Source organism: Flavobacterium sp. GCM10022190, from assembly GCF_042656445.1.
Lineage (GTDB): Bacteria > Bacteroidota > Bacteroidia > Flavobacteriales > Flavobacteriaceae > Flavobacterium > Flavobacterium nitratireducens.
On record NZ_JBHSOQ010000002.1, the window covers coordinates 1 to 115,343 of the forward strand.

99 protein-coding genes and 2 rRNA genes (1 of these 101 running past the window's edge) are annotated in these 115,343 nt (G+C 32.4%); 30 read left to right on the forward strand and 71 right to left on the reverse strand.

What is annotated here, in order from left to right; translation table 11 throughout:
• Positions 1-127, forward strand: a 23S ribosomal RNA gene (locus ACFPTQ_RS07020); the annotation flags it as partial.
• Positions 128-273: 146 nt separating this feature from the next.
• A 5S ribosomal RNA gene (gene rrf, locus ACFPTQ_RS07025) occupies positions 274-382 on the forward strand.
• A 342-nt stretch (positions 383-724) separates the two neighbouring features.
• Here rrf and ACFPTQ_RS07030 read toward each other — a convergent pair.
• Both ACFPTQ_RS07030 and ACFPTQ_RS07035 read right to left on the reverse strand, forming a co-directional pair.
• Positions 725-1,129, reverse strand: coding sequence for a response regulator (locus ACFPTQ_RS07030; RefSeq protein WP_379775595.1), 405 nt, complete (start codon positions 1,127-1,129; stop codon positions 725-727).
• A gap of 1 nt (position 1,130) precedes the next feature.
• Positions 1,131-2,843, reverse strand: coding sequence for a PAS domain-containing sensor histidine kinase (locus ACFPTQ_RS07035; protein ID WP_379775597.1), 1,713 nt, complete (start codon positions 2,841-2,843; stop codon positions 1,131-1,133).
• Between the two features lie 189 nt (positions 2,844-3,032).
• On the opposite strand from ACFPTQ_RS07035, the gene typA reads away from it, so the two are divergent.
• Positions 3,033-4,829, forward strand: coding sequence for a translational GTPase TypA (gene typA, locus ACFPTQ_RS07040; protein WP_278035263.1), 1,797 nt, complete (start codon positions 3,033-3,035; stop codon positions 4,827-4,829).
• Between the two features lie 70 nt (positions 4,830-4,899).
• On the opposite strand, the gene ACFPTQ_RS07045 is transcribed toward typA, so the two are convergent.
• Genes ACFPTQ_RS07045 through ACFPTQ_RS07060 form a run of 4 tightly spaced genes read right to left on the reverse strand, consistent with a single transcriptional unit; the run spans position 4,900 to position 13,417 of the window.
• A complete protein-coding gene (locus ACFPTQ_RS07045; protein WP_379775600.1) occupies positions 4,900-9,330 on the reverse strand; it encodes a T9SS type B sorting domain-containing protein in 4,431 nt (1,476 codons plus the stop codon).
• A gap of 30 nt (positions 9,331-9,360) precedes the next feature.
• A complete protein-coding gene (locus ACFPTQ_RS07050; RefSeq protein WP_379775602.1) occupies positions 9,361-11,193 on the reverse strand; it encodes a T9SS type B sorting domain-containing protein in 1,833 nt (610 codons plus the stop codon).
• Between the two features lie 57 nt (positions 11,194-11,250).
• Complete coding sequence (locus ACFPTQ_RS07055; protein ID WP_379775605.1) at positions 11,251-11,658, reverse strand: response regulator; 408 nt, start codon at positions 11,656-11,658, stop codon at positions 11,251-11,253.
• Entirely contained in the window at positions 11,648-13,417 is a 1,770-nt protein-coding gene (locus tag ACFPTQ_RS07060) for a PAS domain-containing protein (RefSeq protein WP_379775608.1), read from the reverse strand. Before ACFPTQ_RS07060 ends, ACFPTQ_RS07055 begins: the two co-directional genes overlap by 11 nt.
• A 334-nt stretch (positions 13,418-13,751) precedes the next feature.
• Here ACFPTQ_RS07060 and ACFPTQ_RS07065 point away from each other — a divergent pair, with 334 nt between their 5' ends.
• Together ACFPTQ_RS07065 and ACFPTQ_RS07070 are read left to right on the forward strand one after the other, a co-directional pair.
• Positions 13,752-14,807, forward strand: a complete 1,056-nt coding sequence (locus tag ACFPTQ_RS07065) for a hypothetical protein (RefSeq protein ID WP_379775611.1) — start codon at positions 13,752-13,754, stop codon at positions 14,805-14,807.
• 23 nt (positions 14,808-14,830) lie between these two features.
• Positions 14,831-15,700, forward strand: a complete 870-nt coding sequence (locus ACFPTQ_RS07070; RefSeq protein ID WP_379775613.1) for a hypothetical protein — start codon at positions 14,831-14,833, stop codon at positions 15,698-15,700.
• Here ACFPTQ_RS07070 and ACFPTQ_RS07075 read toward each other — a convergent pair.
• Positions 15,697-19,428 (reverse strand): metallophosphoesterase, encoded by a 3,732-nt coding sequence (locus tag ACFPTQ_RS07075; RefSeq protein ID WP_379775616.1) that lies wholly within the window; start codon positions 19,426-19,428, stop codon positions 15,697-15,699. The two genes, ACFPTQ_RS07070 and ACFPTQ_RS07075, sit on opposite strands and share 4 nt — an antisense overlap.
• Before the next feature lie 25 nt (positions 19,429-19,453).
• Here ACFPTQ_RS07075 and ACFPTQ_RS07080 point away from each other — a divergent pair, with 25 nt between their 5' ends.
• The gene (locus tag ACFPTQ_RS07080; protein WP_379775618.1) at positions 19,454-20,647 is read left to right on the forward strand and encodes a Pycsar system effector family protein; all 1,194 of its coding nucleotides are present in this window, start codon (positions 19,454-19,456) and stop codon (positions 20,645-20,647) included.
• On the opposite strand, the gene ACFPTQ_RS07085 is transcribed toward ACFPTQ_RS07080, so the two are convergent.
• From ACFPTQ_RS07085 to ACFPTQ_RS07120, 8 genes are all read right to left on the reverse strand, one after another.
• The gene (locus ACFPTQ_RS07085; RefSeq protein WP_379775620.1) at positions 20,644-23,007 is read right to left on the reverse strand and encodes a GAF domain-containing protein; all 2,364 of its coding nucleotides are present in this window, start codon (positions 23,005-23,007) and stop codon (positions 20,644-20,646) included. The two genes, ACFPTQ_RS07080 and ACFPTQ_RS07085, sit on opposite strands and share 4 nt — an antisense overlap.
• Positions 23,008-23,080: 73 nt before the next feature.
• Complete coding sequence (locus tag ACFPTQ_RS07090) at positions 23,081-23,323, reverse strand: hypothetical protein (RefSeq protein WP_379775622.1); 243 nt, start codon at positions 23,321-23,323, stop codon at positions 23,081-23,083.
• 202 nt (positions 23,324-23,525) lie between these two features.
• Positions 23,526-24,584, reverse strand: a complete 1,059-nt coding sequence (locus ACFPTQ_RS07095) for a nucleoid-associated protein (RefSeq protein WP_278035273.1) — start codon at positions 24,582-24,584, stop codon at positions 23,526-23,528.
• A gap of 94 nt (positions 24,585-24,678) precedes the next feature.
• Entirely contained in the window at positions 24,679-25,218 is a 540-nt protein-coding gene (locus ACFPTQ_RS07100; protein WP_379775624.1) for an IS1096 element passenger TnpR family protein, read from the reverse strand.
• Between the two features lie 103 nt (positions 25,219-25,321).
• A complete protein-coding gene (locus tag ACFPTQ_RS07105; protein WP_379775626.1) occupies positions 25,322-25,924 on the reverse strand; it encodes an HPP family protein in 603 nt (200 codons plus the stop codon).
• Positions 25,925-25,938: 14 nt separating this feature from the next.
• A complete protein-coding gene (locus ACFPTQ_RS07110) occupies positions 25,939-27,210 on the reverse strand; it encodes a chloride channel protein (RefSeq protein ID WP_379775629.1) in 1,272 nt (423 codons plus the stop codon).
• A 200-nt stretch (positions 27,211-27,410) separates the two neighbouring features.
• Positions 27,411-27,800: a VOC family protein gene (locus ACFPTQ_RS07115; protein WP_379775631.1), complete on the reverse strand. Its 390-nt coding sequence runs from the start codon at positions 27,798-27,800 to the stop codon at positions 27,411-27,413.
• Between the two features lie 8 nt (positions 27,801-27,808).
• Positions 27,809-28,366, reverse strand: a complete 558-nt coding sequence (locus ACFPTQ_RS07120; RefSeq protein WP_379775634.1) for a sugar O-acetyltransferase — start codon at positions 28,364-28,366, stop codon at positions 27,809-27,811.
• Between the two features lie 1,344 nt (positions 28,367-29,710).
• On the opposite strand from ACFPTQ_RS07120, the gene ACFPTQ_RS07125 reads away from it, so the two are divergent.
• On the forward strand, positions 29,711-29,926 hold the full coding sequence (locus ACFPTQ_RS07125) for a TlpA disulfide reductase family protein (RefSeq protein ID WP_379775636.1): 216 nt from the start codon (positions 29,711-29,713) through the stop codon (positions 29,924-29,926).
• Positions 29,927-30,387: 461 nt separating this feature from the next.
• A complete protein-coding gene (locus ACFPTQ_RS07130) occupies positions 30,388-30,600 on the forward strand; it encodes a hypothetical protein (protein ID WP_379775638.1) in 213 nt (70 codons plus the stop codon).
• A 160-nt stretch (positions 30,601-30,760) separates the two neighbouring features.
• On the opposite strand, the gene ACFPTQ_RS07135 is transcribed toward ACFPTQ_RS07130, so the two are convergent.
• From ACFPTQ_RS07135 to glf, 6 genes are all read right to left on the reverse strand, one after another.
• Entirely contained in the window at positions 30,761-31,783 is a 1,023-nt protein-coding gene (locus ACFPTQ_RS07135) for a COX15/CtaA family protein (protein WP_379775640.1), read from the reverse strand.
• A 27-nt stretch (positions 31,784-31,810) separates the two neighbouring features.
• Positions 31,811-33,229, reverse strand: coding sequence for a CCA tRNA nucleotidyltransferase (locus ACFPTQ_RS07140; RefSeq protein ID WP_379775643.1), 1,419 nt, complete (start codon positions 33,227-33,229; stop codon positions 31,811-31,813).
• 66 nt (positions 33,230-33,295) lie between these two features.
• Positions 33,296-33,640, reverse strand: a complete 345-nt coding sequence (locus ACFPTQ_RS07145; protein WP_379775646.1) for a GxxExxY protein — start codon at positions 33,638-33,640, stop codon at positions 33,296-33,298.
• Between the two features lie 74 nt (positions 33,641-33,714).
• Positions 33,715-34,284 carry an L-threonylcarbamoyladenylate synthase gene (locus ACFPTQ_RS07150; protein ID WP_379775648.1) on the reverse strand — a complete coding sequence of 190 codons (570 nt, stop codon included), beginning with the start codon at positions 34,282-34,284 and terminating at the stop codon, positions 33,715-33,717.
• A 123-nt stretch (positions 34,285-34,407) separates the two neighbouring features.
• Positions 34,408-35,172: a DUF4422 domain-containing protein gene (locus tag ACFPTQ_RS07155; RefSeq protein ID WP_379775650.1), complete on the reverse strand. Its 765-nt coding sequence runs from the start codon at positions 35,170-35,172 to the stop codon at positions 34,408-34,410.
• Positions 35,165-36,274, reverse strand: a complete 1,110-nt coding sequence (gene glf, locus ACFPTQ_RS07160) for a UDP-galactopyranose mutase (RefSeq protein WP_379775653.1) — start codon at positions 36,272-36,274, stop codon at positions 35,165-35,167. Before glf ends, ACFPTQ_RS07155 begins: the two co-directional genes overlap by 8 nt.
• A 53-nt stretch (positions 36,275-36,327) precedes the next feature.
• Between glf and ACFPTQ_RS07165 the strand changes: the two genes are divergently transcribed.
• From ACFPTQ_RS07165 to ACFPTQ_RS07175, 3 genes are all read left to right on the forward strand, one after another.
• Positions 36,328-37,194, forward strand: coding sequence for a hypothetical protein (locus ACFPTQ_RS07165; protein WP_379775655.1), 867 nt, complete (start codon positions 36,328-36,330; stop codon positions 37,192-37,194).
• A gap of 236 nt (positions 37,195-37,430) precedes the next feature.
• On the forward strand, positions 37,431-38,198 hold the full coding sequence (locus ACFPTQ_RS07170) for a lipopolysaccharide kinase InaA family protein (RefSeq protein WP_379775659.1): 768 nt from the start codon (positions 37,431-37,433) through the stop codon (positions 38,196-38,198).
• 19 nt (positions 38,199-38,217) lie between these two features.
• A complete protein-coding gene (locus ACFPTQ_RS07175; RefSeq protein WP_379775662.1) occupies positions 38,218-39,030 on the forward strand; it encodes a glycosyltransferase family 2 protein in 813 nt (270 codons plus the stop codon).
• On the opposite strand, the gene ACFPTQ_RS07180 is transcribed toward ACFPTQ_RS07175, so the two are convergent.
• The 3 genes from ACFPTQ_RS07180 to ACFPTQ_RS07190 all read right to left on the reverse strand — a co-directional run bounded on the left by ACFPTQ_RS07180 (position 39,023) and on the right by ACFPTQ_RS07190 (position 42,925).
• Positions 39,023-40,081 carry a glycosyltransferase family 9 protein gene (locus ACFPTQ_RS07180; protein ID WP_379775665.1) on the reverse strand — a complete coding sequence of 353 codons (1,059 nt, stop codon included), beginning with the start codon at positions 40,079-40,081 and terminating at the stop codon, positions 39,023-39,025. The genes ACFPTQ_RS07175 and ACFPTQ_RS07180 overlap by 8 nt on opposite strands.
• Before the next feature lie 103 nt (positions 40,082-40,184).
• Positions 40,185-41,000, reverse strand: a complete 816-nt coding sequence (locus ACFPTQ_RS07185; protein ID WP_071183404.1) for a 2,3,4,5-tetrahydropyridine-2,6-dicarboxylate N-succinyltransferase — start codon at positions 40,998-41,000, stop codon at positions 40,185-40,187.
• 14 nt (positions 41,001-41,014) lie between these two features.
• On the reverse strand, positions 41,015-42,925 hold the full coding sequence (locus ACFPTQ_RS07190; RefSeq protein WP_379775668.1) for an acyltransferase family protein: 1,911 nt from the start codon (positions 42,923-42,925) through the stop codon (positions 41,015-41,017).
• Between the two features lie 170 nt (positions 42,926-43,095).
• Here ACFPTQ_RS07190 and ruvX point away from each other — a divergent pair, with 170 nt between their 5' ends.
• Positions 43,096-43,512: a Holliday junction resolvase RuvX gene (gene ruvX / locus ACFPTQ_RS07195; RefSeq protein WP_278035289.1), complete on the forward strand. Its 417-nt coding sequence runs from the start codon at positions 43,096-43,098 to the stop codon at positions 43,510-43,512.
• A 113-nt stretch (positions 43,513-43,625) separates the two neighbouring features.
• Positions 43,626-45,119, forward strand: a complete 1,494-nt coding sequence (locus tag ACFPTQ_RS07200) for a malate:quinone oxidoreductase (protein ID WP_379775671.1) — start codon at positions 43,626-43,628, stop codon at positions 45,117-45,119.
• A gap of 34 nt (positions 45,120-45,153) precedes the next feature.
• Here ACFPTQ_RS07200 and ACFPTQ_RS07205 read toward each other — a convergent pair whose 3' ends face one another.
• Positions 45,154-47,388: an FUSC family protein gene (locus ACFPTQ_RS07205; protein WP_379775674.1), complete on the reverse strand. Its 2,235-nt coding sequence runs from the start codon at positions 47,386-47,388 to the stop codon at positions 45,154-45,156.
• A gap of 198 nt (positions 47,389-47,586) precedes the next feature.
• Between ACFPTQ_RS07205 and def the strand changes: the two genes are divergently transcribed.
• From def to mazG, 3 genes are all read left to right on the forward strand, one after another.
• Complete coding sequence (gene def / locus ACFPTQ_RS07210) at positions 47,587-48,174, forward strand: peptide deformylase (RefSeq protein WP_278035292.1); 588 nt, start codon at positions 47,587-47,589, stop codon at positions 48,172-48,174.
• Between the two features lie 78 nt (positions 48,175-48,252).
• Entirely contained in the window at positions 48,253-48,726 is a 474-nt protein-coding gene (locus ACFPTQ_RS07215; RefSeq protein ID WP_379775677.1) for a DUF5606 domain-containing protein, read from the forward strand.
• Between the two features lie 82 nt (positions 48,727-48,808).
• A complete protein-coding gene (mazG, locus tag ACFPTQ_RS07220; RefSeq protein WP_278035294.1) occupies positions 48,809-49,588 on the forward strand; it encodes a nucleoside triphosphate pyrophosphohydrolase in 780 nt (259 codons plus the stop codon).
• Between the two features lie 188 nt (positions 49,589-49,776).
• Here mazG and ACFPTQ_RS07225 read toward each other — a convergent pair whose 3' ends face one another.
• Positions 49,777-50,184, reverse strand: coding sequence for a hypothetical protein (locus tag ACFPTQ_RS07225; protein ID WP_379775680.1), 408 nt, complete (start codon positions 50,182-50,184; stop codon positions 49,777-49,779).
• Positions 50,185-50,680: 496 nt separating this feature from the next.
• On the opposite strand from ACFPTQ_RS07225, the gene ACFPTQ_RS07230 reads away from it, so the two are divergent.
• Positions 50,681-51,874 (forward strand): transglutaminase-like domain-containing protein, encoded by a 1,194-nt coding sequence (locus tag ACFPTQ_RS07230; protein ID WP_379775682.1) that lies wholly within the window; start codon positions 50,681-50,683, stop codon positions 51,872-51,874.
• A 725-nt stretch (positions 51,875-52,599) separates the two neighbouring features.
• Here the strand turns inward: ACFPTQ_RS07230 and ACFPTQ_RS07235 are convergent.
• From ACFPTQ_RS07235 to ACFPTQ_RS07245, 3 genes are all read right to left on the reverse strand, one after another.
• The gene (locus tag ACFPTQ_RS07235) at positions 52,600-53,178 is read right to left on the reverse strand and encodes a DUF4411 family protein (RefSeq protein WP_379775685.1); all 579 of its coding nucleotides are present in this window, start codon (positions 53,176-53,178) and stop codon (positions 52,600-52,602) included.
• On the reverse strand, positions 53,175-54,278 hold the full coding sequence (locus ACFPTQ_RS07240) for an ImmA/IrrE family metallo-endopeptidase (protein ID WP_379775687.1): 1,104 nt from the start codon (positions 54,276-54,278) through the stop codon (positions 53,175-53,177). Before ACFPTQ_RS07240 ends, ACFPTQ_RS07235 begins: the two co-directional genes overlap by 4 nt.
• Before the next feature lie 193 nt (positions 54,279-54,471).
• Positions 54,472-55,149: a Crp/Fnr family transcriptional regulator gene (locus ACFPTQ_RS07245; protein ID WP_379775690.1), complete on the reverse strand. Its 678-nt coding sequence runs from the start codon at positions 55,147-55,149 to the stop codon at positions 54,472-54,474.
• A 107-nt stretch (positions 55,150-55,256) separates the two neighbouring features.
• Between ACFPTQ_RS07245 and ACFPTQ_RS07250 the strand changes: the two genes are divergently transcribed.
• From ACFPTQ_RS07250 to ACFPTQ_RS07285, 8 genes are all read left to right on the forward strand, one after another.
• On the forward strand, positions 55,257-57,632 hold the full coding sequence (locus tag ACFPTQ_RS07250; RefSeq protein WP_379775693.1) for a heavy metal translocating P-type ATPase: 2,376 nt from the start codon (positions 55,257-55,259) through the stop codon (positions 57,630-57,632).
• A 129-nt stretch (positions 57,633-57,761) separates the two neighbouring features.
• On the forward strand, positions 57,762-57,953 hold the full coding sequence (ccoS, locus tag ACFPTQ_RS07255; RefSeq protein WP_379775696.1) for a cbb3-type cytochrome oxidase assembly protein CcoS: 192 nt from the start codon (positions 57,762-57,764) through the stop codon (positions 57,951-57,953).
• Positions 57,954-57,955: 2 nt separating this feature from the next.
• Positions 57,956-60,136, forward strand: a complete 2,181-nt coding sequence (gene ccoN / locus ACFPTQ_RS07260) for a cytochrome-c oxidase, cbb3-type subunit I (RefSeq protein ID WP_379775699.1) — start codon at positions 57,956-57,958, stop codon at positions 60,134-60,136.
• Between the two features lie 37 nt (positions 60,137-60,173).
• Entirely contained in the window at positions 60,174-60,323 is a 150-nt protein-coding gene (locus ACFPTQ_RS07265; protein ID WP_379775702.1) for a CcoQ/FixQ family Cbb3-type cytochrome c oxidase assembly chaperone, read from the forward strand.
• A gap of 21 nt (positions 60,324-60,344) precedes the next feature.
• Complete coding sequence (locus tag ACFPTQ_RS07270) at positions 60,345-61,244, forward strand: cbb3-type cytochrome c oxidase N-terminal domain-containing protein (RefSeq protein WP_379775705.1); 900 nt, start codon at positions 60,345-60,347, stop codon at positions 61,242-61,244.
• A 110-nt stretch (positions 61,245-61,354) separates the two neighbouring features.
• Positions 61,355-62,788: a cytochrome c oxidase accessory protein CcoG gene (gene ccoG, locus ACFPTQ_RS07275; protein WP_379775708.1), complete on the forward strand. Its 1,434-nt coding sequence runs from the start codon at positions 61,355-61,357 to the stop codon at positions 62,786-62,788.
• Between the two features lie 33 nt (positions 62,789-62,821).
• Entirely contained in the window at positions 62,822-63,277 is a 456-nt protein-coding gene (locus ACFPTQ_RS07280) for a FixH family protein (protein ID WP_379775710.1), read from the forward strand.
• A 58-nt stretch (positions 63,278-63,335) separates the two neighbouring features.
• Positions 63,336-64,037, forward strand: a complete 702-nt coding sequence (locus tag ACFPTQ_RS07285) for a sulfite exporter TauE/SafE family protein (RefSeq protein WP_379775713.1) — start codon at positions 63,336-63,338, stop codon at positions 64,035-64,037.
• A gap of 61 nt (positions 64,038-64,098) precedes the next feature.
• Here the strand turns inward: ACFPTQ_RS07285 and ACFPTQ_RS07290 are convergent, their stop codons facing one another.
• The 12 genes from ACFPTQ_RS07290 to nhaA all read right to left on the reverse strand — a co-directional run bounded on the left by ACFPTQ_RS07290 (position 64,099) and on the right by nhaA (position 75,444).
• Entirely contained in the window at positions 64,099-65,022 is a 924-nt protein-coding gene (locus tag ACFPTQ_RS07290) for a multidrug resistance efflux transporter family protein (protein ID WP_379775716.1), read from the reverse strand.
• A gap of 48 nt (positions 65,023-65,070) precedes the next feature.
• Positions 65,071-65,562 carry a hypothetical protein gene (locus ACFPTQ_RS07295; protein WP_379775719.1) on the reverse strand — a complete coding sequence of 164 codons (492 nt, stop codon included), beginning with the start codon at positions 65,560-65,562 and terminating at the stop codon, positions 65,071-65,073.
• Positions 65,563-65,854: 292 nt separating this feature from the next.
• A complete protein-coding gene (locus tag ACFPTQ_RS07300; RefSeq protein WP_379775722.1) occupies positions 65,855-66,274 on the reverse strand; it encodes a VOC family protein in 420 nt (139 codons plus the stop codon).
• A 5-nt stretch (positions 66,275-66,279) separates the two neighbouring features.
• On the reverse strand, positions 66,280-66,660 hold the full coding sequence (locus ACFPTQ_RS07305; RefSeq protein ID WP_379775725.1) for a DoxX family protein: 381 nt from the start codon (positions 66,658-66,660) through the stop codon (positions 66,280-66,282).
• A 6-nt stretch (positions 66,661-66,666) separates the two neighbouring features.
• Positions 66,667-67,170 carry an SRPBCC family protein gene (locus ACFPTQ_RS07310; RefSeq protein WP_379775728.1) on the reverse strand — a complete coding sequence of 168 codons (504 nt, stop codon included), beginning with the start codon at positions 67,168-67,170 and terminating at the stop codon, positions 66,667-66,669.
• Positions 67,160-67,486: an ArsR/SmtB family transcription factor gene (locus ACFPTQ_RS07315; protein WP_379775731.1), complete on the reverse strand. Its 327-nt coding sequence runs from the start codon at positions 67,484-67,486 to the stop codon at positions 67,160-67,162. The genes ACFPTQ_RS07310 and ACFPTQ_RS07315 overlap by 11 nt, the downstream gene beginning before the upstream one ends.
• 491 nt (positions 67,487-67,977) lie before the next feature.
• Positions 67,978-68,364, reverse strand: a complete 387-nt coding sequence (locus tag ACFPTQ_RS07320; protein ID WP_379775734.1) for a hypothetical protein — start codon at positions 68,362-68,364, stop codon at positions 67,978-67,980.
• Positions 68,365-68,631: 267 nt separating this feature from the next.
• Positions 68,632-69,996: an oxygen-independent coproporphyrinogen III oxidase gene (gene hemN, locus ACFPTQ_RS07325; RefSeq protein WP_379775736.1), complete on the reverse strand. Its 1,365-nt coding sequence runs from the start codon at positions 69,994-69,996 to the stop codon at positions 68,632-68,634.
• Between the two features lie 168 nt (positions 69,997-70,164).
• On the reverse strand, positions 70,165-72,123 hold the full coding sequence (locus ACFPTQ_RS07330) for a DUF349 domain-containing protein (RefSeq protein WP_379775739.1): 1,959 nt from the start codon (positions 72,121-72,123) through the stop codon (positions 70,165-70,167).
• A gap of 194 nt (positions 72,124-72,317) precedes the next feature.
• Positions 72,318-72,941: an alpha-ketoglutarate-dependent dioxygenase AlkB family protein gene (locus ACFPTQ_RS07335; RefSeq protein WP_379775742.1), complete on the reverse strand. Its 624-nt coding sequence runs from the start codon at positions 72,939-72,941 to the stop codon at positions 72,318-72,320.
• Positions 72,942-72,979: 38 nt separating this feature from the next.
• Positions 72,980-74,287 (reverse strand): TIGR00341 family protein, encoded by a 1,308-nt coding sequence (locus tag ACFPTQ_RS07340; RefSeq protein ID WP_379775745.1) that lies wholly within the window; start codon positions 74,285-74,287, stop codon positions 72,980-72,982.
• Positions 74,287-75,444 (reverse strand): Na+/H+ antiporter NhaA, encoded by a 1,158-nt coding sequence (nhaA, locus tag ACFPTQ_RS07345; RefSeq protein ID WP_379775748.1) that lies wholly within the window; start codon positions 75,442-75,444, stop codon positions 74,287-74,289. Before nhaA ends, ACFPTQ_RS07340 begins: the two co-directional genes overlap by 1 nt.
• A gap of 383 nt (positions 75,445-75,827) precedes the next feature.
• On the opposite strand from nhaA, the gene yaaA reads away from it, so the two are divergent.
• On the forward strand, positions 75,828-76,586 hold the full coding sequence (gene yaaA, locus ACFPTQ_RS07350) for a peroxide stress protein YaaA (RefSeq protein WP_379775750.1): 759 nt from the start codon (positions 75,828-75,830) through the stop codon (positions 76,584-76,586).
• A 151-nt stretch (positions 76,587-76,737) separates the two neighbouring features.
• Here yaaA and ACFPTQ_RS07355 read toward each other — a convergent pair whose 3' ends face one another.
• The 4 genes from ACFPTQ_RS07355 to ACFPTQ_RS07370 are packed head-to-tail and all read right to left on the reverse strand — an operon-like array spanning position 76,738 to position 81,366.
• Positions 76,738-78,318, reverse strand: a complete 1,581-nt coding sequence (locus ACFPTQ_RS07355; protein WP_379775753.1) for an MDR family MFS transporter — start codon at positions 78,316-78,318, stop codon at positions 76,738-76,740.
• Positions 78,319-78,320: 2 nt separating this feature from the next.
• Positions 78,321-79,400: an HlyD family secretion protein gene (locus tag ACFPTQ_RS07360; protein ID WP_379775756.1), complete on the reverse strand. Its 1,080-nt coding sequence runs from the start codon at positions 79,398-79,400 to the stop codon at positions 78,321-78,323.
• A gap of 12 nt (positions 79,401-79,412) precedes the next feature.
• Positions 79,413-80,750 carry a TolC family protein gene (locus tag ACFPTQ_RS07365; RefSeq protein ID WP_379775759.1) on the reverse strand — a complete coding sequence of 446 codons (1,338 nt, stop codon included), beginning with the start codon at positions 80,748-80,750 and terminating at the stop codon, positions 79,413-79,415.
• Complete coding sequence (locus ACFPTQ_RS07370) at positions 80,740-81,366, reverse strand: TetR/AcrR family transcriptional regulator (protein ID WP_340696420.1); 627 nt, start codon at positions 81,364-81,366, stop codon at positions 80,740-80,742. The genes ACFPTQ_RS07365 and ACFPTQ_RS07370 overlap by 11 nt, the downstream gene beginning before the upstream one ends.
• 348 nt (positions 81,367-81,714) lie before the next feature.
• Between ACFPTQ_RS07370 and ACFPTQ_RS07375 the strand changes: the two genes are divergently transcribed.
• Entirely contained in the window at positions 81,715-82,266 is a 552-nt protein-coding gene (locus ACFPTQ_RS07375; protein ID WP_278035321.1) for a DUF4494 domain-containing protein, read from the forward strand.
• Between the two features lie 246 nt (positions 82,267-82,512).
• On the opposite strand, the gene ACFPTQ_RS07380 is transcribed toward ACFPTQ_RS07375, so the two are convergent.
• Entirely contained in the window at positions 82,513-83,241 is a 729-nt protein-coding gene (locus ACFPTQ_RS07380) for a sulfite exporter TauE/SafE family protein (RefSeq protein ID WP_379775763.1), read from the reverse strand.
• Positions 83,242-83,548: 307 nt separating this feature from the next.
• Between ACFPTQ_RS07380 and ACFPTQ_RS07385 the strand changes: the two genes are divergently transcribed.
• Positions 83,549-83,830 (forward strand): hypothetical protein, encoded by a 282-nt coding sequence (locus tag ACFPTQ_RS07385; RefSeq protein ID WP_379775766.1) that lies wholly within the window; start codon positions 83,549-83,551, stop codon positions 83,828-83,830.
• A gap of 284 nt (positions 83,831-84,114) precedes the next feature.
• Positions 84,115-84,489, forward strand: a complete 375-nt coding sequence (locus ACFPTQ_RS07390; protein WP_379775769.1) for a nuclear transport factor 2 family protein — start codon at positions 84,115-84,117, stop codon at positions 84,487-84,489.
• A 481-nt stretch (positions 84,490-84,970) separates the two neighbouring features.
• On the opposite strand, the gene ACFPTQ_RS07395 is transcribed toward ACFPTQ_RS07390, so the two are convergent.
• The 20 genes from ACFPTQ_RS07395 to ACFPTQ_RS07490 all read right to left on the reverse strand — a co-directional run bounded on the left by ACFPTQ_RS07395 (position 84,971) and on the right by ACFPTQ_RS07490 (position 103,230).
• Entirely contained in the window at positions 84,971-85,348 is a 378-nt protein-coding gene (locus tag ACFPTQ_RS07395; protein WP_379775772.1) for a hypothetical protein, read from the reverse strand.
• 158 nt (positions 85,349-85,506) lie between these two features.
• A complete protein-coding gene (locus ACFPTQ_RS07400; protein WP_379775775.1) occupies positions 85,507-86,088 on the reverse strand; it encodes an outer membrane beta-barrel protein in 582 nt (193 codons plus the stop codon).
• A 272-nt stretch (positions 86,089-86,360) separates the two neighbouring features.
• The gene (locus ACFPTQ_RS07405; RefSeq protein ID WP_379775778.1) at positions 86,361-86,975 is read right to left on the reverse strand and encodes a hypothetical protein; all 615 of its coding nucleotides are present in this window, start codon (positions 86,973-86,975) and stop codon (positions 86,361-86,363) included.
• Positions 86,976-87,223: 248 nt separating this feature from the next.
• A complete protein-coding gene (gene trpA / locus ACFPTQ_RS07410; protein ID WP_379775781.1) occupies positions 87,224-87,985 on the reverse strand; it encodes a tryptophan synthase subunit alpha in 762 nt (253 codons plus the stop codon).
• 124 nt (positions 87,986-88,109) lie between these two features.
• A complete protein-coding gene (locus ACFPTQ_RS07415) occupies positions 88,110-88,430 on the reverse strand; it encodes a gamma-glutamylcyclotransferase family protein (protein WP_278035326.1) in 321 nt (106 codons plus the stop codon).
• Positions 88,431-88,559: 129 nt separating this feature from the next.
• Positions 88,560-89,741, reverse strand: coding sequence for a tryptophan synthase subunit beta (gene trpB / locus ACFPTQ_RS07420; protein ID WP_379775784.1), 1,182 nt, complete (start codon positions 89,739-89,741; stop codon positions 88,560-88,562).
• A 1-nt stretch (position 89,742) separates the two neighbouring features.
• Positions 89,743-90,378 carry a phosphoribosylanthranilate isomerase gene (locus ACFPTQ_RS07425; RefSeq protein WP_379775787.1) on the reverse strand — a complete coding sequence of 212 codons (636 nt, stop codon included), beginning with the start codon at positions 90,376-90,378 and terminating at the stop codon, positions 89,743-89,745.
• A gap of 139 nt (positions 90,379-90,517) precedes the next feature.
• Positions 90,518-91,309, reverse strand: coding sequence for an indole-3-glycerol phosphate synthase TrpC (trpC, locus tag ACFPTQ_RS07430; RefSeq protein ID WP_379775790.1), 792 nt, complete (start codon positions 91,307-91,309; stop codon positions 90,518-90,520).
• A gap of 82 nt (positions 91,310-91,391) precedes the next feature.
• Positions 91,392-92,384 (reverse strand): anthranilate phosphoribosyltransferase, encoded by a 993-nt coding sequence (trpD, locus tag ACFPTQ_RS07435; protein WP_278035330.1) that lies wholly within the window; start codon positions 92,382-92,384, stop codon positions 91,392-91,394.
• Positions 92,385-92,462: 78 nt separating this feature from the next.
• On the reverse strand, positions 92,463-93,029 hold the full coding sequence (locus tag ACFPTQ_RS07440; RefSeq protein WP_379775794.1) for an anthranilate synthase component II: 567 nt from the start codon (positions 93,027-93,029) through the stop codon (positions 92,463-92,465).
• Between the two features lie 73 nt (positions 93,030-93,102).
• Positions 93,103-94,503, reverse strand: coding sequence for an anthranilate synthase component I family protein (locus ACFPTQ_RS07445; RefSeq protein WP_379775797.1), 1,401 nt, complete (start codon positions 94,501-94,503; stop codon positions 93,103-93,105).
• Between the two features lie 315 nt (positions 94,504-94,818).
• Positions 94,819-95,385 carry a YceI family protein gene (locus ACFPTQ_RS07450; RefSeq protein ID WP_379775800.1) on the reverse strand — a complete coding sequence of 189 codons (567 nt, stop codon included), beginning with the start codon at positions 95,383-95,385 and terminating at the stop codon, positions 94,819-94,821.
• Positions 95,386-95,414: 29 nt separating this feature from the next.
• Positions 95,415-96,047, reverse strand: coding sequence for an NAD(P)H-dependent oxidoreductase (locus ACFPTQ_RS07455; RefSeq protein WP_278035334.1), 633 nt, complete (start codon positions 96,045-96,047; stop codon positions 95,415-95,417).
• A gap of 10 nt (positions 96,048-96,057) precedes the next feature.
• On the reverse strand, positions 96,058-96,513 hold the full coding sequence (locus ACFPTQ_RS07460) for a MarR family winged helix-turn-helix transcriptional regulator (protein WP_379775804.1): 456 nt from the start codon (positions 96,511-96,513) through the stop codon (positions 96,058-96,060).
• Between the two features lie 181 nt (positions 96,514-96,694).
• A complete protein-coding gene (locus tag ACFPTQ_RS07465) occupies positions 96,695-96,988 on the reverse strand; it encodes a chaperone modulator CbpM (protein ID WP_379775807.1) in 294 nt (97 codons plus the stop codon).
• Positions 96,985-97,887: a DnaJ C-terminal domain-containing protein gene (locus tag ACFPTQ_RS07470; protein ID WP_379775810.1), complete on the reverse strand. Its 903-nt coding sequence runs from the start codon at positions 97,885-97,887 to the stop codon at positions 96,985-96,987. The genes ACFPTQ_RS07465 and ACFPTQ_RS07470 overlap by 4 nt, the downstream gene beginning before the upstream one ends.
• 238 nt (positions 97,888-98,125) lie before the next feature.
• Positions 98,126-100,366: a cation:proton antiporter gene (locus ACFPTQ_RS07475; protein WP_379775812.1), complete on the reverse strand. Its 2,241-nt coding sequence runs from the start codon at positions 100,364-100,366 to the stop codon at positions 98,126-98,128.
• Positions 100,367-100,510: 144 nt separating this feature from the next.
• Positions 100,511-101,857, reverse strand: a complete 1,347-nt coding sequence (gene purB / locus ACFPTQ_RS07480) for an adenylosuccinate lyase (RefSeq protein WP_379775816.1) — start codon at positions 101,855-101,857, stop codon at positions 100,511-100,513.
• 154 nt (positions 101,858-102,011) lie between these two features.
• Entirely contained in the window at positions 102,012-102,707 is a 696-nt protein-coding gene (locus tag ACFPTQ_RS07485; protein ID WP_379775819.1) for an SIR2 family NAD-dependent protein deacylase, read from the reverse strand.
• A gap of 1 nt (position 102,708) precedes the next feature.
• Positions 102,709-103,230 (reverse strand): GNAT family N-acetyltransferase, encoded by a 522-nt coding sequence (locus ACFPTQ_RS07490; RefSeq protein ID WP_278035339.1) that lies wholly within the window; start codon positions 103,228-103,230, stop codon positions 102,709-102,711.
• Positions 103,231-103,349: 119 nt separating this feature from the next.
• On the opposite strand from ACFPTQ_RS07490, the gene ACFPTQ_RS07495 reads away from it, so the two are divergent.
• Positions 103,350-104,015 carry a TrmH family RNA methyltransferase gene (locus ACFPTQ_RS07495; protein ID WP_379775824.1) on the forward strand — a complete coding sequence of 222 codons (666 nt, stop codon included), beginning with the start codon at positions 103,350-103,352 and terminating at the stop codon, positions 104,013-104,015.
• Between the two features lie 219 nt (positions 104,016-104,234).
• Here ACFPTQ_RS07495 and ACFPTQ_RS07500 read toward each other — a convergent pair whose 3' ends face one another.
• From ACFPTQ_RS07500 to secA, 5 genes are all read right to left on the reverse strand, one after another.
• On the reverse strand, positions 104,235-105,830 hold the full coding sequence (locus ACFPTQ_RS07500; protein WP_379775827.1) for a PepSY-associated TM helix domain-containing protein: 1,596 nt from the start codon (positions 105,828-105,830) through the stop codon (positions 104,235-104,237).
• A gap of 93 nt (positions 105,831-105,923) precedes the next feature.
• Positions 105,924-108,083 carry a TonB-dependent receptor gene (locus tag ACFPTQ_RS07505; RefSeq protein ID WP_379775830.1) on the reverse strand — a complete coding sequence of 720 codons (2,160 nt, stop codon included), beginning with the start codon at positions 108,081-108,083 and terminating at the stop codon, positions 105,924-105,926.
• Between the two features lie 89 nt (positions 108,084-108,172).
• Positions 108,173-108,550, reverse strand: a complete 378-nt coding sequence (locus ACFPTQ_RS07510) for a hypothetical protein (protein WP_379775832.1) — start codon at positions 108,548-108,550, stop codon at positions 108,173-108,175.
• Between the two features lie 212 nt (positions 108,551-108,762).
• Positions 108,763-112,473 carry a hypothetical protein gene (locus ACFPTQ_RS07515; RefSeq protein ID WP_379775835.1) on the reverse strand — a complete coding sequence of 1,237 codons (3,711 nt, stop codon included), beginning with the start codon at positions 112,471-112,473 and terminating at the stop codon, positions 108,763-108,765.
• A 419-nt stretch (positions 112,474-112,892) separates the two neighbouring features.
• On the reverse strand, positions 112,893-115,343 hold the 3' portion of the coding sequence (gene secA / locus ACFPTQ_RS07520; protein WP_379775838.1) for a preprotein translocase subunit SecA. The gene runs 897 nt beyond the window's last position; only the last 2,451 of its 3,348 coding nucleotides appear in the window; its start codon lies beyond the right edge, outside the window; it ends in the stop codon at positions 112,893-112,895.

The window sequence follows — 115,343 nt, forward strand, 5'->3', positions numbered from 1 at the left end:
GCGCGAAACCCACCACAAGATGAGATTTCTTTTAAGGATCGTGGGAGATGACCACGTTGATAGGCTATAGATGTAAAGGCAGTAATGTCATAGTCGAGTAGTACTAATAATCCGTAAGCTTATGTACACTTTTCCCCCGATGTAAATCGGGGGAGGAAACTTTCTAAATGAATTAAAATTCTTTATCTCAGTATGTTAAAATATTGTTTAATTAATAATTAACAATTTATAATTGATAATTAATAATTAAAAGCTGCTTGCAGCGAATGACCTTAAGGTGGTTATTGCGGCGGGGCTCACCTCTTCCCATCCCGAACAGAGAAGTTAAGCCCGCCTGCGCAGATGGTACTGCATTTTGTGGGAGAGTATGTCGTCGCCTTTCTTTAGTGAAGCCCAGCTTGTAAAAGCTGGGCTTTCTTGTTTTATATACATTCCAGAATTGATTATAGATACTTTTTTTTACAAATTGGATAATCAAATTTTTGAAAAAAATTTTGCAAAACATCAAACCCTATCCAAAAATGGATAGGGTTTGATGTTGTTTAATATAGGTAAGTATTTAAGATTTATATTAATTAGTATAGATTGTCTTTTTATTACTGAGTAATTCAGGTAGGATAAAGCGTTGTGATTTTCTTTTAGATTAATCTCAATACAAATTATTTATGGATTGAATTTTTATATTTTTAATTGTGTTTTTAAAATTATAATTTAATTAAAAGGATTATTGTTGGTTTTCAAGCTTTTCTTGTAGATAACTCAGTATTTCTGTGGTAATTGGTTTTGGTAAAAAATCAATGACCATAGGGTATTGTTTTGATTTTTCATGGTCTTCGGGGTCGATAGTTGATGATAATACGACTACTTTAGTAGATACTTTTGCATATTTTTCGGTATTAAAACTGTTTAAAAAATCCCAGCCATCCATAACAGGCATGTTTAAATCAAGAAAAACTAGTTGTGGTACTTCCTTACCTCCTTCGTTTATAATTGAATCAAAATATTGTAATGCTTCTTCTCCGTTTTTTGCTGAATCAATATTATTTGAAAATGATTTTTTTATGATAACTTTTTTGCATAACATTAGAGTGATCGGGTCATCATCTACACACAGGATTAAATCTAACATGTTAATTGTTTTTGAACGTTAATGTAATTGTAGTTCCTTTGTTTAATTGACTTTCAATACTGATATTTCCTTTCATAGCTTCTACTTGAGATTTTACAAGGTATAATCCTAATCCTTTACTATCAGGGTAGTCATGGAATCTTTGATATAAACCAAAAATTTTGTCTTTATTTTTGTTAAGATCTATACCGATTCCATTGTCTTTAAAGATGAGTTTTACACTGTTTTCAATTTGTTCAGCGATAACTGAAATTTTTAAAACTCTATCTTTGGAACTATATTTTAGTGAATTTGTTAGTAAATTTAATAATATACTTTCCAAATAAGTTTTGTTAGTGTTTAATACGGCAACACTATCTAGGTTTAGTTTAAGTATAGGATTGTATATTTCTATTTGATTTGTTAATTGATTAAAAACATTTTCAAATATATCTTTCAAAGACACATTCTCTTTTTGGATAGATGCATTGTCTTTTATGATCATAACTTTTGTTAAATCCTCAATTGTTTCATTTAGTAGATGTGCTGATTTATTAAAGCCATCAAGGATTTCTTTTAGTTCTTGATCTTCAATTTCGATATCTTCCATCAGATTTAAAAGCCCAACTAAATTAGACATTGGTGCTCGTAAATTATGAGAGGTTATGTAAGAAAACTGTTTTAAATCTTTATTGTTTTGCGTTAATTCTTTAATTAGTTGTTCTTTTTCTTTTTCTTGATTCTTTTCATCCGTTACATCTCTTTGTATCGATACCCAATGCGATAATTCTTTTTCTGAATTATATATAGGAATCATTGTAAAGCGCAACCAAAATTCTGTTCTGTCTTTTTTATAGCATCTAATTTCAAGTAAACCTTCTTCTTTGTTTTGGATGATTTCAAAGATTCTTTTTAAAATCGTTTTTTCAGTGTTTGGACCTTTTAAAATATTCAGAGTGTTGTTGATTATTTCGTTAGATGTATACCCTGTCATTGTTGTAAAAGCGGGGTTTACGTATATTACTTTTGGAAGTGATCGCTTGTTGAAATTTGCTTCTGTGATAACAATTGATTCTTTTGTTTGTAAAATTACTGTTTCAAGTAGCTTTAATCGTAGTTCCTCTTCTTTTTGTTTAGTAATATCTTGAAGTGCTCCAATCATTCTAATCGCTTTGCCGTTTTCATCTTTCAAAAGAAAACCTCTATCTAAAACATATTTGTAAGAACCATCAGCACATCTAAAACGATATTCATCTTGCCATTTTTCTGTTTTTTGTTCAATAAATGAATAGAGTTTTATTGACATTTTAATACTGTCTTCGGGATGGATGTTTCCAAACCACCAACTAGAACTGTCTCCAACTTGTCCTTTTTCGTAGCCAAAAACAGCTTTTATTCCTTTGCTCCAATTTAATTTATCTTCTTGTATTTTCCAGTCCCAAATTGTGTCACTGGTCGCTTTTGCTACAATGTCATATTTTTCATTGGATTCTTTAATTTCATTATTGGTATTCTCTAGTTTTTCAAAGATGTTTTTGCTTTTTGTTTCATTGTTCTTTAATATAGTTTTGAATGCAAAAGCTGTAATTATAATTAAAGTAAAATCCTTTACTAGATTGAAAATTAGGTAATATTCGGGATTTAGAAAAAGCTGGGAGAGTTTATAAAGAAAAATCGCCAAAACAAAGGCAATTAGTAAGTAAATTAGGGTTATTTGACTTGTTTTTCTTTCCATACAATCAAATATAATTAATAATTGTTAAAAGCGAAATTTATGCAAAAAAAAAAATCAGGCAAGCTTTTTTTCTAACATATCAAAGGGTTGTTGTTATAATAAATATATATTAAAGTCGATTGTAAAGTATTTGATAAATATTTTTTATATCAAAATAAAGTGTACCTTTGCAGCCATTAAAAATCACAGATGGAAGCTATTAGAAACATTGCAATTATTGCCCACGTCGATCACGGTAAAACCACTTTGGTTGATAAAATTATGTATCACTGTCAGTTATTTCGTGAAAACGAAAATACTGGGGATTTGATCCTTGATAACAACGACTTAGAGCGAGAAAGAGGTATTACAATTACTTCTAAGAACGTTTCTGTTTCTTATAAAGGAACAAAAATTAATATTATTGATACTCCTGGTCACGCCGATTTTGGAGGAGAAGTAGAACGTGTATTGAACATGGCCGATGGTGTATGTTTGCTTGTTGATGCTTTTGAAGGACCAATGCCACAAACTCGTTTTGTATTACAAAAAGCTATTGATTTAGGATTGAAGCCTTGTGTTGTTATTAATAAAGTAGATAAAGAAAACTGTACACCTGAAGAAGTACATGAAAAAGTTTTTGACTTGATGTTTGAATTAGGTGCTACAGAAGAACAATTGGATTTCCCTACAGTATATGGTTCTGCTAAGAATAACTGGATGTCAGACGATTGGAAAAATCAAACAGAAAACATTGAGCCATTATTGGACATGGTAATTGCTAATGTACCAGCTCCTAAAGTTTCTGAAGGAACTCCACAAATGTTAATTACTTCTTTAGATTTCTCTTCTTTTACTGGTCGTATTGCTATAGGTCGTTTAGAAAGAGGTACTTTAAAAGAAGGAATGCCAATTTCATTAGTGAAGAGAGATGGTAAAATTATCAAATCAAGAATAAAAGAATTACATACTTTTGAAGGTCTAGGTCGTAAAAAAGTAGAAGAAGTAAGTGCTGGTGATATTTGTGCAGTTGTGGGTATTGAAGGATTTGAAATTGGTGATACTATTGCTGATTATGAAAATCCTGAAGCTTTACAAACTATTGCAATTGACGAACCTACAATGAGTATGTTGTTTACAATTAACGATTCTCCTTTCTTTGGTAAAGAAGGTAAATTTGTTACTTCTAGACACATTCGTGAAAGATTGACTAAAGAGTTAGAGAAAAACTTAGCGATGAGAGTTGCTGAGACTGATTCGGCAGATAAATTTATGGTATTCGGACGTGGTGTATTACACTTGTCAGTTCTTATTGAAACAATGAGAAGAGAAGGATACGAATTACAAATTGGTCAACCACAAGTAATTATCAAAGAAATTGACGGTGTAAAATGTGAGCCAATTGAGGAATTGACAATCGATTTACCTGAAAATCTTTCTGGTAGAGCAGTAGAGTTTGTTTCTGTTAGAAAAGGTGAAATGCTTTCTATGGAAGGTAAAGGAGAGCGTATGATTGTTAAATTCAACATTCCATCTCGTGGAATTATTGGATTAAGAAATCAATTGCTAACAGCTACGGCTGGTGAAGCGATTATGTCTCACCGTTTCATTGGTTACGAACCATACAAAGGAGAAATTCCTGGACGTAACAACGGTTCATTAATCTCTATGGAGAATGGTAAAGCTATTCCTTACTCTATCGATAAATTACAAGATCGTGGTAAATTCTTTGTTGATCCTAATGAAGATATTTACGAAGGTCAGGTAATTGGAGAAAATTCTCGTAGTGATGATATGACTGTGAACGTAACTAAAACTAAAAAGTTAACAAACGTTCGTTCATCTGGTGCTGATGATAAAGCTCGTATTGTTCCTGCAATTAAATTCTCTTTAGAAGAAGCTTTAGAATATATTCAAAAAGATGAGTATGTAGAAGTAACTCCAAAATCATTGCGTTTAAGAAAAATCTATTTGAACGAAAATGATAGAAAAAGATTCAAAATCTAATTTTCTATAAATACATAAAAAAATCCCAAATTTCATTAAGTTGAGATTTGGGATTTTTTACTTTTGATGGTTAGCGCTTCAAACTAAAATGGCCTTTGATTTCTTTACCGTTTTCAAGTTTGACAGTAAACCAATAATCATCAGCAGGTAAAGGTTGTCCATTTATTGTTCCATCCCAACCTTGGCTTTGTGGATTAATGTTTTTTATCAGTTTTCCATATCTGTTAAAAATATTAATGACAGTTTTAGAATTAAAAGTTGAATTTATTCCTTTTATTGTCCAATAATCGTTGTAACCATCATTATTAGGTGTGAAAAATCTTGGAATACCTAAAATAGCTACCGACTGTTCAGCTACGCCACAACCATTTTTATCTCTTATATAAACTTGGTGTATACCTGCAGAAACATTTTCAAATAGATTATTATCCTGATATAAATTTTCACTGTCATCTAGACTATATTCATAGCTCCCAATCCCATTTACAGTAATTAAGATACTGTTGTTTTCGCTTAATTCATTTACTTTAATATTGGCTATTTGAGCCATTTCAGATGCAATTACCGTAATAGTTCGTGTTCTACTACACCCTTTTTGAGAGCTAACAGTTACTGTGTAAGTTCCAGCTTTGTTGACTGATAATGTTGCTTTGTTTTCGTTGGGTAAAACCTGATTGTCTTTGGCCCAAACATAATTATAGATAGTTGGTAAACTTCCATCCAGTATGCCAGCATCGAGTGTTACAAAATAATTGGGCAAATTCTTGCAAACATACACATCGGCGAGATGATTAGTGTTAATATCAATATCGGGTTTGGGATTTACGATAAGAGTAACATGTGGACCAACACCAAAACAACTATTGTCAATTTCATTATCAACTCTAACCCAAATTTTTTGTTCTTTGGGCGAAAGTGTATTTCGATAGCTTGTTGTATTTATAATTTCGTTATTTTCAGCTAAAGCATCTGCTTCAGAAGAATAATATTTAATAGAATAATTTGTTTTAGGTTCAGGTAAAAGTGTTAAAATGCTATTGGATGCACTACTAAAATCAAATGCAGTTATTTTGTCATAGTCATCATTTGTTGCATCAATATAATCGTCACAATTTTCAAATGTAAGATTATAATTTGGAGGTAATTGTGAGGCAGAAACCAGCAAATTAATTTTTGCAACAGCATAACAACCATTATTGTTAGTTACTCTTGTCCAAATTACAGAACCATTATCTGCTTCGTAAGCTAATGGATTTGTAATCTTTTCTAAAGGATTGTTTGTTTCAGCTGCCAAATTTGAGGTGAAATAATCAAAAGTCTCGTTTTCGTAGTTAGCTGATATTTCATTGTTTTTTACCGTAAGATTAAAAGAGGATCTTGAATCTAAATCATCATCGCATTGTTTGATATTGATATCCTTTACAATTGGTAAATCCAAAACAGTTAATGTGGTTTCTTCAGATAATAAACCACAGGAATTCCCAAATTTGTTTAAAAATGCTCGGTATTTATAGCCATTCAGGGATTGTTTAACAGTCGAGATATTTAAAGTGTTTGAATCGACACCAGAGTAAGTACTGTTGTTGCTCAAATCATTCCAATTTGTTCCATCGGTAGTAATTTGCCATTGAATCCTTTCTGCATTTGAAGTTATTGAAACTGAAGCATTTTGATTTAAACAGATTGGTATGATTTCGGGTTGGTTTGTAATTGTTATAAGACCAGAAGTCAAATAATTGGAATTAGGTGTTGTATATCCATCATTTCGGCTTGTTACAAGTCCATTGTTGTCAACTGTTGCTGGGAAAATAGTTCCTAAAATAGGATTTCTATTTGTACTTGTAAATCCTGCTTCTGTAACATCATCACATAAATCGCCATCGCTATCCAAGTCTCTAAAGTTTTTTATTCCATCGTTATCTGTGTCTGTACCATTACTTCCGGTTTCCACAGAATCTAAAATACCATCATTATCACTATCTAAATCTAAATAGTCTGGAATTCTGTCAGCATCCGTATCTATCGGAGTTAATTGAGTTTCGAAAACATCATAGATACCATTTTTATTAGCATCATTAGTGTTTAAAACAAAATTATTGGCTTGGCTTTCTATTAAATCAGTAACACCATCATTATCAGTGTCAGTATCTAATTGGTCTACAATTCCGTCACCATCAGAGTCTTTGGGTACGCAAATTGCAAAAAATTTCATTGTAGTTCTATTGGCTTGTGTATCTAAAAGATTTTTGTGAGTAAAACTAATAGAATTGACTAAATGGGTTAAGAATTTAAAGGATGTTGAACCAGCAGTCAAAGGTGTTATTCCATTGATTTGAAAGCGAATTTCAAATGAGGAATATTCAGTAACACCACTTTCATAAATACCATCATAATTGGTGTCAATTAATAACTCATTATTTGGGTTAAGTACAGTTATTGTTTTATCTGTTTCCGTTGTTATTGTATATTCAGCATTTGCATTTAATAAATCGGTAGTATTAGCAGAAGTTACATATTCAATACCAATACTTATAGGTTTATTGAATGTCAAAGTGTATTTTGCAAAATTTCCTTTTCCTGCAGGTATATTAGAAATAAAGCTACCGTCTGAGTTTCCTGTAATAGGGGTATTGCTGACGGTTGTTGAAGTGCTAGTAGTTCCAGTATAGGAATTGGAATAGGAACCAATATTTAAATTTCCAGAAGAAATGTTCGAAATATTCAGGTTTTGGTTCCCGTACGATTCATTACAATTGGAAATTCCGTCATTATCATGATCCAAGTCAATATTATCATTAACAGTATCATTATCGACGTCTGTGGTACAATTACTCACAGGAATGATGTCGGAGATTAGTGTAGTGTTACATCCTGTAATACTTCCTCTTACTTGATAATATCCGGGTTCAGTTGGTTTGTATGTGTTAGAATTGCTATTGCTAATTGGGGTATTATTAAAATACCATTGATAACTATCATAATTTAAAGTAGTGTTAACATCCAAAATAATATTAGGAATACATGAAGTTGTTATGATATTGATTTTGTCAAAAGTAATTTCTGGTTTTGAATCAAATCCTGAATAATAGCCACCATAAGTAGCTGCATTATTAGTGCCAAAGTAAGATACATAAACTTGTCTAGTTGATTTAATTGTAATATTACCATTCAAATTGGCGATAGTATATACAACAAAATTAGGGTTTCCTGTAACTTCAACTGGATCTGAATTGATAGGGTTATTGTTTATTGAAACAGTAGCATTTTTTTCAGTAATAATATTTAAACCGCCATTATATAAAGTGTTACCTATCGATTCAATCATAGGGATATTATCTACAACATTTGGAGTTGCACAATTGATAGGAGGTACGTAAAATAAGTTTTGGTTTGCAATTGGGTTGTTTTGCGGATTTTCATTGTTATAGGGAGGTGGGTTTTGTTTTAATCCGCCAATACATTGGTAAGCAAATACATTTTCTGAAGATCTCACATATAGATTACCGTTTATGAATTCGGATCCATCAATTGCAATATATTCTCCTGCTTGTAGTGTGTAACTGGGAACTGTTTTATCATTCAAATAAATGGTTGTTTGTGGTTCATGTGCTACGATTATAACACGTTCTATTTCATCTGGTCCTACACCTTTTACGAAAATATATTCTTTACCTGTTTTTTCAATTGGGACTATTTGATCAAAACCTATGTCTCTACCAGTTGGCCTTAAAACACCATCGCCAAAATCTCTAACAACGATACTATTACTACCACCAAATGATCCAGAATTAACAACAATAGCTTTGTTTGATCTTACAAGTGCACCAATGATTTTGGAGCTGTTTGAGGTTTGGGAAGTTTCGTTTTGAATATTTTCTAGAGCAATTATGTAACTTTCGTTTTTGTTTAAATTGATAGTTATAGGGCCTGTCACAATTGTTCCATTGGCTAAAACTGTTCCAGCAGGTATATTGGAGATAGTTACAGTGGTGTTGTTGTCTGTTGCCAAAATAGAAGCAAAATTAAGTAGTGAACTGTCAAATAATGGGTTTGTCATTGCACCAAGTCTAAAAATGGTTCCAAGGGCACTATTTCCTTTTGTGACTAATCCACCAGCATGATTATAACCATTATTTTGATTTAAACCCGCATTTACCCTAACACTGCAATACACTAAATCGTCTGCCTCGATAATGTATCCTTTGTTGCTATTTTGTCCCGTTTTAATTTTTGGAACGAATAATTGCGTATCCTCTCCAACTCCTATTGGGAATACGTAAGGGTTATTTTTGTTTATCGTTGCATTGATAATTTGTCCACCAATGGCAATAATTTTTATTTCCACATTTTTAGTAGTAGGTGTGGATATGTATAGATAATGATCTCCTGCTTTTAGCCCTTGATCTTGACAAGTTAGAGGAGGGATATAATGAGTTTTACTAAACTGGCCGTAGCCTTTTAGCATCGCACAAAAAAAGAATACTATTAAAATTTTCTTCATTTGCTAAATGTATAAATTATTTGTTATTATTTATCTTTTTAGCGAAAAATGGCCTTTTATGCTTTTGCCATCTTCAAAAATTAAATTAAACCAATAATCATCAGCAGGAAGTAAATAACCGTTAAGTGTTCCGTTCCAATTTAAGTTTGAGGACTGAAATTCTTTGATGAATTTTCCAAAACGATTAAAAATACGGATAGTAGCTAGGGGAAGCGTATTTAAATTTTTTATGGTCCAATAATCATTATATCCATCTCCGTTTGGGGTAAAAAAGCGAGGATAGTCTAGTATAATAAAAGGAAAAGGAACCGACTCAGTACATAAACTTTTATCACGGGCACGGGCAATATAATTACCAGGTGCTAGCTTCGTAAATTCAGGACTTTTTTGATAAAATATTCCGTCTATAGAAAATTCAAAATCACCATTCGAAATAGATTCAATCGTAGCAGTATTATTATCCCCTCCAAAATTAGTTGTTTCAACAGCTGTAATAATGTTTGCAGGAAGTTGGTTGTCAGTCTTTAAAATATTCAAAGTTAATTCAGCATAATAAGCACAATTGTATGAATTTGTTACTTTAGCAATTACTGTTTGTGTCAAAGTTTGATTTGTATAATGTAATGGATTACTAATAGGATTGTTATTGTTTTTTGCATCCAATATATTCTCATAATAAGTAATCTCACTTAAAGAGGTGTTATTGTTTTTGATTGAAGTATCTGCTTGTGTTAAATCAAATGTTTCTTTTTCATTTCCATCAAAATCACATAGCGATAGGCTACTATTTTTTAGTTCAATTTGTGGGGTGTATTCAATTTTGATGTCTTTTGTTGCTACACAAGTAGAAGGGGATAAAGTAACTTCAACTTTATAAGTTCCTGCTGAAGTAACTGTGTAAGAAGGATTAGTTTCTAAGGGAAGAAGAAATCCGTCTTTATACCATTTGTAGCTATAATTTGGAGATAATTGGGTGTCTATTATATAATTTTCACCAAAACAAATAGCATTATTTGAAGCTAATAACCGATCTTCTCCTAAGTCAATTTCAGAATTGAAACTGGCCGCTTCTACAAAAATAGCCGAATCGTAATAGACAAATCGATCATCTGCAACAACTAATTTAATATGATAGGTTTTTCCTGGTATTACACTTGATGTAGCATTTAGAATTTTAGTTTGTCCAGCGTAATTTATGGGGCTATTATTGTTTGGATTGGTATTTAATTGACTAAAATAAGATTCGTTTTTTGCTTCACAACCATCTTTAAAAACGATTTTAGGATGTATGTTAAAAGAGGATACAGGAATAGTTGTTCCCGGAATTATGGCTAAATTTTGATAAGGATTAGTACTTCCTTTTTCTTTGATTAAAAATGCAAAACCATCAGAAAATTCACAAGGATAATTATCTTGGTATTCATTAGAAGCTAAAAGATAATTAAAACTGATGCTGTTTGTAAGGGGAATAAAGTCAAACTCTAATACTGTAGCATTTACCGAATTAATATTTAATGTTTGGTTAAGATCAGTATCTCCAAGCCAGGAGTTATTACCATCATTAAAGTCTCTAACAAATGGCCCCGAAGCATTACTACTGCTTCCGGAACTTAATATAATTCCAGATTTAAAAGGAAAATTTGAAGAAGTGTTGGTAAATGTGCCATAGCTGTTTTTACCTGATGTATGCGTATCTCCTTTAACTGTTTCATTTGAAATTTGTAAGCAGGAACTATTATTGGTCAATACATTGACGAGTTCAGAAGCATTTTTTGCATCGTCTATACTAATAAACTGAGCCTGTATTTTTGAACTTAAAAATACACTTAAAACACAATATATTATTGATTTGTAGACTTTCATAGTCTTACAAAGTTAGTATAAATTGATGTTTTAGTTTGTAGTATTACACTTTAAAGTCTAAATTTTTATTTCTTTTTCAATTAACAAAGAAGCTTGATTTAACTTTTCTGAATTAAGTGGTTTTACGATGTAGTTTTTAACCAACGGATAATTTTTAGTCATTTCTAAGTCGGAAGGATCGATCGATGATGAGACTATGAAAATGATGATTTCTTTGGAAAAAGTGATATGTTCTAATTCGTCTAGGAATTGCCAACCATCCAAAACAGGCATATTTAAGTCTAATAAGATAACATCTGGTAGTTTTAAAGGGGTTTCAGCATTTTTTATCAGTTCATCAAGAGCGGTTCTTGGATTATGAAAGGAGATGATTTCCTCACAAAAATTATTTTTTGTGATTAGCATGCTCATTAGTTTTATTGATAGTTTATCGTCGTCAATTATGTAGGTTATCTTATTTTTCATCAAAATACAATTTAAAAGTGCTTCCTTCTCCTTCTTTACTTTCAATTTCGATTTTACCTTTCATGGCTTCAATTTGATTCTTTACAATAAATAGGCCAATTCCTTTTGCATCGTCATTTCCATGGAACGATTTGTACATGCCAAACAATTTATGTTTGTTTTTATCAATATTTATGCCTAATCCATTGTCTTTGAACGATAGTACATGGAAATACTTTTCTCTATGGAAGTTAATTTCCAATTTGGGATAACGATTAGGTGACTGATATTTAACTGCGTTAGATATAATATTTTGTATAATGTTTTCTAAATAGGAAGGAATAACTTTCAAATATATATCCTCCTCGATATTGTGCGTAATACTAATTTTACTTTTAAAAGGGATACTGTTTTTTTCAATTTCTGTTTTTAAATGAACAGCCGTTTTTTTTGTTTTTGAGTTTTTCTGTATCGTTAGTACTTCATTTAAGTTTTCAATTGTTTCGGATAATTTTTCGGTTCCTTCTTTAAACATTTCAATAAAACTGAGTTTTTCTGTAGTGTTATCTGTATTTTCAATCACATCGAGAACCATTTGTAAATTGCTAGTATGAGAACGGATGTTATGTGAAACAATATGAGCAAAATTTAGCAGTTTATTGTTTTGTTGATTTGTAACTTCAAGGATGTTCTCAAATTCAATTTCTTTATTTTTAGTAGTTGTAATATCTCTGCCAATGGCAATGAATTTGGTGCAAACGCCATTTTGATCAAAAATTGGTTTCAAGTTTAATTTTAGCCAATATTTTTCGTTTTGTTTATTGGTAAGTTGAAATATATTTTCAATTTCTTCTTTATTCTGAATGGCTCTTTTTATATCGTTTATTTTTTCATTGTTTGTCTCTGTATTATTACAAAGACTATCTATTTTTTTTCCAATAATTTGTTCCAAATTAGTTTCAGCGAGTTTCAGATAAGACTGATTAGCCCATATTGTTTCTCCATCGGGATTTGTAACAATGATTAAGTCAGTCGTTTTAGAAACAATAAGAGAAAGTATATCAGAGGTTTCTACAGAATCAATTTTTTTTAGAAAGCAAACTAAAAAGTTTTTATCATTTATGAGGAATTTTTTTCCAGATGCAATTTGAATAGGAACTAATTTATTGTCTTTTCTTTTTAAAATGGTTTCTTTAGTAAAAGGAATATTTAAATCGATATCAGTTTGGCTTAATGAAGGGAATAAAAAAGAGTAATTAGCATTGGTTAATTCATTATTAGTAAATGCTGTAAGATCATAAATTTGATTGTTACAATCGGTTATTATTCCTGTTTTTGTTTCAATAATGATTATCGCTTTTTGAATACTTGAACAAACGGTTTCGTATTTTTGAATAACCGATTTTAGTTTTATGATTTGTTCTTCCTCATGTGTGACATCCTTAATAGAACCATAAATTCTGTTTATTTTATCCGATTGATAATCCACTTGACAAACACATTCTAAATGCTTGATTTTATTATCAGAAGTAATAATTTGAAATTTGTCACTAATAGGGGTGTCGAATTCCATCGAACGGTTAATTAGTGATTTAAAAAGAATTAGATTTTTTCGGTTAAAAAAAGTTATTATATTTTTAATGCAAGGACTAAAAGATTCTGATACTTCAAAAATTTCTTTGGTTTTGTTGTCCCAAAGAATCGAATTTGTATTAAGGTTGATATCCCATTTTCCTATTTCAAAATTTTTTTTAAAATAAAAATCCAGATTTGTTTGCATAAATAGTAATTGTAAAGAATTGGATTAAATTTTGATTTGGTTGAATGGGTATTATTTAATTGACATGTAAATTAAGTGTTTTTACTTAAGTAAATATATCTAAAAAATAAAAGTACCCAAGTTATCTACAATCTACAAATAAAATCGATGAAAAGCATCTTTTTTTTAGAAGGTATTTTTTTTTAATACTCTTTTATTTGTTAAGATGTTAAAGTTTACTTTTTGATTTTGAAGTTTTATTATTTTTCTTGAACCGTAATTAAGATATTCTAAGTTTTTATATTCAAATGGAATTCCGATAATTTAGTCGTATTTTTGTATAAATTGCATATACATGAGCGATATTTCACCTTTATTCAAAAAACCCACTTATCCCATTAATCAATCACTTCTTGAATATTTAGAACGTTTTGATAGGATATCTAAAGTAGCTATATCATATGATGATTTATTACGCTTTTCAGGTTCTATAAATGTCTATGATAAGAATGATCATGATACATTATGGGCAAGAGTGTTTTATAATGAATTCGAAAGAAATGAGATTGATTTGAATTTGAAAAAGATATATTCGCTGCTGCATTCGGATGGTAATTTAGATATTATTAAGTTCCTAAATGTAGACGCAATTGATTATTGCACTTTTGGAAATTCAAAACCTTTCAGAATAAAAGTACGTAATGTTTTAAATGATAATTACGTACATTTTTACATAAAAAAAGCCGACGCATCTCGAATTTACGGATTGGAGTTAGAACATATATTGTCACCAGATAAAATTAACTTTTTAGTTTATCAAGACACCCTGATCGAAGAACATATAATAGGAATTCCAGGTGATGTATTTATGGAAAGCTTGCTTCATAGTTGTTCTGAAACTGAAAAATCACAAATAGCAAAGGAGTTTGTAAAATTTAATGAGCGATGTATGATTCGGCTTTTGGGAGATATGCGTGCGTATAATTATGTAATTGTACCTATTCATGATTTTGACCAAGTAGTTTATAAAATTAGAGCTATCGATTTTGATCAGCAGTGTTACGAAGGGAATTTTAAAATCTATAGGCCGCAATTTTTCAAGGAAAATTATCCTATGATTAAATTAATTAAAGATAAATTACAAAAAAGCTCCATCGAACAATACAAACATGAAGAGCGAGCCGCTCTTGCCAAAAGAATTATTTCTGCAGAAACACGGATTCAAAAAATTCTTCGAATCATGTCTCACGATACCATCGCTCCAGAAGCGCACATAGAACAATTAAAACTAGAATTATACCGTTATACGAATGATTTAAATTTTAAAAAAGCAACTTCAATGGGCTTTGTTTTAAGTGCAGCATTTAAGTTTGTGACCCGAAATTTCAAACATCCTGAATTGTTTAAATAGGATTAATAAAAATTGAATTAGAAATGAAAAAAGTCTCTTTAGTAATTTTAGCATCTGTTTTATTTGCTTTTTGTCAAAGTGAAACTCCAATTGTGAATGAATTATTTGATTTGCCTAAGAAATTAAAGGAAGTTTCAGGAATTACGTATACAAATAACTCAAATTTAGCATGGCTATTGGAAGATAGTGGGAATGCTAATGAAATTTACGGAATTAATAAGGAGGGAAAACTTGTAAAAACAATAACAATTTCTCAAACTAATAATATAGATTGGGAAGATATTACTAAAGATAGTCAAGAAAACTTATACATAGGTGATTTTGGTAATAATGACAACATTAGAAAAGACTTGGCAATCTATAAAATTGCTAAAGATTCCTTGGATAATGAGTCGGTGATACCTTCCTATAAAGTGAGTTTTGCCTATCCTGAGCAAACCGAATTTCCACCAAAAAAGACCCAACTCTTTTTTGATGTAGAGGCTTTTGTGGAGTACAATAACAACTTTTATCTTTTTACTAAAAACCGTAGTAAAGGTTTTGACGGAACCACATTTTTATATAAAGTACCCAATAAATCTGGTTTTCATTCTGCTAAATTGTTAGCTAAGTTTAAGGCAGAAGGTAATTTTGAAAATGCAGCTATTACAAGTGCCGCCATTAGTAATGATGGTAAAAAAGTGGTTTTACTTAGCCATAGTCAAATCTGGATTTTTGAAAATTTTACTTCCGATAATTTTTTCTCTGGTGCCGTAAAAAGAGTCAAACTCAATCATTTTTCGCAAAAAGAAGCAATTTGTTTTATAGACAACAAAACACTTTTAATTGTGGATGAAAAAACGAAAAAAATTGGTGGTAAGTTGTATCAATTGGATTTGAATTCATTGCATTAGAATCCAAATCCAAGACCAAAAGCGATTCGAACTTCTTCATCGGCAGTGGCTTTAAAATAGCTTAATCGAGCGGTTAGGGTATTTAAACCATTGAGCCATAAACCACCACCTATGGACTGATGCCATTTGTTAGAACTTTCGCCCTCTAGCCAAACTCTACCGTAGTCATATCCACCAAAAAAGCCATAAGACATTGGAATTAAACTATTTTTAATTTTTCCAATGGAAAATCGGATATCACTACTTTGAAAAAAAGATTGATTACCAATAAAACGTTGATTTCTAAATCCTCTAAGGTCAAAATCGCCTCCTAGGGCTGCAGCTTGATAAAATTCATAATTAGAATTCAAAATTGCCTTTGCTTTCAATAAAGTAGCTATAACAATTTTGCCTTGAGCATCTATTTTATGATTGAAATTCAATTTGGATTCCAATGTTGGAAAGTTTTGTTTGCTGTTGTTTGTATTTATTTTCCAATTTGCCGCTATCAAAAATCCCATACCCATGGATGGAAGTGAAGGTATATCGTAATTTTCATAACTGTACTGTGTTGTTATTCCAGCAAATTGTTGGTTTTTAAAGATTTTAGGATTAACAATATTGGGGATTGAAATATAACGATCCGGGGTGTTTTCTACATCAAAATTTTCATAAGCAATTTGGAAACTTAGTTTACTCCCTAAACGACCTATTTTTTCAATTTTTGGAGCCAATTTTAACATACTAATTTTAACCCGATTATAATTCATCCCGTTGATTTCATCGGTATTAGCAGTTTGATTTCCATAGCCAAAATAATTGATTGCAAAATTGGGACTTGTAAATTGAGTATCAAAACCAAAATTCCATTTTCCTATTAATTTAGGAACACCCAATTGGTAATTAAACTCAAAACCATCTGTAGCAAAATAATAGTTGGCTTTAAAAATGTGTTTAAAAGTATAAGGATTCTGCTTAAAATGATTTATAGTATAATTAGTATTTATACCTAATTTAATCCCATCGTCTGGATTAAATCCTATTGAAGGGATTCCCGAAAAAGCATTGTATTTTGGTTTTTGATAATTGTAATAATTGGTTTCATAGTCATCAGTCAAAAGCTTTTTAGTATTTGAAGCGGTATTAAAATTGTTTTTTTTGCTTTTAAAATCGATAATACTAATGTTTATTCCGTTAGAAATAGAGTAGGAGTCGTTGTTTTGACCTCCAATCAATTTGATTTTTATGGCTGATTTTTGAGTGTTTTGTGATTCAAATACATCTTCGTCATCTAAACCATATATCCAGATATTTTTTGTTGATTGGGCATTGAATTTTTTAGTGAGAACTAATTCTTCTCCTTCTTTTTTCATTCGTAAAGAAGAAATTTCAACTTCATGTTTTGAAATTGGATTGATTGTAAAACGGTCTTTTTTATTAGTTCCAACAATAATGGCTGTTTTTTGTAAAACGCTATTGTATTGCGTTGCATAATTGACTAATTGTTTTTTTCTGTTTTTTAATTTTTCTATTATAGAAGTAATTGTAGCATCTTGAACTTCCTTTGGTAAATTACTAAAAGCATTGTCAATACTGACGTCACTTAAATTTTCTTGGATGAATTTAGCTTGAGTAATCCAATCTTTTTCCTCTGCTTTTTTCAAAACCGCAAGATCTAATGGATAGGGTTCCCTATTAAACCATTTAACATTTTTGATATTGTTTTTAAAACTTTGCATATGACGAAGCGATGGGATGTTCATCAGCAGCGATAATAAAGTACCGTCATATTTAGTAAAGGCCTGATCACGATCACGAGGGATGGATTTGTAAATAACCTTATCATTTGTTTTATATTCGGCCCAACGCCATTGATCAAAGTGCCTGTCCCAGTCGCCAATAAGCATGTCAAATAATCGTGCTTTGATGTATTCTTGTTCATCAACAGCATATTTTTCGTCTTTTTGTAAATTTTCAAGGAGTTCATCGGTGGAAATAATAGCTCCAGATTTGCCAAAACTAGCAAGCTCTTTTTGACTATCTGAAGGTCTTTCTTCTACATAATACAATTCGTCACCAAAATTACTATTGAAATCACCTAAGGCCTTTTGTTTTGGGATGAAAAATAACTTTGGATTGCTATGGAAAACGCCAATTGGTTTGGCTAATTTTCCAATCGCTAAGTTCGTATAAGGATGTGATGTGGTATAAAAATCATATAGGAATTTCTCGGCATAGGTGTTTTCAAATTGATTTTCTACATATTGGTCTTTGAAGGCAACACTTTGCAAAAATCGGCTCACGCTCTTTTTTAAGGCGCGCATCGTATATTCTTTACCCTCTTTTGTTTCAAGTCGTAGCGATTTAGATTGATGTCCCCCACCGGCTCTATTGGGAGTAAGACCGCCATATAAACTGTCTAATGAAACAACAGGAACATCAATTAACTGACTGTAATATTGTCGATAATGATTGCCAAATAGAAATTTATGAAAGAGACTCTTTTGAGTCATCTCGCTACTGTAAATCGAAGTTTTTGTTGTATTTGCGAAAGAAGTTGCGTAATGATTTAGTTTACTTTTTTGAGGTTCTAAAAGTGTTTTTTCAAACAGATTCGTAACTTCATTATTTTCAATTCCAAAAAACTGAACAACTGATTTTCCATTGGTATAAACCGTTACAATCGCAAAACCATTTTTCCCATAGGAAAAGTCATTAGGAAATATAGCTCTTGCAGCTTCTGATTTTGAACCAGCACCGCTTATAATTTGTTTGACGTTTTGATTTTCGATGTATTGTAAATTGTGATCGTGTCCAGAAACAACAATAACTTGATCTTGATTTTGCAATAAAGTTTTTATGCGTTTAACTAAAATTTGATATTGCTTGTTTTGAATATCCTGCGGACTAATTCCTGATGTTTTTCTAACTAAATTGATAAAAGAACCCAAAACAGGTAGCGGAATTTTTTGTTCGAGTGGGAATAATTGTTTTTCTAAAGAAAATTGTCCACCATGTGTTCCGTTACTCATCAAAGGATGGTGCATAGCAATGATTATGGTCTTGTCTTGATTTTTGTTTAAAATACTTTCTAATTCTTCAAAGAAAGCTTCACGAGTTTTGATGGAACAATCATCATTAATTGTTGGAATTTTATTCCAATCCTCTAAAAACCATTGACTATCAATAGTAATCAGACAAATTTGCTCATTGATTTTTTGGTCATCAATCGGACAACTATTGGCTGGTAGAAACGCTTTTTTGTTATTGAGAAATTGATTAACTAATTTTTCTTGCTGTTTTAATCCATCAATTCCAGAATACCAATCATGATTTCCAGGTATGAATATTGTTTTTCCTTTAAATCCTGCTGTAATGGCTAATTGTTTGTTTAGTTTTTCAAAAGCAATATCATACGCTTTTTTGTCTTTTTCATTAGGTATTCCTTTTGGGTAAACATTATCACCTAAGAACAATAAAGTTGCATTTTTGTCGGAGGCTACTAGTTTATTTTGTAAAGCATTAAGTATCTTTTGGGCATTTTCTTGATCAGCATTTCCAGCATCTCCGATTAAAAAAAAGCGATGTGCAATTTTTGTGGTGTCCTTATCGTTTGTAAGTAGGTTTTTAATTGAATCTTTTCCATATTGAGCCCTATTAGTAGAACAAGAAATGTTTAAAACTAACGCAATAGAAAGGATAAAAAATATTTTGATTTTTAAGAACTGTATAACCGAAAACAATTTCATAATTTAGTAGTATAAATATTCACTTATGAGCTTTACAGACCAAGTACAAGATTTTGTTAAAAATTTACTCAAAGATAAGCTTTCTGAAGCATTTATCTATCATAACTTTAATCATACATCTGAGGTAGTAAAGGCAGTAAAATTACTTTCAGAACACGAAAATATAAGCCTGGACGAACAAGAAGTGTTGCAAGTGGCAGCCTGGTTTCACGATACAGGTTATGTGCAAGGTTTTGAGAATCATGAGGAAAATAGTGTGAAAATTGCTTCAGAATATTTGACAAAAGAAGGGAAATCAGCCGATTATATATCGAAAGTGAGTGATTTGATTTTAGCTACTAAATATGATTTTGTTCCAACAACTCTGCCAGAAAAAATCATGAAAGATGCCGATTTTTATCATTTTACATTGGCAAATTATTGTGAGCGTTGTAACCTTTTAAGAGAAGAATGGGATTGTTTTAAATTCAAGCAACTACCAAATGATTTGGCTTGGGCCAAAGAAAATTTGAAAGTACTAACACAGTTACATCAGTATTACACGGATTATGCTATAGCTAATTGGCAACCTCTAAAAGAAAAAAATATTACCATCATTAAAGAAAAAATAGCGCAAATGGAAGAGGTAAATCAACCTAAACCAATAAAAAAAACTAAAGAAGAAAAACAAGCAAAAACGCCAAAACCAGATAGAGGAATTGATACTTTATTTAGAGTAACATTAAGTAATCATACGCGTTTAAGTGGTATTGCAGATAGTAAAGCAAATATTTTATTGTCAGTAAATGCAATTATTATTTCAATTGCACTTTCATCGATCATACCTAAACTTGATAGTCCAAATAATGCCCATTTGGTAATTCCAACATTTATCATGCTAATGTTCAGTGTAACTTCTATTGTTTTTGCTATTTTATCCACAAGACCCAAAGTAACAAGTGGAACTTTTACCCGAAAAGATATTGAAGACCAGAAAGTGAACCTGTTATTTTTTGGAAATTTTTACAAAATGCCATTAGATGAATACGAATGGGCCGTAAATGAAATGATAAAAGACAATAAATATTTGTATAATTCTATGATTAAAGATTTGTATTTCTTGGGCGTTGTACTTGAAAAGAAATACCGATTACTTCGTATTACTTATAATATCTTTATGGTGGGGATAATTATTTCTTTTTTGTCTTTTTTTCTAGCTTTTTACTCAGATAGACTTTAATTAATAGCGTCTAGCAAATCTTTATAGGTATATTGAGATTCTATTGATTCATCGGTGTTTAGAACTTTAATTCTTAGCGCTTTTAATCCGTTTACACCTTGAAGTTCTTCTACTTCAAATTGTTCAATTTGAGGTTCAAGAATACCTTTGAATTGAAGGAATTTAATATATTTCAAATATTCTACTTCTTCGTATTGATGAGAATATACAATTGTTATTTTTTCTTTTTGTGTGATACGTTCTTTTGTTCCTTTGATATTTGCTTTGTCAATTCGTTTTTTTACTACTTCATATCGAGCATTGTAGGTTCCGTCAACATCAAAGCGTTTTTCGTCCATTCTAAATCGGATCGATATAGGTGAACTAAAAACTAAAATTAAAGAACTTACATCTAGTTTGTAAGGAAGATTCTTTTTAAGACGATGATGTTCTAACTCCATCTTGCATAAAGTTTGTAATTGCCACAATCGTAAGTTGTTTAAATACATTAAATCAAACGATTGGTTGGGAGTAATAGAATCACCTATATAAATATTGTGTTCTACGCCATCGGTTTTGAAGCGTTCAAAATAGTGGGGGAAAATTTGTTGTGCTTCATTTTGTTCATGGTCAAGAACATCGGCCATTTTTTTATTGATAATCGCCATTGCTTCGTCAAATTGTTTTCGAGCATGGTAAAAAAGATTCGTTTTAGGATCTAAATTTTTAAAGTAAGTATCAATTAAAAATTGCTCTTCTTTATCGATAATTGTGTTATTCAATAAAGGGTGAACTTCCTTTTCTATATAGTTTTGAATTTGTTGTTCTGTATCTGCTTTTAAATCTTTTTCTAATTCTGAAAAGAAAGTATTTAGTTCAAATTTTCGTTGTTCTAATAATGGTAGTCTACGAATTGTTTTTGACACTTCGAATATGTTCAAAATACTTTGCAATTGAAGTCTTAAGTCTTCTTTTACGGTATTATTTCGATGTTCAGAAGAACCATTTATATCTATTTGTCCATACAAAGGATAAACCTCTTTGAAAACAATTTCTTTGAAGTTGTAGTTTTTAGTATTGTCGTTAATTTGTAAATATTTTTGAGCTTCAGCTTTAAATTTCCATGAAACACTTGAATGAATGGCAGTATATTCACGTTGGATAATTGCTTCAATTTCATTTTGATAATCGGTATTAAAGCGTTCGAGTGTATTTACAATATTAGGTAATATTAAATTGAGATTATTAGCATTGATACTGTTTAATTGTTTTGGTACAGCCGAAACAAGTTCTATGATACCTAAGAGTTTACCGTCTTTAACAATAGGGGTAAAGATGCAACTTTTAATATTTTGATTCAGGAGTACTTGGGCAAATTTTTCATTTCCAGGGATTTCTCCAAAGGCTTCTACATTTGAAATAATGAAGTTTTCTTTAGTTTCTAGAAGCTTGTTAGCAGGACAATTTAAAAACGCACTACAACATTCTGTGTCATTACTGTTTTGAAGGATGAAGCTGTCAATTTTTGTTTTTTCATAAGGTAATTTTGTAAATCTAGCTTCGTCTTCATTATAAATACTGATACCAATTTTTAAATCAGGAACTTTAAAGAAGGATCTAAAAATGTTTTCAATTGATTTTTCATCTTCCTCTGTTTTATTGTCCCTTTTTAAAAGATTACTCTTTAAATTTGAAATAGCAGTTTCTTTAGTGGCGTCAAATAAGCTAATGATACCAAATCCTTTTAAAACCCAGCTTTCGTGAGGAAATTTTTCTTTCCACAGCGCTACATTTTCAAAATTATCCATTAATTCGTCAATGTCTGCTGTGCTTAAATTTGGAGCTTCTTTTAATGGGTAAATATCTACGAAATCGGCATTGTATAGAATTCGATAGTGATAAATTACGCCATTAGCATCCGGAATATCATAAAATAAGGGTTTGTTATAATCAAAATTTTGATTGTAATAAGCGTTTAAAATCAGAATACAGCTTAAAACATAAAATTGATCATCACTAAAATCTTCAATTACTAAATTAAAATCGCCAGCATTTTTTAGAATTTTTTTAAATCTTTTAGAATAATTGAAAGTGATATTTTGAAAAGGTATGGTAACTGCTTTTATTTCATTATTAGTTAATGCCGTTGGGAATAAATCGGCAAGTAAGTTTCTAATAATTTTTTTATTATTTGTTATGATTGAAAAATCTTCAATTCCAGTTCTAAATTCTGGAATTGGCTCTATTTCTTTCAGTAAAGATTTGGCATAATTGGAACGATAATCAATATCTGATAAGGCAATTTCTTCCAGTGACTCAATAAGTTTATGAAAAGAAATTATAGTTTTAAAAGGACTCTCTTTGAATAAAAGATGATTCATTTTACTTTTTGTTTAGTATACAAAAATAGTGAATTATCCTGATTTGATAGCCTAAGTAGAAATAGAAGTTGTGCTATTGTTTTGTTAAAAGCTTTTTTTTGCAAAAGGAAACTAAGGCTTCGTTTACTTCTCTTAATTCTGGCGTTAAAAGAGTTATGGCTCCTGCCTCGTTATTAGTAAGTTCCATTTGACAAGTTTTACATTTGTATTCTTTTAGGTGGTTAGTAATACTTCTGGAGGTAACAATATCGTGACCAAAAAGGGTACAGTATAGTTTTTTTCCAATGAAAACGGTTTTACTTAATTTAAAATCCATAGAACTAGAGGTTAATTTGGTTTTGGGATTATAAAAATATTAAAACCTAGATATAAATACGTAAAAAATCGACTAAGTACTTGTTTTTGTGTGTTTTGTAAGTCTTGTTTTATTTTAAAAATAGTTGGTAAATAAAAATCTCCAATAGTATGAACCATTGGAGATTAATAAATAAACTAAAGAAATAATGAAATTGGGATAACTAAGATTTTTGTTCTTTGTTAAAATAAACTAAGTAGTAATACATTTGTTTTTCTTCGTCCCATCCTTTTTCAACAAACTTTTCAGCACTCTCAGGATTGATAAAATCCATTTTGATTTGAATGTTGGTGTCAAGGTTAATAACATTTTTGATAGATTTTCTAGCGTCACTTACGGCAGCATTTGCAATAGGGAAGGAAGTAACGTCTTCAATGCTGTATTTTTCACCTTTGTCTACTTTATAGTTTTTAAACTCAGGAATCAAATCAGGATTGTCTAACACTTCATTTAGGAAGTTTTGTTCTTCAAATTGATCGTTTTTGGCAAAATAGTTTACCGAACGGTTCATGAACATTACTTCTTCTTTTTTGTCCTCTGCTGGGAAAACAACATCTTTAGCAAATCCTTGACAGAATTTAAGATACTTTTTAGTAATGAAGTTTTCATCTTCAAACGCATCAACAGATAAGAAGTGTTCTAACCAATAACGCGCATCATAGCGGTTGCTATCAACAGTTAGGATTTTATATCCTTCTTCTTTTTTATGATTGAAAATCAAACAGCCTTTGTCTAATTTATTTAAATTGATTCCTTGCTGTAGAATCATTTCTAGATTAGAAGCTTTTTCTTCAAATTGTAAAAAATCGGTTTGTAATTCACTTTTAAAAATACCCACTACATCCACTGGTGTATTGTCGATATTTACATTCGTAATATGTGCAATATAGACTTCTCCATTTTTTATATGTGGATGATTGGATTGTTCAAATAAATGTTTGGTGATTTTTTTAGAAACCTCATGGGTGTTATTTGGGTTTTCAAAAATTTCAGTGGCATATTTGTACATGTCATTGTAATCCAAATCCACTTCGTGAGCAAATTGATAATAGTTTTCTTCTTTCTCTCTAAAGGGTTTCAAGAAGAATTCTTTGATTAGCGGAACAATTTCATCTTGTAAGCTAAAAGGTTGCTCTGATAAAAAGATAGCCTCATTTCGGCTTTTATTTCCTACTCTGTGAATAGAAAGTGTCTCGATGTGTGCGTTGAATAAGTTGATCATGTTTTGTTTGTGTTTTTAGATGCGAAAGCCAAGAAAAAAGACTGTTATTTTGAGGTCTTCCATCTTGGCTTTTGAATAATTTTATGCGGTTATTCTAGTTCCAATTTTCTTCAAAGCCGTAATCTTCGTAGCTGTCGTCTCCTTCAAACATATCCATGTCGTCATCATCTAAGCCATCTTCGAATTCGCCATAAAAATCATCTGCATTATCTGCTTCAAAGTTTTTCTCTAAAGCTTCATCAGGCATTTCACCATGAGCAAATAAGGTTTCTGGATAAATTGCTCCGGCAGTTTGTTCTTCAATGGCTGCCAATTCTACTAAGAAAGTCCACATATTAATAAAATCATATACATAAATGATTTTAGTGTTTTCTTCGTTAAGAATGTCCGAAAGTTTATAATCACTCATGATTCGTTGTTCACCAGGAACATCACCAGTGTCAAAAAGTGAAATTTCATCTTCTTGATTCCAAGTTTCATCACAAGTGTAAAAAGAAGCGACTTCCATACCATCAAATCCAAAAGAGTTGAAGATTGCATTGTGTAAATCTTCTAAAGTATCGTCTTCCAAGATGGCGATATCTCTAAAAATATCTTCTTCGGCGTCTAAGATTACTCTAAATTTATAAACCATAATCGTTGTTTTTTATAAAAAGCCAAAGGTACATTTAATCCTTTTTAATCCCAATGCGATTTGTGAAATTTTATCAAAAAATCAAATAAGTTTTGATTATGAGTTAGTTGCTTTTTATGAATCGTTTGATAGTCTTAAGGTAACGCTTGTGGTAAGTGCTGTGTGCAGGGTACTTTCTGCTTGATGTCATGTTGTTAAAAACTAAAGCGGTGAGCAACAGGATTACTACGCCACTTAATACAGGAGATAGTATGTACCAATAACCTAAGCTTTTTATTTTTTGTGTGCCAATAACCGCTATCAAAGCAGTAGCTCCTCCTGGGGGATGTAGTGTTTTTGTAACTTGCATTGTTACGATTGATAAGGATACAGCAAGTGGTGCGGCGATGAAAAGGGTTTCGGGAAATAGTTTGTTAATCGTAACACCGATAATAGCTGAAATAAGATGGCCTCCAACCAAATTTCTTGGTTGTGAAAACGGACTTTCGATAATTCCATATACTAATACACTTGAAGCTCCGAATGAACCAATTAGGTAAACAACATCCTGATGTGAAAATTGTTTGCTTTGGAAATAAGCAATAAGTCCGATTCCAACAAAAGAACCTAAAAACGACCAAAACTGTTCTTTATAATCAATTAGTGTTTCTTTGTATAAGATGTATCGGGTTTTGCGATAGCTTCTTTTGATTTTAGCAGTGGGCATAATATTTATTGAATTTAAATATTTGGAACAAAAGTGTATACTGTGTTTGGGTATATTTTTTTTGCGGTATATTTAGAGATAAAACAGGCGGCTAGTATTGGGAAAAATAGAGTGTAATTATTAGTTAATCCACAAACTAAAAAAATGGCTGTAAGAGGAGCATGGATGCTCGCGCTCAAAACAGCTGCCATGCCTATAATCATAAAATTGACAGGGATTATTTGAGTGTCGAAAAAAGTATTGAGTACAGAGGCTACTAATGCTCCCAGAAAAGCACCAATAAATAAACTAGGCGCAAAAACACCTCCATCTCCTCCGGAAGCCAGAGTGATTGAGGCTACTATGGGTTTTAAAAGCAAAATACCAATAAAACTAAATCCTAATGTAAGTGTTAGAGGGATTTCATTGCTGTTGATAATTGTTTTTATTGCATGATAACCCTCTCCGTATAATTGAGGAAAGATAAAAAGGGATATGCTTAAAATAAAAGAGCCTAGTATGATTTTGTAATAATGAGTTTCAATTTTTGCAAATTTAGATTTGAAAAACAATACACATTTGGTTAAATATACCGAATTGATTCCGGCTAAAACTCCCAATAAAATAAAATAAGGAATTGCTTTAAAATGCCAGGTAGCAATGTTAACTGAAAAAAGAGGTTCTTCTTTTAGTAAAGTTAATAATCCAAAAGCAATTGAAACAGCAATTAAATTTGAGATGATAAATGCCCTGCTAATTTTTCTGGAAATAACTTCAATTGCAAATAGGATTCCGGCAATTGGACTGCTAAATAAAGCGGTAATTCCTGCTGCAACACCGGCGCATATCAATTCGGTTTTGTATTGGCGAAATATATTTTCTTTTTGATGTGCTACTGAGCCAATGGTAGCGGTGGCAACAACAGTAGATACTTCGATACCGGTAGATCCTCCAAAAATTACTGTTAATAAACCATTGATGGTGTGCGAAGGGATTTTGTACGAAGGGAGATGTTTAGTTTTAGAATTAGTGCTTTCAAAAACTTCTTTAATTCCTTTGTTTTCTTTTTTCTTAAAGAGATATTCACGTAAAAAATAAATTACCGATAAACCAAAAACAGGAAATAAAATATAGAAATACGGATTAACATTGGCTTGATGAAAAAATATTTCTTCGTAATGTTCCGTCATTTTTTTTAAACTTATTCCTAAAAAAGCAGAAAGAAAACCAATTAAAATAGAGACGATTACTAGTTTTTGAAATTTAATTAGGTGGTAGTTTTTTTTAATTCGAGCAGTGGTTTTCATTACTTGAAATCTTTAATGAACGCCAAAATTATGTAAAAAAAATAAAAACCTGCGTTTTCGCAACAAAAAATTAGTTTTTTTTAACTAGGGAAAAATGTTGAATATCTGCTTTTGATTTATCTACTAATGAGATTTTACAACAAAGAATCGGTTAATTTGAGTTTTTTTTTTGGGGTTTAGAGGTAAATTAACTTAAGAAATTACAGTTCGTAAAATTCAATCGGAAGTTCATCAGGATCGCAAATAAAAGTGAATCGTTTGTTGGTAAATTCGTCAATACGAATGGGTTCGCTATTGATTTTTTTAGTGTTTAGGAAAGTAATGGTGTCATCAAGATTGGTTACTGCAAATGCGAGATGACGTAATCCGCAGGCTTCAGGTCTGGAAATTCTCTTTGGTGGATTAGGGAAAGAAAATAGTTCGATGCAGTAATTATTATTTAGTGCTAAATCGAGTTTGTAGGATTGACGTTCTTTTCGATAAACCTCTTGGATAATTTTTAAACCGAGAATCTCGGTATAAAAATGTTTTGATTTTTTATAATCCGAACAGATAATGGCAACATGATGGATTTTGTTGAGTTGAAGCATTCTTGAATTTATTGATTTAGTTTGCGAATTACTTTGGCAGGGTTACCAACGGCAAGAGAATTGTCGGGGATGTTTTTGGTTACCACCGAACCGGCTCCGATAACAGATCCGTTTCCGATTGTTACTCCGGGGCAAATAATTGAATTGCCTCCTATCCAACAATCGTTTCCTATGGAGATGGGTAGTGCGTTTTCAAGTGTCTTTCTTAGTTCGGCATCGAGTGGGTGAGTAGCGGTGTAGAGTTGAACTCCGGGTGCTATAAATACATTCGAACCGATAGTTACTTTTGCACAATCCAGCACTACACAGTTTACATTAAAATAAACATTGTCCCCACAAAAAATGTTGTACCCATAGTCGCAATGAAAAGGAGGTTCGATGTATAAATTTTGACCAGCATTCGGGATTAATTCTTTTACAATTTCTTTTGCTTTTTTGGTTACTCGGTATTCAGTAATGTTTAATCGGTGTAGCAAATTTTTAGCTCTTCTTCGGTCTTTAATTAAGATGGGGTCAGTCGCTAAATAATACTCTCCATCGATCATTTTTTCTCTCTCTGTTTTCATGTTTTTTTTTGGTGCTTTTTTAAGGTGTTTTTTCAGGTCGTTTTTTAACTGTTTTTGAAGGTTGGAAATGGTGTTTTGTGGGGCTTTTTTTAGTCTCAAAAATGACGAAAAAAAAGCTTTTTAAAATGTGCATTTTTAAGAGATGAATCTTACTGGTAAATATAGGTTAAAAATCTAAAAACGGAATTTCTTTAGAGTGGTATTTTTTGATGGATAGAATAGAGGTTGTTTTTTGAGAGATGCTTTTAGGGGTGAATTTTTGAAGCTAAAAGTAGCTAGAGTGGAGGTTGTTTAGAATTAAAAATCAGCTTTTTTTTTGAAGCTAAAACGGATGTTGTTTTTACTTAAAGTTATTGTTTATATAATTGTATTTAATGTTATTTGTATTTTTGATTGTGTTTGTTGTTTTTGAGTTCATGAAGCATTTTTTAAGTTGTTGTTGGTGGTTTTTTTATTTGTTAATTTACTTATTTGAATAAGTAAATTTAAAATACTGGAAATAAATATTTTAAACTGTTATTATAGATTATCTCTATAGCTGTAAATTATAGATTTTTAAAGGATTTTTGCTTGATATTATCAAAGAAATCAAGATTTATATATTTTTTAGTTCTTAATTTGGTTTGAGTGCATAATGAAGTTATAGTTTTCAAAAATAGTTTTTATTTTTAGATTTAGAATGATGTTTTGAAGTTTATTTTATTTCATTTTTTTTGTCTAAAAAAAAGTGATGTTAAGGAGCATTTTGGTGTGTTGATTTCTTCTTTAATTTTTAGTTGAAAATGAATCTGAAAAATAGTAATTCAAATGATTTTTTTGGTTTTCATTTTCTGATGTTGATTTTGGGATTGATTTTTAAATTGGTTTCAGACTCTTTTTAAAAGATCAAAACTGGAGTTTTTTTTGCTTTTTTTTCGGTGTTTTTTTTGCTGATTTCGAGGCGTATTTTGAGTTAGATTTTGGTAGTTTTTCAGAACAATTTTGATACCAAAAATCTTGTTTTTTGAAGTCTGAAAAGTAGGTTTTTTTAAGTGTGAAATTGATGTCTTTTTTGAGTTGAAATAGTGTCGTTTTGATAATGGGAAAATGTGTTTTTAAGAAGTGATTTTGATCTCTTTTTTCAGTAATAAACAGTACTAATTTTTTGTTAAGTAGAAGGATAAAACAATATAAAGATTGTAAATTCGGGAGGCTTTAAAATCAAAATTACTAATATGAAGTAAGTAGTTTGGTTCGTTTTTTTGGTGTTTTTTAAATGACTTTTCAAGCTCAAAAGGTGGCTATTTTTGACTCGTATTCTGAATTATAAAAGAAGGTTTTGAGTGATAAAACGAAACTTATGTAGTGAATTTTTGGGCAACTTGGTGTCATCCATGCGTGGAAGAATTGCCCTATTTTGAGCAACTCAACTCAGAGAAAAATGAGCTAAAAGTAGTGTTGGTTAGTTTGGATTTTAAGAGTCAATATGAGGTAGACTTATTACTTTTTTTAGCAAAAAAAGTAATCAAATTTAAGATGTTTTTACTACAAATAAAGATTATGATAGCTGCTTGTCATTAGTTAATAAAGGCTGTTCAGGCGATATTCAGATAACTTTAATAATCAAAAAGGGGTGAAATTTTTTTATCGAGAAGGCATTTTCTAGTTACAAAGAATTAAATCAACATATCAATTCAATTATTAATTAACAATTTTATACTATTAAAAAATTAGCATTTTTATTTTTTTCGGTAGCCGTGTTTTTATCTTTGGCTTTTACTTTTAATCCACCTGTACCTTATAAAATTGGTGTTACAGCTACTGATTTAATATTAAAACCAGTTGATGATAAAAATGTATAGCATATTTGATAATAAGAAGAAAATGACTTTATAATGGTGTTTACTTGCTATTAATTTCCATTTGCAAAAAAAATACTAGGATCGAGTTAATGATTTAGCTAAAACATACAAGTCAAAAGGTTATGTTTTGTAGCAATTAACCCTAATGATCTAATACTTGAACCGTCAGATAACTTTGAAATGATGCTAAAAGGTGCAAAAGAAAAAGCTTTTGTTTTTCCTGGGTTAGACGAGGATAAAAAAAAATATCCTCAATACGGTGCGACAAAAACACCTCATGTGTTTTTATTAGTTAAAAACAGGGTGGTAAAATACATTGGTGCCATTGACGATAATGTAGATAGTCCTGCTGATGTAAAGGAAAATACCTTGAAGATGCTATTGCTGCTTTAGAAAGTGGTAAAACTCCTTCTCCAGAAACAACTAAAGCAATTGGGTGTGGTATTAAGGCTAAAAATTAGTATTATGTAATATTAATAAGAATATATTATAAACTGAACTACCCCCAGAAAGTATAAAGCTTTTTGGGGGCAGTTTTTTTTACTTATTTGTGTTATTTCGAAAAACGATGTAAACTATAGGTCATTGCAGATAGAAGGAAAAATGCGTTTACTTGGTGAATTAATCCTAGCCATAATGGTACGCCGTAAAGTAATGTAAATACACCTAGGGCAAACTGCACAAATACTAGGAATACAAGTGCTTGTAAGCTTCTTTTTTGGTTAAAGTCAATGTTGTATTTGCTGCTTTTGTAATATAAAAAAAGAATCATACCAGTTACAACATAAGCTAAAGTTCTATGGATGAATTGTACGCCACTTTTTCCTTCAGTGAAACTTAACAAAAGACTATCTTGTTCTAAGAAAACACTGTCGTGAATAAATTGCCCATCGCTCATTAATGGCCAGTGATTATGAATTAAACCTGCATTTAAACCTGCAACAAAACCCCCATATATAATTTGTAATAAAAGGAAAAATAGTGTGTATCGGGCTATGCTACGCAGTGTTTTTTCAATGTTTCGTTTTACAGGGTAAATCAAATCTAAAGCTACCCAAAATGTATATGCAAAGGTAATGAAAGCCGTAGTTAGGTGTAGCGCAAGTCTAAAGTGACTTACATCTGGATTGTCGATTAAACCGCTTTTAACCATAAACCAACCGAAGAAGCCTTGTAAACCTCCCAGTCCTAAGAGGATAAGGCATTTTTTTAAGGTTTCCTTGTCTAAACGCTTTTTAATAAGGAAATAGACAAATGGGATTATAAATACGATTCCGATAGCACGTCCAATAAAACGATGAAACCATTCCCAGAAATAAATAAATTTATAATCGGAAAGTGTAAAGTTGTTATGAATATTGATTTTTTGATATTCAGGAAACTGTTTGTACTGCTCAAATGCTTCTTGCCATTTTGCTTCCGTAAGAGGAGGAAGTGTATCGGTGATTAGGTGCCAATCGGTCATGGATAAACCGGAGTTTGTTAACCTTGTAATTCCTCCTACAACAACCATTATGAAGATTAATACACAGCCTGAAAGTAGCCAAATGATAACGGGTTTGTTCTCTTTTTTCATTTTATGTTTTCTATATTGTTTTGGAACTTATTTTACTTTTTCTAATCCCAGTTTTGCGGCACGTTTTAAAACAAACTGGTAGGCTGCCTCATACTCATTTGGGATTTCGCCTTCAAGAATAGCTTCTTTTACTGCTTCTTTTAGGATACCAATTTCACGAGAAGGTTTCAAATCGAATATTTCCATAATTTGTTCCCCAGTAATAGGTGGTTGGAAATTACGGATGGAATCTTTTTCTTCAACTTCGACAATTTTTTTACGAACTATTTCGAAATTTTTATGGTACTTCTTGAATTTCGCAGGGTTTTTAGTTGTGATATCTGCTTCGCAAAGGGTCATTAGGTTTTCGACATCTTCACCTGCATCAAAAACCAGTCTTCGAACAGCAGAATCTGTTACGATATCCTGTGCTAAAACAATTGGTCGTGAACTCATAATGACCATTTTTTGAACAAATTTCATTTTTTGGTTCAATGGCATGTGAAGGCGTTCAAATAGTCTTTTGACCATTTTTCCACCCAAAAATTCGTGTCCATGAAAGGTCCAGCCCTGTTTTTTATTGAATTTTTTTGTTGGTGCTTTTCCAATATCATGCAAAAGTGCCGCCCAACGCAACCAAACGTCATCAGTATTAGGGCAAATATTGTCGACTACTTCAAGAGTATGGTAAAAATTGTTTTTATGCGTTTGACCTTCAATTTCTTCCACCTGATTTAAAGCAGTTAATTCAGGAATTAATATGTCTAAAAGTCCCGTTTTGTATAAGTATAAAAAACCAATAGAAGGTTTTTCAGTTGATAAAATTTTGTTCAATTCGTCAACAATTCGTTCTCCAGAAATGATTTTGATACGTTCGGCATTTTTTGTGATTGCCTGAAGCGAATTTTCTTCAATATCAAAATTCAATTGGGTTGCAAAACGGATCGCACGCATCATGCGTAACGGGTCGTCAGAATAGGTAATGTCTGGATCTAATGGCGTTTTTAGAATCTTATTTTTCATATCAATTAGTCCATTAAACGGATCTAATAGTTCACCAAAATTAGCTTCGTTCAATGATAACGCCAAGGCATTGATGGTAAAATCTCTTCGATTTTGGTCGTCTTCCAATGTTCCGTTTTCTACTATTGGATTGCGGCTGTCACGAGTATAGGATTCTTTACGAGCCCCTACAAATTCGATTTCGGTGTCTTCATAACGCAACATTGCCGTTCCATAGTTCTTAAATACCTGAACTTTTGGTTTCTTAGGAAGTAATTCTGATACTTTTAAGGCTAATTCAATTCCGCTGCCCACCGCCACAATGTCAATGTCTTTTTTAAAATCACGACCTAAAATCAAATCTCTTACAAAACCACCAATAACGTAACTTTCAACTTGAATTTCATGTGAAGCTTGAGTTATTATTTTAAAAATGGGATGATGTAATGATGCTTTGTAGTTCATAGTTTATTTGCCACTGAATGGTATTTGATAATTAGAAACGTTTAAAAATTACCGCAAATTCGCAAATTAATTTTTTGAATTTATAATGCGTTTATATTCTAATGATATTAGGTTAAAGTTAGCTAGTATGGCTAATTTGTTTTTTGATATTTTTAAATAGTTGATGCATTGATTGTAATGACTATTATTGAAACAATCTACTGTTTTTATCTCAAGAATAATTTTATCATAAACTACAAAATCAGCATAAAATTTATGATTTAAGATAATGTCTTTGTATTGAACAGTATATTCTTTTTCTCTTTCGAAAGGAATATTTAATTTTTTTAATTCATATTCTAAAGCATCTTTATAAACAATTTCAGAAAAGCCTCCACCTAAATTTTTATGGATTTCAAAAAGAATTCCCATTAATTGAAAACTTTCTTCTTTGTGTCATTAAACTTTTTTGTTTAAATGTAATTCGTGAATTCGTGGCTCATTAATTACTTTCTAATAATCTTCACCTGAGAATCATTAGTCAACTTAATAATAGTTGACGGATTCTGGCAAATTTTTTCGCGATGTAAATTTACAACATAGTCTACACCTTTTATAATTTCGGGACTGATTTCTTTAAATGATTTTGGAGTAGGTTCTCCAGAAATATTAGCTGATGTAGAAACCAAAGGATTTTTCATTCGCTCCAATAACTTATAGCAAAAAGGTTCTTTTACCAATCGAACAGCTAAGGTATCGTCGGCGGCAATGATGTTTTTAGCAACATTTCGAGGATGATCCAAGATTAAGGTAGTTGGCTTTTCAGATAGATCAATAATTTGCCAGGCGACTTCTGGAATTTCTTTAAAAACATTGTAAATCATTCTTTCGCCATTTACTAAAACAATCATGCTTTTTGTTTCTTCACGTTGTTTTAATTTGTAAATCTTGGCAATTGCTTCGGGGTTTGTGGCATCACATCCAATTCCCCAAACGGTATCAGTAGGGTATAGGATAATACCTCCTTCTTTAATGATTTCGTAGGCTTTGTGTACTTCGGTATTAATATCTTGCATGGAATCTAAATAAAAGCAAAGGTATTCAATACAAGTTGTTTTAAGAAATTTGTTTGTTGTTTTTAATGTAAAAAAAGGCTTTGGGAATTGTTTTTTTAAGTACAATGCCCTTCTTTTTTGTGTTTACACATCAGTAATTTTATAAATAGGAACTGACTTTATTTTTAGTTTATTGTGATAAATATACATGTTAATTAGTCGTTCTGAAATAAAACCAAAAACTCTTGCTTGGTATTGGTCAGTAGGGATTGTAATTCTTTTTTCTAACTCAAAAAGAATAGAGAAAATCCAAGTATGGTATTCGTCAAATAATTTTTTTGAACATAACATCATATTACCCATATGGAATAATTTTCCATTGTCAAGATGAATATTAATGCTTTCTTCGTATTCTGGAAATTTTTCAAGAATTATTTTTTTTGTTTCATCCCAGTCTTCTTTTCTATGATCTTTACAGTAATTAATTCCTAAAGTGTATTTCTTTAGTTTATAGGGGATACCAACAATTACGTCATACTCTCGCAAAATAGAAGCGATTTTTTTAGTAGTTTTTTTGGGATTTGTTTTAAAAAGTTTAGTGTTTTTGAATTCTTCTCCTGTTATTTTTTTTTGTTTTGATGGTTTTAAATTATAGAAAGGATTGTAAAAATTAAAATACCTTCTGTAATGGCATATTCCAACATATTCAGCCTCCGTATAATTTTTCCATATCCAATATGTAGCGGTTAGTTCGCAAAAATTTGGGTTTTTAGAAGCTATATTATCTAGAGTATTATCTTTTAATATGTTATCCGAAATAGTAGGGTTTGTGCCTACTTGGATGGGTATAAATAAATCGTTTTGTAAAAGAGGAGATTCTTTGTGAGTAACTACAAAAATTTTAACCATTATTAGTTGTTTTTTTTACTGTATTTAATGCTGATGCAATGATTTGGTGCATGTCGTAATACTTATATTCGGCTAATCGCCCACCAAAGATAACATTTGTTTGTTCTGACTTTTGTTTGTATTGTTGATATATTTTTTGATTTTTTTGGTCATTAACAGGATAAAAAGCTTCTTTTTCAGAAGTCCAATTTTCAGGATATTCTCTTGTAATGATGGTTTTTTTTTGTTTGCCAAACTCAAAGTGTTTGTGTTCTATTATTCGCGTGAAAGGAATTTCTAGATCATTGTAATTGATGACTGCGTTTCCTTGGAAATTTTCGATATCTAGAACTTCTGTTTCAAAACGCAACGAACGATATTCTAATTGTCCAAATTCGAAATTAAAATATTCGTCAATTTTTCCAGTAAATACTATTTTGTCAGCAAGAGATTCATAATAGTCTCTGTTTTCGAAAAAATTAGTATTTAATTGTAGTTCTATACCTTTTAACAAGCCTTCCGTGATTTTATTGTAACCTCCAATAGGGATTCCCTGGTATTTATCGTTGAAATAATTATTGTCAAAAGTAAATCGAACAGGAAGTCTTTTTATGATAAATGCAGGAAGTTTTGTTGCTTTTCTTCCCCATTGTTTTTCAGTGTATTCTTTAATTAGAGTTTCGTAAATATCTTTACCTACTAATGAAAGTGCTTGCTCTTCGAGGTTTTTAGGTTCTTTAAAACCATAATTTTCAATCTGCGATTCAATTATGTTTTTAGCCTCTTGAGGTGTTTTGGTTCCCCATAGTTGATAAAAAGTATTCATATTGAAAGGAAGGTTGTAAAGTTTTCCTTTTGAGAGTGATAAAGGAGAATTAATGTAATTGTTAAATTCGGCAAATTGATTTACGTACTCCCAAATCAATTTATCATTGGTGTGAAATATATGTGCTCCGTATTTATGGACATTAATATCTTCGGTGTTTTCACAATATATATTGCCTCCACTGTGGTTCCTTTTGTCAATAACTAGACATTTTTTTCCCAATTTGGTCATTTCATGTGCAAAAACACTACCAAATAAACCAGATCCAACTATTAAATAGTCATATTTTTTCTCCATCACGCAAAATTAAATATTAAATAGTAAATTGCAAGAAATTTATATTAAAGTTTATGAGGGGTAAAATTCAGGTAGGTTATTTAGTTTCGTACGATTATGAAATGTTAAAAAACTCTTTGCCATCTGTTTATAATGAGGCGGATACTGTGTTTTTAGCAATTGATAAAAATAGAAAAACCTGGAAAGGAGAGTCTTTTAATATAGAGGATTCATTTTTTGAATGGCTTACTACTTTTGATTCAGATAATAAGGTAGAACTTTTTGAAGAAAATTTTTACGTACCAGAATTGAGCGCCATGGAATGTGAAGTGAGAGAACGAAAAATGCTTTCGGAAAAAATGGGAATAGGGAATTGGTTGATTCAAGTTGATTCGGATGAGTATTTTGTAGATTTTAAGAAGTTCATTGCTGATTTGAGAAAATATGATTCATACTTGATAAATCCCGAAAAAAGACCAATACAAATTGGTGCTTTTTGGTTAAATTTATATAAGTACACTAATAATGGGATTTTATACGTGGATAAACCTCACAAGTTAGTAGTAGCAACTAATTTCCCTAATTATAAATGGGGTAGGCAAACTAAACAACGTGTAATCTATACAGATACCATTTTATTACATGAAACTCTGTCTCGAACCGAGGAAGGTATTAAGTTCAAAATTGAAAATTGGGGGCATAGTCATGAGGTAAATAATGATTTTCTAGATAAATGGAAAAAAGTGAATGAAAATAATTATAAAGAGTTTAGCAATTTTTATTATATAGAACCTGAGCGTTGGAAAAAATTAGGGTATTTCCCAACTAAAACCTTAAATGAAATAAAACAATATATGGGTCAAAATAGTCAATTGAGGCTTTCTATATCTCAGCTCTTTTTTAAAAATTTCGGGCAATGGTTTAAGCATTTGTTTAAATAAAAAAAGGTAAATTTTTTTTTGCCTTTTTTTCTCCAATATTATTCTTGCTTTTATTGAAAAGTTTTTAGTTTTTTTTATTTAGAATCAATTTCTTTAGCTATTTTTAGTAGTGTTTTTACAACTTCTTTTTACATAGGAAATCATTTTCCATGAAAGTGAGTGCTACTCTAAAAGTAGTGCTTAAATTGTATTAATAAAATAAAATGGTTACTTTTGAAAGCATTTTATATATACATATGAAGTTTAAAATTCATCCTGATTTTGTTGAAAAAGAGTCGTCTTTAGTTAATGTTATTAAGGGGTTTAATTGTTCAGGAGAAGTTTTTGGAAATGGTGATAGAAATAAAATCAAACTTTTTGACTTAGATGGTATAACTATTAATATCAAATCGTTCAAGATTCCACATTTTATCAATAAAATAGCGTATCGTTACTTTAGAAAATCAAAAGCCAAACGTTCTTTTGAGTTTGCTACTCAATTAATGGAAATGCAAATAGGGACACCTAAACCTATTGCTTTTTATGAAAACTATGATGCGATAGGACTAAAGGAAAGTTATTATGCTTGCGAACATCTTGGGGATGTTTTTGAATTTAGAGCCCTTGTTGATGATAAAACTTTTGTCGATAGAGAAATAATCATCCGTCAGTTTACACAGTTTACTTTTGAGATGCACCAAAAAGGAATTGAATTTCTAGACCATTCTCCAGGGAATACCTTGATTAAAAAAGGCACTGAAAATAAGTATCAATTTTTTCTAGTCGATTTAAACCGAATGAATTTTCATACCGTTATGGATTTTAATTTACGGATGAAAAATTTTAATCGTCTTACTCCACATAAAGAAATGATTGCAATCATGAGTAATGAATATGCAAAGCTTTACACCGCTAAAACAGAAGTTGAAATTTTTGAGAAAATGTGGGGGGAAACTCAGGTATTTCAGGAAAAATTTGCCCGTAAAAAGCGATTGAAAAAGAAAATTAAATTTTGGAAAAAATAAAATCACCATCAGTAATATTATGAAAGCATCTGTAATAATGAGTACTTATAATGCCGAAGAGTGGCTAGAAAAGGTGCTTTTTGGATTTAGCGTACAAACCACTACTGACTTTGAAATTATTATAGCTGATGATGGTTCAAATTACAAAACAAAGGAAAAAATAGAAGAACTTAAAAAATTAATTTCTATTCCTATTGTTCATGTTTGGCATGAAGACAATGGTTTTCAGAAAACTAAAATTCTAAACAAAGCTATTCTCGCTTCTAGTACAGACTATTTAATTTTTACAGATGGGGATTGTATTCCTCGAAATGACTTTGTTGCTACACATTTGAAGTTTAGGCAGAAAGGATTTTTTCTTTCTGGAGGGTATTTCAAGCTTCCAATGGAAACTTCAAAAATAATTTCAAAAGAAGCAATTTTTAGCCAAAAATGTTTTGATGTAAAATGGTTATTGCAAAATGGAGTAAATAAATCATTTAAAAACTCAAAACTAAAAGTTCGAGGTGCTTGGTCAAGGTTGTTAAATTTTGTAACTCCTACAAATGCCAGTTGGAATGGACATAATTCTTCTGGTTGGAAGGAGGATTTGATCGCTGTAAACGGATTTAACAATGAGATGCAATATGGAGGAGAAGACCGAGAGTTGGGTGAGCGTTTGTTTAATTATGGATTGAAATCCAAACAAATACGGTATAGTGCTATTTGTATTCATTTAGATCATGCTAGAGGATACGTTAGTGATGAAGCTTGGAAGAAAAATAATGAAATACGCGATTATACAAAAAAAAACAAATTGGTTAGAACTGATAAAGGTATTGATTCTAATTAAGTTTTAGGTATTTTGCTAATGAAGGAATAATTAAATCCGGTGTAAAATGATTGTATAAATCTAATGCTTGGTTTTTCATTTCTTTAGCATTTTTAGCTCCATATAATTCTGGTTTGAAGTCTTTTAAGTGTACTGATACTGTTTTTTGATTGTCATCAAATGAGTTCCAGGCTTCTTTTATAATCCAAGTTGAGAAAATGGTAAACGTAGGTTTGTTTAATGCTTTTGCCATATTTACAGCTCCTCCTTCGTTACCAATGAGTGCGTCACAATGATGGGTAAGAGATAAAAACTCTCTTATCGTTTTTGGAATAATGTTGATTTTTATGTTTTGCTGTGTTTTAGAATTGCATAAATTAAATATTTCTTGAGCTTCGTTTATTTGTGAGGGAATATAATTAAAAAGTAATGTGGCATTTGTTTCTGCTACAATGAAATCTAGTAGAGTAGCCATATAAGTACTTGGGTAAGTTTTGGTTTTTCCACTTCCTAAAACACCTATCATATAGATTTTATTAGTGAAATCAATTTTATTTTCAATTAATATTTGTTTTCCATTTTCGATTTCGGTGTCTGTTAGGAAAATTTCAGGTTTTATTTTTAAAGTTTTTTTTAGGTTTAAAGGTTGTAATAAGAGCATTCTATTTTCAAGTGCTAATCCTGCGGTAGTTTTAGGCACAGAAAGTTCTTTTACGGTATCAGTATAAATGAAGCTGGTGTAATATTTGTAAAACCCAATTTTAGTCTTTGCTCCCGAAAAAGCGACAATTAAATTACTTTCTAGTTTACCATAAGCGTCGATAACAATGTCATATTTCATTTTTCTGATTTTAAAGCAAAACTTTAGAAGTTCAAGTTTATTTTTTTTTGCTTCGTCAGTAAAAAGTATTAGGTTGTCAATATTTGGATTGTTTTCTACAACAGGATTTGTAAAAGGATAAATGAGATAATCAATTTGTGCGTTTGGAAATTCATTTTTTAATGTATTACATAGAGTTGAACTAGCAAGTACATCGCCAATCATTTTGTTTTGAATTACAAGTATTTTCATTTTCTAGAAAATCAAATGATTATATAAATTGGAGCAAATAAAAATTCCAAATCCCAATTTAATGTTTCTATTGGAATTTGGAATTTAAAATATTAGTTTTTTGTTAAACCGCTACATCGTACTCTCTTAACGCATTGTTTAGAGATGTTTTTAAGTCAGTTGATGGTTTACGAGTACCAATAATTAATGCACATGGAACTTGGTATTCACCAGCGGCGAATTTTTTAGTGTAACTTCCAGGAATAACCACTGAACGTGCTGGAACAAAACCTTTCATTTCAACTGGTTCGTCACCTGTAATATCAATAATTTTTGTTGAAGCCGTCAAACATACGTTAGCACCAAGAACTGCCTCTTTACCTACGTGAACACCTTCTACAACGATACAACGAGAACCAATAAAAGCACCGTCTTCGATGATCACAGGGGCAGCTTGTAATGGTTCTAAAACACCACCAATTCCAACACCTCCACTTAAGTGAACGTCTTTTCCAATTTGAGCACAACTACCTACAGTAGCCCAAGTGTCAACCATCGTTCCAGCGTCAACATAAGCACCAATGTTTACATAACTTGGCATCATGATAACTCCACTAGAAATAAACGAACCGTAACGAGCAGAAGCACCAGGAACTACACGAACACCTTTTTCAGCATAGTCTTTTTTCAATTCCATTTTATCGTGGTATTCGAAAATTCCAGCTTCCCAAGTTTCCATTTTTTGAATTGGGAAATACATTACTACCGCTTTCTTAACCCATTCGTTTACTTGCCATCCGTCACCTTTTGGTTCAGCAACACGTAATTTTCCTGAATCTAATAATTCGATTACTTCTCTAATCGCATTCGTTGTTGTTTCTTCTTGCAACAAAGCTCTGTTTTCCCAAGCTTGTTCTATAATTGTTTGTAAATTGCTCATTTTATATTTGTTAATTATTTTATTTTTTTTAGTGGATTACCAAATCTTTTTAAATACAATTCTCCTATTTTTTGTGCGCCGCTAGTATTAAGATGGTCATTGTTTCTATACACTATAGTATTGTTGAGTTCTATATCACACTGTCCATTTTGACACATAACTTTGTTGAGGTCGATGATACTTATAGAAGGGAATCGTTTTTTTATTTCATAGATAATATAATTGTTGCTTCTTTTGTATGCTGGTATTGAAAAATCTTTTTGAGAGAAATAAACCGTATTTTTTGACTTTACTAATTTAGCTCGGTGCAAATTTAATTCGGTTGTTCTTCTTAGCGCGTCAAAAATAATTATTTTTTTTCCACTTTTTACCAATTCGGACAAAGTCTTTAGTGTGACTTCGTATGTTTTCTTGTTTTTTGGTTCTGAAATTCCTTCCCAATTGGCTGCAATAAAAATATATTTAAATTGTTTGGCAAAGTTTAATCTATCAATCGCATATTGTTCAGGATACAATGCGGAACCATCTGGATTTAATGAATTCATTAAAGGGTATCCGCCAGCAGCACTATCGTGGATGTAAAATCCAGCGTCTTTAGCTAAAACATCAAGAAATGCAGCGGTGTGATTGGCAAACGAATCTCCAATAAGCATCCCATCTAATGTGTCTTTTTTTATCCCGATATAGCAATCTTCGCAATTCCCTATTTTAAGTTTATCAAAACACTGTCCTCTTAGTTTGTTTGGATAATTTTCCTTTGGTATAAATTCAGTCAATTCTGGATGTCTTTCGGGAAATCCATCTTTAGCATCTAATACACCATAGATGCCTGAAATAATTAGTAAAGCAGGAATAAAAATGATTAGAAGTGTTTTCTTAAAATCAAACTTTAAAGTAGTTCTAAATGGTTGTTCGATAAATTTCCACGAAAGGTATGAGAGAACAAAAGTGAGCGCTATAGCTAAAATTCGAATGGTTCCCTCTAGATTTAAACCTAAATATTTAACGAAAACAAAGATAGGCCAATGCCATAAATATAAAGAGTACGATATAAGTCCTATACCGACTACTATTTTGTTTTCGATTAGTTTATTTATCAATCCTTTTTTGTTGATGTCTTGACCTGAAAATAGAAGTAGTGCTGTTCCTAAACAAGGCCATAAAGCGTTGATACCAGGAAAAATACTTGATTTATCTAATACTATTGCAGGGATTATTATAAGAAGGAAACCTATTAAAGAAAGGAGGTTGTTTTTTTGCTGGTTTAATTTTGGTAAGTTGTTCCAATTCATAGCTAAAGCGGAACCAATTGCCAGTTCAAATAGCCTTGCAGGGAGCAAAAAATAAGCAGCTGAAGGATTGGAATAGCTTTGATAAATAGAAAATAATAAAGCTATAAAACAAAGGGTGTAAATTATGATTGCTCTTTTTTGAGAATTGAATTTTTTATGTAGTAATAATAAAAAGGGCGGAAGTATAAAGTAGAATTGTTCTTCGACCGAAAGAGACCAAGTATGTAAAAATGGTAATAAGTCGGAGTTTTCAGCAAAATAATTTCCTGAAGTGATGTATAAATGTATATTGTTGCTGCATAAAAGGGTGTACAATAATGTTCTAGAATAAGCCTCTAGGTTATTGGCAAACAATATAAAATAAGAAGGTATTGTAATTACAATCATTATAAAGACTAAAACGGGTATGATTCGTCTTATTCTTCTTAGGTAAAAGTTTGTATAGGAAAATGTCTTATTTTGTATTTCTTTATCAATGATTGATGTAATAAGAAATCCAGAGATTACAAAAAATATATCAACGCCTATATAGCCGCCCTTGAAAATGCAAAATCCTGAATGAAATAGAATAACAAGTAATATGGCAATGGCTCTTAATCCGTCTATATCAGGCCTGTAGTATTTAGAATTCATTCAGTTTTTTAGTGTTAAAGAAATTTTAATTTTTTTGCAAATATAAACCTATTTTTAAAACAAAATTGATTCAATTATTATTGTCTGCTGAAGTTTTAATAAAACCAGATCGTTTATAGTTTTTACAACGTGGGTTTCTTTGAGTATCTTTGCGCAATACTAAAATAATTATGCCAAGAATTCTCGCTATAGATTACGGACAAAAACGAACAGGGATTGCTGTTACCGATGAGCTTCAAATCATCGCTTCGGGCTTAACAACGATTCCTTCGGCTACCACTATCGATTTTTTAAAAGATTATTTTTCAAAAGAAAAAGTAGAATTGGTATTGATTGGAGAACCCAAACAAATGAATGGAGAACCATCTCAAAGTGCTTCGATAATTAAGGGGTTTGTTACTCATTTTACCAATCATTTTCCTGAAATGAAAGTAGTACGTGTGGATGAACGATTTACATCCAAAATGGCTTTTCAAACCATGATAGATAGTGGTTTAAAAAAGAAACAACGTCAAAATAAAGCATTGATTGATGAGATTTCGGCTACTATAATGTTGCAAGATTATTTATCTCGAAAAATGTTTTAATAATTCTTTGTTAAAACGATAAAATTTAGTGATAAATGTAACTTTTTCAATCCAAATCACTCTTTTAATTACAATAATATTAGAGTATCTTTGCGCCGATTAAAAATAATATTATGTCTGATACAACCATACGTTCACAAAGTGATGTAGTTCTTATTGGGGCTGGAATAATGAGTGCAACTCTAGGCTTGATTCTAAAAGAATTACAGCCTGATTTAACTATTGATATTTACGAAAGATTAGATAATGCTGCTGCCGAAAGTTCAGATGCGTGGAATAATGCAGGGACAGGTCATTCAGCGTTTTGTGAGTTGAATTATACTCCTGAGGGACCAGATGGAAGCATTAATCCTAATAAAGCGATTAGCATAGCAGAGTCTTTTGAGGTTTCTCGTCAATTTTGGGCTTATTTAGTACAGCAAGGAAAAGTATCTTCACCAGAGAATTTTATCAAGAGAATTCCACATATCAGTTTTGTTTGGGGAGATGAAAATGTAGAATACTTAACTAAACGATTCAAAGTATTACAAGCAAATCCACTTTTTGAAGAAATGCAATTCAGCACCGATTTTGCGGAATTGAAAAAATGGATGCCTCTTGTAATGGAAGGTAGAAAAGAATCAGGGAAGGTTGCTGGTACTACAATGGCTATTGGTACAGATGTGAATTTTGGTGAATTGACTCGAAATATGTTTAGTCATTTAACTAAAATGGAAGGAGTAAACATGTACTTTCACCATGAAGTTAAAAAATTAAGACAACGTGAAGATAAGTCTTGGAGAATCAAAATAAACAATTTGACTGACGGAAGTGTTAGAAAAGCCTACACAAAATTTGTTTTTATTGGAGCTGGGGGTGGATCCTTGCCATTGTTAGAAAAAGCAGATATTCCAGAAGGAAAAGGTTTTGGAGGATTTCCAGTAAGTGGGCAATGGTTGCGTTGTACCAATCCAGATGTAATTGCGCAACATGAATCTAAAGTTTATGGTAAAGCAAGTGTAGGAGCACCACCTATGTCGGTTCCACATATTGATTCAAGAATGATTAATGGGGAAAAACAATTGCTTTTTGGTCCATTTGCAGGATTCTCTACCCGATTTTTGAAAAATGGGAAATATTCGGATTTGCCAAAATCCATTCAATTGGATAATATTGTACCAATGGTGATGGCTGGAATTAAAAACATCCCATTAACAAAATATTTAATTGAACAAGTACGTCAATCGCCTTCAGATAGAATAAAAGCTTTACGAGAATATGTTCCATCAGCTCGATCTAAAGATTGGGTTTTAGAGCGTGCAGGACAACGTGTACAAGTCATTAAAAAAGACGAAAAAGAAGGTGGTAAGTTAGAGTTTGGAACAGAAGTTATTACTTCTGCAGATGGTACTTTATCCGTTTTACTAGGAGCGTCACCTGGTGCATCTACAGCTGTTTCTATTATGATTGATGTTATTAGCAGATGTTATAAAGACGAAATGAAAACTCCTGAATGGCAGGCTAAGTTTAAAGAAATGATTCCTTCTTACGGACAAAAATTAAACGAAAATCCAGAGTTGTTAAAACAAGTTAGAGAGCATACAGCAACAGTTTTAAAATTGCAATAGGCTAATTTTTATAGAAATCAAAGAGAATCCCAACTTATTGTTGGGATTCTTTTTTTACAGTTGTAAGTAACTGTGTGGTTTTTAATATGTTTTCGGACAATCCAGTCATCCAAATTAATTGTTCGATGACCAATTGCGCTTCTTGCATTTTTATTTGGTAAGCTTCTTCGTCAATTAATTGAATTTGTTGGAGTTCTTTTGCTCTAATTTTTTTCAATTCAGTAAGTCTTTGATCTAAATCTTCGTTGGACACGAAAGTTTTGGTATCTGGATTTGGATTTTTTAATAATTCCATCGCTATTTCTAAATTAGAAATCACTTTGTTTACTACAACATTGAAAGCTTTAGACGCCTCAGTTGTTTTATGCGATTGAATATAGGTTCCCAATGAAGCTAGTGAAGAAAGTAACGAATGGTTTAAAACAGTTAGCTTGTAAACCTGTGGTAATTTGTTTTGTTTAGACTTGGGTTCTTGTAGCATTCGTTGGAACGAAGCCATAAGATTTCCTATTTCAATGAAGGCTTGTTTTCTAGCCAGTCGGTATTCTGTTGATACATCCACTTTTGTGTTGTATATTACAGAAATTTCTTTTAAGTAGTTTCGATTTGCCTCAATAGCACTTTGAATATAGGAAGGAAGATTTAAAAACTCCCAAGATGGCCATAAAAAATAATTAGCTAATAAGCATAAACAAGCGCCTACAATAGTGTCTAAAATTCGGTATTCTAATACATTGCCGTTGTCTGGTGATAATACACCGTAAATTAAAACTACATAAATAGTAATAAAAGTAGAACCAATTTTGTAATTGGTTGGATTAAAGGTAAAACCAAGTAACATGGCAATGATAGCCATTGTGCTAATAACATATGAATCCTTGACTATATATAGAATACCAAAAGCAATAAGACCTCCAATAAGAGTTCCTATTATTCGATGATAGGTTCGTTCATTTGTGATTCCAAAACCTTGTTTCATAATAACCACAATCGTCAAAATAATCCAGTATACATTTTCTAAAGGGAGTATTTTTCCAATCATATATCCCAAAAGAATAGTAATAGTTATTCGTAGTGAATGTCTAAAAACAGTCGATTTGAAACTTAGGTTTTCTACAAAAGTACTAAGCGGATAATACTGTGGTTTGATAAATTTTTCAATGTCTTTATCTCTTCCTTTTATTAAATCTTTAGTATTATTATTTGTCGAATATGCACGCTCAAGAGTAATGATTTTCTCCACCTGTTTTTCTGCATAATGGAGCATGGTAATGAGCATCAAAACCTCTTCTGAGGAAGATTCGTTTTGGATATTTTTCTTATAATCGTTTATCGCTAATTCAAATTGTTGTAAGTTTTCAATTAAGTTGTGTTCAGCCAAATACGGTTTATGGTTTTCAATACTTCTCGACAAGCCTTTCATGTTTTTGGCTAAGCTGTAAGCTAAATTTTGATAGGATTCGAGTGCTTTTGGATAACCATCAAATTTTTGGTGAAATTTATTATGATCAAAAGAAGTTGAAATAGCTAATTCCATGATTTCAACCAAAGAGATAAAACTCAATAATAAATTTCGGTTTTGTCCTGATGAACCCGATTTGGTTCGGTTAGTAATAAGTACTTCTCGGATGTTTTCATGCAAAACATTAAGTTCAACCTGAAGATGCAACTGTTTTTTAGTAATCGCTTTTCGATTAGAGTTCAGTTCCCAAAGATCACCACGTAATTTTAGATATTTTGCTGTAAGTCGGATGCATTCAGCCAATTGTAATTCGACATAGCGATTGGGTTTAATATGAAAAAAAATCACTGAAATGAGAGTGTAAAATAAACCACCCGCTAATAGTAGTCCTGAATATTCTAGCATTTCCCATCCTGTATTCAAGTGTGCAAAAGCAAGAGATAAAGATAATAATGCCGAAAATGAAACCATGGTTGCACGCTGTCCATACACTAAAATCATCGATACACAAAAGATTAATACAATCAATGTGGGATAAAATAACCAGGGTAATGGGTAAGTCAGATTTATAATCAGATTTACTCCAGCAATAATAAATGAAGTAACTAATAAACCATTTATTTTATGTTTTAAATTGCTCGGAATGTCACTAGGAAAAGTAAAGAAAGCACCTAAAGCAATCGTAAAACCAATCGCAAAATTATCTAGATAGGAAAATAACAAAACAGGTGAAACAGCGGCAATTGTTATTTTAAGAGCATTAGTAAACTCAGTACTTGAAACAAATTTCTGAATTCTTGAAATCATACTTTTTTAGATAATACACAAAGGTATGAATTGTGAGGTGGATTAACAGGCAAAAAAGGACTCTTTTTTAAGGATTAAATTTTAAATGACTATTTATTGTTAATCCTTTAAGCATTGTTTTAAATTTACTATTTTTGGCAATCCTAATCTAAGGGATTATAGCTTTAAATAGCCTAATAAATTTTTAATACAATAACAATGATTTTACCAATTGTAGGATATGGTGATCCGGTTTTAAGAAAGGTAGGAGAGAATATAACTCCTGAGTATCCTAATTTGAAAGAAACGATCGCAAACATGTACGAAACAATGTATAACGCTTCAGGAGTGGGATTAGCGGCTCCTCAAGTAGGATTAGCGATACGTTTATTTGTTATAGATGCAACACCATTTAGTGACGACGAAGATTTAAAAGCCGATGAACAAAATCAATTAAAAGGTTTTAAACGTACTTTTATTAATGCTAAGATTATAAAAGAAGAAGGAGAAGAGTGGGCATTTAATGAAGGCTGTTTGAGTATTCCAGATGTTCGTGAGGATGTATATCGTAAAGAAAAAGTTACTATTGAATATTGTGAAGAAGATTTTGTAATGAAAACAGAAGTTTTCGACGGTTTGATTGCTCGTGTAATTCAACACGAATACGATCATATCGAAGGTATTTTGTTTACCGACAAAATTTCTTCTTTGAAAAAACGATTAATCAAAGGAAAGCTGAAAAATATCATGGAAGGAAAAACATTCCAAGATTATAGAATGCGTTTTTTTGGTAAAAAATCAAGATAACAACTTGTTTTGGTATCGTTTTTGACAAAATTTTGACACATAATAAAAAAATCAATTCTTAATAATAATTAATAAAGCATGAATTTAGAAAAAATATTAGCGATTTCAGGAAAACCAGGTTTATATGTTTTAAAAGTGCAAACACGTACTGGTTTTGTTGCTGAATCATTAGTTGACGGAAAGAAAATCACGGTAAATTTAAAAAGTAATGTGAGTTTGTTATCTGAAATTTCAGTGTACACTTATGAAGGTGAAAAACCACTGAAAGAAGTTATTGCTAGCATTGCCACTAAAGAAAACAACGGTCCTGCAATTTCTCATAAAGAAGATAATGCAACTTTGGCTGCTTACTTTAAAGAAATTTTGCCTAATTATGACGAAGAAAGAGTATATGCATCTGATATTAAGAAAATAATAAACTGGTACAATACATTGCAGTCTAAGGGATTCATCGAAGCTGAAGCTGCATCAGAAGAAGTAGCTGAGACCGTAGCTGTAGAAGCAGAAGCACCAGCCGAAAAACCAAAAAAAGCTAAAAAAGTAACTGAATAATTACTTCTAAACAGTATAAAAATCCTGTGCTCTAATCATCTTAGAATACAGGATTTCTTATTTTTACACAAAACTATTCATAATGAACGCAAGACAAATTCAACTACAAGCTTTTGAACGATTATTAGATATTATGGACGATTTGCGTGCAAAATGTCCTTGGGATAAAAAGCAAACCTTGCAAAGTTTACGTCATTTAACAATTGAAGAAACCTACGAATTAGGTGATGCCATTTTGGATAATGATTTAAATGAAGTCAAAAAGGAGCTAGGCGATTTGTTATTGCATATTGTTTTTTATGCAAAAATTGGTAGTGAAACTCAGGATTTTGATATTGCCGATGTTTGTAATGATATTTGCGAAAAATTGATTCATCGTCATCCCCATATTTACGGTGATGTATCCGTGAAAGATGAAGAAGAGGTAAAGCAAAATTGGGAAAAACTCAAACTTAAAGAAGGAAAAAAATCTGTACTAGAGGGAGTTCCAAGAAGTTTGCCTGCCTTAGTCAAAGCGAGTCGTATTCAGGATAAGGTAAAAGGTGTAGGCTTTGATTGGGAAGAATCGCATCAGGTTTGGGATAAGGTGCAAGAAGAATTAGAAGAATTGCAAGTCGAAGTACAATCAGGAAATCAGGATAAAATAGAAGCTGAATTTGGCGATGTTTTATTTTCAATGATTAATTATGCCCGTTTTTTAAATGTTAATCCTGAAGATGCTTTAGAACGTACCAATAAAAAGTTCATTAAAAGATTCCAATATCTTGAAAGCAAAGCAGGGGAATTAGGTAAATCCCTAAAAGATATGACTCTCGCTGAAATGGATGTTTTTTGGGAGGAAGCGAAGCGACTTCCAAAATAACAGGAATTGAAAATCTTTGATTTTCACATATTCCAATTTTGGGAGGAAGCGAAGCGACTTTAGGAGTTAGAAGTTAGGAGTTAGAAGTTAGAAGTTAGAAGTTAGAAGTTAGAAGTTAGAAGTTAGAGGTTAGAGGTTAGAAGTTAGCAATGAACCTAAAACCTAAAACTAAAGTAATAACCCTTAAACTAAAAATCAATCTTAAAACAAAGAGCAGCTTGTTTTTTGAAAATAAAAGTATTTTCTTGAGGAAATAGAATCTTCTGATTGTCCATAGTTATGGCTATAGCCATTTTTTTGTTTTTCGCAGCATTCACAAAACAGGGAATACTCGCTAAGGTTAAAACACCTCCACCTGCAGCAATATAGGCACCTGTGAAATCAAATTCCCAAGTATTTGAATTTGTATTGCTTAATTGTACGATGCCTCCAATTGCTGCAATACCTAACCCCGCACCAAATATTCTCCAAGCCATTTTTTTCTGTTTTTGACTTTTTTCCAAATAAAAGTCTTTTGTAAAAGGGGTTTTGGGTGTTTGTGAAAATGAATTAAGCATTAAAAACGCCATGACTATTGAAATGATATACTTTTTCATAGCTCAAAAAAATAAGGCCTACTCTTTCAATATGCAGTTTTCGGCAACGCTGAGGTAGATGATAAAATTTACTATTAAATTACTAAAAAATAGAATACTATTTTGTTTTTGATAAAGCGAATATTTCCATGTAAAGAGGACTAGTAAAGAATAAATTGTCTAAAAGAATTTTTTAATTCCAATATTTCTGACGAAGTTCTTGTTAATTTTTTGAGTTTTATAAAGATGGACAGCAATTCTGAATCTCGAGTAATGAAATTATTTTTATGAATTCTAAAATAAAAATTTCTGATTTTTCTATTTTAAAAGATTTAGAATTTGCAATTTATTAATTTCACAATAGGGTCTTTTTTTTCAATAGTAACTCAAAAAAATATAGGTTTTATCAAATGTTAAATAGGATTCGTAAATAGCAAGTTATTAAAGGTTTTTTCTAATTTTAGTCTTAAAATTCTATTTTTTTTAAGTTTTACATAACCTTTATAAATATACATCAATGAAGAAATTGAGTCGTCTTGTTTTTGTTTTTACCATAATTCCTTTTTTGGCGTTCGGCCAAATTAAAAACAGAGCGTTCTTGCCTAAATACGATAAATTATTAAAGAAAGCTTTGCTACAATCAGGTGAAAGAAAGGATTCCTTGCGCTATTTTTTAAATACTGTTCCCAAGGAGTATTATGAAGCGGCTTCTTTTCTTATTGCATACATGCCCGAACGCGATTTGAAAACCTTGAGTATTCCTTATATCAAAGATCAAATTGATGGAGCCTACAAGGTGAAAAAAGAGTTTCCCTGGTGTTCTAAACTACCCGATTCTATTTTCTTTAACGAAGTCTTACCGTACTATTGTTTTGATGAAGAAAGAGATAACTGGCGTAATGATTTTTATTTGAAATTTTCCCCTTTGGTTAAAAATACCAAAGATGTTCGTCAAGCGATTAAAGCAGTTAATGCTAATATTAGAGAGTTATTATCCGTAGAATACAATACAAAACGTAGCATAGTAAATATTAGTCCGTTTCAATCTATCAAAGAAAAAATGGCAACTTGTACTGGACTTTCTTTTTTATTAGTTGATGCTTTTCGTTCAGTGGGTATTCCTGCTAGAATGGCTGGAACTCCTATGTGGACGAATATGAAAGGAAATCACAGTTGGGTTGAGGTTTGGGTAGATGGTCAGTGGTATTTTACAGAGTATTATCCAGAAGATTTAAATAAAGCCTGGTTTTTAGCCGATGCCGGAAGAGCCGATATCTCGAATCCAAGACACTGGATTTATGCTTCTTCATATAAACCTAAAGAGACTTATTTCAGACTGGAATGGGATACGCTCTCAACAGCTATTCATGCCGAAAATGTGACCAAAAGATATATTGATTTGTATGCCAAACAACAACTTTTGGAAAATTTAAAACCAGATGAGGTTTGGATTAGTTTGCAATTGTTCCAATCGAAATCAGACAAAGAGCTTCAACGTGTGGCTGAGAAAATAGTAATTGAAAAAGAGGGTAAAACAGTAGATTTTGGTTATTCTCCTTCACCTATAGACGACTTGAATAAGTTTTTAAAATTCAAAGTCAATAAAAATACATCCTATCAATTGGTTTATCAAGACGCTCACGGAAAAGAAAAACGAACCGAGATTTCAGTAAAGGCTCAGGAAGAATTATTTAAATTGTATCAAGATTAATGGTAAATTAAATACGTTGCTAATATCGTTTTTCATAGATAGTAAAATAAAACGTAAAGCTAAACCTCTTTGAAATCTGTTTCAAAGAGGTTTGTTTTTTTTTGAAAGAAAAAATGTTTCATAATAAATAGAGTATAAAGTTAGGATTTTAAGTTTACTTATCTCTTTTCAATTTCTGAATCCATTTAGCTGTAATGTAAATTAAACTCAGACAAAAAGTTATTCTAAAATATACTTTTAAGTCATAGTTTGAGATTCCTTTTGTTTCAGGATTTGATATTCTATCTGCGAAACAAAAAATTACAATAGCTGTTAAAACTAACCAACTATAAAAAATTAGTTTGATAATAAAATTGAGAATTGTTTTCATCCAATAATTTTTGTTTATACTTGGTTGTTTTGTGAAATTATTCATTTTTTTAATAAGTAGAGGACAGGCATTATAAATCCGTGTTATAGGGCTCTAACTTTGTATGTAAATCTGAGAAGTCGGCTTTTCATAGCCTAAGTTTAGTTAGATTGCCACGCTATCGCTCGCAATGACTCAAACCGTCAAGCCAGTATTTGCGAGGAACGAAGCAATCTCATCCAGTATTTCAATATTTTTATGTAAACGTTAAGAATTTACATTTAGTAAACCTTATAATAAGTGTTACGATTTTTGTTTTATTTGTATGTAGTCACTCCTGGCAAACGAGCTCCATTGGAAGAGGTGTATGTTTTTATTATTTAATATGTAAATCAAACTCGTCCTGATATAGCTTAAACAAGTCGGGTAAAGTAATGCAATTAATATTTAACTCACGACACATAGTTGGGATTTTTACAAAGAGTTTGTTGTCGTTACTTTCAGAGGATTCTTCTGTTACCAAATATACAGTTTCGTTTTTTGAAATTAAGTTTAGAGATAGTAAAATAAGCTTCATGTCAGCATCATTAAGATGAGAATTCTTTAAAGTTTCAAATTCTACTTCAGTAATTTTTCTTGTTTTCTTGACTATTGAATTAACAAAAACTGAATTTAATAAATGATAAAATAGTCTTGTATTTGGAGGGATTATTAATTCTGTATTATATGGGATTTTTGCAGATTTTTTAAAATCTTTGTCGTTTAAAAAATCTAATTCAGAGAGGATAATGCCTTTAGCAACATAAGAACATTGTTGGTGGACCTTATCAATTAAAATAATTTCTCCAAATTGAATTTTTTCTTTTATGAAATTATATAAAATTTTATTTCTATCGAATGGTAAGTAATAACGAACCAACGATAACAGTGAGTTAGTGTCAATTATTACTTTCATTGAATATATTTATCTAATTTATCAGGGGTTATATTTAATGACTTACATACATCATATTCATTTATTACTCCTTCATAAAATGCTGTCTGAATGGTTGATATTAATAATGGAGAATTAATAGGTTTAGGAACAGCTCCACCTCTTTGAACACCATTTTGTTTGTCTAACTCTTTTTGTTTTTGTATTTCTACCTGTTTTAGTCTGAATTGTTCATCAAAATCAGCTTTTACATTATTATAGTCTTTTGGAGTTATTTGATTATTAAGCAGAAGTCTTGTAAATATTGCTATTTGGCTTAAATGAGTGTTTTTTGATATTTCTTCTATAATTTCATAATTATAATCATTTGATTTTGTTGCTTTATCAAGATTTTGGATAACATTACCATATTCTCCAGCGATAAAATTGAAAGCAAAATCATTGCACCATTTTTCAATTTTAGATAAATTATGATTTGCTAAATCAGCTAAATCTAAATTGTCTACTTCTTCAATGTTTAAAAGATAATGACCTAACTCGTGAGCTAAGGTAAATATCTCACGTCTAAAAGAATTTTGTTGTCTTTTTAGAACAATTACGTTTGGATTTAGGAAAAAGCCGTCGATGTTTGCTTTTTCTTTCTTGTTCCAAGTTTCTATAAACTCAAAAACTAAAATGTTTTTTTCTGCTAATTTTGAAATTAGTGATTTTAAAAAATCTCTTTGTTTGTCTTGAAATTCAGGATATAAGATTTCTCGAATATCAAAAGCAACCTTTTTAGGGTTATCAGAAGTTTTAAAAATTGGTAATATTCTATCTGTATTAATTTCAGCTAATTTAGAAATAGCTGAAAGTGAGATTTTAAACTCTTCAAACTGATTTACAATTTTCTTAGCTCCAATATTTAAATCGGCATCAAATTTTGATTTTCTAAAGAAGATACTAGCATCTTTAGAAACTTCCGGTGATTTAGGATCTAAATAAAAATGAAGTCCTTTATTAAAAACCTTATCAATTCTTTTTAAATGGCTAATTTTTATATTTTCTGTAAGTATCTCTTCTTTTGATATCGGATTTTTTAATCCTTCACTTATTAACATAATAAGTTCATCTATCGTCATATTAAATAACGATAGAAGATATTTAAGTCTTTTTATGTTTTGTTCTACCTTCAAGAATTCTTTAAAAAATTTATTTGCAAGATTACAACTTATTTTTCTTTATTGCTAACGCTCTGTAAACTTAAGCCTAACAAATATATAAACACTATTTGTATTACAAAAAATGAAGAAACAATGATTTTGAAGAAAAACCTTAAACCATCTTTTTCAGCTTAGGAATATCTTTAAGGATTATTTTTTTTCCTTTTAATTCAATCAATCCGGATTTATTAAAATCGGAAAGTAAACGAATACAGCTTTCGGTAGCGGTACCAATCATACTGGCCAATTCGTCTCGGGTCAATTGGATTTTTAAGGTGCCGTCTTCGTTTTTGCCAAAGGTATCCTGAAGATAGAGTAGGGTTTCGGCCAGACGTTCTTTTACTGTTTTTTGTGCCATGTTTACCATTTGGCTGTCGGCTTCTTTCAGGTCACCGCAAATGGTTTTCATCACATTCATCGAAAATTGGTTGTTCTTGTCAAAAAATCCCATGATTTCGCTTTTAGGAACAAAGCATACCTGCATGTCTTCCAGCGCAACAGCACTCAGGTTTACCGGTTCGTCACTTATCATCGAACGTTGTCCTAAAAGTTCGCCTTTGGTTACCAGTTTTACGATATGATCTTTCCCATTCGGACTTAATTTGGTCAATTTACAAACGCCGTCTTTCACGCAAAAAATGCCATTGACATTTTCGCCCTCTTCAAAAATCACCTCTCCTTTTTTTACTAAAAGGGAAGTCTTACATTCTGCTAGACGTACTAATTCTTCTTTGTTTAGTGCTTTTAGGGAGCTGAATTCTCTAACGATACATTGTTCGCATTTACTCATTTTGACATGGTTTTTTGATACTGTAAAATTAATCATTTATATGATATATATCATATTTTTCCCAATATTCATTGAGGAACTTTGCATCAGGTAAAAAGAGCAAAGTTATGGATACACAAAATTGTTTCCATTGTGGTTTAGATATTGTAAAAAAGGATGAAATTGTATTTGATGCTAAAAAGTTTTGTTGTGCTGGTTGTAAAACCGTTTACGAAATTTTTAGTCAAAATGATTTAACCTCTTATTACGATTTTGAAAAATCACCTGGAGCGAGTCCGCAGGACATTAAAGGAAAATATAATTTTTTAGAAAATGAAAGTATTGTTTCGAAATTACTGGAATTTCAAGAGGATACAACCGCTATTGTTTCACTTAGCATTCCTCATATACATTGTAGCTCTTGTATTTGGATTCTGGAAAATTTACAACGCCTTCAAAAAGGAATAAGTAATTCGCAGGTAAATTTTCCCGAGAAGAAGGTTCGTATTATTTATCATTCGGATGAGGTTTCGCTTAGCGAAATTGTACAGTTGTTGTGTTCAATTGGGTACGAACCCTATATCAGTTTAGAGGATTACGAAACTTCTAAAACCAAAACCGATCGCAGTTTGACCTATAAATTAGGGGTTGCTTTCTTTTGTTTTGGGAATATCATGTTGCTTTCCTTTCCAGAATATTTCGAGGTAAAAGAATTTTGGCTAGATAATTACAAACCCTTTTTTAGATGGTTAATTTTTGCCTTATCGTTGCCTTCGTTTTTTTATTCGGCGAGCGGATATTATGTTTCGGCATACAAAAGTATCAAGTCTAGAATGCTCAATATTGATATTCCAATTGCTTTGGGGATTATTGTAATGTTCATTAGAAGTACTTATGATATTGTGATGAATCATGGCTCTGGTTTTTTTGACAGTTTGGCCAGTTTGATTTTCTTTATGCTTTTGGGAAAAATGTTCCAAATCAAAACCTATAGTTTCCTGAGTTTTGAACGTGATTTTAAATCCTATTTTCCCGTTGCAGTTACCCGAATTAATACGGATGCTTCCGAAGAAAGTGTCGCTGTTTATGATATTCAAAAGGGCGACCGATTGTTAATTAGAAATCAGGAATTGATTCCGGTTGATGGGATTTTGATTAGCGAAAAAACTGCCATTGACTACAGTTTTGTAACGGGTGAAGCCATCCCGATTAGTAAACGATCTGGCGATAAAATATTTGCCGGAGGAAAGCAATTAGGGGAAGTTGTTGAAATGGAAGTCTTGTTTTCGGTATCACAGAGTTATTTAACACAGCTGTGGAGTAATGATGTTTTCCAGAAGAAAGTGGAACAAAAGTATAAAAGCATAACCGATAGTATTTCAAGGTATTTCACACCTATATTACTTTTAATTGCTTTTGTTGGGTTTTTCTATTGGATTTTTATAGATGCTAATATTGCTTTCAATGTTTTTACTGCCGTATTGATAGTGGCTTGTCCGTGTGCTTTAGCATTAACAGCTCCTTTTACATTAGGAAACATTTTGCGAATAGTAGGAAAACAAAAATTCTATCTCAAAAATGCCTTGGTAATCGAGCAATTGGCAAAAGTAGATACGGTGGTTTTTGATAAAACGGGGACGATTACGACCAACATAAAATCGAATATTACTTATGAGGGAGAGCCGCTTTCTGAGAACAATTTGATTCGGATAAAATCGTTACTCAGAGCTTCAAATCATCCATTGAGTAGAATGTTGTATGACTTTTTACCTAAAATGAGTAAAAGAGTTATTAGTGATTTTGAAGAAATAACTGGAAAAGGAATTCAAGGACAAGTGATGAATCGTATCATCAAAATAGGTTCAGCAGCATTTGCAGGAAAATCAGAAGAAAATAGTGGTTTACAAACTTCGGTTCATATTCAAATTGACGATGCGTATTTTGGGAAATATGTGTTTAAAAACCAATATAGGGATGGACTGGAAGAACTATTTAGAAGTCTAAAAAAGAACTATCAAATCAAAGTTTTATCGGGTGATAATGAAGGTGAAAAAGCCGCTTTAGAAACACTTTTACCTGCCGGAACCGAATTGGTTTTCAATCAAAAACCAGAACAAAAACTAGCATTCATCAAGCAATTACAAGACAAGGGGAAAAATGTGATGATGGTAGGTGATGGATTGAATGATGCTGGAGCCTTAGCACAAAGTAATGTGGGCGTTTCTATTTCGGAAAATGTAAATGTTTTTTCACCTGCCTGTGATGCGATTTTAGATGCAGGACAATTTGAAAAATTACATTATTTCCTAAAACTGTCTAAGAAAGCCATGCAGGTTATTAAGATGAGTTTTGGATTATCATTACTCTATAATGTAGTAGGGCTAACTTATGCTGTAACGGGGCAATTAGAACCTTTAGTAGCAGCCATTATAATGCCTTTAAGTACTATTACCATAGTGAGTTTTGTGACGGTAATGAGTAATTATTATGCGAAGAAGTTATGAGTTGTGAGTTGTGGGTTATGAGGTTATAAACGTAAAGAATCTTTTCGGTAAAATAAAAACAGCTTGTATGATAAATGTCATATTTTCTCTAAAAGGTCTAAAGTAATTTTGTTAACACAAATTTAAGGTATGAGTGTCATCTATTTATTAATCACCATTAGCATAATCGTCGCTGTTGCTTTTCTGATTGCCTTTTTTATGGCAGTCAAAAACGGTCAGTTTGATGACGATTACACACCATCAGTCAGAATGTTATTTGACGATGAAGTAAAATTAAAAGCCCAAAAAGAAATACAAACAACAGAAGAAAAACAAATTTAATTATGGAAATGCAACAGTTTTATTACGACAACAAAATTGTTAAAAAGTTCATCTACGCTACCATAGTATTTGGGGTAGTAGGGATGGCTGTCGGACTTTTATTAGCAATCTTATTTTTATTCCCTAACCTGACTGATGGAGTTTCCTGGTTGAGCTTTGGTCGTTTGAGACCTTTGCATACCAATGCCGTTATTTTTGCTTTTGTTGGGAATGCCATGTTTGCTGGAGTGTATTACTCATTACAGCGTTTGCTAAAAGCGAGAATGTTTAGCGACCTTTTGAGTAACATTAACTTCTGGGGATGGCAATTGATTATCGTAGCGGCGGCTATTTCGCTTCCTCTAGGATATTCAACATCTAAGGAATATGCCGAGTTAGAATGGCCTATCGATATTGCAATTGCGCTTATTTGGGTGGTTTTTGGTATCAATATGATTGGAACAATCTTAAAACGAAGAGAGCGTCACTTGTATGTAGCGATTTGGTTCTACTTAGCCACTTTTGTTACTGTAGCGGTATTGCATATTTTTAACAGTTTGGCTTTGCCTGTTTCAGCATTAAAAAGTTATTCTGTTTATGCTGGTGTTCAAGATGCCTTAGTACAATGGTGGTACGGCCATAATGCGGTAGCATTTTTCTTGACAACCCCTTTCTTAGGAATGATGTATTATTTTATTCCAAAAGCGGCTAATCGTCCTGTATATTCTTATCGATTATCTATCGTTCACTTTTGGTCTTTAATCTTTTTATACATCTGGGCTGGACCACACCACTTGTTGTATTCTGCTTTACCTAACTGGGCACAGAATTTAGGAGTTGTTTTCTCAGTAATGTTGATTGCTCCGTCTTGGGGAGGTATGATTAATGGATTATTGACTTTGCGTGGAGCTTGGGATAAAGTGCGTGTAGAACCAGTATTGAAATTCTTCGTCGTGGCAGTTACAGGTTATGGTATGGCTACTTTTGAAGGACCAATGTTGTCTCTTAAAAATGTAAATGCTATTGCGCACTTCACCGATTGGATTATTGCTCACGTACACGTTGGTGCATTAGCTTGGAATGGATTTATGGCTTTTGGTATCATTTATTGGTTGGTACCTCGAATGACTAAAGGACCTTTGTACTCTTTAAAATTGGCTAATGTTCATTTCTGGATTGGTACTTTAGGAATTATCCTTTATACATTACCAATGTATGTTGCTGGTTTTTTACAAGCTTCTATGTGGAAACAATTCAATCCTGATGGAACCTTAACTTATGGTAACTTCTTAGAAACCGTAACTCAAATTATTCCAATGTATTGGATGAGAGCAGTAGGAGGAACGATGTATGTAGCTGGTATTTTAGTTTTAGTGTATAATATCTACAAAACAGTTCAAGCCAATAGTATTGTTGAAGATGAGTTAGCAGAAGCACCAGCTTTACAAAAAATAAGTGCTGGAAGAATTAAAGGGGAGAAATTCCACCCTTGGTTAGAAAGAAAACCTATCCAATTGACCATTTTAGCAACTGTAGCTATCCTGATTGGAGGTATTATTCAAATCGTACCTACGATTATGGTAAAATCGAATATACCAACCATTACTAGTGTAAAACCGTACACACCATTAGAATTAGAAGGACGTGATTTGTATATCCGTGAAGGTTGTGTGGCTTGTCACTCTCAAATGGTACGTCCGTTTAGAAGTGAGGTAGAACGTTACGGTCCTCAATCTAAAGCAGGGGAATTTGTTTACGATCATCCATTCCTTTGGGGATCAAAACGTACTGGTCCTGATTTGTTAAGAGTTGGAGGAAAATACAATGACAACTGGCATTTTAACCACATGTGGTCTCCACAAAGTACTTCAGCAGGTTCTATCATGCCAGGATACAAATGGTTATTTGATAATAAAGCTTTGGATATTTCTGATATCGAAGGAAAAATGGAAGTAATGAGAACTCTAGGCGTTCCTTATACGGATGCTGACATTGCAAATGCTGAAAAATCAATTCAAGAGCAATCTAAAAAAATTGAAACCAGTTTACACTCTGATCCTGACTTTGTAAAAAGTTATGAAGAAAGTAAAAAGAAAGCAGCAGCAAGAGGAGAGCAATTTGTTCCAATGAAAGATAGAGAAATTGTAGCCTTAATTGCTTACATCCAAAGATTAGGAACTGATATTAAAGTGAAAACGAACTAAATAAAGAAGTATCATGTTTGAACAAATAAAGCACAATATGGAAACTATAGCAGGAGTGGAGATTTATCCAATACTGTCGTTGTTGATTTTCTTTTCCTTCTTTGTGGGATTAGCACTTTGGGTTTTCTCCTATAAAAAGGAAAAAATCGATGAAATGAGCGAAATTCCATTAAGAGATAGTTTGTAGTATAATTTCAAAATAAGTAAAATGAAAAAATTAATCCCAGCATATGTAAGAGTACCAGTATTTTTCTTCATCATCTTTGGTGCTATAGAATATTTTATTGACTCTGGAGATAGGGCAGCCTTTATCAAATACCCTATGGTTGACCTTGTTTTAGTGATAATTTTAGTGCTATTGATTGCTGTAGAAATGGTAATTAGCGCTGCAGATGCTATCGTTTATCAATTGTTGCCAGAGGAAGAAAAAGCAAGATTAGCTGCCGAAGAACAATTGCCACTTAAAGAATCAACTTGGTTTAAAAATTTGATGAAAAAGTTAACAAAGAGCGTTCCTATCGAAAATGAAGGTAGCTTGCTGTTAAACCACGATTACGATGGTATCAAAGAGTTAGACAATAATTTACCACCATGGTGGGTGTATTCTTTCTATGCTTGTATCATTTTTGCAGCAATTTATTTGGTTCGTTTTGAAATTTTAGGCGCTGATAACCAGGAAATGGAATTGAAAAAGGAATTGGCTCAAGCCAAAATTGAAGTGGCAGAGTATATGAAAAATGCTCCTGATTTGATGGATGAAAAAACAGTAACGCAACTTACAGAACCTGCTGATCTGGCTATTGGAAAAGCAACTTTTGAGGCTAATTGTGCCGCTTGCCACAGAGCCGATGCAGGAGGGCAAATTGGACCCAACTTAACCGATGATCACTGGATTTTAGGCGGAGGAATTAAAAATATTTTCCACACGATTACTAATGGTGGTCGAGACGGAAAAGGAATGATTTCTTGGAAAGGGACATTGAAACCTAAAGAAATCCAAAAAGTAGCCAGTTATATTATGTCTTTAAAGGGAAGTAATCCTAAAGATCCAAAAGCTCCGGATGGAGAAATCTGGGTAGAAGAAGCTGCTGCTCCTGTAACAAAATAAATAATATAATCCATTAAGGAATTAGGGAAATGGTTTTAAAATTTTTATAAAAAGCCTAATTCCTTGATGGTTAAAAATCTAAAGTTTTTAGATTATAAATCAAACACAAGATGTCAAATTTACCAGACGAAACTTTTAGTAACGAAAGCTATCGAGATAGCATTGGAACCATTGACAGCGAAGGAAAAAGGAAGTTTATTTACCCTAAAAAACCTTCAGGGAAATTCTACAACTATCGAAAAGTTTTGAGCTATTTCCTGTTGTTGATTTTGGTGGCTAATCCGTTTATAAAAGTCAATGGAAATCAGTTTATGATGTTCAATATTTTAGAACGTCGATTCAATATTTTCGGATTTCCATTTTGGCCTCAGGATTTCTATCTCTTTGTGCTTTTTATGATCATTGGGGTGGTATTTGTGATTTTGTTTACTGTCATTTTTGGACGTATATTTTGTGGTTGGATTTGTCCGCAGACCATTTTCCTCGAAATGGTTTTTAGACGAATTGAATTCTGGATAGAAGGAGACAGAGGTGCTCAAATGCGATTAGCTAAACAAGCTTGGGATGCTGAAAAAATTAGAAAAAAAGCCTTAAAATGGTTTGTGTTTTTGTTGATTTCTTTTGGTATAGCCAATGTTTTTCTGGCCTATTTAATTGGGAGTGATGCTTTGATTGCTATGATTGAAGAAGGGCCTGTAAACCATATTAAGACTTTGATAGCCTTATCGATTTTTACTGGAATCTTCTATTTTGTTTTCGTTTGGTTCAGAGAGCAGGTATGTATCATTGCCTGTCCCTACGGAAGATTACAAGGGGTACTTTTAGATAATAAATCAATAAATGTGGCCTATGATTTTGTTCGAGGCGAAAAAGAAACTGGACGTGCAAAATTTAATAAAAAAGAAGATAGAACCTTAACCGGTAAAGGAGATTGTATTGATTGCCGTCAATGTGTGAATGTATGTCCTACGGGAATTGATATTCGAAACGGGACGCAGCTGGAATGTGTGAACTGTACAGCCTGTATCGATGAGTGTGATACCATCATGGAAAGTGTGGGATTGCCAAAAGGGTTGATTCGCTATGCATCGGAAGATGAGATTGAGAAGAAAGCCCCTTTTAAATTCACCACCCGAATGAAAGGGTATACCGCAGTTCTTACCATTTTAGTGGGAATGTTAATAGGTTTGTTGTTCTTGCGAACAGATGTTGAGGCGTTGATTTTACGATTACCAGGTCAGTTGTATCAGCATAAAGGCGAAAACATTAGTAATGTGTTTACGTATAAAATTATCAATAAGACCAATGATGATTTTAACAGTATTCATTTTAAGTTGAAATCGATTAAGGGGAATTTAAAAGTAGTAGGAATGCAAACTTTGCGAGTACCGAAACAAGGAATGACTAGTGGAACTTTATTTATTGAAATCAATAAATATTTGCTAGAAAGCGATAAAACAAAATTAAAAATAGAAGTCTATAACGGTGATAAAAAAATAGAAACTACCAGTACTAGTTTTTTAAGCCCGAGAAGTTTTGATTAAAAAAAGGATTGTTTTCTTCAAAAAAATAAGAGTATGAAAAAAATAAATTGGGGAACAGGATTAGCCATAGCCATTGCACTGTTCATAAGTTTTATATTGTATTTTGTGATTAAAGTACAGTCTAATTCGAAATACGATAATGAATTAGTGGTTGAGGAATATTACAAACACGATGCCCGTTTTCAAGAAGAAATGGATCGTGTACAAAATGCACAGGATTTAAAAGTAAAACCAATTATAACCAAAACCAACGAAGGAATTACAATTGAATTCCCAAAGAATTTTAATGCTACCCAAATTACAGGTACTGTGTCCCTCTACAGACCGTCTAACAAAAAATTAGATTTCGATACTCCGATTTCGTTGTCTAATCCAACTTTGCTCATACCTAAATCAAAATTGGTAGGCGGTCAATGGGACATAAACATGGAATGGCAGTACGCCGGCAAAAAATACCTGACTAAAGAACCGATTTATATAAGTTTATAGTTTATAGTTTAGAAATGTAACTATAAACAACAAATAATAAACTCCTAACAGAAAAAAAATGCTTTACACCGCTTTGTTATTCGGACTAATTAGTAGCCTACACTGTATTGGGATGTGTGGTCCTATTGCTATGATGTTGCCTGTAGAGCGAAGTAATCCGAGCAAAAAGATAATGCAGATAATGAGTTATCATTTTGGGCGAATTTCGGCTTATGCAACCGTAGGTTTTGTTTTTGGATTGTTAGGGAAAGGTTTTTACATGGCTGGGATGCAACAAAAAATGTCAATAATTATTGGCTTATTAATGATTTTGGTGATACTAATTCCTGAAAAAACATTTGCCAACTATAATTTTTCCAAACCGGTATTTCGATTGATTGCTAAAGTGAAAGAAACTTTAGGAAAACAGTTTAAAAAGAAGACCTATCAGTCTCTTTTTACCATTGGTTTATTAAATGGTTTTTTGCCTTGCGGAATGGTGTATGTGGCTTTGTTTGGAGCCATTGCTATGCAGAGTAGCAGTCTTGGGGTTTTGTATATGATTTTGTTTGGATTAGGTACCGTTCCTTTGATGAGTTCAGTGGTTTATATTCAATCGTTCATCAGTTTAGGTATGCGAAACCGTATTCAAAAAGTAATCCCTTTTGTAGTGGTTTTAATAGGTTTTTTGTTCATTTTAAGAGGATTAGGTTTGGGGATTCCTTATGTATCACCCGCAACAGTTAGCTTGTTTGTACAAGCGAATCCTAATTGTCATTGAGGTTTTTTTTATTTTAATAGATTCGGTTGAAAAGCGGCTTTCTTTTTAGGAAGCCGTTTTTTTATTCTTTCTTCAAGCTATGCAAAAGCATACCAATAATAACTAATACTATTCCAATGATAGAATACAGGTCAGGCAAATGTATTTTTAATAGAAGGATTTCTCCAAGGAGCGCAAAAAGCACTTCTGCCGATTGTGTAGCTTCAACTGACGCTAAAGCTTTTTCCTCTTTTTGTACTTTATCAGTTGCCATAAAGAAAAGAACCGTTGCAATCACTCCAGAGCATAGCGCTACAACCAATGTCTGTCCCAATTGCGGTATACTAGGTAATTCGTTGATGGTGAATCCATAGAGTGATAACCCAAACCAAAAGGGCAAACTAGCCAGCGTCATTCCTAAAGTTCGTTCCAAAGCGTTTAATTTTCCATTTGTAATTTGCATCATTTTGCGATTGCCCAGCGGATAAGCAAAAGCCGCAATTACAACAGGTAAAGTGCCTAGTAAAATTTCTTGGGTTGAAACCGATTGAGCCTGGCTAATTTGCATAATGACAATACCTGACAAAATGATTAATGAGAATAGAAGGATTGGTAAAGAAATGCTCGATTTAAAACTTGTTTTGTTTATCAATGGAGCAATAAACATCCCAGCAATAATTGTAATTTGCCAAGTACTTGCAACTAACCATGAGGGACCATATGCAGCAGCAAATGTCAATAAACTATAGAACAAACCAAAACCGATGCTGCTCCATAAGATCCATTGCCCTAAATTCAGACTCATTTCGTTAATTAAAAACTTTAATTTTTTTCTAAAAAGGACTAAGAGTAATAAGATTGGTGTCATCCAGAAAAAGCGCAAAGAAGCACTCCATATCCAATGTCCGCCTTGAATAGCCATTAATCGATTAAATACAAAGGTTACAGCAAAAAATAAGGCCGATAATAGCCCTAAGGCAATCGCAAGGGATTTGTTAGATTTCATTAAAAAATTGGGGTGTTTTAGAATTGTATTTCTATAAGGCAGTAGTGGTTATCCCATTCCTGAAGAAGCTGAAGAAGCGGTCGAAATGATATAATTAGTGGCGTAAACCGCAAATAAAACGAGGTGATTTTCAAGTGGTATTTTGTCAAAATAAATGCAATAATTGTAACGGAATTTTCGCCAAACAAATTCAGGTTTAAAAAACATTAGAACTTCTCCCGCTTTATTTTCTAGGATATATTTGTTATGAAAAAAGCCTTTTCCTTTAAGCACAAACTCTTGTCCATCGGCCATTACAAACTCAATGTGTCCTCGCCAATTCATACCAAAAGTAGCTATGTCAGTTGCATTTTTTGATAAACTAAAAGTCGTTTTAAAAACTCCTTGTGGTTTTATCGCATAAGATTCCGCATCCGAAAGTTTGATTTCAGCATTGCGAAAAAATAAACTCTCGTAGAGCAATTCTCCTATGAGTTGCCCGTTTTCCTGTAGCTGAAAGGTTTTTTTATTTGTCGAAATAGCTTCCATAGCGTAGTTCATATTTCGGAATTACACTGTAAATTTAAAAATAAGATGGAACATAAAGAAAGATTAGGTTTATTATTCTTTAAATTACATCAATAAAGTAGGATTAGTTTTTGAAATGCTTGATTCTGGGGCAAATTTCAAAGTTTTTTTTAGTTTCTTGTCTCAATAAAAAAAGGGGAGGAGTAAAAGTGTAAATAAGAACCCTCCTTTAAATCGCTTTAAAAGAGGTTTCATATTGTTTTTTGTTGAAATTAGTTTTTAGTAACGGATGTACTACAGCTACTACGGCTATTATTACCTTTTTTTATCCGTTTGGTTGGTCGGTGGGAAATTTACTCATATCCATGAAGAATATTTCCCAAGTATGTCCGTCAAAATCTTCAATAGTTCGTTGCTGCATAAATCCATAATCTCTCATTTCATTGGGTTCAATTCCACCTGCTTTAAGCCCATTTGTCATCAGATTATTCACTTCTTCAATACTTTCTAAAGACAATGAAAAAAGGCCTGCAATGTTAGATTTTGTATCAGCTATTGGCTTTGTAGTAAAAGATGAGAATTTTTCATGATTGAGTAACATCAAAAAAATGCTTTCACTCCAAACCATACATTTTCCTGCATCGTCTGAAAATTGAGGATTGTTTGTAAAGCCTAATGCAGTATAAAAAGCCATGGATTTTTTAAGGTCTTTTACTGCTAAATTGATGAATATTTGTTTTGCCATTTTTTTTAAATTTTATTGTTTCTTGAAATTTTATCTTTATATATATAAGATATTAGAAGTACTGCTAAAATAACCAATGGCATTATCATATTGCCAATTTCTTTGTCAACAATGGCGTGGCTAATAAATGCAAATAATAAATTGAAAGTAAATCCTGCATAAGCCCATTCTTTTAACATTTTTGGTGTTTTAGGATATAGAATAGCTATTACACCAAGTATTTTTGCAACGATTAGGGCATAGGCAAAATAGTCGGGATAGCCTAATGCTTTTGTCCCAATAGTCATGTATTGTGGTGCGAAAATCCAAGTAGCTAAGGGCATTACACCTTCCATAAGAGCAATAATGATAGTAGTTACCCAAAATATAATTTTATTCTTTTTCATAATAAATTATTGGTTTAGTGATATTAATAAAGTATCCAGTTGATTTAATCCCATTGTAAATCCTTCTTTAAAACCCATTTCTATAACTGTTTCTAAATCGGCTAAAGTTTTATATTTTGCAATGATAGTTACTAAAGTTATATTATTTTCTTCTGTAAAGGTATTAGTCCATTCTGTTCGCGGCATTGCTGTGTTTATTACTCCATTTTCATCGCAAAAGGCATCTAAACCAGTATAGCTCTTTTGATGTTCAATTTTTAAATAGTCGTTTTTGCACCAATGCACTTCATTTTCAGGGCTTATCATACAATATAGCCAAGTTCCACCTTCTCTAAAATCCATTGACTTGGTTTTGTTTTGATACGGTTTTGGTGCCCACCATTGGTCAAGTAATTCTGGTTTTGTCCAAGCGTCCCAAACTAATGATAAGCCTGCATTAAACTCACGTTTTACGTTTACTGTTTGTGTTTCTTTGTCGACAATAAAGTCAAATAATAAATTACGGTTCATTTTTTTGTTTTTTAATTATAGTTAATAAATTGTCTAGTTGATTAAACTTGGTTTCCCAAATTTTTCTGAATTGTTCAAGCCATTTGTCAATTTCTTTCATTTTGTCAATTTCAAGGGAATAATAAATTTCTCTGCCTTGATGTTCTTGTTTTATCAGTTCGCATTCTGTCAAAATCCGCAGATGTTTTGAAACCGCTTGTCTTGTTGTGCTGAAGTTCTCTGCTATGGTGTTTGGTGTCATAGGTTGTGATGCGATTAAGACGATTATGGCGCGTCTTGTTGGGTCTGAAATTGCTTGAAAGATATCTCGCCTCATTTTTAATATTTATATATGAAACTGTTTGGTTGCAAATATACGTGCAACTTTTCGGTTTCTCAAAATTTTTGTCTTTTTTTTTTAGATTTTAAAATTTTGTTTCAATATCTATTTGCATTGTCGGCTTAAGATTGGTCATAACATCATCCAAAAAAAAACATCAGGGTATAAATTATTTATTTTAAAGCGAGAAAAATTGTGTTTTAAAGTATGCAAGCTATCCAAGGAATTTCTCGCTATCAGCCAGAGCTTAGTAATTTAGAAGTTAAAATTACAGCAGATAATCCTATTCGGTTTATTGATGTTTTTGTAAAAACTATGTTTTATATTTTTAAAAACTCGATTGTAAGCCATTTTAATTTTAGTCTTTGGCTTTTCTAAAAAATAAACCTCTTTTACATCGGTTTAAAAGAGGTCGAATTTTATGTTTTTTAGTCGAAATTTGTTTTTAGTGGAGGTTTGTAACGCCTACGTTGTTGTGTTTCGTTTTTTTAATTACAATTTTTCGGTTCCCCAATCTGTGTCCATCTTCCTGAGTAACATTTCCAATTTCGAATAATTTTTTTTGCAAACCATTTTGTTCCAACTTTTTCAGCAGTCATAATTATTTTTTCGGCTTTTTGAGAATCATCCTGTTGATTATCGTGAATTAAAGTAATTTCAAAAACATTTTCACTAATTTCAGTTTTTGATATTTCTAGTTTTGGTTTAGATTCGTTTTCTGGAAAATTGTAAAATATAGTTATTAACTCTTCAGGAGTTTTTATGTCACTTCTTGATGCTATTTCAATATTAAATTTTTCAGTATCTAATACTTCAAAAGACTCATTACAAGATAATAAAATTAAAGAAAATGCTAAGGCTACTATAAATCTCATATATTCTTTGTTTAACTATTTCTATTACAAAGACCCACAATTTCAGACTATGAAAAATACCACAGACTAAAAACAAATATAGCGTTTATGTTATCACCCAGAGCTTGTCGAAGGCTAAAATATAGTCGTTAAGCTAATCCATGAAATAGTGATTGTGAATTAGTATTGTCATTGCATGATGAAATAAAAAATCCGATTTGAGGGTACAAATCGGATAAGGAAATTAATGTGTTTGGTTCTCGACTACGCTCTAGCTTACAAAAGTTGTTATACTGTCATCGAAAACAAGGCGGTTTCAGGGGCTTTTCGTTTTAAATGCAAGTCAAAAGCCATACAGATATTTCGAACATAGGCTTTGCCTTTATCGGTTACCTGAATGCCGTTTTCCTTGATGATGAGGATGCCGTCGTTTTCCATTTCGTGCAATTGTTCTAGTACTTCCGGAATTTCAGGAAAGTAGTTTTCTGTTGTGTTCCAAGTAGTTTCAAATTGGCACATCAAATTCAGAATGTGTTTTCGGATAATCAAGTCTTCATCAGTAAGTTGATGTCCTCTAAAAATAGGCAGTTTGTCCCATTCTAACAATTGATAGTAATCGTCGAGGTTTTTCTCGTTTTGGGCAAAACTGTACCAGCTATCACTGATTGAAGAAACTCCCAAACCAATCATTAATTGGGTTTTAGAGGAGCTATAGCCCATAAAATTACGATGTAATTGTCCTTTTTTGAAGGATTGGTATAAGCTATCAGTAGGCAGCGCAAAATGGTCCATACCTATTTCGTGGTAGCCGTTTTTTTGCAATAATTCTTTGCCTACTTGGTATAAAATTCGTTTTTCTTCATCTTTTGGAATGTCTTCGTCTTTAAAACCGCGTTGTCCATTTCCTTTTATCCAAGGCACATGGGCATAGCTGTAAAAAGCCAATCGGTCGGGTTGTAGGGATTTGGTTTTTTCGATAGTATCCACTACGTTTTCGATGGTTTGGAAAGGTAAACCAAAAATAATATCGTGTCCTATGGAAGTATAGCCAATTTCTTTGGCCCAAAAACTTACTTTGGCTACATTATGAAAAGGCTGTTCGCGGTGGATGGCTTTTTGTACTTTTTCGGCATAATCCTGTACACCAAAACTCACTCTTCTAAAGCCTAAATCGTAAAGTTTTTGCAAATGAGCATAAGTGGTATTGTTAGGGTGTCCTTCAAAACTAAATTCGTACTCTTGGGCACGTGTGGCATAGGCAAAAATTCCGTTGATTAAATCTTCCAAATTTTTAGTCGAAAAGAAGGTAGGAGTTCCACCGCCTAAATGAATTTCTTTAATAATTGGTTTTTCGTCTAGCAATTTACTGTATAAACGCCATTCTTTTATAACCGCTTGAATATAGGGAGATTCTACTTCGTGATTCTTTGTAATTCGCTTGTTGCATCCGCAAAAGGTACATAGACTTTCGCAAAAAGGAAGGTGAATATACAGGCTGATTCCTTCTTTGGCATTACTTTCTTTGAATGCTTTTTTGAAAGAGTTGGTCCAATTTTCATAAGTAAATTGGGTTTCATTCCAGTAAGGAACAGTAGGGTAGCTGGTATAGCGAGGACCAGGTACATTGTATTTTTGAATCAAAGAATTTTTCATGATCAATTATTTTACTTTCCAAAAGTAGTTCGATTAGAACGTACTAGAAATGATAATTGTCATACTTTGTGAGTTGTGAAATATAAAAAAATAAAACAGCGACTTTCAATTGAAAATCGCTGTTTTTATACTTCTAACTTCTTCTAACTTCAAACTACCTTTTAGAAATTACTCTTCTTGATTAAGGTTTCTAAGTTGTTTTAGTTTTTCTTTCCAGGTTTCTAAACTTTCTTTGTGGATAGCAATGTTTTTACGTACTTCTAGCACAATTGAGTTTTCTTTTTTGGCATTTTTAGTATTGGTAAAAAACTGAATGTTGTTTTCTAACTGGAAAATTTCGTTTTGTACTTCTTCAATCTTACGAATGATGAAAATCTTTTCGTTTTCTAGTTTTCTACTATCATTACTTTCCGAAAGGTTTTCTAGTTTGTTAGCAAAACGCATCATATCTGAATCTTTCTTACTCAAACTTAGTTTTTCAAACAACGCATCAAGAATTTTATTGAATTTACCTTCGATATGACGTCTGGTAAAAGGAACTTTACCAAAGCTTTTCCAATTCTCAATATGTTGTTTAATGGCATCCAAATCGGTTTTGTGGTCACCCACAAGTTGGAATTCTTTGAGGGTCTCTAAATAGGCTTTCTTTTTGTCGAAAGCTTCCATTTCTTCCGTATTGTGTTCGCTACGGTGTTCCTTTAAGCGGTCAAAATAATGGTTACAGGCTTCTTTAAATTCAGCCCACACCTTATCAGAATATTTTCTAGGGACATGGCCAATTTTTTTCCAATCTTCCTGAATTTGCTTCATGATTGGAGTTGTAGCAGCAAAATCTTCACTGTCTTTCAACTCGTTTGCTTTGGCAACCAAGGCATTTTTCTTGTTTAGATTTTCGTTTTGTTCTTTTTTAATGTCTTTGTAAAACGAATTTTTGAAGGCATTAAAGTTTCTAACAGCATTTTTAAAAGCAGCCCAAGTGTCTTCATTTACATCTGCAGGCACTTTACCAGTTGAGAAAAAAGCTTCTCTTAAGGCTTCTACTTTTTCAATTTGAAGCAACCATTGCGAATGTGCATTGACTTTTATCGTAGCCAATTCTTCAATTTGAGCAATAATAGTTTTCTTTTTCTCAAGATTTTCTAGCTCAGTTCCTCTCATTTTTTCGAAAAGGACTTCGCGTTTATCATGCATTTTTTTAGTTAAATCACTAAATTGATTCCATATTTCATCACGGAATTCTTTTGAAACAGGACCTAACTCTTCTTTCCAAATACGGTGTAAGTCTTGTAATTCTCGGAATGCTTTATTGATGTCTTCTTCGTGAAGTAGTTCTTCAACACGTGCAATAATTTTTTGTTTTTGCTCAAGGTTGTGTTTAAAGTCTAGGTCTCTGGCTTCTCTATCTAAGTGTAGATAATCGTAAAAATTTTCTACATGGAAATGATAATTGTTCCAAACGTGATTGTATTTGTCTTTTGGAATTGGACCTGCATTTTTCCAACGTTCTCTAAGTTCGTTAAAATGTTTTAGCGTGTCCTTAATATTCTCATTTGGATTAATTAACTCTTTTAGTTCTTCTACAATGGCTAAACGATTGTCTAGATTGGCTTTTAAGCTATTTTGTAGACTTTTAAAGTGGGTATTTTTGTTTTCCTTATAAAGGGTATAAAATTGATCAAATTTTGATTTTAAAGGGAAATGATATTGAAAATCTTCTGTTGTATCTGGATTTTCTGCAAAATATTCTTCCTTTTTTTCCTCTATAAAATGGTTGTATTTAGATAAAAAGGCCTTTTTAATTTCCTCTACATGCTCACGTATCGACATAACGGCTTCATTCGAAACCAGTTTTTGTAATTCATCGACAAGTCTTTCCATTGAAAGGCTGTCATAGTCAAGCATTGGAATTTCATGACGGCCTTTAAGGGTTTCATCTTCGTGTTCTTCGGCATTCGAAGCCTCGATTTCATTTAAGGCTTGTTGCTTTTTTAAAACATCCGTGTTTTCTACTGTTTCTTCAGTAGCTAGGTCATTAGCTGCTTCAGTTGTAGTTTGAACATCAGTAGCTAAGTTTCCATCTGTCTCCTTATTCGTTTGTGACAGGTTATCATTCATTTCTTCTAACATTTTTTTAAATGTTTAAGGTTGCTGTAAATTGGTTAAATCGATGTGAAAGATACTAAAGGTCTCTTGAAAAACAAAATATTTCCTATGTTTATCACTTTTTATAGCCCAAACAAAATGAATTAAGGGGATTTTTCGTCAAATAAAATGCACAAATTAGCTTGTTTTACAAATTAGATTTGACTTTGGAAAAGAATTTATAAAGAGGTTTCGAAAGTATTGATAGTCCTAAAGGTCAAATTAATTCTGGCTTTTACTATTTTTTTGCTTGGAGGCAGGCGATGGAGCCAATGGGTTTGCGTTTCGTCTTTCATGACTAGTAAACTTCCGTTTTCTAAGAACAAACTCACGGTTTCTTTGGTGGATTTATGTTTGAAAGCAAATTTTCGTTCGGCACCAAAACTCATCGATGCAATGGCACCATTTTTTTTCAAATCTTTTTCGGCATCGCTATGCCAAGCCATTCCTTCATTGCCATCATGGTATAAATTGAGCAAACAGGAATTGTAGGTTTCCGCTGTTTTTTCTTCGGCTAATTGTTTTAAGGCAAGTAATTCTTCGGTCCAGGGTAAGGCTTCTTTTGTAATTTTTGAATAACTGTATTTAAAATAGCGATCTCCGTACCAAGCCACTTTTCTTTTGGTAGTAATAAGTTGGCCAAAAATGATCGCTTCATCATTACGCCATTCAATTGTTTCTAATAAACGATTAAAATAAAAATGCGCTTTGTGGTAATCCATCACTTTACCATAATACAATACCGTTCCATCTTTGGGTAAGCGGTTGTCGTTTGGGTTAAATTCGGGATTAAATAAATCCATTTTTAAATTTTCTAAAGGGTTATTATCGTAAATAGCTTTTAGTTTTGGCGATACATTTCGATGTGTTTTTTAGATAAGCGCTGTTTCAACCATTGCATGATTTTGTTTTTTTCTGCTTGTTCTAATTCGTTTTTACTTTTATAAATAAGAATAGGGACAGTGCGTATACTATCAGTTGTAGCATTAAAAACATGATTTGAAATCGAGATGTTTTCTATTGTTGGGAACAAAATTTTCATTTCAGCCAGAAGTTTTGAGGTATTGTAACTATTGGCTTCAATTTGTTTTTTTAGCTTTAAAATTGTTACGTCTTTTTCACTTAAAGTCGATTTGTTAAAATTGATTTCGTTTAAGATGTCACTTTTTAAATCCGTCGTGTCTTGTTTAATTATCAGCTTTGTGTTTTTTAGATCGTATTCTTTTAGCCTATCGTTCAGCTCTTTGATTTCGGATTTGTTAAATCGTTTGCTAAGAAAACCCAATTCTAAACGTTTTGGATTTTTGTTAAATACGGATTTTTTATAAATGATTGTGATGCCTTTTTCGGTAAACTCTTTTTCGGTAAAGACATTAATTTCATGTTGGAATTTTTTTTCTTCAAATAGTAAATAGGCAAAATAGATACTGGGAAGAATAAATATAATAAGTAAGGTACTGATATAGTATTTTACTTTTTTTTGAGTGGTTTCGTCAAGTTGTTTTTTAATAGGGTAGGACAAGTATTTGACAATCAAAAAGGTGGATATACAGATAAAAATACAGTTAATACCATAGAGATACATTGCTCCCAGAAAGTATTTTAAATTGGCTGTAGCCAGACCATAACCTGCTGTACATAGCGGTGGCATTAAGGCAGTTGCGATCGCAACACCAGGTATGGGATTTCCTTTTTCGATTCTGGTTATTGCAACAGCCCCCACGATTCCTCCAAAAAAAGCAATAAGGATATCATAAATATTAGGAGAAGTTCGCGATAATAATTCCGGTTGAGCCTCTTTGAAAGGGCTGATAAAAAAATAGATGGTAGATACAATTAAACTAACAATTGTTGCGATGAATAAGTTTTTTAAGGACTTTTTTAATAACTCAAAATCATAGGTTCCTAGGCCAAAACCAGCGCCAACAATAGGTCCCATTAAAGGAGAAATAAGCATGGCACCTATAATTACAGCTGTCGAGTTTACATTTAAACCTACAGAAGCGACAACAATAGCGCAGGCTAAAATCCATAAATTAGAACCTCTAAAAGTAATGTTATTTTTTACAGTATCTAAAACTTTTGATTTATCCTCTTCTCCTTTGTGAAGGTTGGTATAAGAGAAAATTTTCGTTAGTATTGCTTGCATTATTTTTTTCTTAAATTTAGTTTTAAGGCAATAAAACCGATAATACCAGCGGTTAGTGAAGAGAGTAAAATAATAAATTTAGCATTGTTAATGATATGGTGATCATCAAAAGCTAATAATGTTACAAAAATGGACATCGTGAATCCAATTCCACCTAGGAAACCAACCCCAATGATAGTTTTCCATTTTAAGTCTTTAGGTAATTTACATAGACCAATAGCGACTGCTAAAAAGCTAAACAAGGCAATTCCTAATGGTTTTCCAGCGATTAAACCCAGCATGATTCCCATACTGTAATGTAAGTGTAATGTTTCAGCAATATCTGAACCTAGAACGATAGCTGTATTGGCTAAGGCAAATAAGGGAAGGATAAAAAAGGCTACCGGTTTGTGTAAATAATGTTGCAATTGATAAGAAACCGATTTTTCGCTTCCATCTCCAAAAGGAATTACAAATGCCAATAAAACCCCTGTAATGGTAGCATGTATTCCTGAGTTTAACATAAAATACCACATAATTACTCCACCAATAAGGTAAGGAATTAGGTTTCTTACTTTCATTCGATTAAGGATGAAAAGAACCAATAAAATAGTGGCTGCGACTCCTAGATTGAACCAAAATATAGTTTTAGTATAAAAAATAGCAATCACGAGTATGGCACCTAAATCGTCAATAACCGCAAGAGCTGTTAAAAATACTTTTAGGGATAAAGGAACACGGTTTCCTAATAAAGACAAGACTCCTAAGGCAAACGCAATGTCAGTAGCCATAGGGATTCCAGCTCCTGATTGTGCTACAGTTCCCCAATTGAGTGCTAAATAAATACCAGCAGGCACTAACATTCCTCCTAGAGCTGCAAATATGGGTAATAAGGCTTCTTTGATGTTAGATAGTTCGCCAAGGTAGATTTCTCTTTCAAGTTCCAACCCAATGAGCAAGAAGAAAATAGTCATTAAGCCATCGTTAATCCAATATTCAAGGCTTTCTGTACCTATTTTCATGTGCCAAGTATGTAAATAGTCAGTTGAAAAAGCAGAGTTTGCCAGCAATAAAGAAACAATCGTGCAGGCGATTAATACCAGTCCACTGGATTTTTCATTTTCAAAAAATTCTTTAAACAGGTCTGTTTTGTAAAGGCGTTTAATTGTTTTTTTCATGATAAGGATAAAATTTAAGCCAATTACTGTGTGAAAAACAGAATTTAGGCATTAAATAGATTTTAGAATAGGCCTTAGATAATAAATTAGGCCTACTGCAAAGTAACGAAATACTTGTTCAAACCCAAGAGTACAAATGTTAATATTCAAATTTGAACTTTTTATTGGCTTCATTTAAACTAGAATAGTGATGCGTAAATTATAGATTTAGAGTACACTGTAATTTTTTTTTAGAAAAACAGTATTTTAAATAATTAACGATTGTTTTATTGATAATAGAGGCTTTTTATGTAGCATTAGATTAAAACTATCATATTGGATATTTTAATTTGGCCTCAATGTAGTATTTTTGAATTGTGTAATAAAATTTGCAATACGCCTTTATGAAAATAGTTATATCCCCTGCCAAATCGTTAAATTTTGAGAGAGAATTGCCTACGGCTCAGTTTTCACAACCTTCTTTTTTAAAGGAATCTCGTCAAGTACATAAAGTTTTAAAACAGCAATCTCCAAAGGAATTATCCGAATTAATGGCTATTTCAGATAAGTTGGCCGATTTGAACTGGCAACGCAATAAAGAGTGGAAAACGCCTTTTACCCCTGAAAATGCTCGTCCTGCGATCTATACCTTTGATGGAGATGTGTACACCGGTTTAGATGCTTTTACGATTCCGGTTGAAAAACTGGAAGTGCTTCAGGATAAATTACGAATTTTATCGGGCTTGTATGGTATTTTGAAACCATTAGATTTGATGCAGGCGTATCGATTAGAAATGGGGACTAAATTACCTATCGAAGACAAAAAAAATCTTTATGATTTTTGGAAAACTACCTTAACGAATGCTTTGAATAAAGAATTAAAAAAGGATGAGTTGTTCGTGAATTTGGGCAGCAATGAATATTTTTCAGCGATTGATGCCAAAGCGTTGAAAGTTCCTGTTATTACTCCTGATTTTAAGGATTATAAGGATGGTAAATTAAAAATGATTAGTTTTTTTGCCAAAAAGGCTAGGGGAATGATGGTGCGTTATATTATCGATACTCAGGCAGAAACGATTGAAGATTTAAAAGGTTTTAATTACGAAGGCTATCAGTTTGATGCTAATTTGTCTAAAGGGAATCATTTGGTTTTTACTAGGTAGTTTTTTTTTGAAACATATAAGTCATATAAGTTTTTGAATTTTAAAGTAAAATTTTAAAGTATATATAAGTAAAAAGCCGTTCCAAAATCATTTGGAACGGCTTTTTGTTATCAAGCATTTATAATCTGAAATCTAAATTCTGCAATCTAAATTAATGCATTGCATCGGCAGGATTGACTTTGTTTTTGCCTTTTTTGATTAATAAAATAAAAGGAATGCAGCATAAAAACAGCAAACCTAGATAGAGAAAAATATCCATGTAGGCTAAAACAGTACTTTGTTTAATAACTGAAAAATCAAGTACTTCGTAAGCTTTTTTCAGTGATTCGTTAATCGAATAGCCTTTGGATATAAAACCTTTTTGCAGCTGAGCTATTCTTTGTTGTACTTCAAAAGTGTTACTGTCAAGATTAGCTATTAAATTTACACGGTGCATCTGTGTTAATCGGGTGATGAAAGTGGTAATGATGGCAATACCAAACGAACCACCTAATTGTCTCATCATACCTGTAAAAGCAGCTCCTTCACCAATATTCTTTCCTTTTAATGTTGAGAGTGATAGGGTAGTGATAGGTACAAAAAGCAATCCTAAACCAACACCTCTTAATATTAAAGGCCAAAACATATGTTCTACACCTGTATCAGGAGTCATGTTATAATACATACTCAATGTAAAAATGAAAAAGATTAAAAACCCTACTGCTACCATGTAACTTTGAGGAACACCTTTCTGAATCATTTTCCCCACAAAAGGCATCATTATAGCAGTGGTGATGGAACCTGGAATCAATAATAAACCAGCGTCAGTAGCTGTCCATCCTAGTATAGCCTGAGTATAAATAGGAATAATCAATGTTGAACCGTACAATCCAAAACCCATGATGAAACTCATTATGGTTCCAATTCGCAAATTACTGTCTTTTAATACTTTTAAGTTTACAATAGGATATTTGTATACTAATTGTCTCCAAATAAAAAGGATGAGCCCCAATAAAGAGATAATACTCAATGTGACTATTGTGCTGTCGTTGAACCAATCATCTTGTTGTCCGTGTTCCAAAACAAATTGTAAAGAACCAATAAAAGAGGCCAAAAGTATAATTCCGTACCAGTCTACCTGATTGGATTTTAATTTTTCACCGTATTTAGGGCTTCTTACAAAGCTTAAGGTTAACAATGTAGCAATAATTCCTAAAGGGATATTGATGTAAAAAATATAAGGCCATGCAAAATTATCTACTAAATATCCTCCTAATGGCGGCCCTAATGTAGGGCCCACAATTACACCCATTCCGTAAATAGCTTGCGCCATTCCTCGTTTAGCTACAGGATAACTTTCGGTAATAATGGTTTGGGCTGTAACCAGCAATGCGCCACCTCCTAAACCTTGTACAAATCGGAAGGCAACTAATTCCCAAATGTTAGTAGCATTTCCGCATAAAAAAGAAGAAACTGTAAAAGTAATGATCGATACTGCAAAATAATTACGTCTTCCAAATTGTTGCGAAAGCCAGCTTGTCATAGGGATTACAATAACGTTTGCAATGGCATAGGCAGTAATTACCCAAGCTACATCCGTTAGGGTAGCTCCTAAGCTTCCCCTCATATCGGTCAAAGCCACGTTGACAATAGTGGTATCAACAATTTCCAGCAAAGCACAAAGTACTGCGGTAATGGTTATGATAACCCTCCTAAAGCCATATTCTACTAAATCGTCGTCTGCTACTGTCATTTTTATTTAATATGTACATCTACTTCTACGTTCATTCCAGGACGTAATAGTTTTACTTTTTCAATATCATTAGTCGCATCAATACTAATTTTCACGGGTAATCGCTGAATCGTTTTTACGAAGTTACCAGTTGCATTATCTGGAGGTAAAATAGAAAAACGAGAACCTGTAGCAGGAGAAAAGGAGGTAATGGTTCCTTTGAATTCGTAATCAGGATAAGCATCTACTTTTAAAGCTACTTTTTGACCAGCTACCATTTTGTTCAATTGTGTTTCTTTGAAATTGGCAATTACCCAAGCTTCATTGTTATTGATAATGTAAAATAAAGATTGCCCTGGTTGTACCAATTGTCCTGGTTGAAGGTCAATTTTAGAAACCTGTCCGTCCATTGCTGCTGTTACTACAGTGTAACTCAAGTTCAATTTAGCTGTTTCTAATAAAGCTTGTGCTTTTTTGATATTAGCCGAAGCGACATCAATTTGTTTGTCTGATACTACCGATTTAGCCTGTGTAACGGATTTTTGAAAAGCGGTTGCTCTTTGTTGTTGTTCTAATATGCGAACTTGATTTTCAGCTTCTTGTTTTGCAGCTAAAGCCTGTTCATATTGTTGTTTGGTAATCGTATGATTTTTATACAAATTGCTGTAACGGTTAAAATCATTTGTTGCCAATCCTAATTTGATTTTAGCAGTTTGAATATTTCCAGTAGCCGATTTTACATTGGCATCCGAAACCGAAACACTAGCTAAAATACTACCTACATCTGCTTTAGAAACTTCATAATTTCCTTGAGCCGCTGCCAATGCTGCTTCGGCCTCGTCAATTTTTAGTTCATAATCTTTATGGTCAATCGTAAACAAAGTATCTCCTTTTTTTACAAAATCATTGTCTTTGATGTAAACCTTGCTAATATAACCCGAAACTCTAGGGATGATAGGAGTCATGTATTTTTCTACTTGAGCATCATCTGTGCTTTCGTGAGATAAGGAATGAATGTATTTGTAAGAACCATATATAACACCTAATAGTACTAAACTACCTATTATAGTTATAAATTTTTTATTTGTATTTTTCTTTTCCATTTTAGGTATCGATTATATTTTAGAAAGATTGAAAGTTTGGTTTAATTGACCTGAAGCTGCTAATACATTGTAATATTTCTGAATTACATTCGTTTTGGCTACGGTTTTATTGATTTTTGCACTTAATTGTTCAACATCGGCCTCTAATAAGTCATTGGTGTCCGCTAAACCATTATCGTATTTGTCTTTGATAATTCGGTAGTTTTCTGAAGCCTGTTCAACTGCCTGTGAATAAACTTCGTCTTGTTTTAGAGCTAAATCATAGTTTTCTAATGCTTTTTGTACTTGAATTTTAATATAGTCAGTTAGCATGTTTTCAGCGTTTTGAACTTCGGCCGCTTTGCTTTTGGCAATTTTAACTTCGGTGCCATTTTTAAAAATATCACTGATGTTGTACGAAAGACCTATTCCAAAATTCATAGCATTTTGTACCGTTACCACATTTTTTAAATCCAATGTAGTGTAACCCGCTAAAAGGGATAGCGAAGGATAATAACCACTTCGAGCAACTTTTATACTAGCTAAACTGGCTTTCTCTTGAAAGCGTAAGGCTTCTAAATCTTTACGATTTTCTAATGCTGGATTTTCATCTTTTGGAAGTGTATTCATTTCCAAAATAGCCAAATCACTTTCATTCACTTCAATTTTAGTATCTGGATTCAATTTTAATAAGGTAGCCAATTCATAATTCACTACATTTAAATCGCTTTTTGCCTTATCTAAAGACAATTTTACCTTAGAAAGCTGCAATTGTGTTTTTAGCAAATCGTTTTTAGGTACGATTTCGTTTTTTTCCAATTCGGTAAAATCTTTGACACGTTGGGCTGCACTTTTGTAATTTTCAGTAAGCAATTCAACTGTTTTTTCGGCTTGGTACAAGGCAATATAATAATTGATGACTTGCATAGCCGTTTCTTCTTTGGTTTGCAAAGCATTGGCTGTTTCTGCTTGGTATAAATTATCCGAAACCTTGATACTATTTTGTAATTTGAATCCAGAAAAAATAGGCAAGTTGGCCGTTATTTGTCCAAGTACTAATTGGTCTACATTGGGTGCTTTTGATTGTGAACCACTTTCATTTGTTGCGCCATTGCTTTTTAAATCGATATCTGCTTTTGTCAATCGTTGGTATTGAGCAGAAGCTTTCAAATCGGGATATCTGTGGTTTTTAAACGATTGTAATTCGTATTTTTTAGTCATTACCTTGGTATTGGCCAAATTAACTTCATTGCTTTTCTCCCAAGCCAGTCGGATGGCTTCCTCTAGTGACAAACTCTTTTTGTCTTGTGCATTTGTGGGAGCTATTCCCAGAATAAAAACACCAAAGAGTAGTAAATAATTAGCTTTCATAGGTTAGCAGTGCTTTTATTGTTTGTTGAATATGGGTTTTAAATTTAGTTTGTAGGTACTCCTCAAAAGCTTCATCCGTTTCGAGATTCAATAGTTTTTTGAAATAAGCTTTGTTCATGCTAAAGTGGAAAAACGTACCCATAATTGTTGGTGGAATTAAAGGAATATTTACGTCTTTTCTAAAGATTCCTTTTTCTTGTCCTTCATGGATAATGGTTTCCAAGGATTTTAAATTTTTGTCTCTTACTTCGTTTAAGACTTTCAATTTATCTTCTTTTTCTTCTGATGAAAATTCGAAATGTAAAATTCGGTAAATGCCTTTATTGCATCTGATACGATTGATATAGAGTTCAATGAGCTTATCTATTTTTTCCACCGGATCTAACTTTTCATGAGATAAATTTTCAATTTTAATCTTCAAATCCGAGGTACGATAAATAATCAAAGCTTCTAATAATTTTTCTTTCGAACCAAAATAGTAAGAAACCATGGCGATATTAATATCGGCTTCTTTAGCAATAGTTCGAATGGAAGTTTTTTCAAATCCATTTTCTGCGAATAGTTTTTCGGCAATCAGAAGAATTTGGATCTGTTTTTCATTAAAATCAGTTTTCACTTGAATTTATTTTTGAATTACACTGCAAAATTAAACAACTGTTTAAATTAAACAGTTGTTTAATTTTTATTTAACCTAATATTAACATTTTAAAACCGTTAAAAAAAAGCTTATTTTTTGGGGTTTAATGGCTTGTTTTTTAGTTTTTTTGTGTGGTATTTTGTAAATCAAGATTCGATTTACTACTATCAGTTGTCTACTATATTAGTATTTCGGTTTTGAATATTCTAATAACTTCAAAGCGAACAAACTAGCGGGTAGGAGTAAAATTTGTGAATATCTATTTCTAAATTTCTGTATTTATTAGGTGCTAAAATTTATCTTTGGCATCCTTAAAAAATTAAAAATATGAGCGCAATTTGGTACGAATGCAAAGTAAAATATAGAAAGACGGACGAAACTGGAAATCAAAAAATGGTAGGCGAAATCTATTTGGTAGACGCTATTTCTTTTACTGAAGCCGAAAGTAGAATTAATGAAGAAATGAAGGCTTATGTGAGTGAAGAATTTAAAATTGCGAATATTAAAGTAGCTAATTATGCCGAAATTCATCCTTTTGAAAATGCGGATAGATGGTTTAAGTCCAAAATTTCTTTAATTGCTTACGATGAAGAAAGTGGAAAGGAACGCAAGACCAATATGTATTTTCTGGTTCAGGCTAATGATGTAAAAGAGGCTTATGATAATACTGTTCATACTATGAAAGGCACTATGGGAGATTATAGTATTCCGGCTATTTCAGAATCGGCTGTATTAGACGTTTTCCCTTATTTTAGTGGTGATGAGGACGAGTTAGAACAATTAGAACGATTCAATACCTTAAAAGCTTCAAAACCGGTGATCGCTGAAGTAGAAGATCACATGGAATTTGTAACAGAGACCGAGGAGGAAACAATATAAATTAGGACTGTCCGCTATGCGGACTAAATAAAAAATAGGCCACAGATGACACTGATTGAACAGATAAAAACGGATTTTTACAACTCTTTGTGAATCATAATCTGCGATAATTTGTTAAAATCCGTTTCATCTGTGTGTCAATCTCAATGATGGTTTACGAAACAGATAGTCGATATATAAATTATTGAGATTATAAAGTGCAAAATCGCAAATTAGTACTACCATGTGTAGGCTAGTTTGCGATTTTTATTTGAAGATTATTTTAAAAAGAGTAATAAGACCTGTAATCAAAATCAAAACTAAAACAATCGATTTGAATTGTGTTTCCGAAATCCGACTTAGAATTTTTTTGCCTATGTAGGTTCCTGCAATACTAACACCAAGTAAAATAGGGATGAGGTACAAATCGTGTTGGTGAACATAGCCGTTGTAGGTATATACAAAACTTCTGCTGGAATCAATGGCCAAATCAATAATGGCAGAGGTTGCAATAAAGACTTCCATTTTTAGGTTGTAAGCCGCTAAGGTCATTCCTCTAATGGCTCCACCTGTTCCTAGTAATCCCGCAATTAATCCAGACAAGGTTCCGCCCAGTATGGAATTAGAAAGAGTTGGCTTGATACTAATGTTTTTAAAAACAAGAAAAAACAAACTGATTAGAATTAAGAACGCAGCAAGTGCAATTTCAAGAATTTTAGTTTCAATGTATTTACTGATAAACGATCCTATAATTACAAAAAGAACTGCGGGGACACCTATGGTGAGCAGTAGTTTTTTGTCAAATCCTTTTCTGAAAAAAGCTATTTTAGTGATGTTACTCGAAACATGAAAAAGTGCAGTAATCCCTAAAACCGAATGAAAATCTAAAAAATAACTAGCAATTGGGACAAAGAATAAAGAAGAACCAAATCCGCCTACGGTTCCTAAAATTTCAGCTAGTAACGCTAATAGTATGAATAGGGCTAGATTTTCCAAGAGATGTTGTTTTGGCCAGAAAGGCATTAAGTTATAACAGCTTATTAGCAGGTATTTGTTATGTAAAAATACACTAAAAAGGCATAACTAACTCTTTTTTTTCGAAAAGAAACCCTGTCTATTTGTAGAAAATATTTATGATTTTTTATTCTTAAATTTATAAATGTTTGGTAAAAATTAATAAAATATTGGCAAAAATATAAAGGAAAGTTGCTAAATTTATAATAGGTTATTGTTCGGTTAACTTCTATTTAAGCCCATTATTTAATGACAATAACAAGGAGAGTATTAATTAATTTTTTCAATTATGACAGAAGAATTCACAATTATAGAGAAAGAAGATATTGCTTCTCTAAAGTTTCCAACTACAGATGTATTGGAGGATGATATCGAAGTAAAAACAAGAATAAGCGAGATAAACAGGGCTTTATCTTTAGGGAATTTAGAACACTCAAAAATTAAAATTTTTTTTGAAGACAATGAATCCAAGAAGATTGTCAATACTACCGTTTGGGCGGTAACAGACAAAAATGTCGTTTTAAAGCAAGGGGTTGTAATCCCAATTAATCGAATTTATAAGCTGTTTTAACAGCAAGTTCAATTGTTAAATTTCCCAAATCTATAATTGTATTTTTGAATGTTTTGGGATGGAAAACGGCGCAAGCCTCTTCGGAGTTTGCGCCGTTTTTTATTGTTTTTTCAGGCGAACAGGTATTCGATGAAATCGACAAATAGTTAGTTGCATTTGTAATGTTCCTAGGTTAAAAATTTATCTAATAATTATAATCATTTTTATTTCATAAAACTATTCCATTGGATCATTAAAATTATATTTGTTAAACTTAACATAGATTTATGTTTAGCTAATCAATTATGAAAACTACAACTACTAGAAATCAGGTTGTTGAACATGAGAATATTTTATATCAAGCTATCATAGAAGGAAATATAAACACACTTGAAAAATTACTACATAACGACCTGTTATTTATTATTCCTAATGGAGAAATGATAACCAAAGAAATAGATTTAAATATGTATAGAGAAGGAACATTTAAAGTTAATGAAATTGTTCCCAATATGGAAGCTTTAAATATAATTGATGATGTGGCTGTTGTTGTGGTTTTAATGGAATTGAAAGGAAGTTATAATTCAGAATCTTTTGAGGCAAAATACAGATATATTCGTTTTTGGAAAAACTTCAAAGAGGGTTTAAAAGTTATTGGAGGAAGCGGAATTACAGTTTAATTCAATTCCTACCAAATATTTCAATTAAAATCATTGTTACAAATAAGAATTACTTTGTCAGTATTCGGTTTTAATGAAAATGTGAATTTTTCAAAGGAAAAATCTATAGGTTTCAAATGTGAATCAGAGAGATGGGTAAATTAAAATGATTTAGAAAGTTAGAAGAGATTCAATTGCGTCTGGCTTTAGCCAGATGATAGAATTTAATTGAGATGGGGTTTAGATAAAATCAATACTATTTAGGCTTAAGCCAATTTAAAACCATATCGATAAGTGAATTCCTTTTTCGTCATCTTGTCATTCTGTAAGAATCTCATCCAGCCATTCGATTATCTTTAGTTAAGCTATTTGCTAATTGTTACAGTATCAGAATGCACTAATCAAACATCAAAGAGTGTCTACTTATTTCGTTATCCTTAAATTGAGTGTTTGTAAAGCTTAAAACTAGCAGAAAATTTAAGGCAAATTTTATAGTTGATTTTTATTCTTTTGTCAGTGTATATTTATCTCCATTAGAGTTTGTTAATAGTAGAGTGTTTCCCTTTAGGTTATAATTCCACTCGTAAGACAAAATCAGAGTCCAATCGAAATCGGCTGTCCAAATACATTTATTTTGAAAGTTAATGGAATTGCTTGAAATCGAATAGCTTCCATTACAAATTGCTGGATATCTTGCAGTTTCGCTTTCGCCTGAATATGTTCCATTATTGAACGTTAATTTCACATTAGCAGTAGTTCCATTTCTTTCAAACATCCCCACGTATTCACCATTAATTTCAGTTGGTAATTTTTCGACATCATTATTGCATGAAAGGGTTATAAATACAATCCCTATTAATATTATTTTTATTAGTTTCATAAGTAGCTTTTTTTAATAGATGTGTTTTTGTATGAAACGTTGCGTTATTATGTACGAAGAACTATAATTTAAATATCCTGTGAGTAGTTATTAGTAGCAATCGTTTAGTAGTTTGGGTATCACTTCGCTGTATCATTTTCTTTATTGCAAAGATTTTTTTATAGATTATAACCTATAGTAAATTTTGCGTATCCATTTTTTACTTTTACTCTACTGCCAGTATAATAGTCATATTCTAATAAAGTTGAAAGACCTTGATATATTCCAAATTCAAAGAATAAGTCATTTATTTTGAATCCAGTTCCCAAATTAATTCCTAAATCAATATTAGATTTTATTTTGCCCAAGTTCCTGCTTACTGATTTTTGGTCAAGTAAAAATCCAATTTGAGGTCCAGTAATTAAGTAGATTTTGTCCCAAAATTTAAAATCTAATGAAGTATTTAAATAAGTTAGTTTATAGTCAATTTGGCTTTGTTCTAAACTAATTGTTTGCTTTGTTTTAGTTCTATCTCCTTGTTGAGAAAAAAATAGTTTAGGTCTGAAGTCAATTTTGTCATTGATTTTCAATTCATAAAGAGTTCCTAATTGAAGTCCAAATGATTTTTCTGCAGAAATACTTGAACCAAATCGGTTTGTGAAATAGGAATAATTTAAAGCTGTAAAAATGCCAAGATTTTCTTGTGAGTAAGTTAAATTAAAAACTAGAAATATAAGACTGCTAAAAATAATTTTTCTCATGGTTATAATGTTTGCACGAATTGTTTGTAGATTTTACTTGTTTTTTATCATAGAATGCACCAGTTGGTTTTTTTTAAATGTTTTTTATTGAGCCACGTTGCAAACGCTACGATTTTTTCTTTTCATGTAAGTAGGTACTTAATGTAATCGAACAGCAGTAGCGGTTTAAATTACCATACCCACAATCTTGTCATGTTGACGAAGGAAGCATCTCATCTAGTAACTCGACAAAGTTTAGTGTATGATAGTTGCTTGTTGGTGCGGGTGTTTTTTTAGCTAATCCAAGTTCTCCACTTCTCAACTACTTTCCACTTTCCATTGACTTTTTTTAAGTAAAAACCAGTTCCACTTCCACAAAGACTTCCGCAATGATGTTCTAATTCTACAAAAGCTTTTTGTCTGTCTTGCGAAAAAATTGGAATGGACAAATTGTAAAAATCATATTTTTTTCCGTTTTTCTTTTTTGCTAATTCTATCTCGAGAGTTGTTGAATTTAGTTTTTCCGATATCTCTTTGTCAATCTCTATTTTTTCAGGATTTGAGTTTTGCTCTAATATGCTTAAAGAATCTTTCGATGTAAAGAATTCTTCTCCGTTGACTTTGTCATTTAATAAATTGTTAATATAAATATTTCCGGGAATAGGAGGAAAGACCAGTCCATCTTTCCTTTTGATTGGAATATCAACGGTTATTTTATTCAATTCGCTGCAAAACATTCTAGGATTAGGTCTATTTTTAAAAACATCAAGACTGTCTTGTTGAATAATTGCTTCAACAATTTTGTTTATATCGTCTGTTGATTTAGACGCAAGATTAACTTCTTCACTTTTGGTTTGGCATTTCAAAAAAGTAAAGGCTACGATTAATAAAACGATAAGTTTCTTCATTCAGCTTTTTGTCTTTAGATGCACAGTTTTTAAAAATATCTGCTAACTAGTCTATAAATCTGATAAAATCAGACCTATCACTCCAATTTTGGTTGTATAGGTCTGACGATTGTCAGATATAATTTTACCAAATATATAAATATAATCTTATGTTTTATTAGAAGCACTTATTCTTTAAAACAAAAAATACCGCCAATTCACATTTTAATCTGCGAATTGGCGGTAAATAAATTTATAAAAAGGAAAAACTATCGGATAGCTTTCACAAACTCGGCAATTTTTGTTGTTCCTTCTTCGGATAGGTGTTTGATAAAAGCACTACCAATAATGGCACCTTTGGCGTATTGGGTAGCTTGATTGAAAGTCTCTGCATTGTTGATTCCAAAACCTACAATTTGAGGGTTTTTCAGATTCATGTTGGCAATGCGTTTGAAATAATCTTCTTGTACGTTTCCAAAGCCAGCGGAAGATCCCGTTACACTCGCTGAACTTACCATATAAATAAATCCGCTGGAAACACTGTCAATAAAACGAATACGCTCGTCAGAAGTTTGTGGGGTAATCAAAAAGATGTTGATTAGTCCGTATTTGTCAAAAATAGCCTTGTATTCTTCTGCATAGACCGCCACCGGTAAGTCAGGAATAATCAATCCGTCAATGCCAATTTCAGCACATTTTTGGCAAAAAGCTTCCACACCATATTGCAACATCGGGTTGAAATAGCCCATGATAATTAACGGAATAGAAACGGTTTTACGAATGGCTGCCAATTGGTCAAACAGGATTTGAGTGGTCATTCCGTTGTGCAAAGCTGCTGTAGAACTCGCCTGAATGGTTGGTCCATCAGCCAATGGATCGCTAAAAGGCAAACCAATTTCAATTAAGTCGATACCATTTTTTTCTAAGTCTTGGATAATTTGTACCGTATCATTTAGATTTGGATATCCCGCCGAGAAATAGATGGATAGTATTTTTTTGTCTTCTTGTAATTTTTGTTCGATTCTGTTCATTGTATAGTTTCGATTTTTACCACTAATTGTATTTTTATTGTAAACCATTAATTAATTAAGTATAGTTAAGACTTAATTTTCTTAATGTCTTAATGGTAAAATTAATAGTTAATGCTATTTGTTTTTAATTAGTAACAATATAAGCCCAAGCGGTTTGTAGCGACTCTAAGGTTACTTCAATTCGTTTGTAGTGTAAACCTTCGTAGGTGTCGGCGCGATTTACATCTTCTTCAGTAATATCATAGACAATTCCTGTTACGATGTCATCTGGATTATCAGTCGCCGTAATAATAGGATATTTTTCTAAACCAAATTCTTCTTCGATTTCGATATAATTGATAACAAATCCAATCAATCGATCGGGAACACCTGATAAAGTGCGTCCAAATATTGTTTCTTGAATATGTTTGTCTTTTAATGTTCCGTAAGCAAATAATTTTTCCATTGGTGCTATTTTGAAAATTAAATTTTCTTGTTTTTTGCGTTAGGGATGGCAGCGGTAGCTCCCGATTTTTCATCGGGACTATAGCGTACAGCCCGACCCCGATTTTTTCTATCGGGGGTAACGCCCTAATTAATATTTAAAATATTCGATATAATTGTTTAAATCCTTATCGCCTCGACCTGAAAGACAAATTACTACGATGTCTTCTGGTTTGAATTTTCTTTCGTCTAAAACTGCAAAAGCGTGCGATGATTCAATTGCAGGAATAATACCTTCTAATTTGCTCAATTGTAAACCGGCATTCATTGCATCGTCATCGGTTATCGAGAAGAATTCAGCGCGACCACTTTCGGATAAATGGGCGTGCATAGGTCCTACACCTGGGTAATCTAAACCAGCGGAAATAGAATAAGGCTCCGTGATTTGTCCGTCGTCTGTTTGCATTAAAAGGGTTTTGCAACCGTGAATGATTCCTACTTTTCCTAATTTACTAGTAGCGGCACTATATCCCGTATCAATTCCTTTTCCTGCTGCTTCTACAGCAATGATACCTACTTCTTGTTCGTGTAAAAAGTGGTAAAAAGTTCCAGCAGCATTACTACCGCCACCTATACAAGCGACAACGTAATCTGGATTTTCACGTCCTTCTTTTTCTTTTAATTGCCATTTTATTTCTTCTGAAATGACACTTTGAAAACGGGTTACCATATCAGGGTAGGGATGTGGTCCAATAGCTGAACCTATAATATAATGCGTATCTACAGGGTTGTTAATCCAGTCACGAATGGCTTCGTTAGTCGCGTCTTTTAACGTTCTAGAACCTGAAAGCGCAGGGCGTACCGTTGCACCTAACATTTTCATACGCGCTACGTTTGGAGCTTGGCGGGCAATGTCAATTTCTCCCATGTACACAATACATTCCAATCCCATTAAGGCACATACCGTAGCGGTGGCCACACCATGTTGTCCTGCACCAGTTTCGGCAATAATACGTTTTTTACCAAGTTTCTTAGCTACTAAGATTTGCCCGATAGTATTGTTGATTTTGTGTGCTCCAGTATGATTTAAATCTTCTCTTTTTAGATAGATTTTAGTATTGTATTTTTCAGAAAGGCGTTTGGCAAAATACAACGGGCTGGGACGGCCTACATAGTCTTTTAATAATTGGTCAAACTCAGCTTTAAAATCTGGTTCGGCCATGATTTTTAAATAGTTTTGGCGTAACTCCTCTACATTTGGATATAACATTTCAGGGATGTAAGCTCCTCCAAATTGGCCATAATAGCCTTTTTCATCAACGTTGTATAACATTTTATTTGTTTTTTATTATTGGGGACAATTCGCGAATTGTCCTTACATCATTGGTATTTTTCAATCCAGGTTCTATTTCAAATTTACTGTTTACATCAATAGCATAAATAGGTAAATCCGTTTTTAGTATTTCATTAACAGCATTCATTTCGTTAAGACCAATTCCGCCACTCAGGAAAAAAGGTTTTTTTGAAGGGTATTTTTCCAATACTTTCCAGTCAAATGTAGTTCCGTTTCCTCCAGGTAATTTTCCTTTGGTATCAAAAAGAAAATAATCGCATACTCCTTCAAATGGAGCAAGAACAGCGAAATCAAAATCATCGGCAACCGAAAAGACTTTGATTATCTCGATAGAAGCTGCTAAACTAGCTTTCAAATTTACGCAAAATTCTACAGATTCTTTACCATGTAATTGTACAGCCTGCAAATTATGTATTTCTACTTTGCTAACAATATTTTCAATCGTTTCATCAACAAAAACGCCTGTTTTTTTTATGGATTCGGGCAGTTGTGGAATGACAGCGTCAAAATATCGGGCTGATTTTTCCCAAAAGATAAATCCCATATAATCGGGTAGGAGCGTCCCTACTTCGAGTATATTATCGGGATATTTCATGCCGCAGACTTTTAGTTTCATAATTTGTTTTTTTTAACCGCAAAGTTTTTTTTACCGCAAAGGACAGAAAGCCCTTCGACAGGCTCAGCGTAACACGCAAAGTAAACAAAGCTGTAAGCTGAATACTGAATACTGAATACTGAATACTGCCTTCTAATTCCTAACTTCTAACTTCTAACTCCTTAATAAATTCCGTTGCTGCTTGTCCAGCATTATCCGTTTTCATAAAGTTTTCACCAATTAGGAATCCTTTATAACCATAAGGTTTTAGTTCTTGGATGGCTTCAATCGAACTAATACCGCTTTCAGAAACTTTAACAAAGTCATTTGGAATCATGTCGGCCAATTGCTTGCTGAAATCCAAACTCACTTCAAAAGTTTTTAAATTTCTATTGTTCACCCCAATCATATCTAAAGTAGGCATGATGGATTTTTCTAATTCTTCTTGATTGTGAACTTCTAATAAAACTTCTAGTCCTAAATTTTTAGCAAATTCCGATAAGGATTTGATTTCTTCGCGTGTTAAAACCGCCGCGATTAGTAAAATCAAATCGGCGCCATGGGCTTTTGCTTCTAGGATTTGGTACTCATCTACAATGAATTCTTTTCTTAATAATGGAATGTTTACCGAAGCTCTGGCTAATACTAAATCGTCTAGCGAACCGCCAAAGTATTTTCCATCTGTTAAAACCGAAATTCCACAAGCGCCTGCATTTTCATAGCCTTTTACTACTTCTTCCACTGAAAAACTATGATTGATAACCGCTTTCGAAGGCGAACGACGTTTGTGCTCGGCAATGATTCCTGAGTTGCTGTTTCTTAGATTGTTGCTTAAAGAAATGATTTTTTTTCCAAAGAAAACCGATGCTTCCAATTGGGAAACAGGAATAATTGATTTTTTAAGTTCGACTTCTCTCTTTTTATCAATGATGATTCTATCTAATATGTTCATTGTTTTTTGTTTAGAGTTTAATTGGTTTAAGGTTTAAAAAGTTCGAGTGCTGAAACTTTGAACCTTAAACTTTAAACTAAATTTATCTGCTTAATTCTTGTAATTTTTTCAAGGCTGCTAATCCTTTTCCAGAGAATAAGCTTTCCTTAGCTTGTTCAAATCCTTCAAGAGGTGTACAACCAGTAACAGTTGCAATTGCCAGTGCTGCATTGGCACAAACCACATTGTTTTGTGCTTCAGTTCCTTTTCCAGAAATAATATCGATAAACATTTGAGCCGATTCAGCAACGGTTTTTCCACCTTCGATATCACTTTGTTTAATTCGTTGCACACCAAAATCTTCTGGATGAATCATTCCTTCAGTACTATGAGTGATTACCTTGGTTGCACCTGTTAAAGATACTTCGTCATAGCCATCTAAGGCGTGAACAATGGTAAAATTACTATCGGTATTTTGATATAAATAGCCATACATTCGAGCTAATTCGAGGTTAAAAACACCTAATAATTGGTTTTTAGGAAATGACGGATTAATCATTGGTCCTAAAATATTGAAAATAGTTCTTACCCCTAATTCTTTTCGGATAGGTCCCACGTTTTTCATTGCGGGGTGAAATAGAGGAGCATGTAAAATACATATTCCAGCCTGATCCACACATTTTTTTAGAAAATCCTGATCGTTACTAAATTTAACGCCTAAACTTTCCATTACATTACTAGAACCAGTGATCGAGGAAACCCCGTAATTTCCGTGTTTGGTTACTTTTACACCTGCTCCTGCTGTAATAAATGAAGCCAAAGTAGAGATGTTAAAGGTGTCTTTTCCATCACCTCCTGTACCCACTAAATCGATAGTGTTGTACTCGGATAAATCGATACGCACACACAATTCCTGAAGTGCTTCTCTAAATCCTGATAGCTCTTCAATGCTTATGCTTCGCATCATATATACGGTTAAAAATGCTGCAATCTGACTTGGGTTGTAGCTCCCGTTAGAAATATTAACCAAAACGTTTTTTGCTTCTTCTCTCGAAAGTAATTCGTTATTGATTAATCTATTTAATATGTTTTTCATTTTTTTAAGTTGCTAAGAATTTTGGTGACGAAAATTCTAAGTTTTTTTAACTGAATACTGAAATCTGCAAACTGCTTACTAACTATTTACCCAGTTTTCAAGCATTTTTTTACCATTTGGTGTCAAAACACTTTCTGGGTGAAATTGTACCCCACGTACATCGTAGCTTTTATGGCGTAAGGACATTACTTGACCATTTTCATCAAAAGAAGTGGCTTCTAAACTATCTGGCAAAGTGGCGTCTACAACCCATGAATGGTAACGTCCTACTTCAAATTCTTTTTCTAAACCTTGAAAGGTGATTTCGTCATCAACAACGGTTTTTACGGTCGTCGCTACGCCGTGGTACACCTTGTCTAAGTTAGATAAGGTACCACCATAAACTTCTCCAATAGCTTGTTGGCCTAAACAAACACCAAAAATACTTTTTGTGGGGCCATATTTTTCGATAACAGGTTTGAGCAACCCCGCTTCATCTGGAATTCCAGGGCCTGGTGACAAAAGAATTTTATCAAATTGAGCAACATCCTCTAATTCAAATTCATCATTTCTATATACTGTAACCGCACAATTTAAATCTTCCAAATAATGTACTAAATTGTAAGTGAAGCTATCGTAATTATCTATAACTAATATTTTTTTCATTTTATTTTTTGGTTTAAAGTTTTAGGTTCAGAGTATAAAAAACTGAACACTAAAAACTGAACACTGAATACTTTTATATTGTTTCTGCCAAATCTAAAGCGGTATTTAAAGCTCTTAATTTGTTATACACTTCCTGCATTTCACTTTCTTCGTTAGAGCTCGCTACGATACCGGCACCTGCTTGGCAATGCAATTGATGGTTTTTACTCAAGAACGTTCGGATCATTATTGCATGATTAAAATTGCCTTCAAAATCCATAAAACCAATTGCTCCACCATAAAAACTTCGACTCGTGGTTTCATAATCTTCAATTAATTGCATCGCTCGGTGTTTAGGAGCACCACTTAAAGTTCCTGCTGGAAAAGTATCCGCAACGACTTGCATGGTTGTCGCATTATCGTGTAAATGTCCAGTAACTTTAGAAACCAAGTGGATTACGTGTGAGAAGAATTGCACCTCTCTATAACGCTCTACATTTACATTATGTCCGTGACGACTTAAGTCATTTCGAGCTAAGTCCACTAACATTACGTGTTCACTGTTTTCTTTTTTATCTTCTGATAATTGTTTGGCCAATACAGCATCTTTTTCGTCATCACCTGTTCTTTTGAATGTACCAGCTATAGGATGAATTTCGGCTTTACGGTCTTTTACGATGATTTGTGCTTCTGGAGAAGATCCAAAAATTTTGAAATCACCATAGTCAAAGAAGAATAGGTAAGGAGAAGGGTTGATGCTTCTCAATGCACGATATACATTGAATTCGTCCCCTTTGAAACCTTGGGTAAAACGTCTAGAAAGTACTAATTGAAATACATCTCCACGGAAACAATGTTTTTTTGCCAAGGCTACATTGTGTTTGAACTCTTCATCCGTTAAATTAGAGAAGCCATCACCTTCTTTTGTAAATTTATAAGAAGGAATATTTCTAGACTGCATCAATTGTTCGATTTCATCGATATTATTTCGGTCGTCTACACTGTGACAAAAAATATACGCTTCATTTTTAAAATGATTGATGGCTATGATGTTTTGATACACGGCATAATATACATCCGGAATGGCATTGCTATTTTCTTTTTTGGCAATACTAATTTTTTCAAAATAACGAACCGCATCATAAGAAATATAACCAAATAAACCATTGTTGATGAATTTAAAATTGGTTTTCTCTGATTCGAATTTTCCTGAGAATTGCTGAATTACTTCTGGGATATCCGTTTGTGGATCGATTGCAATTGTTTCGGTAGTACCATCTGGAAATTGCTTAATAATGGTTTCGTTTTCAATTTTAATGGATGCAATAGGATTACAGCAGATATAAGAGAAACTATTATCATTTCCGTGATAATCACTACTTTCTAGCAATAAACTGTTAGGAAATTTATCTCTGATTTTAAAATACACGCTAACAGGGGTTATAGTGTCAGCTAGTATTTGCTTAAATTTTGTATTTAATTTAAATGGTTTCAATTGTAAAATAGTTAAAATTTATAAGCATTTGTTTGTTTTTCGTTTGGCATAAAAAAAAGGCCTGTCGTGATGACAAGCCTTTTATATTTATAGATTATAATACCATAGGAGCTTACTTCACGACTATTGACGTAAATTGTTCCACCACCAAGTATTATTTGTAATTGTTGTTTTCATATTGCAAATATAAGAATGTAATTTTAATATGCAAATGTTACAAAATAAAAAAAATAAACAATGTTTAGTTGATTCGTTAAAACACAAAAAACCCCTAAGGTTTGAAGTTAGGGGCTCTTGTAATAGTTTAATGCTATATTAGAATTTGATAGCTACAGCTAATTCAAAATCATCATAGATTGTTTTGTCTCCTAATCCTTGGAAGAAGTTTCCAGAACCGTATTTAATATCGTATTTAGTTCTATCTACTTTGAAAGCAGTTGTAGCTGTATTTCCTTTTACTGCTAAATCAAAACTAACTGGTTTAGTAATTCCTTTGATTGTTAAGTCAGCAGTTACAGCATAAACGTCTTTTGCTTTTGCACCAATTTTTTTGATAACCAAAGTTGCAGTTGGGAATTTTTCAGTTCCAAAGAAATCGTCTGCTTTTAAGTGACCATTTAATTTTGCTTGGTAATCTCCGCTTAAATCAGTTGCATTCAAAGAAGTCATGTCTACAGTAAATGTTCCACCAACTAATTTTTTTCCTTTAAATACTACAGCTCCATCTTTGAAGTTTACAGTTCCTGAGTGTTCACCAGTTACTTTTTTACCAACCCATTTGATTGTTGATGCTTTAGCATCGATTTTTTTAGTTTGAGCGTTTACTGAAATTCCAGCTACAGCTACGAATAATGCAATTGCAATTGTTTTTAAATTTTTCATGATTGTTCTAATTTGATTTTAATTAATAATTATAAAGTGATAAATAATTCTTGTTCTGATTTTCTAACTTTTGGATAATGTTGCGTTGTGTCTTCCTCATGTCTATAACCCAAAGTAGCAATTAGCGAAGCGTTTAACCCTAATTTGTCTAAACCTAAAATTTCATTTACTTGAGTAGGATCAAAACCTTCCATAGGTGTTACATCAATTTTTAAATCGGCTGCTGCATTCAATAAGTTACCCATCGCTAAATAGGTTTGTTTTGAAGTCCAAACATTCTTAGTTTCTTCAGGTAAAGTTAGTATTTTAGATTTCATAAAATCGCCAAATCCTACTAATGTATCCACAGGAATATTTCTTGTAGCACTCATATTATTGATGTAGCTGTCGATAGATTGTTCGGCTAAATTAGTTTCATTAGCAAAAACGATAAGATGTGAAGCATCAACAATTTGGGATTGTCCCCAAGCCGCTGGTTGAATTTTAGCTCTCAATTCTGAATTTTCAACAATGATTACTTTGTAAGGTTGTAATCCGTAAGACGAAGAGCTTAAACGAATGGCTTCTTTTAAAATGTTTAAATCTTGATTTGATATTTTTTTAGTTGCATCAAATTTTTTTGTTGCATATCTCCAATTTTGATTTTCTATAAAGGTATTCATGATATTATATTTATTGATTTCTGTATTTTTCTAATAGTTCATTTAATTGTTCCAATTCTTCTTTACTCAGATTTGCTGTCAAAGCATTTTCGTGAGCAGTTACTTTAGGGTCTAATTCAGATAGAACATTTAGCCCTTTTTGAGTAATTGCAACTTCAATTTTACGTCTGTTGTCTGGGCAAACGTTTCTAGTAACTAATTCTTTTAATAATAGCTTATCTACCAGTCTTGTTGTGTTACTTGTTTTGGCAATCATTCGTTCTTGAATGACACACATATTAGCTGGATTCCCTTTTTGACCTCTTAGGATTCGTAATACATTGTATTGTTCTCCTGATAAATCATAAGGTTTTAAAACTTCATTAAACTTTTCATTCAAAATATTGCAGGTGTACATGATATTGAGAATAATTTTCTTTGAAAGGTCTAATGCGACCGTACTTTTTATTTCATCTTCAATTTTCATTCCAATGCTTTTTTTATTTGTTGGTACAAATGTAACACTTTTTTTATTTGTATATACAAATATTACCATTGAAAATTTCATATTTTTTTGTTAAGATTATAACAATAGGCTGTGATTACCTTATTTTATGGGGATTTGTGTTATTAGTTAAAAAAAGTTTTTATTGGATTACTTGATGAAATTAATTTTCATAAAGTAACAATCTGTTTCTAACTCTTAGTAATTCAGCTTGTAAAGCATCGATTTTTTGCAGTAAATTAAGGACAACATCAATTCCTTCAATGTTAACTTGTAGTTCTTTGTGCATACGAACAATTTTTTCAATTTCATAAATAGATTCTTTATGAACATATTGAATGTTGTCTACAAACTGAATTTCAATTAGGCCATTTTCGTCAAGTGTGTTAAAAAAACTCATCTCAAGTTTGTAATGTTGGCATAAGGTATTTATTGGGATAAAATTTTCGGTATTCATGATGTTTTTAGTTTAGAAAGTTCTGTAAATAATTCTAATTCTCTTGGAGTAAGCTTTGTAGGGATGGCTATTTGAAAGCTAATGTACAAATCGCCAAAAGCGCCTTCTTTTTTATATACAGGAAAGCCTTTTCCTTTCAGTTTTACCTTCGTTCCGTTTTGGGTACCTGGAGGGATAGTAAGTTTAGCTTTTCCGTCAAAAGTAGCTACGGTAATTTCTCCTCCTAAAATGGCTTTATACAAGTCGAGCTCTACGGTAGTGTATAAATTGTCTTTATCGCGTTTAAAATCAGCTTGATTATTTATTGTAAATGTAATGTACAAATCTCCTTTAGGTCCTCCGTTTCTTCCTTCGCCACCATGTCCAGCAATTTTAATAGTTTGTCCGTTTTCGATACCTGCTGGAATCGTAAACCGAATAGTGTTGCCATTAACAGTAATCGTTTTTTTATGAGTAGTGTAGGCTTCTTTTAAATCAAGTTGGAGTTCGGCTGTGAAATCTTGTCCTTTAAAAGGATGAGTAGAAGTGCGACTTTTTCCTCTGCTACCAAAAAGTGATTCAAAGAAATCCGAATAATCGTCACTAGCGTCTCTACCATAACTATTAAAATCTTCATGAGGTTCACTGGTGTTGTAATAGCGTTGTCCTTGATGTGCTTTTTCATATTCAGCAGCATGCTCCCAATGTTCGCCGTAAGCATCGTATTTTTTTCTTTTTTCAGGATTGCTTAATACTTCATTTGCTTCGTTTACTTCTTTGAATTTTTTTTCTGCTTCTTTGTCATTCGGATTGATGTCGGGATGGTATTTACGGGCTAGTTTTCGATAGGCCTTTTTAATATCAGCTTCAGTAGCATTTTTTTCTACTTCTAACACTTTGTAATAATCTATAAATGCCATAATAAATTGATTTTATAATTATTAATGGGTTAGTTTTTTTAAAAGAAATCACAATTAAAAGGGTTTAAATAAGTGCAACTTAGTACTATAAATTTAGTTAAAATTTAGGTGATATTGGATAGTTTGATAGTGTTTTTTTAATTGTTAATGCTAGGCTAGTTGGAATTATAAGAGGTAAAAAAAATGCCTGAAAAGCAATTCTTCAGGCATTTTCTACTTTAAATTATTTGTAAAAGACTTATTCTTTGAACAATTCGGACATTAATTTTTTACTTCCTACAATCCAGAGCAAATCATTTCTTTCCAAAATAATATTAGATTCTGGATTTAAGATTCGGTTTCCTTTGCGTTCGATGCTAACCACTAAACCATTTGTACGTTCTCTTAATTTTGATTGACCAACAGTTTGACCAATGAATTCTTCATTTTTTAATTGAATTTGACGTAAAATTATTTCGTCAGGAACTGTTTTTTTAGGAATTTCTACCTCGTGTTGTTTTAAAAAGTTTGCAAATTCTTTTACTTGCGCATCTGAACCAATCACGCAAATTTCATCTCCAGGAAATATACGTTCGGTTTTATTTGGAATTTGAATCACAATTTCACCACGTTTAATATAAGCGATGTTCACACCCAATAATTCCCTCATTTTAATTTCGCGTAATGTTTTTCCAGCTAAATTGGATTCTTTTGAAATTTCAAATGTTGTCATGTGGCCATCCCAAGAAGTCAAATAGGCATAATGACGGTCTATCTTTTTTTCTTCTCTATCATTAAGGTTTGTAAGGAAATGACTTTCTATTTTATGATATTGTTCGTGTAATTTTTTAGGGAAAAGCAAATAAATAACAATGGCGATAATTAAAGCAAAAAAGGCAATTACAGGGGAGAAAAAGATGTTAAGTAAGAATCCAATATAGAAAACGGCCAATGCCATTCGGAAAAAGAATAGCATTAAAATAGGTCCTCGGTATCTTTTTTCTTCAAATAACAAGTCAACTTCTTTTACAGCAACTCTTCTAAGGGAGAGCGCCCATAAGAAAGGTGAAATAATAACTATTGTAATTAAAGCCGCAATTGCATTTCCGAATTTAGAATTTTCTACTAATGGCAATACAAATTTAGACGACATCAAAATGATTGAAGTGATGATAATAGTGTGTAAAAGGATTTGTACTAAATGGGCACGAATAACCACTTGCCAGGTACTTACAGATCGAATGGCTTGAGCATTGGAGCTATAACGGGCAATTCTTTTGGTCCATTTTCGAGGTAATTCTCGTTCTAAAAACACCGAAAATGGGACAGCCATTTTAATCATAAATGGGGTAGTAAATGTGGTTACAGCCGAAACAGCAACTACTACGGGATAAAGGAAATCACTAGTTACATTCATTGTCATGCCCAGTGTAGCGATGATAAAAGAGAATTCGCCTATTTGGGATAAACTCATTCCTGTTTGAACCGATTGTTTAAGCGGTTGTCCAGAAATGATAGCACCAATTGTAGAGCTAATAGATTGTCCAAAAATGGTAACAAAAGTCAAAATTACCACTGGAATAGCATACTCGTACAAAGTATGAGGGTTGATTAACATACCTACCGATACAAAAAATACGGCTCCAAATAAATCCTTGACAGGTTTGATTAAATGTTCGATATGTTCTGCATGTGTTGTTTCGGCTATGATAGAACCCATAATAAAAGCACCTAATGCAGGTGAAAAACCTACGTTTGATGCAAGTATTACCATCATTAAACACAAAGCCAATGATAGAATCAACAGCATTTCGTCGGTGAGTAGATGCTTTGTTTTTTTTAATAAAGTAGGAATGAAAAAAATACCACCCACAAACCAAGCAATTAAGAAGAAGCCTAATTTGAAAACCGACATAATTAATTCGCTTCCCGAAAATTGTTGACTAACCGCAACTGTAGATAATAATACCATCATTAAGATGGCTACAATGTCTTGTACAATAAGGGAACCAATTACAATTCCGGCAAATTGTTGGGCTTTTACTTTTAATTCATCAAATGTTTTTAAAATAATAGTGGTGGAGGAAATAGAAAGAATTACGCCTAAGAATATAGAATCCATTTGCTTCCAGCCCATCCATTTTCCGACCAGAAAACCCACTAATACCATGGTGATAATTTGAGTAATAGCTGTTATTGAGGCCGTTCCGCCTACTTTCATTAACTTTTTGAAGCTAAATTCAAGTCCTAAACTGAATAATAAAATGATAACCCCAATTTCTGCCCAAACTTCAACACTGTGTACATCTTTGACAGATGGGAAAAAATCAAAATGGTTTCCTGCTAAAAATCCAGCAATCAAATAGCCAAGAACTAGTGGTTGTTTAATTTTTTTAAACAGCAAAACAGCAATACCAGCCGTCATAAGGATTAATCCTAAGTCACTAATTAGGGGTTTTAGATGTTGGGTTGCTTCTGCAACTGTGGCAACTGTACTCATATATGATTGTTTTTTGCAATAGTGCTAAAAATACTAAAAGCAGTTTTGATGTGCAATTTTAGTGTGCAATTAACATAGATTTATAAAAAAATCCCGTCCTGAAAATTATCGGGACGGGACTTGGTATAGGTTGATGAGCAATAATTAAATCCCAATAAAATTACTTGGAGTAATTTGTAATAATTCAGTTTTGATTGCATCAGAAACTTCTAATGTACCAATGAATTCATGGATTGATTTTTTAGTAATTGCCTCGTTTGTTCTTGTTAAACCTTTTAATGCTTCGTAAGGATTTGGATAGGCCTCACGACGTAAAATCGTTTGGATTGCTTCCGCTACTACCGCCCAGTTGTTTTCTAAATCTTCGTGGAATTTAGCTTCGTTTAGTAACAATTTATTCAATCCTTTTAAAGTTGCTTCAAAAGCAATGATGGTATGTCCCATTGGTACACCTATATTTCTTAAAACAGTACTATCAGTCAAGTCACGTTGTAATCTTGAAATAGGCAATTTAGCCGATAAGTGTTCGAAAATAGCGTTAGCAATTCCTAGGTTTCCTTCTGAATTTTCAAAATCAATAGGGTTTACTTTGTGTGGCATTGCTGAAGAACCAATTTCTCCTGCTTTGATTTTTTGTTTAAAATATTCCATTGAAACATAGGTCCAGATATCACGATCTAAGTCGATGATGATATTGTTAATGCGTTTCAAAGTGTCAAAAAAGGCTGCAAAATGATCGTAGTGCTCAATTTGAGTCGTAGGGAATGAATGGTGTAAACCTAAATTTTCTTCTACGAATTTAGTTCCAAATTGCTTCCAGTCAATTTGTGGGTAAGCTACGTGGTGCGCATTGTAGTTTCCTGTTGCTCCACCAAATTTAGCAGCAAATGGAACATTGAATAACAAACGCATTTGCTCTTCAATACGCTCCACAAAAACCATGATTTCTTTTCCTAAACGGGTAGGTGAGGCCGGTTGTCCGTGTGTACGGGCGAGCATAGGAACAGCCGCCCATTCTGTAGCCAACTCTTTTAATTTAGCAATCACCGCAATTAACGAAGGCATGTACACTTTTTCAAAAGCTTCTTTTGTAGAAAGCGGAATAGCCGTGTTGTTGATATCTTGAGAAGTTAATCCAAAGTGGATAAACTCTTTGTGTTCCGATAAACCTAATTTTTCAAAAGCATCTTTGATAAAATACTCTACCGCTTTAACGTCGTGATTAGTAACTTTCTCTGTTTCTTTAATCCAAAGGGCATCTTCAGTAGAAAAGTTTTTGTAGATATTGCGTAAACTGTCAAATAAATTTGGGTTTACATTTTTTAATTGTGGCAAAGGCACTTCGCACAGCGCAATAAAATATTCAATTTCTACCAAAACACGGTACTTGATTAGTGCTTCTTCAGAGAAAAAAGGGGCTAATGAAAGGGTTTTATTTCTATATCTTCCATCAATAGGAGAAATAGCATTCAATTCGTTTAAAGTCGTCATCGTTGTATTATGCTAATAGAGTTGTTATTTAGTCCGTGATACAAAGTTGTATTTTGGTGCTATTTTTTTGAAAGGCACAAATATAATGAGAAGTTAGAAGTTAGCCGTTAGAAGTTAGAAGTTTTTTGCCATTTAGTTGTATTTTTTCCTCTTTTTATTGGAATTGCGCTAATAATTGGTTTTTTAAAAGCGGAACACCTTCCGAGGCTACCATCGGAATTGTTTTTAGCGAATTTCTTAAGTTAGGAATTGCAATAGGATTGGGGTCTATATAAAAAATAGGGGTTTTGGCTGAAACATAATCTAGCAGTCCTGCTGCAGGATAAACCTGCAAAGAGGTTCCAATAACAGCAAAATAATCTGCCCCTTCCGTAATCGCTATGGCTTCTTCAAAAGCAGGAACAGCCTCACCAAACCAAACAATATGGGGGCGTAACTGATGATTGAAGCTGTCTACATTGCCTAAATTCAGATCGCCCTCCCAGTCTAAAATGTATTTTGGATTTTTGGTGCTTCTCACTTTTCGAAGTTCACCATGCAAATGCAGTACTTTTTTACTTCCAGCACGTTCGTGCAAATCATCTACATTTTGAGTAATGATATGTACGTCAAAATGAATTTGAAGTTGCGCTAGTTCGCGATGTCCTAAATTGGGTTTGACATCATTAAGTTGGCGTCTTCGCTGATTGTAAAAATCCAGAACCAATTCAGGATTTTTTCGCCATCCTTCTGGTGATGCCACTTCCATTACATCGTGTCCTTCCCAGAGCCCATCGCTATCTCTGAAAGTTTTAATGCCACTTTCGGCACTGATTCCTGCTCCGGTAAGTATTACTAACTTTTTCTTCATTTTATTTTAAGATTAATTTCATCAGTAAATCGGTTTGTTCATCATTGCCTAATTTAAAAAGATGTTTGTCAAATTCAATAAAACCATTCTTTTTATAAAAATTTAAGGCTCTGTGATTTTCTTCCCAAACGCCTAACCAAAGATAATTTAAGTTGTGAATTTTAGCTATTTGTAATGCCTGATTGTATAATAACTGGCCAATTTTAGCACCGTGAAATTCTTTTAAAACATAGATGCGTTCTATTTCCAGACCATTTTCGTCTTTAAGTTCAGTTTGTGCTTTAGCAAAATTTACTTTTAGATATCCAAGAGGTTCCTTGTTAAGAATGGCAAAGTAAAATTCAGAATTTGGATTTGATAATTCAGAAGTAAGCTTATTAATAGAAAATTTATCTTCTAAATATTGTTTCATGTTTTCTTCAGAATTCATTTCGGCAAAAGTTTCTAGAAATGTTTGTGTCCCTATTTTTTGTAGTTGCTCTATTTCGGTAACTGTTACTTTTTTTATTTCTATCGCATCCATGTTTTGTTGTTTTTCTACGAATTTAGTTAAAGTTTTTTGATGATAGAAGTAAGCTATTCTTTTTGATTGAAATAGAAAAAAGATAAAAAATGTATTTTTGCGCCAAAATTTAGAGCATCATGATTGATTTAGATTACCTCGCTTACCTTGAAACCATAATAACTGACCATCGTAAAGAACGCTTTCTGGAAGTTTTAGAAAACCGAACCAAGCACTTTACAGTTGCTGTTGAAGATGTGTATCAGTTGCATAATACCTCTGCGGTGATGCGCAGTTGCGAGGTTTTTGGAATCCAGGAATTGAATGTAATCGAGCAGCGTTTTGGAAAACGAATTGATAAGCAAATTGCTATGGGAGCCCAAAAATGGGTGGATATCATCCGTCATGATTCGGTAAAGGGTTGTATCACTTCTTTAAAAGAGAAAGGTTACCAAATTATCGCTACAACACCGCATGAACAAGATTGTACGCTGGAAAAATTTGATATCAGCAAACCAAGCGCAATCTTTTTTGGAACAGAAAAAGAAGGTCTTTCGGAAGAAGTGATGCAAAATGCGGATGGTTTTTTAAAAATTCCAATGGTAGGTTTTACCGAAAGTTTGAATATTTCAGTCTCGGCAGCTATTATTATTCAGGATTTAACCAATAGACTACGACGTTCGGATATCGATTGGAAATTGACCGAAGAGGAGATTTTACAAAAGCGTTTGGATTGGTCCCGCAATTCGATTCGAAATATTAAAGGAATTGAAGCTCGTTATTACGAGGAGAATCCTAGACAATAGTTTTGCTTAACCGCAAAGAGCACAAAGTTTTACGCAAAGTTCGCAAAGAAAAATTTGTGAAAATTTGTGTAATCTGTGGTAAAATTAATTAACAGTAAAGAGAGTGAAAGATTTCATTTTTTAAATAAAAACGCAAAGTTAGCAAAGCTTTGTGTCCTTTGCGTTTTCACAACACAACTTACAAAAAAACTCGGCGAACTTTGCGGTAAAAATATATTTCTATTTCTTTATAAACATGATTAATCCCAACACGCTTACAATTAAAATACAAAGTGCAGCCAGAACCATCGATAAATCTCGGATATTTTTCCCGGCCCAATCCATAAAAAGGAATTTGTGGAATATGGCAAAAGAATAACCTTCAAGCATATCTGAACTTTTCACTTTGGCAGCCAGTCGTGAAGTGGCCGTTTCTATGAAATAAGTGGTTTTTTCAGGAGTGTCATACGCTAATTTTACAACAGGTAAACGCTTGTTTACAAACCCATATTCTCTGCTTTCAAAATCAGTTATTAGTTTCGATTCTACTAATTTTACATTTTCCAATGAAGTTTCGGCTTCTTCTGGAATTTCAGGATTCATCATTTCGCAACAAGGGGCTTTTGGAGCGCCATCGGTAAAATAATAGGCCAAAAAATCGGCGTATTGGAAATCTAAATTTGGAGCAATTTTGTTCGTTGTTGCGTTAATATAAACTACTTCCGTTTTTGGAGCGTCCATTTTGTTCCATTTCGAATTGGAATCGAACTTTGGTTTTTTGAATTTGCTTTTCGTTTTTTCTTCTAATTGGCAACGGTAATAAATACTATCATTGAAAGCAATTAAACTCGCATTTTGAAAACGGTTCCAGTCGATATTCAGTTTTGTATTTGCTAGAGTAATATCCGAAGTTTTAAAAGTAGGCTCGTATACCATTTGCGAAAGCGTATACGGATCCCATTTGGTTGTGGCGTGATAAGCTCCGCTAAAAGCAAAAGTCAGCGTAAATAAGGAAATCCAAATTCCGATTTGACGGTGGTATTTTCGAATTCCTTTTTTAGGCTGCAAGCTATCGGCTTTTTTGAATTGTTTCCACAAAAATCCATAAATTAGGATTCCACTAATGGCTGAAAATCCAATGATGGACAACAAGAAAGTCATCGTAATGATACGAATACTATTGTTGCTAATCGCATCTATAAACGACCAGTTGTGAAAGGTATCAAAGAACCAGATGAAAAATTGTCTGGAAGTAGGATTAAAAGTAGCCAACTTACTGGAGGATGTTTCAACATAGATTTCCATCCCGTCTGGACGGTCAAAACTCAGTTTGTAAACCGGTAAATAACGGTTCACATATTTGTATTGACGGTCAAATTCGGTGATGAGTTCGCTCTTTTTTACGGCATTTTTTTGATCATCCAGAAAATAGCGGGATAAGTATTCTGCATAGATAAGGTCTCCGTTTTCAAGTTCTTTTCCATTCGAAGCATTAAAATAATGCAAATCACCAATGCTATTTTTGACTTGGTAATACATGGTGTTATTGAAAGTAACAATTCGGAAGTTTCTAAATTCTTTTATGTTGTTTTGGTTTAACACTTCCTGAAGGGATAATCCTAAATCTGTTGGTTTTACGTTTTGAATTTCTAGTTTTTCATGAGCAATTTCAGGCTTGAAAAAGTGAGCCATAAATGGGTGCATCAAACCTGACAAAGTCCAGAAAATAACAGGTATAATGGTGATGATTCCAATAGCGCGATGCCATTGGTACATATGCTGTTTTATTTTTTTGACTAATTTGGAGTCTTTCTTTTTGTTGTTTTTCTTGCTCATTGTTGAGGTTTTTAACCATTAAGAAATTAAGATTATTAAGCCTGAAACTTGAAAATTTAGTAACTTCTTAATGGTTTATTTTATCTTGTTCAATTATTTTTTTAGGCAAAGGCTGTATTGAATTCCGACTAAAAAAGTCCTTGGAGCTGCGGCAACATAGGTAGTTTGTGCATTGGCTGTATTTCCTCTCGATAAATTATAAGCATACAATTTATCCGCTAGATTCATTACATTTCCGTAGATTTCGATATTGTTGTATTTGTAACCAAAACGCGCATTAAAAATATCATAACCTTTGTATTTAGCCGTGTTGATTTGGTTTTGGTAATAACTACCTACCGATTGCCATTCGATAGCAGTTCTGAAATTTGGCAGCCAATTTGGGTAATAACTCACTTCGGAATTTCCACTCCATCTCGGAGCCTGAGGCATTTCATAACCTCCTAAATTTTGCAAAGCATCAGCAGAGTTGTCCGAAAGTTGGAAATCAATATAACGGTGTTTGGCTACAGTTCCGCCCATGCGGATGTTCCATTGCGTATTTGGACGGAAATTGAAACCTAATTCAATTCCTTTATGGTTCGTTTTCCCTGCAGAGCGATAATCGGTGGAGCTGTCTTCCAAGCGAACACTTAGCAATTCGTTTTTGCCATCCATATAATAAAAAGCGTAGTCAAGAGTAAGTTTGTTGCTTATTAAATTCATCCATCCGCCTAATTCGTAATTTTCAAAAGAGGCTGGTTTTAAATTGTAATAAAACGCAGCAGGAACTTCTGTACTGCCTCCAGTGCCTGTTTTGGCTCTGAAAATAGAAGTGATATTAGGAGGCGAAAATCCCTGTGAATAGTTGCCGTAAAAACCAGCATTTTTGAATGGGTTGTAATTTATTCCCGCTTTGAAAGTGAATTTATTGTAGTTTTTATTTCCTGTCGAAAGGTCTAAGGCGTTTTCGTAATTAATTTTCATCGCATCATAACGAGCTCCTACGTTAAAGGTCAATTCTTCAATTGGGCTAAAGCTAAATTGTTTAAAAATGGCCGTGTTGTAGATATTGGCTGTATAATTGGCTAGTTTGGTTTCAGGGTGTTCCGCTACAATTTCGTACTTGTTTACCGTTTGTTGACCTGGCGTTCCTGGATTTAAAGTTGCTTTCAGATTGATTAAATACGACCAATATGTTACTGGTGAATAATCGTATAAGACGCCGCTGACCATGGTTGTGTTCCAAAAATTGAATTTTTGAGTGTGTTGCCCGATAACACCATAACTTTTAAAGTTATTTGAATTCACTTCGCCTGTTGCTGTTGTTGGGTTTTTGGTAGCGCTCCAGCGGATTCCATAAGAAGGATTCTGACCTAATTTATTGTCACGGTGGTAAACGGTTATATACGAATTCGCATTGGGATTCCATTCGTGTTCTAAGGTTAATCTCGTACGTAAAGCATCCGATTTTCGATAGGTAAAATCAGAAGTGCTTTTATAGCTTCTGTTGTAAAAATCGGTTTCATTGACACCGCCACTCATGTCCGAATAGTATTTTCCAATCATGGTATTGCTTATCAAACGGGTTTTGTCGTTGATGTTGTAATCGACTAGGATGTTTAGATTGTCTTTGTTGTAATCCGAATAGGTCATCCAAGAATTCTCCTGAAGACTTGAAATTCCAGCAATGTGAAACCCAATTTTACCCAGAGTAGCTCCAGCGGCAGTCTGAATTCTTTTATAGCCCCATTGGTCGGCTTGAAGGCCAAATTTAAACGTAGGATAAAAAGAAGGTTTTTGCGAAATCAAATTGACAGTTCCGCCTACCGCTTCTGGTCCGTATAAAGAAGAAACAGGCCCTTTTACGACTTCAATGCTTTCCAAATTGAATTGGTTGATTTCTAATAAGGCATTGTGATTAAAGATTCCCAAAGGACGAATTGGCAAACCGTCTTCTAAATACAAATAATAGGCATTGGTAGTCATGGGCTGGCGAATAGCCATCATGTTTTGTTCGTTGCCTAAATTTACCATTAAAACGCCAGGCGTTTTATTGATGATTTCGTAAGCCGCAACCGCTTTGGTTTCGTTGATAGTTTTAGCGGATAGTTTGCTAATGGCAACAGGAGTTTCTCTGCGTTTAGTTTCTGTACGATTGGCCGTAATAAAAACGTCGTCTAATTTTTCAACATTTGTAGTGTCGATTTTGCTTTTGTTTTGCGCAACAGCAAATTGGCTTATAGCAAATAAAGCCAAGAATATATTTTTCATTTTCAATGATATAAATTAAGAATAACACGTTTTTCTTGGATATAGTCCAAGAAAATGAACTTCCATAAAGGAAAGAGCAGTACTAAAATTTATATCAAATAGGAAGGAGGTCGGAAAGAAGGAAGCGTTACCGAAACGGTTTTCTTTTCCAGAGTATAGCAATTTGGTTTTGCTACCAAATTGTTTTCAATTAAGGTATATTCGGCAACGAAAGGTGTAAGTACATAAACCAAATCGACTTTGTTGTCCAGATTGTTTTGCATTTTTCGTTCGTTGTCCTCGTATTTTTTTAAGCTTTTTTGCAGTTCGCATCGACCGTTACAGGTATTGTCAACCAATTTACGTTGCACACAAATGGTTTTGGCAATTTCGTCCTGATGCAATTTGAATGAGGTATAAACAAAGAAGCTACCAAAAGAAGGTAGTAACAAAAGAATAGAAAGGACTATGCTAAATAAGGTCTTCAAAAGGGCTTTTTTGTTTTCGTGTGCAAAACTACAGATAAATATTTTTTTAGGGCGTTTTTTTAACAGAAAAAAAAGTATATTTTATCCCCAAACTTGTCATTCCGAAGAATGAGGAATCTCATCCAGTATTTTTAATTTTTTCTTGTTATTGTGGGCACGGATTGCAAATCCGCGCTAATGTTTGTGTTTATATCCGCTCGATTGGGGATTGGTTATTTTCGTTTGTGATTTACCCTAAAATCAGAATCTATTTCAGAAAAAGAAGAAATATATCTTTTATTAGCTAAAACATTTAATAGTTCCAAATTATCTTTGTCTTGGGGAATTCTAGCTTTTGAGCTTGTATCTGTGATCCTGGCATAGTTTCCTCCTAAATTTGTCAGGAATGATTCAATGAAAGATAGGTTATATTTGCTTGAATTTTTAACAAATAATCTTATTCGCTCTTTAATAGGAATTTGATTGTTTACAAGAATGTAATTTAAAACATTATCACTAACAGCAAAGATATTATCCGTTACAAGAATTGTACTTATCAGTTTTATATTGCTATTAGTGAAAATTGTTTCTTCAGAACAAGTATTCAATATTTTTAATTTATCAGAATTGTTAAGTAAAGAAGATTTCAAGATTAATTTCAAATCATCACTGTCAAATGTGAGCTGATCTATGATTTTAAAATAATCATTTTTTCTTTTTTCGAGTAGATAAATATTTAATCCATCAGATTTTTCTTTTAATGAATTAAAACTCTCGATAGTAGGATTAACACAATTACTATTAATAAGTGACTTAATTTTGTTGTCAGATATTTCCTCAAATCTTAAATCGCTATACCACCATGGACTGGATTTAGTAATTAAATAGTACGATTGATCTTCGATCTTGTCCATTTGAAGTAACTTTTTCCAAAATCTGCCATAAACATTTTTAGAATTTACCTCTTTAGGAATTTTAATTTTTGACAATTCTTCTGCATTTTGAATTAGATTGATGAATCCAATACTCGATTCTGATATTTCTGATTCAGTTTTTTCTTCTTCTGCATCTTCAATAGTTTGGTTATTATATTCGAAAAGTAAATTTTCCCAAGAAGGAAATAATTTATTGTTTTCAAGTAATATAGGATACAATCTGGAATCTTCAATGGTTGAGAGCTTTGTTATCGTAGTTTCCATTTGTGAAATGACAGATTTTTTGTTATCAATGTCTATATTTTCATTGTTTAGTAAAGAGATAAGATACTCCTCTTTCTCATTTACATTAGTAGATATTTTTAAGTACACGTTTTCAATATAATTATCTATGTTTGCTTCAATATATTGAATTAATTGATCTGTTTTTGAGGTCTTAATTGCAAAGTAGTTTGAGTTATCAAATTCTACTTGGTTAAATTCTCCGAACTTTTTAATTAAGGAAGCAACCATTTCAATATTTAATTGATAATAGTTACCCTTGTAAATGAAATATAGCATTTCATCAGAAGAATTTTCAAAATCAATTTTGCTAAAACTTACTTTTAATTCTTCAATAACTTTTTTAAGCTTATTATGCTTCTTGGTAATATTTAAAAATAATGGATCGGAAAGAATAAGCTTTGTAAAAGAAGATTGCTTTGAAATAGCGAAGATGTTTTTAATATCTCCATACTCAATTATACTTTTGAAAATGGAATTTTTTAAATCTTCCGAGAAATCAGGATTTGATTCTATAAATCCCCATATATTACTCCATTTGGCGCAGAGTATTTTTATAAATTCATCTAATTTTTGTGATGTTTCAAAATATCCTTTTATGAACTCAATGGAGATTATTGATTCATCTTTCAGTTTGTTAAAAATTGATTCTAATTGAGAGACATATGTATTAGGATGATAAAGTAAGTAATCTAAAATGTCATAATTCAATACATACTCTGTCTGAAAATCAAGCGGATTAATTTTTAAAAGTAATTTTTCAATTTTAGATAATTTGTAATCAAACGGTTGTTTTATCGAGTTCTTGACACTAATATGAAATTGATAATCAGACCGTGTTATGCTTTCTTCATGGAATAGCGATATATAGTCGATGTAATCTTCCGCTATATAGCCATTTCTTAATAGAATGGTTAAAAAATTTTTGTTGTAGTTGTCGCTTAATTCTATTTCAGGTAATTGACCAGTTCTCAGTAAATCGGCTATTTTAGTGATTCTAGTTTTTTGTTTTTGCTTTTCTAACTCTTGAATTTTATTTTTTAAGGAATTAATCTTGCCATTTTTAATTTCCGTAAGCTGTTTTTCCTTCTCTGAATAAGATTTATCTTGATCGATGAGATTTTCAATAGTACTAAATTTTGAGTTGGGAGTAAGATTTCGAGTATCAGTTCTTCCAAAGTATTCATTGAACCTAATTTGTTCATATTTGAAATTATTTGTTTTTAAATATTCAAAATTTGCTGTTTCCACAATCTCATCTATTGATAATATATTGTTATTTATGACAAATGATTTGAAACCTGGTAAAGTTTCAATTATTCTAACTACATACAGTAATCTTAAATCATTTATATTACTTATGAATAAACTCTCATATTCTTTAATTTGATCTTTATATTCCTCTATTTTAGTATCTACTTCACTAATTGAGTTTTTAATAAAAATAGCTTTTGAACTAAAAATAGTATAGAGATCACCATCGTTACAACTGAGCTTCATAAAATCATTAGGGTATATGTTTTTATAAGTAATTATGGCGAATAACTTGTCTTGATTTAGATTTTCGTTTAACTTTTTACTGTACAAATAGAATTCGTTAGAAATATTATGAAGTAAGCGCATATCATCTATAAAGAAGGATATATCTTCAATTAAATTATCACTCAATTCATACTGAAACTGATTTTTCTTTTTTAGTAATATTTCGCTCGAATTAGATGAATTTATTACCGGAATTACAGGGATAATAAAATCAAAAAATTTTGTTCGCTCTTTATCAGTAAACATATCATCTCTTACAGCGTAAACAAAAACTATTTCTTTACGTTTTGTTTTTTCTGAATTGTTTAGAAGTAAGTTAACTTCTCTTAGTTTAGTAAAGATTTCAGTTTCTCGAAATCTGTCTAAATCCTCAATTATGACAACATTATAAGGTCTTATGGAAAAAAAATAAAGAATTTCATCAATGTGATGATTTAAAATAGACTTATTTAAATTTTCACCGACACCGATTTCTGCATTTTGTATTTTAAGCTTATTGATTGTTATAGCACTAATAACCCTTACTGATTTTAATATTATGAAGAATATACCTAAAGTTATTATAAAGATTCCACTATAGTGGATAATATCGCATAGGTTGTTGCTGATTGCAATATCTTTAAAAATACTTTGAATGAAGTATGGATAGAAATAATTATAAATTGCTAATAGAAATAATAAGTATCCTAAAGAAATGAAGAATAGTTTTTTTACACTATAGCTTTTTATTTTTTTGAATCTTGAATCAGGAATTTTATTGTCTTCTTCATGGTAAAAAATCTGTTCTAATATACTTGTTTCAATAAGTCTTAATAGTTCGGTTTTGTCAACTTTAATTTCTTTACCGTTTTCGTCAAACTCAGGTTTTTCCTCTTTAAAGGTTGCTAAGGAAATATTCAGAAATTTTAAATCATTTCCTTTATAATTTTTCTGAAATGTTTTTAAGATACTACTTTTTCCAGCCCCGTATGAACCTGTTAAAGCAATATTCTTAATATCTTTTTCCTTTCTATTTTTTAATGCCCATAATAAAGCTCTTGAATAATGTCCATTCTCATCACCATTGTCAATTGGAGATAAGGAAGTATAAGCTAAATTTTCTTCATTATCATTACTGTACTTCAATCGAATTGATTCAAGGTGTTTTATTATTTTGTCAATTAATTTAATTAGTTTTTTCTTCATTTAAAGAATTTTAATTCCTAGCTAAATTTTGTTTAATCATTGCTTATTAGTGAAAAAAGGTAAAATTAGAATATTTATATGTTGTTTAGATATGATGAATCAAGGTTTTGTTAATTATCGATACATAATTTTTTCTTTTTCAAATATATACAAAATATCTTAATAAAAATATAAGTTCTCAAATAGCCCCGATAGAGCCGATATCCTCTGAGTAAAGCGAAGAGATAAAGGCGAAAGCGGGAGGGAAGTGTATTGAAAGCACAATAGAACTGCTCCAAAAAAATGATAAGAGATTCAGCAACAAGTTCAGGGATTCTGAAACAAGTTCAGAATAAAAAAAATCCCCAACTACTTTCGTAATCGGGGACTCATTTATTTATACGTCTGCTAACTGCCGACTGCTAACTGCTTTCTGAAAACTATTCGTTAACAATAACCCATTCGCCAGTGGCTAATAAAGCTTCGGCTTTTTTGTATTTCATAGATTCTGTTTTACCAGTAGCAATTTGAAGTACCGTTACCGTATCGTTACGATTGATTTTTGGCATCTCTCTTACGATAGTTTCGGTTACCTGACGTTGTTGTGTTTCGCCAGCTTCACGGTTCATGTTTTCGCTGTTAGGGATTTCGTCTTTAGATAATTGTAATTTTTCTTTTGGACGTTCGATCTCTCTAGCTTCTTCAATGTTTGGAGCTGATTGTTGTGGTAAATCGCCTTTGAATAAGAACGAAATCACTTCTTTGTTAATTCCATTCAACATGTTGTTGAATAGGTTGAACGCTTCAAACTTATAGATAAGCAAAGGATCTTTTTGCTCGTGAACGGCTAATTGAACTGATTGTTTCAATTCGTCCATTTTGCGTAAGTGTTTTTTCCAAGCTTCGTCAACGATGGCCAAAGTGATGTTTTTCTCAAAATCAGCTACTAATTGTCTTCCTTCAGTTTCGTAAGCTTTCTTTAAATCGGTTACAACGCTCAAGGTTTTTACACCATCAGTAAATGGTACCACGATACGCTCAAATTGATTGTTAGGATCTTCGAAAATGTTTTTTACAATTGGGAATGCTTCTCTGGCACTACGTTCGCATTTTTCGTTGTAGTATTTTAAAGCCTCTTTGTATACTTTACCAGTTAATTCTATTTCGTTTAGTTTAGCAAATTCAGCCTCAGTCACTGGTGAAGTGATAGAGAAATAACGAATTAAATCAAATTCAAATGTTTTGAAATCACTTGCTGCTTTTGTATTTTGAACGAATAATTCGCAGGTGTCATACAACATGTTTGCGATATCCAGTTTTAAACGCTCACCAAATAAGGCATGACGACGACGTTTGTACACTACTTCACGTTGTGCGTTCATTACGTCATCGTATTCTAATAAACGTTTACGAACACCAAAGTTGTTTTCTTCTACTTTTTTCTGCGCACGCTCAATAGACTTAGTCATCATAGAATGCTGAATTACTTCGCCTTCTTCTAATCCCATACGGTCCATTACTTTGGCTACTCTTTCAGAACCAAATAAACGCATCAAGTTATCCTCAAGAGAAACATAAAACTGAGAACTTCCCGGATCTCCTTGACGACCTGCACGACCACGTAACTGACGGTCAACACGACGCGAATCATGACGCTCCGTACCTACAATGGCTAAACCTCCAGCTGCTTTTACTTCCGGTGATAATTTAATATCGGTACCACGACCAGCCATGTTAGTAGCAATAGTTACTACTCCGGCTTTTCCTGCTTCCTCAACGATTTGTGCTTCCTGCTTGTGCATTTTGGCATTCAATACGTTGTGAGTGATACCTCTCATCTTAAGCATACGGCTTAATAATTCAGAGATTTCAACTGATGTTGTACCAATCAATACCGGACGACCTGCTTTAGATAATTCGGTTACATCTTCGATTACAGCGTTGAATTTTTCGCGAGTTGTTTTGTAGATGAAATCTTCTTTGTCATGTCTTGCAATTGGACGGTTTGTTGGGATTTCCACCACGTCTAATTTGTAGATTTCCCAAAGCTCACCAGCTTCCGTTACAGCAGTACCAGTCATACCGGCAAGTTTGTTGTACATTCTGAAGTAGTTTTGCAAAGTTACCGTTGCAAAAGTTTGGGTAGCTGCTTCGATTTTTACGTTTTCTTTTGCTTCAATCGCTTGGTGTAATCCGTCAGAATAACGACGTCCATCCATGATACGACCTGTTTGCTCATCGACAATCAAAATTTTGTTGTCCATGATTACATATTCTACGTCTTTTTCGAATAGGGTATAGGCTTTTAAAAGTTGCGTTAAGGTGTGGATACGCTCGCTTTTTACGCTGAAATCTTGAAACAATCTTTCTTTTGCTTCCGCTTCCGCATCTTTTTCTAATTTTTGTTTCTCGATGTTGGCAATCTCCGTTCCGATATCTGGTAAAACGAAGAAATCAGCATCGGTATCTCCAGAAAGGAATTTGATTCCGTTATCGGTCAATTCTACTTGATTGTTTTTTTCTTCGATTACAAAATACAATGCTTCGTCAACCTTTGGCATTTCGCGGTTGTTGTCTTGCATGTATTGGTTTTCTGTTTTTTGAAGCAATTGTTTGATTCCTTCTTCACTTAAAAACTTAATTAAAGCTTTGTTTTTAGGTAAACTTCTGTAGGCTCTTAAAAGCATGAAACCACCATCTTTAGTGTTTCCTTCTTTGATTAATTTTTTAGCCTCAGTTAAGAATCCTGTTGCTAATTGACGTTGTAAACCAACTAATGTTTCGATTTTTGGTTTCAATTCTAGGAATTCGTGACGGTCTCCCTGAGGAACTGGTCCAGAAATAATTAATGGGGTTCTGGCATCATCAATTAATACCGAATCCACCTCATC

Excerpts from the sequence above, each read along its gene's own strand:
- ACFPTQ_RS07175 (WP_379775662.1), top strand. The coding sequence starts at position 38,218 with ATGAAAGCATCTGTAATAATGAGTACTTATAATGCCGAAGAGTGGCTA.
- ACFPTQ_RS07425 (WP_379775787.1), bottom strand. The coding sequence starts at position 90,378 with ATGAAACTAAAAGTCTGCGGCATGAAATATCCCGATAATATACTCGAA.
- ACFPTQ_RS07265 (WP_379775702.1), top strand. The coding sequence starts at position 60,174 with ATGGAAACTATAGCAGGAGTGGAGATTTATCCAATACTGTCGTTGTTG.
- ACFPTQ_RS07270 (WP_379775705.1), top strand. The coding sequence starts at position 60,345 with ATGAAAAAATTAATCCCAGCATATGTAAGAGTACCAGTATTTTTCTTC.
- ruvX (WP_278035289.1), top strand. The coding sequence starts at position 43,096 with ATGCCAAGAATTCTCGCTATAGATTACGGACAAAAACGAACAGGGATT.
- ACFPTQ_RS07470 (WP_379775810.1), bottom strand. The coding sequence starts at position 97,887 with ATGGCATTTATAGATTATTACAAAGTGTTAGAAGTAGAAAAAAATGCT.
- ACFPTQ_RS07495 (WP_379775824.1), top strand. The coding sequence starts at position 103,350 with ATGATTGATTTAGATTACCTCGCTTACCTTGAAACCATAATAACTGAC.
- ACFPTQ_RS07455 (WP_278035334.1), bottom strand. The coding sequence starts at position 96,047 with ATGAATACCTTTATAGAAAATCAAAATTGGAGATATGCAACAAAAAAA.
- ACFPTQ_RS07500 (WP_379775827.1), bottom strand. The coding sequence starts at position 105,830 with ATGAGCAAGAAAAACAACAAAAAGAAAGACTCCAAATTAGTCAAAAAA.
- ACFPTQ_RS07295 (WP_379775719.1), bottom strand. The coding sequence starts at position 65,562 with ATGAACTACGCTATGGAAGCTATTTCGACAAATAAAAAAACCTTTCAG.
- ACFPTQ_RS07355 (WP_379775753.1), bottom strand. The coding sequence starts at position 78,318 with ATGACAGTAGCAGACGACGATTTAGTAGAATATGGCTTTAGGAGGGTT.
- ACFPTQ_RS07375 (WP_278035321.1), top strand. The coding sequence starts at position 81,715 with ATGAGCGCAATTTGGTACGAATGCAAAGTAAAATATAGAAAGACGGAC.
- ACFPTQ_RS07245 (WP_379775690.1), bottom strand. The coding sequence starts at position 55,149 with ATGAGTAAATGCGAACAATGTATCGTTAGAGAATTCAGCTCCCTAAAA.
- ACFPTQ_RS07390 (WP_379775769.1), top strand. The coding sequence starts at position 84,115 with ATGAAAACTACAACTACTAGAAATCAGGTTGTTGAACATGAGAATATT.
- ACFPTQ_RS07280 (WP_379775710.1), top strand. The coding sequence starts at position 62,822 with ATGAAAAAAATAAATTGGGGAACAGGATTAGCCATAGCCATTGCACTG.
- yaaA (WP_379775750.1), top strand. The coding sequence starts at position 75,828 with ATGAAAATAGTTATATCCCCTGCCAAATCGTTAAATTTTGAGAGAGAA.
- ACFPTQ_RS07310 (WP_379775728.1), bottom strand. The coding sequence starts at position 67,170 with ATGAACCGTAATTTATTATTTGACTTTATTGTCGACAAAGAAACACAA.
- ACFPTQ_RS07035 (WP_379775597.1), bottom strand. The coding sequence starts at position 2,843 with ATGGAAAGAAAAACAAGTCAAATAACCCTAATTTACTTACTAATTGCC.
- ACFPTQ_RS07085 (WP_379775620.1), bottom strand. The coding sequence starts at position 23,007 with ATGAATCATCTTTTATTCAAAGAGAGTCCTTTTAAAACTATAATTTCT.
- ACFPTQ_RS07460 (WP_379775804.1), bottom strand. The coding sequence starts at position 96,513 with ATGAAAATTGAAGATGAAATAAAAAGTACGGTCGCATTAGACCTTTCA.
- ACFPTQ_RS07140 (WP_379775643.1), bottom strand. The coding sequence starts at position 33,229 with ATGAACTACAAAGCATCATTACATCATCCCATTTTTAAAATAATAACT.
- ACFPTQ_RS07415 (WP_278035326.1), bottom strand. The coding sequence starts at position 88,430 with ATGGAAAAATTATTTGCTTACGGAACATTAAAAGACAAACATATTCAA.
- ACFPTQ_RS07115 (WP_379775631.1), bottom strand. The coding sequence starts at position 27,800 with ATGCTTCAACTCAACAAAATCCATCATGTTGCCATTATCTGTTCGGAT.
- ACFPTQ_RS07060 (WP_379775608.1), bottom strand. The coding sequence starts at position 13,417 with ATGCAAACAAATCTGGATTTTTATTTTAAAAAAAATTTTGAAATAGGA.
- ACFPTQ_RS07130 (WP_379775638.1), top strand. The coding sequence starts at position 30,388 with ATGATGCTAAAAGGTGCAAAAGAAAAAGCTTTTGTTTTTCCTGGGTTA.
- ACFPTQ_RS07385 (WP_379775766.1), top strand. The coding sequence starts at position 83,549 with ATGACAGAAGAATTCACAATTATAGAGAAAGAAGATATTGCTTCTCTA.
- ACFPTQ_RS07450 (WP_379775800.1), bottom strand. The coding sequence starts at position 95,385 with ATGAAAAATTTAAAAACAATTGCAATTGCATTATTCGTAGCTGTAGCT.
- ACFPTQ_RS07050 (WP_379775602.1), bottom strand. The coding sequence starts at position 11,193 with ATGAAAGTCTACAAATCAATAATATATTGTGTTTTAAGTGTATTTTTA.
- ACFPTQ_RS07120 (WP_379775634.1), bottom strand. The coding sequence starts at position 28,366 with ATGAAAACAGAGAGAGAAAAAATGATCGATGGAGAGTATTATTTAGCG.
- ACFPTQ_RS07080 (WP_379775618.1), top strand. The coding sequence starts at position 19,454 with ATGAGCTTTACAGACCAAGTACAAGATTTTGTTAAAAATTTACTCAAA.
- ACFPTQ_RS07400 (WP_379775775.1), bottom strand. The coding sequence starts at position 86,088 with ATGAGAAAAATTATTTTTAGCAGTCTTATATTTCTAGTTTTTAATTTA.
- ACFPTQ_RS07395 (WP_379775772.1), bottom strand. The coding sequence starts at position 85,348 with ATGAAACTAATAAAAATAATATTAATAGGGATTGTATTTATAACCCTT.
- def (WP_278035292.1), top strand. The coding sequence starts at position 47,587 with ATGATTTTACCAATTGTAGGATATGGTGATCCGGTTTTAAGAAAGGTA.
- ACFPTQ_RS07360 (WP_379775756.1), bottom strand. The coding sequence starts at position 79,400 with ATGGAAAAGAAAAATACAAATAAAAAATTTATAACTATAATAGGTAGT.
- ACFPTQ_RS07290 (WP_379775716.1), bottom strand. The coding sequence starts at position 65,022 with ATGAAATCTAACAAATCCCTTGCGATTGCCTTAGGGCTATTATCGGCC.
- ACFPTQ_RS07030 (WP_379775595.1), bottom strand. The coding sequence starts at position 1,129 with ATGTTAGATTTAATCCTGTGTGTAGATGATGACCCGATCACTCTAATG.
- typA (WP_278035263.1), top strand. The coding sequence starts at position 3,033 with ATGGAAGCTATTAGAAACATTGCAATTATTGCCCACGTCGATCACGGT.
- ACFPTQ_RS07440 (WP_379775794.1), bottom strand. The coding sequence starts at position 93,029 with ATGAAAAAAATATTAGTTATAGATAATTACGATAGCTTCACTTACAAT.
- mazG (WP_278035294.1), top strand. The coding sequence starts at position 48,809 with ATGAACGCAAGACAAATTCAACTACAAGCTTTTGAACGATTATTAGAT.
- ACFPTQ_RS07330 (WP_379775739.1), bottom strand. The coding sequence starts at position 72,123 with ATGTTAGAAGAAATGAATGATAACCTGTCACAAACGAATAAGGAGACA.
- ACFPTQ_RS07320 (WP_379775734.1), bottom strand. The coding sequence starts at position 68,364 with ATGAGATTTATAGTAGCCTTAGCATTTTCTTTAATTTTATTATCTTGT.
- ACFPTQ_RS07190 (WP_379775668.1), bottom strand. The coding sequence starts at position 42,925 with ATGAATTCTAAATACTACAGGCCTGATATAGACGGATTAAGAGCCATT.
- ACFPTQ_RS07170 (WP_379775659.1), top strand. The coding sequence starts at position 37,431 with ATGAAGTTTAAAATTCATCCTGATTTTGTTGAAAAAGAGTCGTCTTTA.
- ACFPTQ_RS07180 (WP_379775665.1), bottom strand. The coding sequence starts at position 40,081 with ATGAAAATACTTGTAATTCAAAACAAAATGATTGGCGATGTACTTGCT.
- ACFPTQ_RS07110 (WP_379775629.1), bottom strand. The coding sequence starts at position 27,210 with ATGAAAACCACTGCTCGAATTAAAAAAAACTACCACCTAATTAAATTT.
- ACFPTQ_RS07250 (WP_379775693.1), top strand. The coding sequence starts at position 55,257 with ATGGATACACAAAATTGTTTCCATTGTGGTTTAGATATTGTAAAAAAG.
- ACFPTQ_RS07090 (WP_379775622.1), bottom strand. The coding sequence starts at position 23,323 with ATGGATTTTAAATTAAGTAAAACCGTTTTCATTGGAAAAAAACTATAC.
- ACFPTQ_RS07405 (WP_379775778.1), bottom strand. The coding sequence starts at position 86,975 with ATGAAGAAACTTATCGTTTTATTAATCGTAGCCTTTACTTTTTTGAAA.
- ACFPTQ_RS07095 (WP_278035273.1), bottom strand. The coding sequence starts at position 24,584 with ATGATCAACTTATTCAACGCACACATCGAGACACTTTCTATTCACAGA.
- ACFPTQ_RS07285 (WP_379775713.1), top strand. The coding sequence starts at position 63,336 with ATGCTTTACACCGCTTTGTTATTCGGACTAATTAGTAGCCTACACTGT.
- ACFPTQ_RS07185 (WP_071183404.1), bottom strand. The coding sequence starts at position 41,000 with ATGAGCAATTTACAAACAATTATAGAACAAGCTTGGGAAAACAGAGCT.
- ACFPTQ_RS07315 (WP_379775731.1), bottom strand. The coding sequence starts at position 67,486 with ATGAGGCGAGATATCTTTCAAGCAATTTCAGACCCAACAAGACGCGCC.
- ACFPTQ_RS07230 (WP_379775682.1), top strand. The coding sequence starts at position 50,681 with ATGAAGAAATTGAGTCGTCTTGTTTTTGTTTTTACCATAATTCCTTTT.
- ACFPTQ_RS07240 (WP_379775687.1), bottom strand. The coding sequence starts at position 54,278 with ATGACGATAGATGAACTTATTATGTTAATAAGTGAAGGATTAAAAAAT.
- ACFPTQ_RS07135 (WP_379775640.1), bottom strand. The coding sequence starts at position 31,783 with ATGAAAAAAGAGAACAAACCCGTTATCATTTGGCTACTTTCAGGCTGT.
- glf (WP_379775653.1), bottom strand. The coding sequence starts at position 36,274 with ATGGAGAAAAAATATGACTATTTAATAGTTGGATCTGGTTTATTTGGT.
- ACFPTQ_RS07490 (WP_278035339.1), bottom strand. The coding sequence starts at position 103,230 with ATGGATGCGATAGAAATAAAAAAAGTAACAGTTACCGAAATAGAGCAA.
- ACFPTQ_RS07235 (WP_379775685.1), bottom strand. The coding sequence starts at position 53,178 with ATGAAAGTAATAATTGACACTAACTCACTGTTATCGTTGGTTCGTTAT.
- ACFPTQ_RS07100 (WP_379775624.1), bottom strand. The coding sequence starts at position 25,218 with ATGGTTTATAAATTTAGAGTAATCTTAGACGCCGAAGAAGATATTTTT.
- ACFPTQ_RS07045 (WP_379775600.1), bottom strand. The coding sequence starts at position 9,330 with ATGAAGAAAATTTTAATAGTATTCTTTTTTTGTGCGATGCTAAAAGGC.
- ACFPTQ_RS07165 (WP_379775655.1), top strand. The coding sequence starts at position 36,328 with ATGAGGGGTAAAATTCAGGTAGGTTATTTAGTTTCGTACGATTATGAA.
- ACFPTQ_RS07215 (WP_379775677.1), top strand. The coding sequence starts at position 48,253 with ATGAATTTAGAAAAAATATTAGCGATTTCAGGAAAACCAGGTTTATAT.
- trpD (WP_278035330.1), bottom strand. The coding sequence starts at position 92,384 with ATGAAAAACATATTAAATAGATTAATCAATAACGAATTACTTTCGAGA.
- trpB (WP_379775784.1), bottom strand. The coding sequence starts at position 89,741 with ATGTTATACAACGTTGATGAAAAAGGCTATTATGGCCAATTTGGAGGA.
- ACFPTQ_RS07365 (WP_379775759.1), bottom strand. The coding sequence starts at position 80,750 with ATGAAAGCTAATTATTTACTACTCTTTGGTGTTTTTATTCTGGGAATA.
- ACFPTQ_RS07205 (WP_379775674.1), bottom strand. The coding sequence starts at position 47,388 with ATGATTTCAAGAATTCAGAAATTTGTTTCAAGTACTGAGTTTACTAAT.
- ACFPTQ_RS07105 (WP_379775626.1), bottom strand. The coding sequence starts at position 25,924 with ATGCCCACTGCTAAAATCAAAAGAAGCTATCGCAAAACCCGATACATC.
- ACFPTQ_RS07055 (WP_379775605.1), bottom strand. The coding sequence starts at position 11,658 with ATGAAAAATAAGATAACCTACATAATTGACGACGATAAACTATCAATA.
- ACFPTQ_RS07340 (WP_379775745.1), bottom strand. The coding sequence starts at position 74,287 with ATGCAAGCAATACTAACGAAAATTTTCTCTTATACCAACCTTCACAAA.
- ACFPTQ_RS07070 (WP_379775613.1), top strand. The coding sequence starts at position 14,831 with ATGAAAAAAGTCTCTTTAGTAATTTTAGCATCTGTTTTATTTGCTTTT.
- ACFPTQ_RS07300 (WP_379775722.1), bottom strand. The coding sequence starts at position 66,274 with ATGGCAAAACAAATATTCATCAATTTAGCAGTAAAAGACCTTAAAAAA.
- purB (WP_379775816.1), bottom strand. The coding sequence starts at position 101,857 with ATGACGACTTTAAACGAATTGAATGCTATTTCTCCTATTGATGGAAGA.
- ACFPTQ_RS07305 (WP_379775725.1), bottom strand. The coding sequence starts at position 66,660 with ATGAAAAAGAATAAAATTATATTTTGGGTAACTACTATCATTATTGCT.
- ACFPTQ_RS07475 (WP_379775812.1), bottom strand. The coding sequence starts at position 100,366 with ATGAGTACAGTTGCCACAGTTGCAGAAGCAACCCAACATCTAAAACCC.
- ACFPTQ_RS07485 (WP_379775819.1), bottom strand. The coding sequence starts at position 102,707 with ATGAAGAAAAAGTTAGTAATACTTACCGGAGCAGGAATCAGTGCCGAA.
- hemN (WP_379775736.1), bottom strand. The coding sequence starts at position 69,996 with ATGAAAAATTCTTTGATTCAAAAATACAATGTACCTGGTCCTCGCTAT.
- ccoG (WP_379775708.1), top strand. The coding sequence starts at position 61,355 with ATGTCAAATTTACCAGACGAAACTTTTAGTAACGAAAGCTATCGAGAT.
- nhaA (WP_379775748.1), bottom strand. The coding sequence starts at position 75,444 with ATGAAAAAAACAATTAAACGCCTTTACAAAACAGACCTGTTTAAAGAA.
- ACFPTQ_RS07465 (WP_379775807.1), bottom strand. The coding sequence starts at position 96,988 with ATGAATACCGAAAATTTTATCCCAATAAATACCTTATGCCAACATTAC.
- ACFPTQ_RS07145 (WP_379775646.1), bottom strand. The coding sequence starts at position 33,640 with ATGGGAATTCTTTTTGAAATCCATAAAAATTTAGGTGGAGGCTTTTCT.
- ACFPTQ_RS07200 (WP_379775671.1), top strand. The coding sequence starts at position 43,626 with ATGTCTGATACAACCATACGTTCACAAAGTGATGTAGTTCTTATTGGG.
- ACFPTQ_RS07335 (WP_379775742.1), bottom strand. The coding sequence starts at position 72,941 with ATGGATTTATTTAATCCCGAATTTAACCCAAACGACAACCGCTTACCC.
- ACFPTQ_RS07150 (WP_379775648.1), bottom strand. The coding sequence starts at position 34,284 with ATGCAAGATATTAATACCGAAGTACACAAAGCCTACGAAATCATTAAA.
- ACFPTQ_RS07505 (WP_379775830.1), bottom strand. The coding sequence starts at position 108,083 with ATGAAAAATATATTCTTGGCTTTATTTGCTATAAGCCAATTTGCTGTT.
- trpC (WP_379775790.1), bottom strand. The coding sequence starts at position 91,309 with ATGAACATATTAGATAGAATCATCATTGATAAAAAGAGAGAAGTCGAA.
- ACFPTQ_RS07075 (WP_379775616.1), bottom strand. The coding sequence starts at position 19,428 with ATGAAATTGTTTTCGGTTATACAGTTCTTAAAAATCAAAATATTTTTT.
- ccoS (WP_379775696.1), top strand. The coding sequence starts at position 57,762 with ATGAGTGTCATCTATTTATTAATCACCATTAGCATAATCGTCGCTGTT.
- ACFPTQ_RS07155 (WP_379775650.1), bottom strand. The coding sequence starts at position 35,172 with ATGGTTAAAATTTTTGTAGTTACTCACAAAGAATCTCCTCTTTTACAA.
- ccoN (WP_379775699.1), top strand. The coding sequence starts at position 57,956 with ATGGAAATGCAACAGTTTTATTACGACAACAAAATTGTTAAAAAGTTC.
- ACFPTQ_RS07515 (WP_379775835.1), bottom strand. The coding sequence starts at position 112,473 with ATGAAGAAAAAACTAATTAAATTAATTGACAAAATAATAAAACACCTT.
- ACFPTQ_RS07065 (WP_379775611.1), top strand. The coding sequence starts at position 13,752 with ATGAGCGATATTTCACCTTTATTCAAAAAACCCACTTATCCCATTAAT.
- trpA (WP_379775781.1), bottom strand. The coding sequence starts at position 87,985 with ATGAACAGAATCGAACAAAAATTACAAGAAGACAAAAAAATACTATCC.
- ACFPTQ_RS07225 (WP_379775680.1), bottom strand. The coding sequence starts at position 50,184 with ATGAAAAAGTATATCATTTCAATAGTCATGGCGTTTTTAATGCTTAAT.